Here is a 113,095-nt window from a genome sequence, read left to right on the forward strand (position 1 = left end):
GCATGCTGACCCAGCCCGGCGCGCCAGGCCCGTAGTGCCGCTGTCTCGCCCTCCGGCTTGACCAGCTTGAGCAAGGCGCAGGTGTCCAGGTAGTGGAGGCTCAACGGTTGCGCTCCTTGTCCCGCTCCGCGATCAGCAGGTCTGACAGGGACGGAAGATCGGCGAGGTCGTCAATCAGCTCCGGCATGGCGCCAGGGTGGGCACTGCGGTACACCTTGCCGGACGTGGCGAGGCGATCCAGGGCGGTTGCGGCCTCTTCCTCCGGGACGAGTCGCATGATGGGCTTGCCGTGCTCGGTGATGTGCACGGTGGTCCCTCGCTTGACCTTCGCGGTGACCCTCGATGTGTGGTGATTCAGTTCTGAGATCGGGATGGTCTCCATACAGAGAATGTACCCAGAAAATGTGTACACACGCTACGCCCCCCAGTATCACTCTGCATAACGAACTGACGACTGGCGCAGGCGGGGCATCCTGCACACCCAGGAGCGTTGCGGGCCCCACGCGGCGGCAATTACGCAAGATGATCTTACTGTAGGGACGTTCGTGCAGGTCAGAGCACTCGTTCGGCTGCACTTCGACAGCTAAAGATCGTGGGCAGTCAGTAATTACTGGCCAGTACCCTGGGGCAACGGCTCTCAGCTGTACGAGGTCCCGCACCCATTCCGTCAGACGGCGTAGAACCACTCGCCACCGCTCGCTGGCCTCACCACATCGATCTAGCGTCATGGAGACAGGCTGTCTTCGAATGTGGATCGAGGAACTGACATGGCAATTCTGGTAATCAACCGTGGCCCGGACTGGACCAAGGAGCTCTACCAGAAGACCTTCGACCGGGCGATCCCGGACCGTGCGAAGCCGCCCAGCGGGCTCATCGCACACTTCGGGACGCCCGGCGAGGCGGGCGGTTGGCAGGTCATTGACGTATGGGAGTCGGAAGACGCGTTCCGGCGGTTTCTGGAGGGGACGGTCAAGCCTGCCGCACAGGCGCTCGGGGCGCCGCCGTTCGACTCCAAGGTGATCGAGGTTTACAACTCTCTGATCCCGTGAAGGCGGCTAGGAGACGGCTAGGAGTGGTTCAGCAGCTCCCTCAGTTCGCTCACCGCCTCCCGGAGCCGGTCGGCGAAGGTGTGCATCTGGGGGGCGACCGGCTGGGGGGTGCTCAGGTAGAGGTTGAAGCGTTCGGGGAGCAGGACGTAGGCGACGCCGATACAGCGGCTGCTTGTCGAGCCGAAGCCGAAGTACTGGATGTTGGCGGACGGGGCCGAGCTGGTGCTCAGGTAGTCGTCGCGCATCTTCAGCCAGCCCGGGGTCCGGTAGAGGGGTGGTTGTTCGGTCACGCCTAGGGCCTGGCCCCGGCGTCGTTGGATCAGTTCCAGTTCCCAGAGGTGCTGTTCCGGGGCCTCGCCCAGCTGGCATTCCTTGGCGCGCTTCACGTGTGCCTCGGCGGCGGCCCGGAAGGCGGTTCGGCGGGTGTCGGCGTTCGTCGTCGGGTCGTTCATCGCTGATACGAACGCCTGCGCCTCGGGGGTGACCACGCGCATCGCCTCTGTACGTCCGCGCCGCCATTGCCGGGTGGCGATCGATTCGTACGTGGCGCCCAGGTGGCCCCTGGCGCGCTGGTGGGCGAGTTGGTAGGCGAGTTGTACGAATGCGTCCGGTGAGACGCGCAGGGATTTTGCGGTGTTGGCGCCGAAGTCGTCGAAGGAGACGGTCCTGGTCGCCGTGTTGTTTCCGTAGTCCGCGAACGCTTCGGCGGCGGAGCGGATCTTGGCTCGCAGGGCCTCGTCCAGTTCGAACGTGATCGGTTCCGGCTTCGGGCCGCCCTGGTGGCGGGCGCCCGACTGCTCCGAGTGGTCCCCGGCGGAGGTGGCCAGCAGGGCGTCGACGAAGCTGAGGATGGTGGTTCCGTCGAGCTCGCAGTGTTCGACGTTGATGCCCGCGCGGCCGTCGGCGAAGACGATCAGGGACACGGCCTTGTCGAACCAGCGGTTGCCCCGGTCTCCGTACAGCAGTTCGTCGCACGTCTCCTGGGTGTCCGCGGGTGCGAAGTCCTCCAGGCAGACGCAGAACAGCGCGGTTTCGACGGCGTCCAGCGCCTCCGCGTTGCCGGGGTGGCAGGCGAGCAGGGAGTGCCGGGCCGCCGCCCACTCGGCTCGCGCCATGGTGGTGAGGTGGCCGACCTGGTCCCCGGCTGTGTCGGCGCCGGTCTTCATTACGGCGCGGAGCCCTGCCTCCAGGTCTTCCAGGCTGTGCGGGACCCCGTCCGGACCGTATACGTCCAGCCGGAACATGGCGCCCCGGAAGAACACCACGATGTGCCGCGCGGTGGACGGGCCCGGCCAGTCGTCCGAGTAAGGGCTGCGGACCGTGTCCTGTTCCTGGCCCGGAATGCGGGTGGTGGAGAAGAGGAACTTGTTCTGTTCCATCGACTGGGGGCGCCCGCGCTGCATCACCGGCGGGAGGAGTTCACCGTCGAGCCGGTTTTTGTAGTTGACGGCTCCGGCGATCAGGCCGGCCGCCCTCTCCGTCTGCGCCTGCCCGGTGTCCTTGAACAGGAAGAAGAAGTTGGCGTTGAGCGCGATCCGGTCCCTGCGGCCCAGGTAGCGGTACGGCCAGAAGGTGTCGAGCCAACTGTGTACGCCGTCGGTGGCGTCGTACTCCTCCAGCGCCGCGTGCAGCGCGCGGCCGGGGCCGTCGGGGCTGAGGAAGGCGGCGACCTCCGCCTCGGTCGCCGCCCGCTCGTCGGCCGTCAGCAGCGGCGCGCACCAGGCGAGGAACCTCTCGCAGCTCGCCTCCAGGGTGGGGAGCGGGACGCGCGGCAGGCTGTCCTCCAGGGCGAAGGTGGTGGGGGCCGCTGCCGTTCCCTGACTGGCGTTCACGTTCAATTCCGCTCTCGATTCGGGGCTTGGGGACCTGTTGTTTTCTCGTCGGCGGGCCGGGAGAGGTAGAGCTGTGCGTAGAGCCAGCCTTCCGCTTCCAGGCCCTGCGCATCCACCCCGGCGGCCGACATTCTGTCCAGTACGAGCGCCTGCTCGTCCGGGGAGGCGAACCGCCGCTGTTTGAACACCTCGTCGACACGGACCGTGCGGTATCCCAGACCGGTCAGGGCGCGCTCGACGGGGTCGAAGGGGAACATCCGCAGCACGAAGTGCGCCATCCAGGGGCGGCGGCCGCCCTGCGCCCGGACGACGCGGGTGAGTGTCCGCTCGGTGACGTAGCCGAGGCAGCCCGTCGAGATCACCAGGTCCGTCCCGGCGAACTGGGCGCGCTGGGCGGGGGTGGGCTCGTGCTCCTCCAGGTCGGCGTGCACCGCGTCGTCGAGGAATCCGGCGTCGAGGGCGTAGGACAGCGCGCTGGAGGAGGTGTCCAGGCCGACGAAGCGGATGCCGTGCGCGGGGCGGCGCGACGTGGCCAGTTCGCGGTCGCGGGCCAGCAGTGCCTCGCGGCTCGCGGTGCTGGAGTAGCGCGCGTACAGCTCGTCCATGGTGGCGTCGTACTTCAGCAGGGCGGCGTTGATCCCGTACGAGCAGCCGATGTCGAGGACTTTCGGCTCCGCGACCTGCCGGGACTCGCGGTACTGCTTGATGAGCTTCTCGAAATAGGGCTTGGCCTGCTGCGGTACGCAGTATTCGAGCGGGCGGAGCACATTGAAATAGGTGCGTGGATCGGGCTGAGTGTAGATGTGGTCGAGCGAGACTTTTCCGGTCGCGTCGAAACGCACAGGGCTTACTCCTCCGTGGATCGCGTGGCTCACGTGGCTCGCGGTGATCGCGGTGGTCGCAGTGATCGTGGTGGTCCCGTGATCGTTGCGGTGGTCGCGGTTAATCCAGCAGTCGGTCGCCCCGGACGGCGCGGCCCTCGGCCGTCAGGTGCTCGGGCAGTACGCGGCCGAAGAGCTGCCGGGTCCGTGCCACGCTTCCGATGACGCCGGGGCGCTCGCTGTAGGCGAATATCGCGGAGTGGCGCGCGATCTCGCCGCGCACGGGGCTCACCCGGTGCAGCGAGTACCGGCCTTTGAACAACTGCAGGTCACCGGCCTGCAGCGGGAGGCGCCGGGTCAGCCGCTCGCCCCGGCCGTCCAGTACGTCGCGGACGTCGTCGAAGCGCTCGTCGTGCGCGGACCTGATATTGGGGCAGTACTCGAAGTCGCCGCCGGACCGGGCCTGCTGGGTGAGCATGCTGACGGTGAACTCGTTGGTGTCGAAGTGCCAGGGGTGCTCCATGCCGGGCACGACGACGTTGAGGACGAGACCGGACAGCGGGTCCGCCAGCTCGTGCAGCTGGGGGAGTCCGAAGCAGCGGGCGACGAAACGCTGGAACACCTCGTGTGCGTACAGCCGACTGATGAGGGAATCGGCGGGGATACGGTCGCGGGCGACAAATGCGTTGCCCCGCTGGAAGGTTCTGCGGCCGGGGTGGTCCTCCGGCAGAGCCGAGTCGACCGCGATGTTGTAGACGTTGACCGTTTCTACGTCGAAGTGCGCACGGGGGGCGATGGCCGAGCACTCCTGCCGCAGGGCGTCGCGGATCGACGGGCGGACGAAGTCCGGCAGTACGGTGCAGCCGAGGGTCGACAGTTCGCGCCGGGCGCGGGACACGACGGCCTGTCCCTCGGCGCTTTCGAGTTCCGACAGGGGGTATCGAGCCGTGTCGACCAGCTGGTCGAGGGGAACGGCTTGCAGAGTGCTCATTCGATCCTTTCCACGTACGGGCAGACCGTGCCGAGCCGGGCCCTCACCGTCGGCTCTTCATCAACTCCACTGAGTAGTAACACAGTTGAAGCTCCCACAGCGGGCTACGGGTTGTCTGTGACCCGTCCCACTGAGCGGCGTCCGTGACGTGGTGGATATGAGGGGCCGGGAGGCGTGAAAGCCCACGCCTCCCGGACCCCCCGACCGCAGCGTCAGCGGCCGTAGCGGATCAGAGCGCGCACCATCCGGCAGGTCGTGTCCGACGGCTGGTGTGCACCGATGAGCTCCGCGGTGCTGCGTATCTTGCGGTTGTTCGCCTGCTCGGGCAGGTACACCCCCGTGTCCAGCAGGGCGATGGCCAGACGCATGGCCTTGAGGCGGCGGTTGTGGGTCTCGTACCAGACGCGCGGCCGTCCGGCCGGGAGCGGACGCTTTGCCAGGGTTTGTGGAGCGATCGAGAACAGTGCGGCTGCGGCCATGGGCATCCTCCTGAGGCGGTCGGGAACCCTCTCTGACTGCCTCAATTTTACTGTCCACCACTGACAATCGGCCCTGGCCAGGCGGTGTTTGCGGGGTGCCTGGCGGTACGGTTGGGGCCATGGAGATCTGGATCAATCCCGCATGTTCCAAGTGCCGTGGCGCGATGCACCTGCTCGACGAGGAGGGCGCCGAGTACACGGTGCGCCGCTACCTCGACGACGTACCGACGGAGGACGAGATCCGTGCCGTGCTGGAGCGGCTCGGACTTGAGCCGTGGGACATCACGCGTACGCAGGAAGCGGTGGCGAAGGAGCTCGGGGTGAAGGAGTGGGCGCGGGACGCCGGTTCCCGTGACCGGTGGATCGCGGCGCTCTCCGCGCACCCGAAGCTGATCCAGCGGCCGATCATCACGGCGGAGGACGGTACGGCGGTGGTGGCGCGTACGGATGAGGCGGTACGGGACGCAATGTCACGGTCTTGAACCGGCCGAGACATATGGGCTGTTGATCACCCGGCGTGCCGGGGGCGGGCAACGCTGTTACTCTCCGCGCCCATGACTCTTGGTGATCATGGTGCATACGGCGGCATGTACCCGCCCCCGCCCCCTCCCCCTCCGGCCCCGAAAACCGGGCACAGCATATGGCTCATAGCCGGCGGTACCGCCGCTCTGACCGTCGCCGTGGTGGCGGGCGCGGCGCTGTACGCCGGGCAGGGATCGCCGCCCGGCTCCGGTCCGGACAAGGCGGCCGGTTCGGCGGCGTCGGCATCGGCGTCCGGGCCCGCGTCCTTGCCCCCGTCCGCGCCCGCCGCCGTACCTTCGGTCAGCGGCGCGCTGCCCAGCGACGCGCCTTCATCGCTGCCGTCGCTGCTCGCCCGGCCCGTCGTCCGCCCCGCCCAGGCCTTCCCGGAGAAGACCGTCCGGCTCGCTGACGGCTCCGTCCACGACCGGGTCGAGGTACGCACCACGACCGAATGCGACCGGGCCATGTCTCAGCAGCTCGCCGGAGTCCTCGCGCAGGGCTCGGGCTGTCTCCAGCTGACGTCGGCCCTGTTCACCGATGCCGAGCGACGCTCACAGGTGACGGTCGGCGTGCTCAGCCTCAAGCGGGCCGAGGACGCGGCATTGGTCTTCGGGATGGCCTCGATGGACCCGGTCACCTACCAGGTCGTCTCGCTCGATCCGCCGCCCGAGGCCGGTCTGCCGACCGTTCCGCCCGGCTCCGCCGGGGTGTTCAGACGGCTGATGACGGTCCGGTCGGTGGTCTTCGCCAACGGCCAGTGGTCGGACGGCTCGGAGTCCCGGGAGGCGGCAATCACCAAGCAGACGGAGCAGCTCCTCTCGTACGTCAACGAGAAGGTCGCGACGTACGAGCAGGGGAAGGGGCAGGGGTAGGGGAACGGGTAGGGGAACGGGACCGGGAAGGCCGATCCGGTCAGGAGACGCGCTCGTCCTCGCCCGCGACCTTGGCGGTGGCGAGCGCGATCCGGTTCCAGGTGTTGATGGTGAAGATGAGGGCGAGGAGGTGGCCGAGCTCCTTCTCGTCGAAGTGGGCGGCCGCCCGCGCGTACACGTCGTCCGGCACCCCGCCGTCCGCGATCAGCGTGACCGCGTCGGTGAGGGCGAGGGCCGCCTGCTCCCTGGCCGAGAAGAAGTGGGTGGCTTCCTTCCACACGCCGACCATGTGCAGCCGCTCTTCGCTCTCGCCCGCCTTGCGGGCGTCGGAGGTGTGCATGTGCAGGCAGTATGCGCAGTGGTTGAGGTGCGAAGAACGGATCTGCACCAGCTCGACCAGCGTCGGGTCGAGGCCTTCGCGGGCGGCGGCGTCGAGGCCGATCACGGCCTTGAACGCCTTGGGGGCGGCCTTGGCGAAGTTGATACGGGCAACCGGCGTCTGCTTGATCTCTGTCGTCTTGATCTCTGTCGTCGTCATGGGTACGAATCTACGAGCACAGGCGACCGGGGACGGGGTGCATTCTGTTGGCAGAATCATGGGTCAATTCGGCGGAGGGGCTGGGCAGCGACCTCCATCTGGAGCTGGAGCGTTCGGGCCCCGGCAGCCGGCGCGCGGCGTTGATGCGCGCCCTGCGTGAGGCGGTACGGAGCGGGCGGCTCGCCCCGGGCACGCGGCTGCCGCCGTACCGCTCACTCGCGGCCGACCTCGGTCTGGCCCGCAATACGGTCGCCGACGCGTACGCCGAACTGGTCGCGGAGGGCTGGCTGACCGCCCGGCAGGGCTCTGGGACCCGGGTCGCGCAGCGGGCTGCGCCGGCCACGCCCGCACAGCGGTCACGCACTCCGGCGCGGGCCGCCCGTCCGGCGTACGACCTGGTGCAGGGCAAGCCGGACCCCTCCGCGTTCCCGCGTACCGCCTGGCTGGCTTCGGCCCGGCGGGCACTGACCGCGGCGCCCCACGACGTCTTCGGGCCCGGCGATCCGCAGGGCAGGGTCGAGCTGCGGCGGGCGCTCGCGGAGTACCTGGCGCGGGTGCGCGGGGTGCGGACCGGGGCCGAGCGGATCGTGCTGTGCTCGGGGGCGGCGCATGCGCTGCGGCTGCTGGCGGGGGTGGTGGGCGGGACGTGGGCGGTGGAGTCGTACGGGTTGCCGTTCCATCGGGCGCTGCTGGCGGACGAGGGGGTGCGTACGGTGCCGCTGGAGGTCGACGAAGACGGTGCCAGGGTGGGGGAATTGCACGGCCCCGGGACCGTACTCCTCACTCCCGCGCACCAGTTCCCGACGGGCGGGCCGCTGCATCCGGAGCGCCGGGCGGCCGTGGTGGACTGGGCGCGGGCCACGGGCGGGATCGTCCTTGAGGACGACTACGACGGCGAATTCCGGTACGACAGGCAGCCGGTGGGGGCGGTGCAGGGCCTCGACCCCGACCATGTGGTGCTGATCGGGTCGGTGAGCAAGAGCCTATCCCCCACGCTGCGGATCGGCTGGATGGTGCTGCCCGAGCGGCTCGTGGACGGCGTCGTCGCGGCGAAGGGCGGGCGGGAGCAGTGGTCGAGCGCGACGGAGCAGCTGACGCTTGCCGACTTCGTCGAGTCGGGGGCGTACGACCGGCATGTGCGCCGGATGCGGCAGCGCCACCGGCGCAGACGCGACCAGTTGGTGGCGGCGCTGGCCGAGCGGGCGCCGCACGTCCGGGTGACGGGTATCGCGGCGGGGCTGCATGCCGTACTCGAACTCCCGCCGGGGACAGAGCGGGCGGTGGTGAAGGCGGCGGCCTGGCAGGGACTTGCGGTGGAGGGGCTTTCCGCGTACCGGCATCCGGGGGGTGGGCCGGGTGGGGATCGTGACGGCCTGGACGGCCTGGTTGTCGGGTACGCGACGCCTGCCGAGCATGCGTATGCGGGGGCGCTGGACGCGCTGTGCCGGGCCTTGCCGCCTGCCTGATACGGAAGTTGTTGGTGGGGCGGTTGAGTCGAAGCGGCTTGCTACTCGTACGTAACGGCACACGGAAACCCAGCCGGCCGTGGCACACACGGCCGAGGACAGGAGTCACACGTGTCGCGCAAGAAGACCCTCAGCCGCAAGAAGAAGCTCGCCCTGCTGGTCACCGCCGTCGCACTGGCCGGAGGCACCGCCGTGGTGATGACGGGCACCAGCCAGGCCTCGGTGGCCTGCGACGGGCTGGACACCGCGCTGAGCAACAACGAGCAGTTCATCGCCGGGCAGCGGGCCAATCCGGATGCGCAGTCGGAGGCGCGGATCGCCAATCGTGAGGCTGTGATCGAGGAGATCAAGCGCAAGCAGGCGGCGTCGGGGTGCGAAGTCGGGGGCGGCGGGGGCGAGGCGGGTGCGGACGCGGGTGCCGGTGCGGACGCCGGTGCCGGTGCGGACGCCGGTGCCGGTGCGGGTGGTGACGCCGGTGCGGACGCCGGTGCCGGTGCGGGTGGTGACGCCGGTGCGGACGCCGGTGCCGGTGCGGGTGGTGACGCCGGTGCGGGTGGTGACGCCGGTGCGGGTGGTGACGCCGGTGGGGAGGCTGCTCAGCCGCCGGCGCAGGAGCCTGGAGACGCCGCGCCTGCCTCGCCACCCGCCGAAGGTGGGAACGGCGGCGAAGGCGAAGTCGTCTGCGCCGGGTCCACCGTGACGCTCTCGGGCGAAGGCGGGGCCCCCGCCGCGTCCAGCAACGAGTTCCCTGTAGGCACCAAGCTCAAGGTCACCAACCTCGACAACGACAAGTCGACGACCGTCGAGGTCACCTCGGCTTCGGGCAGCTGCGCGCTGCTCAACAACGCGGCGTTCGAGCAGGTACGGGAGCCCGGCAAGTTCCTGATCCGCAAGGCACGGATCGAGCGCGTGGGGTAGAGCGGGGACCCGGCGGAGTTTTCCCCTCCCCGCCCCTTCCCGGCTGTGACATTTGGGGCTCCGCCGCGTGACGGGGCAAACCCCGAGGCCCCCGGATGCCCTTCAGGACACTCCCCCTACGCCCGCAGGGCGTAGGGGGCTGAAACGCCGGACGGGCTGAGGGCGCCTGGGGCGGAGCTCCCACCCCGGGCCCCTCACCGTCCCAGCCGGGCCTCCGCCTCCGCCTCCGCCTCCGCGAGGATCTCCGTGACGCGCAGGCCGAGCGCCGCGTCGCACGGATGCGGTTCTCCGGTTCGTACGGTGTCCAGCAACGCGTCGACAGCCGCTCCGAACGACCCGGTTCCACCGCCCCACGAGGGGAGCCGGGTCGAGCCCGCCTATCCCCAGGGCCTCAACAACGGCTGGGGCGACGGCAACGCGCCCACAGTGCGCCGCCCCGACCCCGACACGGATGTGCGCCTCACGGAGTCCCTGGTCGAGAAGCTGATCCGGAGCGAGCACGCCGACCCGAAGCGCGTGTACGTCGTCGGATTCTCCAACGGCGGCTCCATGGCCCTGCGCATGGCCGCCCAGCGGCCCCGGCTCGTCGCCGCCGGCGGCGTGGCCGGTGCCCCGGCCACCAAGAAAAGAGGAGGGTTACACCCGCACCGTCTGGGCCGCCCCGCCGGCCGACGCCGAGGTGGCAGCTGCTCGTCGTACACGGCGGCGGCCACCGCTGGCTGGGCTCGGCATGGAGCCCCAGCGCCTCCTTCGGCCCACGAGCAAGGCTCTGGACGCCACCGGCACCATGGTCGGCTTTCTGACCGGCACGCGCTCGTGATGCGCAGGAAACCTGAGTAACACGGGGTTCACACATGAGCAACGGACGGGAAATCACGCCTTGCAAGGCTGCCCCCACAAGCCCGCCGCGCCCGCAGAACCCCGCAAAGGATGGCGTCCGTGACCTTCAAGGCCGAGTACATCTGGATCGACGGCACCGAGCCGACCGCCAAGCTTCGCTCCAAGACGAAGATTCTGCCGGGCTCTGCCGCAGGTGTCGACGAGCTGCCCATCTGGGGCTTCGACGGATCCAGCACGAACCAGGCCGAGGGTCACGCGTCCGACCGCGTGCTCCAGCCGGTCTTCTCCTGCCCGGACCCGATCCGCGGCGGTGGGGACGTACTCGTCATGTGCGAGGTCCTCAACATCGACATGACGCCGCACGAGTCCAACACGCGTGCGCTGCTGCGCCCGGTCGCCGAGCAGTTCGCCGCCCAGGAGCCGATCTTCGGCATCGAGCAGGAGTACACCTTCTTCGACGGCACCCGTCCGCTCGGCTTCCCGGTCAACGGCTTCCCGGCCGCGCAGGGCGGCTACTACTGCGGCGTCGGCTCCGACGAGATCTTCGGCCGCGACATCGTCGAGAAGCACCTCGACCACTGCCTCACCGCCGGCCTGGGCATCTCCGGCATCAACGCCGAGGTCATGCCCGGTCAGTGGGAGTTCCAGGTCGGCCCGCTGGCGCCGCTGGAGGTCGCCGACCAGCTGTGGATCGCCCGCTGGCTGCTCTACCGCACCGCCGAGGACTTCAACGTCTCGGCGACCCTCGACCCCAAGCCGGTCAAGGGTGACTGGAACGGCGCGGGCGCGCACACCAACTTCTCGACGAAGGCGATGCGCGAGGGTTACGACGCGATCATCACCGCGTGCGAGTCGCTGGGCGAGGGCTCGAAGCCGATGGACCACGTCAAGAACTACGGCGCGGGCATCGACGACCGCCTGACCGGTCTGCACGAGACCGCCCCGTGGAACGAGTACAGCTACGGCGTCTCGGACCGCGGCGCTTCGGTCCGTATCCCGTGGCAGGTCGGCCAGGACCAGAAGGGCTACATCGAGGACCGCCGTCCGAACGCGAACGTCGACCCGTACGTCGTGACGCGGCTCATCGTCGACACGTGCTGCACCGCGATGGAGAAGGCCGGCCAGGTCTGATCCGCCGAGCTCGACGAAGGGGCGCCCGCCGGTCCGGTGGGCGCCCCCTTCGACGTACCAGGGTGCGGAACGGGTCTGCTGCCGACGGCGTGCATCTGCTTCAATGGGGCTCATGGCCGACTTCCAGGACACCGCGACAGGTCGTAGCGACCTCCAGCCGTTCTGGCCTTCCCGTCAGCACCACGACTTCGACCGGCTGTGTTGTCGCGCGACGAACGCGCGGGCCCTCTAAAGCCGTTCACACCGGTCTTCGGCCGGCGCGCACGACGTAGTACGTCCCTCGACGACTCCTCCGCGCGAAAGAGCTGACCTCTCATGGCGAACACCCGTACCTTCTCCGCTGCCGTCCCCCAGCCTCCGTCCGTCGTCGGCCGTCATCGGCTGCGCGCCGTCGACCGGGACGAGGTGGTCCGTAACGGCAGGCCGTTCGATGTGGCGGACTTGCTTCCGCCGGGCGCCACTTGGCTGCCCGCGCCCCAGCACACGCTGCCCACACTGCCGGGCCGGCCGCCGATGATCGGCTACCTCGTGCTCGTACCGGCCGATCAGCAGACTGCTGCCGTTACTGGCGTAATGCCCGCGGAGTCCGGGGACTTCGGACCTGTGCGGATCGACACTGTCCAGCGCACCGCCGCCGTCGACGGGCGGGCGCTGGATCTGACGTATCTCGAATTCGAGCTGCTCGCGCACCTGGTGGCGCATCCCAACCGGGTGCACACCCGCGATCAGTTGGTGACCACCGTGTGGGGTTACGGGCATGTGGGCGACGGCCGGACCGTCGACGTCCACATCGCCAGGCTGCGGCGCAAGCTGGGGGCCGAGCACCGCGCCACGATCCAGACGGTGCGGCGGGTCGGTTACAAGTACACCGTTCCCGCGCACTGAGTACGAGCCAGCACGCGCGCGCTACCGCACCGGCTCCGTCGCCTCGCGCTGGTGCGGTATCGCCATCGGCGTCTCCGCCGGCGTCCCTGTCGGCGTCCCTGTCGGCGTCTCGCCCTGCTGCACTGTCACGGTCCGCTTCGGGGCGGGAACCCTGATGCCCTCGGCCCGGTACCGCTGGTGCAGGCGCTTGATGAACTCGTGCTTGATCCGGTACTGGTCGCTGAACTCGCCGACGCCGAGGATCACCGTGAAGCTGATCCTGGAATCGCCGAACGTGTGGAAGCGGACGGCCGGTTCATGGTCGGGGACCGCGCCCGTGATGTCCGTCATCACGCTCTCCACGACCTCGGTGGTGACCCGCTCGACGTGTTCCAGGTCGCTGTCGTAGCCGACTCCCACCTGGACCATGATCGACAGCTGCTGTTCCGGCCGGCTGAAGTTGGTCATGTTGGTGCCGGCGAGCTGCGCGTTCGGGATGATCACCAGGTTGTTCGACAGGTTGCACACCACGGTGTTGCGCCAGTTGATGTCGACGACGTAGCCCTCCTCGCCGCTGCTGAGGCGGATGTAGTCACCCGGCTGCACCGTCTTCGCGGCGAGGATGTGCACGCCCGCGAACAGATTGGCCAGCGTGTCCTGCAGCGCGAGAGCCACCGCCAGACCGCCTACACCCAGCGCCGTCAGCAGCGGCGCGATGGAAACGCCGACGGTCTGGAGTACGACGAGGAAGCCCATGGCAAGCACCACGACGCGCGTGATGTTGACGAATATGGTGGCGGAACCGGCCACTCCCGACCTGGATGTCGCCAGGGACTGCACCAGACCGGCGATCACCCGGGCCGCCGTGAGGGTCCCGGCGATGATGAGCAGGGCGGTCAGCGCCGTGTTGACGTTGCGTCCGGTCGTGGGGGTCAGCGGAAGCGCTGCCGCGGCCGCCGCGGCGCCGGCTGCCACCGCCGCCCAGGGGACCAGGGTCCGCAGGGCGTCGACGATGACGTCGTCTCCGCTCCACCGCGTCCTGCTGGCCCGTTCTCCCAGCCACTTCAGGGTCGCTCGCAGGAGCAGGCCTGCCGCGATGCCGACGGCCACCGCGATTCCGGCGACGATCACGTCGTGCAGTGTGAGGGCCCGGTACATGTAGGTGTCTCCCGTGGTCCGATAGGTGCGCGGTCGTGGCGCGGGCGTACGGACGAGGTCCTGCACGGACGAAGTCCGACGCCGTCCGACGCCTCCGACGCCGACGTCATCCTGCCGCATGCGGTCGGCCGGGTCGCAGGTGCCCCCACCTGGGCTCTTCCCTCAAGTTCGGCTCGTACAGGCATTGTTCGGCGGGGGCGGCGGTCCGGCCTGCCGCTTGCGCGGGGCGGGGAGGCCGCCCGTACCCGGGCAGCCTCCCCGCCCCCTGCCTCAGGCCGCCGTCCGCGTGCGGGCGCGCGACACCATGCCCAGCACCGCGTCCACCACCAGGAACACCAGCAGGCTGATGCCGAGCAGCGGTACGAACCAGCCGACCAGGGCCGTGACCGCCGCCAGCGGCAGCAGTGCCGTGACCGGCACCTTGCGCCAGGCGCCGCGCGGCATCGGCCGGCCCGCGCTCAGCCTGCGCTCCTTCGTCGGCCTGCGCAGCCACCACATGCGGTAGCCCCAGACGATCAGCATGATCAGGGCGAACGCGAGGGCAGCCAGGGCCAGCTGGTTGGCGAGGCCCAGGAACAGTCCGGTGTGGGCGTCGATCCCGAACCGGGTCAGCTTGGCGAGCAACGGATAGTCGGCGAAGCGCAGTTCGTCCATGACCTTGCCGTCGGCCGGGTCGACGGCGACCGAGTCGAGGTGGACCGGAACCTGCTTGTCGGTCTCCTTGACGACGTAACCGCTGCCGTCGGCCGGCAGGATCACCGAGAGCTCGCCCTCGATGCCGGCGGCGCGGGCGGACGCCAGCGCCTTGTCGATGCCGACATCCATCCCGGTCATGGCCTCACCGGGACCGGCGCCGCCGTGCCCTGCGTGTTCGCCGCCACCGTCTCCGGCGCCCTCGGACAGCGCCGCCGAGACCACCGGGGTGGCGCCGCCGAGCTGGTCCTGCACGGCGCCGATGTTCTCGCCCGCGTACCGGGACCAGGTCAGGCCGGTCGCCGAGAGCAGTACGAGCCCGAGCACCGCCCACATGCCGATCGTGCCGTGCCAGGACAGCGTCCGGCGCCGGCCGGCGGTCCCGCGCCGCGAGGGCAGGAGCAGGCCGCGGACCCCGCCGCGCTGCGAACGCCTGCGCCCGACCCACAGCGCCACGCCGCCGAGCGCGACCACCCAGAGCCAGCTGGCGGCCAGTTCGCTGTAGTAGCGGCCGAGGTCGCCGAGGTGGAGGTCGCGGTGGAGTTCGTCGAGCCAGGTACGCAGCGGCAGGGCGCCGGAACCGCCGAAGCTGGTCAGCTCGCCCCGTACCTCCGCGGTGTACGGATTGACGAAGACGGCGAGCGACTTGCCCTCCTCGACCTCGGGCGTCGTCATCAGCACGCGGGTCGTGGCACCGTCCTGCGCCGAAGGCCAGACGGCGGTCACGGTGCCCTCGGGGTGGGCCTCGCGGGCGGCGGCGAGCTGCTCGCCGAGCGGTACGGAGCGGTCGCCGACCGGGACTTCCAGCTCATGGCTGTAGATGAATTTCTCCGCCTGGAAGGAGAGTGAGTAGAGCAGCCCGCTGACGGCGGCGATCAGCAGGAGCGGCGCTATGAGCAGGCCGGCATAGAAGTGGATGCGCAGGACGAGGGGGCGCAGGGCGCTCCAGGTGCTTCGGCGCTCGGTGGCCGCCGGAGCGTCGGCGGCGTCCGTCCCTTGTGCGGGTTGTACGGGGTCGTCAATGGCCATGACTGTCCTCGGGGTTGTCGACTGGTGACATGGGGGCGTGGAGCCCGGGGCATGGGAATCGGCCCCCTGGTCACTCGGTCAGACAGAGGAGAGCGCGGGGGCCGTGGCGCGGGGTACGGATCCCCACGGCGGCCCGCGCCGCGACAGCGTGTGCGCGAGTACGACGCCCGGCCGCAGGCGGTGGGCCGTGCGGGGCCCGCGCGGCCGTGCGCGGTGCGGCAGTTCGGGGACGCGTACGACGGCCACCAGCAGCCGCAGCGGAGTGAAGGCGAGCGCACCGATGGCGTGCGCGAGCTTGAAGAAGGCCGCTTCGCCGCGCGCGAGCCACAGTCCGCAGAGGAGCGCGGCGGCGAGGTGGGCGCCGGTCATCGCCAGCGACGAGCCCTGGACCTGGGCGACTTGTGCCTGGACGTGTGCCTGGACCTGGCCGGCGTCGGCCGCCATCGCCATCGTCTCCGGGTCCATCGGCGGCATGTGGGCGACGGGCATCCGGTGGTGACCGCCGTCCGCGCCCTGTGCCGTACCGAAGATCAGGTGCAGTGCGCCCTGTACGGCGAGGAGTCCGCCGCCGACGGCGAAGATCCCGCGCCGCCGACGGCCCGCGGTCCAGGCGAGGCCGCCCGTCACCGCGAAGGCCGCCAGCAGTCCCGATACCGGAACTTCATGACCAGACATGAACGAATGCCCCACGGCGGTCGTAATGACGCAGACCGCCGCGAAGAGTGCGGCTCGCAGTGCGCGCATCGGCGACCGGGCGTCCGTCATGGTCCGCTCATGTTGCCATCCCGGCGGCCCCGGTGGGGTCATAGGTGCAGCCCACAGCTGGGTGGCAGCGGTCGCGGGCTGCCGTTCAGGGGTGGTGCTGGGTACACCCCGGGACCGGGGGCCGGACCCAATGCCTCCGGCGGGTCGCACCGGCAAGACTGTGGGACATGCCCGGCGCACGGGCCGCCGATGAGAGGGTTGACCACCATGATCGCGACGAAGATACGCAGCGCATTCCTGGCAGCGGTACGAGGACTGGCCCTGTCGGTCGTTACGCTCGCAGGCTCGATCACGCTGTTCGTGTTCACGGTGATCTCGCTCTCGCTCATCGTGATCGGCATCGGCCTCTTCACCACCCCCGTCGTGCTGACCGCTCTCCGTGCGTATGCCAATCAGCGGCGACTGTTCGCGGCCAAGTGGTCGGACGTGCGCATCCCCGTCCCGTACCGCCCGATGCCCGCCGACCTGCGCTCCGGCATCACCGGCCAGGTCGAGCGGTGCATGCTGATGCTGAAGGACCCGGCGACCTGGCGGGACGTGCTGTGGCTGCTGAGCGACATGACGGCGGGCTTCGTCACGGCGGTGGTACCTGCCGCGCTGTTCCTGTATCCGGTCGAGAGCCTCGTACTGGCCGCGGGCCTGTGGCGGGCGTTCACCGAGGACGGCGCGTACTGGTACGGCTTCGTCCCCGTGGACAGCCAGGCGACGGCCCTCCTCGCGCTCGCCCTGGGCTGCGCGACCTTCGCCGTGTCCCTGCGCCTTACGCCCGCCCTGATGCGCGTCCACTTCCTCCTCACCAAGTCGCTGCTCGCCCCGACCAGCGAGATGACGCTCGCGCAGCGCATCGACCACCTCACTGAGACGCGGCACGACGCCGTCGACACCTCCGCCGCCGAACTGCGCCGCATCGAGCGGGACCTGCACGACGGCGCGCAGGCCAGGCTGGTCGCCATGGGCATGAACCTCGGCACGATCGAGGCGCTCGTCGAGAAGGACCCGGCCCAGGCCAAGAAGCTCCTCGCGATGGCCCGCGAGTCCTCCGCCGAAGCCCTGACCGAGCTGCGCGACCTGGTGCGCGGCATCCACCCGCCGGTCCTCGCAGAGCGCGGACTGGGCGACGCCGTACGGGCGTTGGCGCTGCGTCTGCCCATCGAGACCGAGGTGACGGTGGACCTCCCGGGCCGCGCCGAGGCCCCGGTCGAGTCGGCGGCGTACTTCGCGGTCAGCGAGGTCCTGACGAATGCGGTCAAGCACTCCGGCGCCGACCGCGTCTTCGCCGACATGCACCATGCGGACGGCATGCTTCGGATCGCCGTGACCGACAACGGGCAGGGCGGGGCGGCCGTCGGGGCGGGGTCCGGGCTCAGCGGCATCGAACGCCGGCTCGGTACATTCGACGGCATCCTGGCCGTCAGCAGTCCCGCGGGCGGCCCCACCATGGTGACCATGGAGATCCCTTGCGAGTTGTTCTAGCCGAAGATCTCTTCCTGCTCCGCGACGGCCTGGTGCGCATGCTCGAAGCCTTCGACTTCGAGATCCTGGCCGCCGTGGAGACCGGGCCCGAACTCACCAGGGCCCTGGCCGAGTTGGAGCCGGACGTCGCGGTCGTCGATGTCCGGCTTCCGCCGTCCCACACCGACGAGGGCCTCCAGTGCGCCCTTGAGGCCCGCCGCGCCCGACCCGGCCTGCCGGTGCTCGTGCTCTCCCAGCACGTGGAGCAGCTGTACGCCCGCGAGCTGCTGGCCGACGGCAACGGCGGCATCGGCTACCTGCTCAAGGACCGGGTCTTCGACGCGGAACAGTTCATCGACGCCGTACGCCGGGTGGCGGCCGGCGGCACCGCGATGGACCCGCAGGTGATCTCCCAGCTCCTCTCCCGCCGCTCCCAGGACAAGCCGATGGGCGGGCTGACGCCGCGCGAGCGGGAGGTCATGGAGCTGATGGCACAGGGCAGGTCGAACGCGGCCATCGCGGGCCAGCTCTTCGTCACGGAGCGGGCGGTGGCCAAGCACACGTCGAACATCTTCGGCAAGCTCGGCCTGCCGGTGTCGGACGACGACAACCGCCGGGTGCTTGCCGTACTGGCGTACCTGGACCAGGGCCAGAACGGCATTTAACAGCATTTAGCAGCCGGGATTCAGGAGCCGAACCAGCCTGCCGCGTCCAGCCGGAAGCCGCCGCCCGGCACCATCGCGCGCAGGTCGGCCTCCAGCGCACCGACCCGCTGCTCTCCGAGCGTCTCGACCCAGCGGGCGCGCAGCCGGTCGAAGATGGCGGCCGATCGCGACAGTACGTCGACTCCGCGCGGCGTGAGCCTGACCATCTTGCGCCGCCCGTCCTCGGGGTCGTCGGCCCGCTCGACGTATCCGAGCCGCTCCAGGCGCTCCACGGTCTTGCCCGCGGCCTGTTTGGAGACGCCGAGGCGCCGCCCCAGTTCACCGGCGGTCGCGCCGCCGGGCCCGACGGCCTGGAGGGCGAAGCCGTGCGCGGGGCGGACGTCCGGGTGGCCCTGTTCGGCCAGTTCGGCGTGCAACTCGTCGATGAACGAACGGAATCCGGCGAACAGCAGCAGCGGAAGTTCGTAGCCCTCAGCCATTGCGCAACTCGACAACCTCGTTTACGTTTTCGTCAATCATGTTGTCGAGTTTACCTCAGGAGAGCCCGCCGCATGTCAGAGATCCAGCCGTCCCCGTTCCCCGACCACACCGTCGACACAGCCCCCGCCGCCGCACGCCGCTCCATGGAGGCGACGGCGAAGCGGCTGGGCTACCTGCCCGCCCCGGTCGCCCGCCTGGCCACCTCGCCGCACCTGCTCGACGGCTTCCTCAGGCTCAGCGCGATGTTCGAGTCGACCACCCTGGACCCGCTCTCCCGCGAGACCGTCATCCTCACGATCGCCACGCGCAACGGCTGCGAGGTCTGCGTCGCCATGCACACGGCGAAGCTGACCTCACTGGGCGCCGACGCCGCCCTGATCGAGGAACTGCGAGGACAGCAGCCGCTCAGCGACGAACGGCTCGAAGCGGTACGGCAGTTCACGCTGGAGGTGCTCGCCACCACGGGGGACGTCGGTGACGGGCCCATGAAGTCCTTCCTGGACCGGGGCTACACCGCACAGAACGCGCTTGAGGTGGTCATGGGCATCGGCGTGTACACGATGTCGACCCTTGCCAACCGGATGACCGGCGCTCCTCTGGACGACCGGCTGGCGCCGTTCGCCTGGGGCGGACCCGCGGCCTGACGGTCCTTGTACGTCGGGTTCCGTCCCCCTTTGCGAATGTAGATTTCTACGAATCCAGAAGGCGTTTGAACGCGCCGCGAACCACGTCCGTATGGGACGGAGCGCTTCTCCCCTGCCGGGACCCCCCTTACCTTCACCCGGCAACGAAGCAGAGGAGTTCCATGCGACGCGCATCACGAAAACGATCCACGCTGGCGAGCCGGGCGATTGCCGCATCGGCCGCTCTGATCCTGGGCGGGGGTGGACTGGTCGCCGTCAATGTCTATGCATCTGCGGGGGAAGGCCAGTCCGGACCCGACGGCGGTCAGACCGGTCAGATCGAGAACACCGGCCGGCAGATGTCGACCATTGACTGTCCGGAGGTGGCGAACGACCTGACCGAGGTACCCGATTCGGTGCGCCAGGAAGTCGACCAGGAGCTGGCGGCTCTCGACTCGCAAATCACGGACGCGTACAAGCAGTTCGCCGATTCCTGGAAGCAGATCGCCCAGGATCCGAACTATGCGGAAAACGCCATTCTCCAACCTCTGAAGGACAAGCGGCTGGCGTCCACCGACCGTATAGCCACTGCCATTGAACGCGAGGGCGAGCGCCCTCAGGGCCTCGAAAGCCTCTCGGCCTGTACGCTCCGCGCCGACGACAACGGAGGGGCCGGCGAGGACGGGCAGGTCGACGGAGGCCAGGACGGCGACGGTCAGGGCGACGGCGGTCAGGACGACGGGAACCAGGGTGACGGCGATCAGAACGACGGCCAGGATGGCGGCCAGGATGGTGACCAGGGCGACGGTCAGGGCAATGGCCAGGACGACGGCCAAGGTGACGGCCAGAACAACGGCAACGGTGGGCAGGCCGGCAACGGCCCCGCCGCCGACGACTTCGTCGACATCCAGTCCGTCCAGCCGAACGTCCAGCAGCCTCGCAACCAGCGTGGCGCTTCTCGCGGTACCTTCACCACCGATTGTGGGCGGAACGAGAACGGAAAGTTCAATCCGGACAATGTCATCGTCGCCCCGGGTGTGAGCAATGGCGCGCACCATATGCACGACTACGTCGGCAACCAGGCCAATGACGCATTCGCGAGCGACGACGACCTCGCCCGCGGCGACACGACCTGCCGGAATCAGGGCGACAGGTCGACGTACTACTGGCCCGTCCTGCGCCTGCAGAACGGCCAGAACGAGAATGACGCCAACGCGGACGGCGGCGGCAAGGACAGCAACGTAGGAGAGATCCAGACTCCGTCGGAGGTCTCACTGAAATTCGTCGGAAGCCCCGTCAGCAAGGTCACGGCCATGCCGCGCTTCCTGCGGATCATCACCGGCGACGCCAAGGCATTCACCAATGGTGACGCCAACGCCAACGCTTCCTGGAGCTGCACCGGATTCGAGGACCGCCAGCTCAAGGACAAATATCCGATCTGCCCCGAGGGCAGCCAGGTGGTCCGTACATTCAATTTCCAGAGCTGCTGGGACGGGCAGAACACCGACAGCGCCAATCACCGCACCCATGTGGCGTTCGCTGACGAAAACGGCAGCTGCCCGAACGGATTCCGCGCCATTCCCCAGCTGGTCCAGCGGATCGTGTACGACGTTCCCCCGGGGCCGGGATTCGCCGTCGACTCGTTCCCCGAGCAGCTCCACAAGGCGGGCACCGACCACGGCGACTTCATCAACGTCTTCAACAGCCGGCTGATGCAGAAGGTGGTGTCCTGCGTGAACGACGGGCGCCAGTGCACCTAGCCGCCGACCGTCCGGCCGCCGCCCCCTAGCAGGCGGCGGCCGGACCCCCAGAACCTGCGCGGTCAGCTCCCGTGGTGACCGGAGTGCCCTTCCTCGTCCCCCCCACTGCCACCCTCCCCAGAGTGGTGCGAGGAAGTCTCCACCGTCCCGCCGAGCTGGCCGCGCAGCGCTGTGACCACCTTCTTGTCGCCCACCGCGACCCACTTCCTGCCGACCAGGTACGCACCGCCGTAGTCCTTGGCCTCGTTGATCCATTCGCGCTGACCGCGGTCGGTCGCGAAGGTGGCCAGCACATACCGGCCGTCACCGGTTTTGCAGTTCGCCTGACGCAGCTCCTCCGCGTCCGTCTGGATGTTCGGCTCGCACTCCACCTTCTTCGCGAGCTGCTCCAGGCTGCCCTTCGCCGTCTCCGGCACGGGCTTCTCGTCCTCGCTGTTTCCACCGGCGCCGCAGCCCGCGACGAGCAGGGCCAGAACGGCCATGGCGGATGCGGCAGTTGCTGTACGTCGGCCTTGGTAGCGCATGGGGCCATCGTGCCGTGTACGGCCATGTGGTGGGGCGTGAACCAATACATCGCGCGCCCCATTGCTGCACCCCCGCGCCGTCATTAACGTGCGATCCGTACGCCCCTGTCTCCCCGTCAAGAGCCCACTGAGCCCCGTTACCGAGCCGTATTGAGCCGCTGCTGAGCCCCCCACCGAGCCTCACCGAGGAGCGCCGATGACCGAGCACCCGTCGCGCCGTACGCTGCTGAGCACCGCCGGAGCGATCGGCGTCGGAGCCGCGATCGGGGGACAGACACCGGCCATGGCAGCACAGAATCCCGGCATCAGCCGCGACAGCCGCAATGCCGCCGAAGCCCCTGACGCCACAGCCCCCGCCCGCGCCGCCCTGGAGCGCCTGCTCCCCCGCCACGCCGACCAGTTCCGCCTCGGCGCCCTCACGAGCGGCAGCGGACCCGAGCGCTTCCGGGTCGACGGCGCCACAGGCCGTATCGAGGTCGCGGGCACCAGCCCCGCCGCCACGCTCACCGGCGTCCACTGGTACCTCAAGTACGTCTGCGGGGCGCACATCTCCTGGTCCGGCACCCAGCTCGACCTCCCGCAGCGGCTGCCCGCGCCCCGCGAGCCCCTGGAGCGCTCGGCCACCGTCCCGCACCGCTTCGCGTTCAACGACACGCACGACGGCTACACCGCGCCGTACGCCAACTGGGCCCGCTGGGAGCGGCTGATCGACGTACTCGCCCTGCACGGCTGCAACGAGGTGCTGGTCACCACCGGCCAGGAGGCCGTCTACCACCGCCTCCTCAAGGACTTCGGCTACAGCGACGCCGAGGCCCGCGCCTGGCTGCCCGCCCCCTCCCACCAGCCCTGGTGGCTCCTGCAGAACATGAGCGCGTACGGCGGCCCGCTCTCCCCCGAGCTCATCGCCACACGCGCCGCCCTGGGCCGCCGCATCACCGACCGCATGCGCGAGCTCGGCATGGCGCCCGTCCTCCCCGGCTACTTCGGCACCGTCCCCGACGGCTTCGCGGCCCGCAACCCCGGCGCCCGCACCGTCCCGCAGGGCACCTGGTCGGGCCTGAAGCGCCCCGACTGGCTCGACCCGCGCACCCCCTCCTTCCGCAAGGTCGCCGCCGCCTTCTACCGTCACCAGTACGAACTTTTCGGCCCCGTACAGCACTTCAAGATGGACCTCCTCCACGAGGGCGGCAGCGCGGGAAACGTGCCTGTCACGGAGGCCGCCCGCGCCGTGGAGACCGCTCTCCGGACGGCTCGGCCCGGCGCCACCTGGATGATCCTCGGCTGGCAGACCAATCCGCGCCGCGAGCTGCTCGCCGCGCTCGACAAGAAGCACCTGCTCGTCGTGGACGGGCTGTCCGACCTCGACCGGGTCACCGACCGGGAGAAGGACTGGGGCGGCGCCCCGTACGCCTTCGGCACCATCCCCAATTTCGGCGGCCGTACGACGCTCGGCGCCAAGACCCAGACGTGGACCGAGCGCTTCACCGTCTGGCGCGACCGCCCCGGCTCCGCCCTGGTCGGCACCGCCTACATGCCGGAGGCCGCCGAGCGCGACCCGGCCGCGTTCGAGCTGTTCTCCGAGCTGGCGTGGCGACGCGAGGCGGTGGACCGGGAGGAGTGGTTCCAGGGGTACGCCGACCTGCGCTACGGCGGCCGCGACGCCGAGGCCCGCGCCGCGTTCGCCGCGCTGCGCGACACGGCGTACCGCATCACCAACCGCGACGGCCGCCCGCACGACTCGGTCTTCGCCTCCCGCCCCAGCGTGTTCGCCACCTCGGGCACGTACTATGCGACGCGCGCGCCGTCCTACGACCTGGCGGCCTTCGACAAGGCCTTCGGCGCGCTCATCGGCGTACGCGAGCCACTGCGCGGGAGCGACGCCTACCGCTACGACCTGACCGACCTGGGCCGCCAGGCACTGGCCAACCGCTCCTGGCACCTGCTGCCGCAGCTGAAGGCCGCGTACAGGCGGAAGGACGTGAAGACCTTCCGCGCCCTCTCCTCCCTCTGGCTGAAGCTGATGCGGCTGAGCGAGGACATGACGGGCTGTCACCGGGCCTTCCTGCTCGGTCCGTGGATCGAGGACGCGAAGCGCCTGGCGCCGACCGAGGACGAGGCGGAGCAGCTGGAGCGGACGGCCCGTGTCCTGGTCACGACGTGGGCCGACCGGCCCAGCGCGGACGGCGGACGCCTCGCCAACTACGCCAACCGCGACTGGCAGGGCCTCATCGGCGACTTCCACCTGCCGCAGTGGCAGGCGTACCTGGAGGAGCTGGAGGACGCGCTCGTCGCGAAGCGTGCCCCGAAAGCCTTCGACTGGTACGCCGTCGAGGAGCCGTGGACGCGCGAGCGCAAGGCGTATCCGCTGCGCCCGCCGAACGACGCGTACCGGACCGCCCGCCGCGTCCACGACGTCCTCGCCCGCGCGCCCTACCAGGGCGCGGTCACCGTCACCGCCGAGCCGGCCGTCCTCGCGCCCGGCGGCTCCGCCCTGGTCAGCGCCGCCTTCCGCAACGTCAACGGGTTGTGTGCCACCGGCCGCGTCGACTTCGCCCTGACCGGCGCGGCGGCCGAGCCCGACGGCCCGACGGCCCTGCCGTCCGTCGAAGCGGCGGGCACGGGCACGGTCACCTGGCACGCCAAGGCCCCTGCGGGGCCGCTGCCCCGCCCTCTCGTCCCGATGCCGTACGAACTGAGCACGACGTACGGCCCCCAGGGCGAGGCCCCAGTCACCACCGTCCACGAAGGCGTCCTGTACGTCGCCGGGCCGCTGGGCGCGGGCTGGCGGACGTACACCAACAACGCGGCGGTCTTCGGGGAGCTGGACGGCCGGTACGCGATCAATGGGGCGGGCCAGGACCTGTGGAAGACAACCGCCGAATTCGGGGCGCTGTACCGGGAGGGGGCGCTGCGGGAGGGCGGCGGTGGCGTCGTGACGGTGCGGGTGGATGCGCAGGAGGGGACGGGGGCGTGGGCGCGCGCGGGAATCGCGGTCCGCAACAGCTTGTCGACGCCGGGCTCCCCCGGATCCCTGGGCTTCCTCAACTTGGCTGTCACTCCGGAGAACGGTGTGGTGCTGTCGTACGACACGGACGGCGACGGCACGGTGGACGACTACCAGCGCATCACCGGCATCAAGGCGCCGGTGCTGCTGCGGCTGTCGCGCGCGGGCGATACGTACACCGGCGCGTGCTCCACGGACGGCGGAACATCGTGGCGCACGGTCGCGACGGTGGGCGTGGCGGGCGCGGCGGAGGTGCAGGACGCGGGGATGTTCATGAGCGCGTCGCACGGGGGGAGTGGGGTGCGGGGGACGGTGGAGTTCAGTGGGTGGCAGGTCGGGTGAGTGGGGTGGTGGTGGGCGGACCCGGGCCCGCCCGGGGTTCGCGGCGGGCTTGTGGGGGAAGCCCCGCAGGGCGCGCCTGCCGAGCCGGCCGCCGCGCACCCCACCGCGAGGTGACCATCCGACCATTCGCTCGTTTTGCTGAACGTGCGCCCACAGGATGTCATCAACCGCCCTGGCCCAGACCCCATCGATGTCGAGCAGGCCGAAGCCGCGCTCGTCGAGCACTACCCGCGGCTCGTCCGCCTGGCGTATCTGGTACTGCCGCCGCACCTCGGCCGCAACCGCCGTGTACTGACCGCCCATTCACTCGTGCAGCGCTCGCTGCCGCGCAGCCGCACGCCGGGGGTCTCCGTGGGCGTTCCGCTGCCGCGCCGCACGGAGGGCGCATCGGACGGCCCGGGGTACGCGTACGTACGCCAGCGGGTGCTCCGCCAGGCGCTGGACGCCGGGATTCCGTTGCGCCGCAGGGCCTGGCCCAAGCGGGCCCAGCTGCCGCCGCTGCTGCCGCAGGTCTGGGGGCTGCGGCTGTTCCCGCGCTCCGGCGGAGCCGATGAACTAGCCCTGGACCAGCGACTTTCCGCCCTGTCCGGGCCCGCCCGCGCGGCATACGTACTGCGCGGTCTGGAACGGATGCAGAACGCGGAGGTGGCGCAGGTCCTCTCCGCCGCCGGGACCGTCGACCCGCAAGCGGCGCTCGCCGAGGCGGACACGGTGGAAGCGCCCGGCACCGCCGCGAACGGGCCGAAAGCGGCTGCCGCAAACATCGCCGCGCTCCTCAGGTCCGCCGAGTTCGACCCCTGCTCCCTCCAGGCCAGGCCGACCGACCTCATGCGGCGCAGGCAGCACGCGAAGGCCGCGCTCGCCGCAACGGCGGCCGTGCTGGTGTGCGGGGCGCTGGTCGGGCTGCCGGGCGACGGCTGGGGCGCCGATGGGGCGGCCGCCCCTTCGTACGCCCGTAACCCGGCCGCCGAGCGGGCCCTCGACCCGGCGAAGACCGTCCGGGTGGCTCCCGACGTCTGGAAACAGTCGTCCCGCACCGACTTCTCCGTCTGGCCCACCCGGGGCAACCTTGCCGACGACGAAGCCCTGTTGCGCCGCGCCCTCGCCGTCTGGGCCAGGCCCGGCCCCACCGTGCAGTCCTCGGCCACCCCTGCCACGCCTGCGGGCCCGCCGATGGGCCCGCCCCAGCTGCTCTTCGCGGGGGACGTCGACCAGGCAAGGGTGGTGCTGCTGTACGACGGTCTGCGCGTCGTGCGCTACGCCGAGCCGCAGGACGGCACGGCCGGCGCGGCGCTCGACTTCGCGCGCGTCGACGGCGCGGACGCCGCTGCGGCGAGCGCCCTGGTGGTCGGCCGTACCGTCGGCAATGTCCGCTATCTGACGGCTCCCTGGGTGCGCAAGACGTCCGTACGGGACCTGCTCGACCCGGCCGGGGAGCCGTTGCCGCTGGCCCGTACGCGGGACGGCGTGACGGACCCGCTGAACAGTCCCGCGCAGGCGCGCGACTGCGACTCGTGGGACGCCGTCGAGCTGCGGGACGACGTGGGCGCACACCTGATGACCGACCTCGGCGAGCTGGCCCCGGCCCGGCTGACGTCGGGCCCGCCGTCCGCGCCGCGCGATGTCACGGGCGCGAGCGAGCGGGCACGCTGGGCGCGCACGGCGTGCCTGCTGCCGACCGTGCGCTCGAACGGCGTACGCAGCGTGAACTCCTGGTCCTTCGCCGAACAGACCCTCCCCGAGGGCAACGGCACCGCCGACTGGCTGTGCACGCGCGCGGAGACGTGGCGGGGCACCGGCAGCCGGGTGTTCGCACAGTTCCAGGCGCCGTCCGCGCAGAAGGGGGCACCGGGGGCGGTGGCCGCGCGCGCGGAGCACTCGCCTGCGTGCGGGGTCCGGGATCCGCGGGTGCTCGCGGGCGTGCTGTGGAAGTCGCGGGGCGGCAATTGGTACGTCCTGGCCGCGGGCAGCAAACAGTTCACGTCGGTCACGGCATCGGGCGGCGTCGAAGGCACCGCAGAGGGCAACCTGCTCGCCGTACGGGCGAAGGCGGGGGCGCAGGCGGAGCTGGACGGGCGCGTGGAGGGCGGTGCGCAGGTGGGGGCGCTGCGGTAGGGGGTGCGGGTGAGACCCCGGACGGGCTGGATTTTCCAGCCCGTCCGGCGATTGAGGACTTCGGGAAGGGGCGGGGTGGAGAAAGAAAAGAACCCCCGCACAGACCTATGCCACGGTCGTACCCGTCAGTACATTGACGCCATGTCTAATACGCAGCAGGGGCCGGCCCCCGTCGCGTCCGAGCGGACGCCCCTCAAGGCCCGCAAGGTCTCCTTCGAGTGGGACGACACCCCTCTCCACTGGATCCCCGGCGACCCGTTCGCCACGCACACCATCAACGTGCTGCACCTGCTGCTCCCCGCGGGCGAACGCTGGTTCGTGCACGTCTACAAGCAGGTCCTGCCGTACATCCACGACGACGATCTCCGCGCCGACGTCATTGGTTTCATCGGCCAGGAGGCCATGCACTCCCAGGCCCACGACGACGTACTGCCGCACCTCAAGAAGCTCGGCCTCGACCCCACGCCGTACACCGCCCAGGTCGACTGGCTCTTCGAGAAGCTCCTCGGCGACCGCACCCTGCCGCCCGGCAAGGCACGCAAGTGGTGGCTGATGGAGCGGGTCGCGATCATCGCGGCGATCGAGCACTACACCGCGTTCCTCGGCGACTGGGTCCTCAACGCCGAGGCACTCGACCGGCGCGGCGCCGACCCGACGATGCTCGACCTGCTGCGCTGGCACGGCGCGGAGGAGGTCGAGCACCGGTCGGTCGCCTTCGAGCTGTTCATGCACGTCGACGGCAGCTACCGGCGGCGGGTCAGGACCTGGGCGACCGCGTTCACCGCCCTGGTGTTCCTCTGGCAGCGCGGCTCGCGGTTCTTCATGGAGAACGACCCGACGCTCCTCGAAGGCAAGGCCACCTTGAAGGATCTCGTACAGCGCGGACGGCAGGGCGTACTGCCTGCCACCGGTGACATCGTCCGCTCCGTCCCGCGCTATCTCAGCCGCACGTACCACCCGTCCCAGGAGGGCAGCACGGCCCAGGCCGTGGCCTACCTGGCCGGTTCCCCCGCCGCGGCCGCCGCCGAGAACCGCACGACCGGAGGTTCCTGACATGCCCCGCGTACGCACGCTCGTCCTCGCCACGGGAGCCGCCCTCCTGGCCCAGCGGGCCATGCGCCGCCGGATCAGGCGCTCCCCGCTGTGGCCGCTGCCGGCGCTGGAGAACCCCGTCTCCGGAACCCGGACTCGCGCGCGATCCCTCCGCCTTCTCGTCACCGGGCGCACCGAACCGGCCGTCGGCGTCGTGGAATTGCACCTCGAAGCCCTGGACACCGCCGACCTCCCCGCCTGGGAACCCGGCGCGCACGTCGACCTGGTCCTCCCGTCCGGCCAGATACGCCAGTACTCGCTGTGCGGCGACCCGGCCGACCGGAGTACGTACACCCTCGCCACCCGCCTCATCGAGGACGGCAGGGGCGGTTCACGCGAGGTCCACGAGCAGCTCCACGAGGGCTCGGAGGTCGAGATCCGCGGCCCCCGCAACCGCTTCGCCCTGAACCTGACCGACGCCCGGGCCCCCGCCTACGTCTTTGTCGCCGGTGGCATCGGCATCACCCCGATCCTCCCGATGCTCCGCGCCGCCGACGCCGCGGGCGTCGACTGGAAGCTCCTCTACGGCGGCCGTACCCGCGCCTCGATGCCCTACATCGAAGCCGTCGAGAAGTTGGCCGCCCCCGAGCGCGTGACGATCGTCGCCGAGGACGAGGACGGGCTGCCCGACCTGTCCGCGCTCCTCACCGGCGCTCCCGAGGGCACCGCGGTCTACTGCTGCGGCCCCGAGCCCCTGATGGCCGCCGTCACCGAAATCCTCCCCGCCGGCTGCACCCTCCACCTGGAACGCTTCGCCCCCGCCACCCTTTCGGGCGGCACCGGCGCCTTCGAGGTGGAACTCCGCCGCACGGGCCGCACAGTGACCGTCCCGCCCGACGGCACGGTTCTGGCGGCCGTCCGCCCGGAGGTCCCCAACGTCTCGTACTCCTGCGAGCAGGGTTTCTGCGGTACGTGTCAACAGCGCGTGCTGGAGGGCGAGATCGACCACCGCGACGAACTCCTGACCGACTCCGAGCGCGACGACTCCATGCTGATCTGCGTCTCTCGCGCTCGCGGCAACCGTCTCGTCCTCGATCTGTAACTGGCGTCCTGCGCGAGGCCCGTTACGCTGCTCGTATGACGACCGGGGTACGCCGAAGGATGGGCGTCGAGGAACGCAGGCAGCAGCTGATCGGTGTCGCGCTGGAGCTGTTCAGCCACCGCTCGCCCGACGAGGTGTCGATCGACGAGATCGCGGCCGCCGCGGGCATCTCGCGGCCGCTCGTCTACCACTACTTCCCGGGCAAGCAGAGCCTGTACGAGGCGGCTCTGCGGCGGGCGGCCGACGAGCTGGCGGGGCGGTTCGTCGAGCCGCGCGAAGGGCCGCTCGGGGCGAGACTGCTGCGGGTCATGGGCCGGTTCTTCGACTTCGTCGACGAGCACGGCCCCGGCTTCTCGGCGCTGATGCGGGGCGGGCCCGCCGCGGGTTCGTCGAATGCGAACGCGATGATCGACGAGGTGCGGCAGGCGGCGTACGAGCAGATCCTCGCGCACCTCGACGTCGACGCCGCCGCACCCCCGGCCCGGCTGGCGATGGTCGTACGGTCGTGGGTCTCGCTTGCCGAGTCGACGGCACTGATCTGGCTCGACGGGCGGGTGATCCCGCGCGCCGAGCTGGAGTTGCAGCTGGTGCACGACTTTGCGGCGCTGGCGGCGGTGAGTGCGGCGTACGACGACGAGATGGCGGGGATTCTGCTGCGTATCGTCGCGGCGGAGCCGGAGGACGGGCCGTTCGGGGAGCTTGTCGCGCGGCTGGTGGCGTTGGGGCCGGGGCTGGAGAGGGTGCCGAGTCAGCGGCCGCCGACGCCTTAGCCGATGGCTTTACGTGACGCTTCTTGAGCGGCGGTTGTAGCGGGGTGCGCGTTGCCTGCGGCGCGGGGAACTGCGCCGCAGGCAACCGCAGCGCCTACTCCTGGGTGAAGACCGCCACCGTCCGCCCCGGCACCGTGAACGTGCCCGTGTCCCCGTCGTACGAGGACTTCTTGACCGTCGGGTCAGAGCCGTTCGCCTGAATCGCGTGCAGGGCGTAGTCCTTGCCCGCCAAGGCGGTGACCTTCTGGGTCTGCCGGTCGGGGGTCGCGTTGAAGACCACGACCAGCTTGTCAAGCCGCATGGTGATGACGCCCGGCGTCTCGTCCTTGCCCGAGAGCGGGAAGTCCAGGCGGCTCTGGACGGCGTCCGCCGTCGACTGGCTGAACGCCCCCTCCGTGGTCCGGATCCTCAGGAGGTCCTGGTACGCCCCCGACGCGCCGTCGATCTCCGAGCAGCCCGGCGTGAGCGTCGGAGCCGTCAACAAGGGCTTCGCGTATGACCACTTGGACTTGTTGTCCGCCGCCGGCGGCAGGCCCCGGCCGAAGCCGTTGCCGTCCCGGCAGTCCCAGTGGATCGCGTTGAACCAGTCGCCGCTGTCGTACGAATTACGGTCCAGCGACTTCGAACGCAGCAGGTCGCTCCCCGACTGGGAGAGCGCCGGGCCCTGGGAGAGCGCCGCCGTCGCCATCGCCAGTACCTGCATGCGCGCACGGTCCGCCGCCGCCGTACCGCGCGGCAGTTTGAAGGCGAGTGCGTCGTAGAGGGTTTCGTTGTCGTGGGCGTCGGCGTACGCGAGGGCGTCGCCGGGGGCCGCCGCGTAACCGGCGGGGGCGCCGTTGTAGTCGACCTCGGAGCCCTTGACCGTACGGCCGCTGGTGTCTGTGAAGGTGTACGCGGCGAGGTTGCCGGACAGGCCCACCTTGATCAGGTCCTGGTAGTGGAGCAGCCGGGACTTCTGTTCGGCCACCGTTCCGTTGGCGGGAGAGGAGTTAGGGTCCGTGTAGAGGCCGGACGCGAAGCCCTGCACGCCCGGGTCCTCGTCGAACGGCCCGCCGCCGCGCACCGCGTCGCGCGCCCGGTCGGAGAAGGTCGCGATGCCGGTGCCTGCCATGTTCTTCTGAGTGGCCTGCTCGAAGCGCGCGTCGTCGGCGATCTCGCCGAAGTTCCAGCCCTCCCCGTACAGGATGATCTTCTTGCCGTCCACGCCGTCGCGCGCGACCGTCAGCTCGTCGAGTGCCTTGCGGACGGCGAGGATGTTGGCCTTGGGGTGGTGGCCCATGAGGTCGAAGCGGAAGCCGTCGACCTTGTATTCGCGGGCCCAGGTCACGATCGAGTCGACCACCATCTTGCCCATCATGGCGTTCTCCGGCGCCGTGTTCGCACAGCAGGTGGAGGTGGCCACGCTGCCGTCGGCGAGCAGCCGCTGGTAGTAGCCGGGGACGATCTTGTCGAGTACGGACTTGTCGGCCTGGCCCGACGCGACGGTGTGGTTGTAGACGACGTCCATGACCGTGCGCAGGCCGGAGTTGTTCAGGCCCTGGACCATCTGCCGGAACTCGACCGTGCGCCGCGTCCCGTCCGGGTCACTGGCGTACGAGCCCTCGGGCACGGTGTAGTGCAGCGGGTCGTAGCCCCAGTTGTACGCGTCCTTCGCCGCCGCCTTCGCCACGCACGCCTGCTGCTCGTCCGAGTCGGGTGCGTAGACGGACAGGTCGCAGGCGGGGCGCTGCTGGTCGGACTTCTTCTCGGGGATGGTGCCGATGTCGAAGACGGGGAGGAGGTGGACGTACGACGTGCCGGAATCGGCCAGCTTGTCGAGGTGCTTCATGCCCTTCGAGCCGCGGTCGGTGAAGGCCCGGTACTCCCCCGGGTGCTTGGCGGTGCGGTCCGCGACCGAGAAGTCGCGGACGTGCAGCTCCTGGATCTGCGCGTCGCGCAGCGGTGTCGCCGCCGGCTTCTTGAGCGTCGACCAGCCCTTGGGGGCCAGCTTCGGGTCGGTGAGGTCGACGACGAGACTGCGCGCCGAGTCGGCGGTGAGTGCGGTCGAGTAGGGGTCGGTGACCTTGTTGGTGACGACCTTCTGGACGCTGGGCGCCCAGACCTTCACGACGTAGCGGTACGGCTTGCCCGCCCAGCTCTTGCTGCCGGTGACGGACCAGACGCCGGTCGCTGCGTTCCGCTTCATGCCGACGCTCTTGCCGTCGAGTTCCAGGGCCACGGACTGGGCGGTCGGTGCCCAGACGGAGAGAGTGGGCCTGCCCTTGCGGTCGAAGACCGGGCCCAGGGCCGCCTTGGTCGCCTTCGAGCCGTACAGGTCGTCCAGCACGCCCGGCAGCTGGACGCCGGTGGCCGCGAGCAGTGCGCCGTTCGCCGCGCGCTGGGTGGCGATGATCTGGCCGCGCAGGGATGCGCGGACCCGGTCGCGGTCGCGCGGGTCGACGGTGAAGGCCGGATAGTCCTTGAGGTGCGGGAACTCGGCCTTCTGCGCGTCGGTGAGAGTGGACGTGCCTAGGCGCAGCCACCGGCCCTCGTCCGAGAGCGCGCCGTCGACGACCGCGATGCCGCCTTCGGGTGCGTACACGAGCTGCTGGCTGGTGGCCTCGGTGGCCTTGACCTTCCAGACGACCGTGTCGGCGTCGATCCACTGGGCCTCGGCCTTGGTCAGGTCGAGCGTGGCCGCGCCGCCGGTCTGCGGCAGCAGGTACTTGGGCTGCCCGGCGAGCATCCACACCTCGTTGCCGTAGGTGGCGAGGTCGAGGGACTGGTCGCTCGGGAGGTCCTTCTCGTCGCCCTTGTGCAGGATGTAGCTGAGCGAGGTGGCGCCGGGGGCGAGCGGGACCTCGAAGGTCGCGCCGTACGCGTCCTTCTTCACCGGCAGCAGCGGCTTCGACCAGTCGGTCGGATCCTTGGCGCCTGTCCAGGTGTGCAGGCCCCAGCCGTCGTAGTCGCCGTCGGCACGCTTGTAGTGCAGGACGGCCTTGGTCTTGTCCTGGGGCGGGTAGGCGCCTTCGGGAGCCTTGGTCGCCTGTCCTTCCTTGCCCTGCTCGATCCAGACCTCGCCGGTCTTGCCGAGGTCGACGGTGCGCTGCGGGCCGTCGGCCGTGCCGTTCTTCTCGACGGTGTACGGGAACGAGCCCGCGCCCTCGGCAAGCTTGATCCACGCGAAGGCGCCGTAGGCGTCGCGGCCGGTGAAGGCGGCTGCCTTGTCGCCGTCGCCGGACTTGAGCTGCCAGCCGTCGTAGTCGCCGTCGGCACGCTTGTAGTGGACGACGGCGTAGTCGCGCTCGACGGCGGTCGGCCTGTCGGGCGCGGGGGCCCGGCCCGCCGTCGTCGAGGCGAGGGCGCTCGCGGTGCGCCCGGCACTGTCCACCACAACTGCCTTGTACCGCAAGGCGGTTCCGGCCGCTACGTCGCGGTTCAGATGCTGGGTGACCTTGTACGGGGCGTGGTCGGCGGAGCCGAGGGTGCGCCACTTGCCGTTGCCGGTCTGGGCGGCGAAGACGACACGGTTGAGCTGCCCGCCGTCGGTGTCCGCGCTGATCTCGACGGTGCCGGTGGCGCCGGCTGCGGGGGCCTTGAGGGTGATGGCCGGCTTGGCGGCGGGGGCGGGGAGGGGCTTGGTGGCCTGGAGTACGACGCTGGAAAGCGCGGGGACGGTGACCTTGATCTTGCGGTCCGCGTCACTGCGTACCGTGTCGTCGGAATCGCCGTACAGGGTACGGAAGCCGGTGTTCGCCGAGCCGGTCGTCAGCTCTACGGTCTTCGGCTCGGAACCGTTGTTCGTGGCAACGACGTACTCGGTCTTGCGCTTGGCGTCCGTACGGGAGAAGGCGTACACGGAGCCTTCGGCGTGCAGCTGCTGCTGTACGCCGTCCCTGAGGGCGGGGTGGTCCTTCGTGAGCTTCGAGAGCTCGGCGATGGAGCGGTAGAGGGGGTGCTCGGTGTCGTACGCGTCGGAGGCGTGCGTACGGTCCGTGCCGAGCTGGTCGTCGTCCAGATAATCCGCGGTCTTCGACGCGAAGAGCGTCTGGCGGGCGTCCTTGTCGCCGCCCGCGCCCGTGAAGCCCTGCTCGTCGCCGTAGTAGACGACCGGGTTGCCGCGCGAGAAGAACATCAGCTCATTGGCGAGGCGCGCGCGCTTCAGCAGCTCGGCGTCCTCGGCCTTCGGGTTGTCCTGCTTGAGGAAGGTCCCGATGCGGCCCATGTCGTGGTTTCCGGTGAAGGAGACCTGCTCGTAGGCGTTGGCCTTGTCCGTGGTGTAGCGGTAGTCGTCGCCGAAGACCTTGGCGAGCCTGCTCGCCGCCGCGCCCTGGGAGGCGTACGCGCGGGTCGCGTCCTGGAGCGGGAAGTCGAGGGTCGAGTCGAGGCGGCCGCGCGTGACGTAGGGCGAAGTGACCTGCGGGTCGGCGGAGTAGACCTCGCCGAACATGAAGAAGTCGTCGCGGCCGTGCTTGGCGGCGTACGCGTCGAGGGCGGTCGCCCATTCGGTCCAGAAGTCCAGGTCCACGTGCTTCACGGTGTCGATGCGGAAACCGTCGATTTCGAAGTCGCGGACCCACTTCTGGTAGATCTCCGCCATGCCGTCGACGACTTCGGGACGCTCGGTCCACAGGTCGTCCAGGCCGGCGAAGTCGCCGTACTCGGAGCTTTCGCCCGCGAAGGTGGAGTCGCCGCGGTTGTGGTACATCGTGGGGTCGTTGAGCCAGGCCGGGACCTTCTTCTCGGCCTCGGGCCGTTGTTTCGGGGTGTACGGGAAGGTGTCGGCGTCGACCTTGGGGATGCCCTCGCGGTCGTCGAAGGGCCTGCCGGACCTGTCGAGGTAGGGGTGCGCGCCCTTGGGGCGGTAGCCGTACTTCTTCTCGGCGTAGTCGACGGTGTCGGCGGTGTGGTTCGTGATGACGTCGAAGAAGACCTTCATGCCCTTGGCGTGGGCTTTGTCGATCAGCTTTTCCAGATCGGCGTTGGTGCCGAAGTGGGGGTCGACCTGGGTGAAGTCGCTGATCCAGTAGCCGTGATAGGCGGCTGATGCGTCTTTTCCGGTGCCCTGTACTGGCTTGTTCTTGAAGATCGGTGCCATCCAGATGGAGGTGGTACCGAGGTTCTTGATGTAGTCGAGCTTTTCGGTGAGGCCCTTGAGGTCGCCGCCCTGGTAGAAGCCCTTGTCGGCGGGGTCGTAGCCCGTCTCCAGGCGTGAGCCGGTGAGGCCGCCGCGGTCGTTGGCGGTGTCGCCGTTCGCGAACCGGTCGGGCAGTACGAAGTAGAACTGCTCCCGGGTCAGGTCGTGCCGCGCGGGCGTGGCGGCGAGAGCTCTGTCCGACGGCGGGGCCGGCGGCTTCGCGGCGGCGGATGCCGTTGCGGCTGCGGGCGGCGCGGGTATGAGCGCTGCGAACAGGGCGGCCGCGATGGCTGCGCCGGCTCTGCTGGGCATTTGAGGTGGTCTCCTTGGTTGAGGGGTGGTGCGTGGTTGTCGGGTGCGGTGCGGGTGCGGTGCGTGCGGGTGCAGTGCGGGTGCAGGTTGCCTGCGGCGCGGTTCCCCTACCCGCCCCTTTCCCGAAACTGGGGGCAAGCCCCCAGACCCCCGGACGCCCTACGGGCGTGTCCTCAAACGCCGGACGGGCTGGATTTTCAGCCGTCCGGCGTTTGAGGACCGGGGTCTGGGGCGGAGCCCCAGTTCGGGAAGGGGCGGGTAGGGGAAAGCGCCGCAGGCAACCCGCGCCTGCGACGCCCCGGGGGTCAACCGGCGTTACATGTACGCGCATTCACATGCAGCGCAACCGCCGTGTTCGCGCCCAGCGTGGCCGTGAACTGGCCGGAGCCGTTGACTGTCACCGACCTGTTGTTCTGCACGTCGCAGTACGTGCCGGCCGCCAGCGACGTCTGGAACGTACGGGTCAGCGACCAGCCCTCGTGGTTGATCGCGACGTACGCCTTGTCGCCCCGCCCGAACGCGATCTGGTCGCCGCCGTTGTCCCACCAGTTCGTGACGCCCTGACCGCGCGCCACGTTCCGGAAGCCGACCATGCTCTTGATCTCGGGCCAGTTGTGCTGGCACTTCCACCCGTCGCTCCAGCACGCGTTCACCGTCCCGCCGTTGGGCGGCCCGGCGTCCTTGTCCGACCATTCGTAGCCGGAGTGGACGTCGGGCGAGCCGTAGGGCCAGGCCAGCATGAAGACGTTCGCCAGCGTGTAGTTCGCGCCGTCCTTGTAGTTGAGGGTGTCGCCGCCGCGCTCGGTGTCGTGGTTGTCCACGAAGACGGCGGACTTGCCGCTCTCCATGTAGCCCCAGCCCTCGCCGTAGTTCTTCAGGTAGGCCAGGTTCTCCTGGTTGAAGACCCGCTTGAGGTCACGGGCGTACCGGAACTCCTGCACATCGCCCGAGCCGAGGTACTCGCTCGGCGAGACCGCCTCCCCCGCGCCGTAGATCGCCTCCTGCTTCCAGTACACGCCCGGATTGCTCAGCCGGGACTTGATGTTGGCGAGGTCGGCGGCCGGCATGTGCTTGGCCGCGTCGATGCGGAAGCCGTCGACGCCCAGCGAGAGAAGGTCGTTCAGGTACGTTGCGATCCGGCCGCGTACGTAGTCCTCGCCCGTGTCGAGGTCGGCGAGGCCGACCAGCTCGCAGTTCTGGACGTTGGCGCGGTCGCCGTAGTTGCTGCCTATCTGGGTGCGGCAGTCGTCCATGTCCGCGCCCGAGTAGGTGCCGGGGTAGTTGTACTTCTCGTACGACGAGCCGCCGGTACCGGTCCCGCCGGCCGACGCCATGTGGTTGATGACGCTGTCGGCGATGACCTTGACGCCCGCCCCGTGGCAGGCGTTGACCATGTTCGCGAACGACGTGCGGTCACCGAGCCGTCCCGCGATCTTGTAGCTCACGGGCTGGTACGAGGTCCACCACTGGCTGCCCTGGATGTGCTCCTGGGGCGGGGAGACCTGGACGTAGCCGTAACCGGCCGGTCCGAGTGTCCGGGTGCACTCCGTGGCGACCGAGTCGAACTTCCACTCGAAGAGGACCGCGGTGACGTCCTTGTCGCCGGGCGGGGCGGCCTGTGCGGTGCCGGTGGGCGCCACGAGGACGGCTCCTCCGGCCGTGAGGGCGAGGGCGAGCGCGGCAGAGAAAGGTCTGCGGGCCATGTTTCCTCCTGCATGGGGGGAGGTGCGGGTGCGACGGTGCAGCCTCGCGCGGCAACGCGCCTTGCCCTCAAGGCTTGAATGTTCTTGCAGCAATAGTTGAAAACTTGCCGCGGGGCAGACCGTACGAGCCCTCACCAGCGGGGTCAACCCTTGAGACACACTCCGCTAACCTGCGGGAAATCTTGCCGATTGCTGGCGGATTTCTTCTTGCAAGCTCTTTCGCAAGCACTTGCGGAGCTGTTACGTTCTTCCCGGCTCCAGCTCGGCCGGCGGGGGTCCCGGCAGGTCCGGGCCCCACGCGCCCGTCCGGTCGGGCCGGGTACGACAGGGGCTCCCCGGACCATCGATTCCCCGCGGCCCGACCTGGGCAGGTCCGGGGCTCCCCCTGCCGCCCCCGACCCACCCCCGGCCTCTCGCCGAAGCTCTCCGCTACATCCGTTACGTCCGCTACGCGCGCGACGGCGCGGTGGAGCCCCGTACCACCAGCTCCGGCTGGAAGACGTACTCCGTGCTCCCCCAGCTACCGCTGGGAGGTGCCCCCAGCACCGGGTTGCCGCCGATCTCCTCCAGCAGCGCACCCACCGCGGCCGTCGCCATCGCCTGTACCGGCTGGCGCACCGTGGTCAGCGGCGGGTCGGTGAAGGCGATCAGCTGCGAGTCGTCGAAGCCCACCACCGAGACGTCGTCGGGCACTTCGAGCCCGCGCCCGCGCGCCGCGCGCACCACGCCGAGCGCCATCATGTCGCTGCCGCAGACAATGCCCGTGCACCCGCTGTCCAGCAGCGCTCCCGCCGCCACCTGGCCGCCTTCGACGCTGAACAGCGTGTGCTGGACGGCCAGTTCGGCCTCCTCGCGGGGCACCCGCAGCACGCTGCCGAGCGCGTCGACGAAGCCCTCCCGCTTGCGGCGGGAGGGGACGTACCGCTGCGGGCCTACGGCCAGGCCGATGCGTTCGTGGCCCAGGTCGGCGAGATGTCCGACCGCCATGCGCATCGCGGCGTGGTCGTCGGGCGACACGAAGGGGGCGCTGATCGCCTCGTTGTAGCCGTTGATCAGGACGTACGGGACCCCGCGCGCGGCCAGCGCGGCGTACCGCGCGGGGTCGGTCGACAGGTCGGCGTGCAGCCCGGACAGGAAGACGATGCCGCCCACGCCGCACGCCACGAGCTGGTCGACCAGCTCGTCCTCCGTGGCGCCGCCCGGCAGCTGGGTGCACAGCACGGGCGTATAGCCGTGCCCGGCCAGCACCTGCTCGATGACCTGGGCGAACGCCGGAAAAATGGGGTTGGTCAGCTCGGGCGTCACCAGGCCGACCAGGCCCGCACTGCGCTGCCTCAGCCGTACGGGCCGCTCGTAGCCCAGCACGTCGAGCGCCACGAGCACCCGCTGACGCGTGGTGTCCGCGACGCCCGGCTTGCCGTTCAGCACCCGGCTCACGGTCGCCTCGCTGACGCAGGCGTGCTCCGCGATGTGCGCCAGCCGGGGCGCGGGGACGGTCACACCGTCCACCACACCGTGGTGTCCGCAGGCAGGTCGAAGTCGCCCTCGCCGACGGTCACTTCGGCGCTGGCGAGGAGGAGATGCCCGGGGGCCGGGATACGTACCGGGGCGCCCGTCGTGTTGACCGTGCAGACGAAACCCTCGCGCGCGAAGGCCACGACACCGTCGGGGGCGTCCAGCCATGACACGTCCGTGCCGGCGCCCAGGCCCGGGTGCTCGCGGCGCACGGCCAGCGCGGAGCGGTACAGCTCCAGGGTCGAGTCCGGGTCTCCGGTCTGCGTCTCGACGCTCAGCCCGGCCCAGGACTCCGGCTGCGGAAGCCAGCTGCCGCCCGCCCCGAATCCGTACGACGGACCCTCGGCCGTCCACGGGATCGGGACGCGGCAGCCGTCGCGGAAGCCGTCCTGGCCCTCCGCGCGGAAGAAGGACGGGTCCTGGCGGGCCTCGTCGGGCAGGTCGGTGACGTCGGGCAGGCCGAGCTCCTCGCCCTGGTAGACGTACGCCGATCCGGGCAGTGCCAGCATCAGCAGCGACGCGGCGCGGGCGCGGCGCAGGCCGAGCTCGCGGTCGCCCGCCGTGCGCAACTGGGTGCCGAGCCCCGCCGGGTTGGCGAACCGGGTCGCGTGCCGCGTCACGTCGTGGTTGGACAGCACCCAGGTGGCGGGTGCGCCGACCGGTCGCATCGCGGCGAGGGAGACGTCGACGACCTCGCGCAGCGCGGCGGCGTCCCAGTCCGTGCCGAGGTACTGGAAGTTGAAGGCCTGGTGCAGCTCGTCGGGACGTACGTAATTGGCCGTACGGTCCACGGTCGGGGTCCATGCCTCGGCGACGCCTATGCGCTCGCCCGGGTACTCGTCGAGGATCTGCCGCCAGGAGCGGTAGATCTCGTGGACGCCGTCCTGGTCGAAGAACGGCATGACGTCATTGCCGAGGAGCTTCAGCTGGTCGTGGCTGCCGAGGTCGGGCAGGCCTTCCGCCTTGACCAGGCCGTGTGCGACGTCGATGCGGAAGCCGTCGACGCCCATGTCGAGCCAGAAGCGGAGGATGGAGCGGAACTCGTCGGCGACGGCCGGGTTCTCCCAGTTGAAGTCGGGCTGCTCGGGGGCGAAGAGGTGCAGGTACCAGTCGCCGGGCGTGCCGTCCGGGTCGGTCGTACGGGTCCAGGCGGGGCCGCCGAAGATGGACTCCCAGTCGTTCGGGGGGAGTTCGCCGTCTGCGCCCTTACCGGGCCTGAAGTGGTAGCGGCCGCGCAGGGCGGAGCCGGGGCCCTCCTTCAGCGCGCGCTTGAACCACTCGTGCTGGTCGGAGGAGTGGTTGGGCACCAGGTCGACGATGATGCGCAGGCCCAGCTCGTGGGCGTCGCGGATCAGTGCGTCGGCGTCGAGGAGGGTGCCGAACATGGGGTCGATGGCCCGGTAGTCGGCGACGTCGTAACCGGCGTCGGCCTGCGGGGATGCGTAGAAGGGGCTGAGCCAGACGGCGTCGACGCCGAGGTCCCTGAGATACGGGAGACGGCGGCGTACCCCTTCGAGATCGCCCATGCCGTCGCCGTTGCTGTCGGCGAAACTGCGCGGATAGACCTGGTAGATCACCGCGTCCCGCCACCAGCCGGTGCGCCGCCGGTTTCCAATGGTGGGGCCAATGGTGGGGCCACTGGTGGGGGCACTGGTGGGGGCGGTGGGAGCAGCGAGGTGCTGGGTCATGTCGTCCCTGGAAGTCATGGGGGTGGGAGCGGCGCCGGTGTGGGGTGCGGCCCGGCGCCGCCGACTGGCTGTACGCGGGTGGGAGGGTGTCAGCCCTTGGTGGCGCCCGCTGTCATTCCGGCCACCAGATGGCGCTGCACGAAGACGAAGACGACGGCGGCCGGGACGGCGATGAGCACGGAGGCCGCGGTCATCGGGCCCCACTGGGCGCCGTACTGGTTGACGAACTTCTGCAGACCGCCGGCGAGGGTGAGGTTCTCGTCACCGACCATGAAGGCGGAGGCGTACGCCACTTCGCCCCAGGCGGTGATGAAGGAGTAGAACGCGGTCACGGCCAGGCCCGGCTTGGCGAGCGGCAGGATCAGCCGCCAGAAGGTGCCGAACGGGTTGAGGCCGTCGACGCGGCCCGACTCGTCGATCTCCTGCGGGATGGTGTCGAAGAAGCCCTTCATCATCCAGGCGCAGAACGGCACCGCGATGGTGAGGTACGTGATGACCAGTCCCGCGGGCTGATTGAGCAGGCCCATCTTCGACATGATGTTGTAGATCGGCACGATGAGGACGGCGACCGGGAACATCTGGGTGATCAGCAGCGTCCACATCAGCGGTTTCATGCCGGGGAAGCGGAAGCGGCTGACGGCGTAGCCGGTGGTGGCCGAGACGAAGACGCCGAGGACCGTGGTGAGGCCTGCGACGAGCAGCGAGTTGCCGAACCAGGTGAGGAACGGGGTGTCGTTCAGCAGGTTCGTGTAGTTCGCGAGCGTCGTCTCTTTGAAGAACGCCGTCGTCGATGCGTGCTTGGCGGGCTTGAGCGAGGTCAGCAGGACCCACAGCACCGGGAAGACCGCGATCACGGACGTCACGATGAGCGTGGCGTGCAGGCCGAAGGAGGCGAGCGGCGAGCGCTCGCCGCGCGGACGGACCCGGCCGGCGCGGTGCGGGGCCCTGCCTGCGGTGTTCTTCGCTGCGGTGTTCTGCACTGCGGTGGTGGTCACCAGACTTCTCCCTGCTTGCGGAGGGCTCGCCGGTAGACCGCGGCGAAGACCATCAGGAGGATCAGGATCAGTACGCCCCAGGTGGAGGACATCGCGAAGTCGCGGGGACTGATCTCGAAGGAGAATTTGTACGCCTGGGTGACCAGGATCTGGGTGGCCTCGCCGGGTCCGCCGCGGGTGAGCAGGAAGATCACCGGGAACATGTTGAACGTCCAGATGGTGCTCAGCAGGACCACGGTGGAGCTGACCGAGCGCAGCCCGGGCATGGTGATGTGGCGGAACCGCTGCCAGGCGCTCGCCCCGTCCATCTCGGCGGCTTCGTACAGCTCACCGGGGATGGACTGGAGGCCGCCGAGGAGGGCGACCATCATGAACGGCACGCCGAGCCAGACGTTGACGACGATGACCGCGAACTTGGCCCAGGTCGGGTCGTTGAGCCAGGGCACCGCGTCGATGCCGCCGCCCGCGAGGAGCTTGTTGAGCAGGCCGCGGTCCTCGTTGTAGAGGAAGCGCCAGGCGAAGACCGACACGAAGCCGGGCACGGCCCAGGGCAGGATCAGCATCATGCGGTACGCGGAGCGTCCCGCGATCCTGCGGTTGAGCATGTTGGCCAGGGTCAGGCCGAGTACGAAGGTGACGGAAACGCAGGAGACCGTCCAGACCAGGGTCCAGCCGAGGGTCGACAGGAACTGGTTGCCGGTGAGGGCGTCGGTGTAATTGTCCAGCCCCACGAACTTGTAGGTCGCGGGCAGGTGATTGACCCCGATGGACCGCTCGACGTTGCGCTCGTTGGCGTCGGTCATCGACAGATAGATTCCGCGGCCGAGCGGATAGCCGATGATCACGCCGATCACGATCACCACCGGGGCGATCATGGTCCAGGCGTACCAGTGGACCGAGACGGCCCGGCGGAACCTGCCGGGCGGTTTTCCAGCGCCGCGGCTCCGGCCGCGGGCGACATTGTCACCCGCGGCCTTCGCCACCGACTGGCTGGTGTGGACAGCCATCAGCCGGCCTCCTGCCTTCCTGTCACTTCTTGCTTACTTCCAGCCCTTGAGGAGCTTCCGGTAGGAGTCGCCGGTGGCCTTGGCGCCCTTCTCCGGGGTGGTCTGGCCGGTGAGGACCTTGGTGTACTCGGTCTTCAGCGGCTCGAAGAGGCTGCCGGTCTCCGGGATCCAGGGGCGCTCGACGGCCTTGTCGACGACGGGCTTGAAGAAGCCGACGATGTGGTTGCCGGACACGTCGGGCTGGGAGTACACGGAGGTGCGCGTCGGGAGCAGGTTGAGCTCCTTGGCGATCAGGGCCTGGCTCGTGGCGGAGGTCATGTACTCGCTGAAGGCGTACGAGGCGTCCAGGTTCTTGGAGCCCGCGTAGACCGCGAGGTTGTGGCCGCCCTGCGGGGCGCCCTGTCCGGCGGAGCCGGCCGGCACCGTGGTGATGCCCAGGTTGGCCTTGTCCTTGAACTCCTTGCCGGCGAAGGTGTCGGCGACGGCCCACGGGCCGTTGATCATCATGGCGGCCTTGCCGTCCTTGAAGGACGCCTGCATGTTCTCCCACCCGTCGGTGGCGTCGGTCTTGGCCGCACCGGAGTCGACGAGGTCCTTGACGACCTTGAGCGCCTTGACGCCGGGCTCCTGGTCGACGGTGACCGTCTTCTTCTTGGCGTCGACCAGGTCGCCGCCCTCGCCGTAGAGGAAGGACAGGAACCAGTACGCGTCGTCGCCGCGCAGGTAGAGGCCGGTCTTGCCGGTCTTGTCCTTGATCTTCTTCGAGACGCTCTTCAGCTCGTCGATCGTCCGGGGCACCTTGACGCCGGCGTCCTTGAAGATCTTCTCGTTGTAGAAGAGGCCCATGGAGTCGATGACCTGGGGCACCGCGTACGTCTTGCCGTTGTACTTGGTGCTGGCCGCGGCCTGCCCGAGGAAGTCCTTCTCGTTCTTCAGGGCGGTGGTGCCGTCCAGCGGAGCGAGGTAGCCGAGGTCGGCGAACTGCGGGGTCCAGGCGACCTCGGCGCGGATCACGTCGGGGGCGCCGGAGCCGGACTGGGCGGCGTTCTTGAACTTGTTCTGGGCCTCACCGAACGGAACGTTGACGTACTTGACGTCGACGTCCGGGTGCTTCTTCTCGAAGCCCTCGGCCAGCTTCTTGAAGACCTTGTCCTCACTGCCGACGGTCGAGGTGTCCCACCAGGTGACTGTGCCGGACAGCTTGCCCGAGCTCTTCTTCTCACCGCTGTCACCACTGTCGCCACCGCAAGCCGTCGCCGCGAGCGCCAGGGTCGCGACCAGGGCGGTGGCCGCTATGCCACGTCGCATCTGAACTCCTTCAACTGCCGAACCGCTCCGTCGCGGCGCCGGGTCGTCGAGGAACGTAACAAGGATGAAAGAAGACCGAAAGAGCTTGCGAAGATTTTCCGCAAGACCAGCCGATCGTTACATCGGCGTGTCCTCACGGTTGCCGTTCCACCCCTTGCCAGACAGGCCACAGGCGCTCTCATGACCTTGTCGGGGACCCTGCAAGCACTACCGCAAGGACTTGCAGGACTGTTACTTTCGTAGAGCATCCGCGTTGATCTCGTAGTTACCGATCCAGCCCGCCCCGTACGAGAGGGACCTTCATGACGCAGGAGCTCACGCCCACACGGACCGCGCAGCGGGGATGGTGGCGCGACGCCGTCATCTATCAGGTGTACGTGCGCTCCTTCGCGGACAGCAACGGCGACGGCATCGGCGATCTGCGCGGAATCCGCGACCGGCTGCCGCACGTGGCCGCCCTGGGCGCCGACGCCGTCTGGCTCACCCCCTTCTACGCATCGCCCCAGGCCGACGGCGGCTACGACGTGGCGGACTACCGCGTCGTGGACCCGCTCTTCGGCAGCCTCGACGACGCCGCCGAACTGATCAGCACAGCCCACGAGCTGGGCCTGCGCGTGATCGTCGACGTCGTGCCGAACCACACGTCCGACCAGCACGCGTGGTTCAGGGCGGCACTCGCCGAAGACGCGGCACCCGCCGAAGGCACAGAGCGGGACGGAGGGGCGGCCCGCGAGCGCTACCACTTCCGCCCGGGCCGGGGCGCCGACGGCGAACTCCCCCCGAACGACTGGGAGTCGGTCTTCGGCGGCCCCGCCTGGACCCGCACCCGCGACGGCGCCTGGTATCTGCATCTCTTCGCGCCTCAGCAGCCCGACCTCAACTGGCGCAACCCCGAGGTCCACGAGGAGTTCGACTCGATCCTGCGCTTCTGGCTCGGCCTGGGCGTCGACGGCTTCCGTATCGACGTCGCCCACGGCATGGTCAAGGCCGAGGGCCTGCCCGACATCGGCTCCCGCGAGCAGGCGAAGATGATCGGCTCCCAGGTCCTGCCGTTCTTCGACCAGGACGGCGTCCACGACATCCACCGCGGCTGGCGCAGGCTTCTCGACTCGTACGCCGGTGAGCGGATCGGCGTCGCCGAAGCCTGGGCCCCCTCCCCCGAGCGCCTCGCCCTGTACGTACGCCCCGACGAGCTGCACCAGGCCTTCAACTTCCAGTTCCTGAACTGCCCTTGGGACGCGACGGCGATGCATGCCGTGATCGACGCGTCACTCGCCGCGACCGCCTCCGTCGGCGCCCCCACCACCTGGGTCCTGTCCAACCACGACGTGGTCCGCCACCTCACCCGGTACGGCGCCGGGGACGACGCCCTCGGCCTGCGCCGCGCCCGCGCCGCCGCACTGCTGATGCTGGCGCTGCCCGGGTCGGCGTATCTCTACCAGGGCGAGGAGCTGGGCCTGCCCGAGGTCACGGTCCTGCCCGACGACGTCCGCCAGGACCCCTCCTTCTTCCGCAGCAACGGCCAGGACGGCCTGCGCGACGGGTGCCGGGTGCCGATGCCCTGGTCGGGCGGCGAGCCGCCGTACGGCTTCGGCCCTGCCGGCAGCTGGCTGCCGCAGCCCGACACGTGGAAGTCGCTGACCGTCGAGGCCCAGACCGGCGACCCGCTGTCCACCCTGGAGCTCTACCGCTCGGCGCTCGCCCTGCGCCGCGAACTCCCGGGCCTCGGGGACGGCGAGATGGAGTGGCAGGAGTCCGCCGAAGGTCTGCTCACCTTCACCCGCCCCGGTTTCGCCTGCACCCTCAACACAACGGACCACGAGGCCGAACTCGCCACACCGGGCAGGCTTCTGATCGCATCCGCCGCCCCCGTCTTCTCCGACGGCACGGTCGCCCTATCGGCCGATTCCTGTGCATGGTGGGCAATCTGACATGCGCCCGGTACAGTCCACTCACATGACCGCACGGCTTGCCGACATCGCAGCCCAGGCGGGGGTCAGCGAAGCGACGGTCAGCCGCGTACTCAACGGCAAGCCCGGGGTTGCCGCGGCCACCCGCGAATCCGTTCTTGCCGCACTCGACGTCCTCGGATACGAGCGCCCCGTCCGTCTGCGCAGGCGCAGCGCGGGACTGGTCGGCCTCATAACCCCCGAGCTCGAAAACCCGATCTTCCCGGCGCTGGCCCAGGTCATCGGCCAGGCCCTGACCCGCCAGGGCTACACCCCGGTCCTCGCCACCCAGACCCCGGGCGGGTCCACCGAGGACGAGCTCACCGAGATGCTCGTCGACCGCGGCGTGTCCGGCATCATCTTCGTCTCGGGGCTCCACGCGGACACCACCGCCGACATGCAGCGCTACGAGCAGCTGCGCGCCCAGGGTGTCCCCTTCGTTCTCGTCAACGGTTTCTCGCCGAAAGTCCAGGCGCCCTTCATCTCGCCCGACGACCGGGCGGCGATGCGGCTGGCCGTGACGCACCTGGCGTCCCTGGGCCACACCCGGATCGGCCTGGCGGTCGGCCCGAAGCGGTTCGTGCCCGTGCTCCGCAAGATCGAGGGCTTCCGGGCCGGCATGCAGGAGCGGCTCGGACTGACCCCCGAGGAGACGGAAGAGCTGATCCAGCACTCCCTCTACACCCTGGAGGGAGGCCAGGCCGCCGCTGCCGCCCTCGTCGAGCGCGGCTGCACGGCGATCGTCTGCGCCAGCGACATGATGGCGCTCGGCGCGATCAGGGCCGCCCGGCGGCTCGGTCTCGACGTACCGCGCGATGTGTCGGTCGTCGGCTTCGACGATTCGCCGCTCATAGCGTTCACGGATCCGCCGCTGACCACGATCCGGCAGCCGGTGACGGCGATGGGACAGGCCGCGGTCCGCGCCCTCCTCGAAGAGGTCGGCGGGACACCTGCTCCGCACAGCGAATTCGTCTTCATGCCGGAGCTGGTCGTACGCGGTTCAACCGCCTCGGGGCCTCGTCCTTAAGACGTAGGGCGTGCGATCAGGAACCGACCGGAGGATGATCGAGGAGTGGTCCTCATCTGGCAGACTCTCTCCCCATGGGTGACGCGACCGTGAAGACTCTGGAAGGCCGGACGGCCAACGTTCCCTCACCCATCGTGGAGGAAGAGGAACGGCAGCCGTCGACACGGCTCGCCGCTCTCAACAGGCTGCGAGCGCCGCGCCGGCCCCGTATCTGGTTCGAAATCCTGCTCATCGCGGTGAGTTACTGGACGTATTCACTGGTGCGCAATGCGGTACCGGAGCAGCGGGCAGCGGCCCTGCGCAACGCGGACTGGATCTGGGAAGCCGAGAGGTCCCTTGGTCTTGCCTTCGAGGAATCGGTCAACCGCGCCGTGAATTCGGTGACATGGCTGATCGTGACCATGAACTACTACTACGCGACGCTGCACTTCATCGTGACCATCGGCGTCCTGGTCTGGCTCTTCCGCTGTCATTCCGGCCGCTATGCGGCTACCCGTCTGGTGCTGTTCTCGACTACAGGTGTGGCCCTGCTCGGTTACTATCTGTATCCGCTTGCGCCGCCCCGCCTGATGAACGGGCACCGCTTCATCGACACGGTCCTGGTCCACGAGACATGGGGCTCGATGGCATCAGGCAACTTCAAGAACATGTCGAACCAGTACGCGGCGATGCCTTCCATGCACATCGGCTGGTCGCTGTGGTGCGGCCTGACGATCTTCGCGCTGGCCTCCGTGCCCTGGGCGAAGATCCTCGGCCTGCTCTACCCGACGGCCACCCTCGTCGTGATCGTCGCGACCGCCAACCACTTCTGGCTCGACGCGGTGGGCGGCATGCTCTGCCTGACGTTCGGCTACGCCCTCAGCTTCTCCTGGTACGGCGCGATGCCGCACCGGCTGCCGAAGCTCATAGACGGGCCGCGGCGCCGGATCTGGCCGGTCCGGGCATACCTTCGGGGATAACTCCGGGCACACCGTGTGCCCTCACGGTCTGTGTTGCCTCACTCCCGGTGCGCGATCTTTCGCCCTGCCGTTGCATGGCGGACGGCGGCGTCGCCGATGGCGTGGGTGGCGGTCCGTACGCCTGCGGTGTGGAGGTGGCGTACGGCCTCGGTGTACGCGGCCGGGCCCGGCCAGCAGGCGTCCGTGGGACGCGGCGCTCATCGCCTGGGCCCGGTCCTACGGCGCGGCGGTTGCGCTGGCGCTGGATGCGCATGTGGCCGACTGCGGGTCGCTGCTGCGGGGCGGGGTGAGCGCGGTGCCTGCGGCGCAGTTCCCCTACCCGCCCCTTCCCGAAACTGGGGGCAAGCCCCCAGACCCCCGGACGCCCTTGGGGGTCCCCCCGGACGAAGTCTGGGGGAGTGTCCTCAAACGCCGGACGGGCTGAAATGCCGGGGTCTGGGGGCTTGCCCCCCCCACGCGGCGGCAGCCGCAAATGTCACAGCCGGGAAGGGGCGGGGTGGGGAAAAGAAACGCCACCCGCGCCCCTACGCCCCGTAGAACAACTCCTCCACCACCGCCCGAGCCCTCCGCGTCGTACGTCGGTAGTCGTCCAGCATGTCGCCCACATGGCCGGGGTCGTACCCCAAGTACCGTGCCACCGCAGCCAGTTCACGTCCGTCCGACGGGAACGTGTCGCCGGCCCGCCCCCGCACCAGCATGACCCCGTTCCGCACCCGCGTAGCCAGCACCCATGCCTCGTCGAGCGTCTGGGCGTCCTCCGTGGCGATCAGGCCCGCCGCGTGCGCGGCGGCCAGAGCCTCGCGGGTGCGGGTCGTGCGCAGGCCCGGCTCCGCCCAGCCGTGCTGCATCTGGAAGAGCTGCACCGTCCACTCGACGTCGCTCAGCCCGCCCCGCCCCAGCTTCGCGTGCAGCGTCGGATCGGCGCCGCGCGGCATCCGTTCCGACTCCATGCGTGCTTTGAGGCGGCGGATCTCGCGTACCGCGTCCTCGCCCAGCCCCTCCGCCGGATAGCGCAGCGGGTCGGCGAGTTCGATGAAGCGGCGGCCCAGGCCGGGATCGCCCGCGATCGGTTCGGCGCGCAGCAGCGCCTGGCTTTCCCAGACCAGGGACCACCGCCGGTAGTACGCCGCGTAGGACGCGAGCGTACGGACGAGCGGGCCGCTCTTGCCCTCCGGACGCAGATCCGCGTCAATCAGCAACGGCGGGTCCGTCGTGGGCAGTTCGAGCAGCCTCCGCATCTCGGCGACCACCGCATTCGCCGCCCGCGACGCCTCCTGCTCGTCGACCCCCTCGCGCGGTTCGTGGACGAACAGCACGTCCGCGTCGGAGCCGTAGCTCAGCTCGTGCCCGCCGAAGCGCCCCGCCCCGATCACCGCGAACCGCGTCGGCAGCTCGTCGCCCCACTGTGCGCGCACGGTGGCGCGCAGTGCGCCCGCCAGCGTGGCCGCGTTCAGGTCCGTCACCGCGTTGCCGACCCGGTCGACGAGGGCCCCCGGGTCCTGCTCCGCCGGGTTCTCCTCGGTGCCGTACGAGCCGATCAGGTCGGCGGCGGCCGTACGGAACAGCTCCCGGCGGCGCACCCCGCGTACCGACGCGACCGCCCCCTCGGCGGTGTCCGCACGCCCGACCGCCGCCAGGACCTCCTGTTCCAGATGATCCCGGCCGCGCGGCTTCAGTCCCTCGGGGTCACCGAGGATCGCCACCGCCTCGGGGGCGCGCAGCAGCAGGTCGGGGGCCAGCCGCCCGGCCGAGAGCACCCGGGCCAGGTTCTCGGCGGCGGCGCCTTCGTCCCGCAGCAGCCGCAGGTACCACGGTGTCTTGCCCAGCGCGTCCGACACCTTCCGGAAGCCGAGCAGCCCGGCGTCCGGGTCGGCGGAGTCCGCGAACCACCCCAGCAGCACCGGCAGCAGCGTCCGTTGAATGGCCGCCTTCCGGGTGACCCCGGACGACAGTGCCTCCAGATGCCGCAGCGCGGCGGCCGGATCGGCGTATCCGAGCGCCTCCAGCCGCTGCCCGGCCGCCTTCGGGCTGAGCCGGATCTCGCCGGGGGCCAGCTGGGCGACCGCGTCCAGCAGCGGCCGGTAGAAGATCTTCTCGTGCAGCCGCCGTACCACTCCCGCGTGCCGCTTCCACGCCCTGTTCAGCTCCGCGACGGGATCCGTGCGCAGCCCGAGCGACCGCCCGAGCCGCCGCAGGTCGGCCTCGCCCTGGGGCACCAGGTGGGTGCGGCGCAGCCGGTACAGCTGGATGCGGTGCTCCATGGCGCGCAGGAAGCGGTACGCCTCGTCCAGCTGAGCGGCGTCGGCCCGCCCCACATAGCCGCCCGCCGCGAGCGCCTCCAGCGCTCCCAGCGTCGACCCGCTGTGCAGCGTGGCGTCGCTGCGCCCGTGCACCAACTGCAGCAGCTGTACGGCGAATTCGACGTCCCGCAGCCCGCCGGGCCCGAGCTTGAGTTCGCGCTCGACCTGCGCCGCCGGGATGTTGTCGACGACGCGGCGGCGCATCTTCTGTACGTCGGCCACGAAGTTGTCGCGTTCGGCGGCCTGCCAGACCAGCGGCGAGACCGCCTCGGCATACTCCTCGCCGAGCGCCAGGTCGCCCGCCACCGGGCGGGCCTTTAGCAGCGCCTGGAACTCCCAGGTCTTGGCCCAGCGCTGGTAGTACGCGAGGTGGCTGGACAGGGTCCGTACCAGCGGCCCGTTGCGCCCCTCGGGCCGCAGATTGGCGTCGACCGGCCAGATCGTGCCCTCGATGTTCGTCTCGGAGCAGATCCGCATGAGGTGGGAGGCGAGCCGGGTGGCGGCGTTCATCGCCTTCCGCTCGTCGGCTCCCTCCGCCGCCTCCGCCACGAAGATCACGTCCACGTCGGAGACGTAGTTCAGCTCGTGCCCGCCGCACTTTCCCATCGCGACGACCGCGAGCCGGCACATGGCGGCATCGGCGGGTGCGGCCGTACGGGCCATGGCGAGGGCGGCGCGCAGTGTCGCGGTGGCCAGGTCGGCCAGTTCGGCGGCGGCCTGGGCGACGTCGGTCGTACCGCACACGTCGCGTGCGGCTATGGACAGCAGGCAGCGCCGGTACGCGACTCGCAGCGTGACCGGATCGACGGCTTCCGCGAGCCCCTGTTCGAATTCCGTGATTCCCGGGTGCAGGTCCACGACCTCGTACGTGACGAGCGCATGCCAGTCCCTGGGGTGCCGCGCCAGATGGTCGCCGAGCGCCTCGGACGCGCCGAGCACTCCGAGCAGTCGGTCGCGCAGCGGCTTGGCCCTGACGAGCGTGTCGAGGAAGACGTGCCGCTCGTCCGGGTCCTGCGCCTCCACCAGGCGTACGAGCCCGAGCAGTGCCAGGTCGGGATCCGCGGTCGCGCCGAGTGCGTCGAGGAGCACCGGGTCGGTCTTTACGGCCGAGAGCTCGGGGGCGCCGAGGAGCCGCTCGGCGGCGGAGGGATCGGTGAAGCCGTGCCGCAGCAGCCGAGAGAAGTTGCTGCTTCTGCGCCCCGGAACCGACATGGTGCCTCCTGCTCCGGCGTACAACCGTCCGATCAAGGTCCAAGTCATGAGCCTATCCGCAGGAGCGGACGGGGCGCCTGCCTCGCCTGGCTCGCCTGGCCAACGGGGGTGGCTCCCGCAAACCACGTGAGATGTACAACAACGTGAGCTTTCACCTTCGGTGAACCGGATGCCCTGTTGCACCATCTTCACTGCCAGCTCAATCGTCAGCGCAGATCAGCGCCGTCCTGGGCGCCATATCCCGTACCGACGCACACCGAAAGCACCTTCTCTATGTCGCCCAGGGCCCGTAGTTCCGTTCTGCTGTCACGCCGCAATCTGCTGGGCGTTCTGCTCGCGAGCGTGGTCGTGACGGTGGGGGGTGTCCAGCTCGCTGTTCCGACGGCTTCCTCCGGGTCCGAAGGCTCTGCCCGCTCGGAAGGCTCTGCACGCTCCGCGGGTCCTGACCGTTCGACCGGTTCCACGGATTCCACCGGTGTCACCGGCAAGCCCGCCGCCGCCCCCGTGAAGCCGCTCCGTACCGACGGCGAGTCCGTGGTGCAGATCGTCTCGCACCCGGACGACGACCTGTTCTTCCTGAACCCCGACCTCAGCCAGTCGATCCGCTCGGGCCACAGCCTGGCCTCGGTGTTCCTGACGGCGGGCGAGGCGGACGGTGTCAACGCGCCCGGCGGCAGCAAGTACGCGGGCATCCCGCGCCCCGCCGCCGACAAGGCCCGGTACGCCGAGGCCCGGCAGAACGGCATTCGCGCCGCCTACGCCGAGATGGCCACCGGCGACCGCACCAGCCCCTGGCAGCGCTCCGCGATCCGCACGGACGGCGGCGGCTGGGCGGAACTCGACACGCTGAAGGCACGGCCCGAGGTCAATCTGGTCTGGGTGCAGCTGCACGAGGCGGGCGCGAGCGCCGCGAACCGGCCGAACAGCCTGCACGGACTGTGGGACGGCAAGGTCGAGACGCTGGAGTCGGAGCTGTCGTCCGGGACCCCGGTCGCCGAGAACTACGCGTACACCAAGGACCAGGTCGTACAGACGATCACCGGGATCCTGAAGCGCTTCGAGCCGACGTTCATACGGATGCTCGACCCGACGAACGGCCGCGCGGAGACGCCGCACCTGCTCCCCGATCACCAGGACCACATGTACGGCGCCAGGTTCGCCCAGAAGGCGCTCACGGAGTACGGCAAGACCAAGGGCCACCCGCACTTCAGCGTCCAGAACTACCTGGGCTACCTCAACGGCGAGATGCCGCACGTCCTGGATCCGGCCACCGTGCGGGACAAGCTGCAGACGCTGAAGACGTACGCCTGGACCGAGTACCCCAGCAATTACTGCGCCACCGACGCCGGCTGCGGCGACCGCAAGGTGTCGGGCCGCCCCGCGGGCCCCGGCTGGGCGTACAGCATTCGCTACTCGCGCAACACCAGCACCTCCTGGCTCCAGAGCGGTGCCCAGGAGGGCGAGCTGTGGGCGTTCTCCGTGCTGGACACGCGGCTGGCGGTCTGGCACCGGGCGCCGGGCGCGAACGGCACGTGGACGGGTCCCCGGCTCGCCGAGGGCGCGGGTCTGGACAGCGGAATCGCGTCCGAGAAGCTCCCCGACGGCCGAATAGCCATCTTCGGTACCCGTACGTCCTTCGACGCCCCGGCCGGCTACCGCAGGGACGTCGTCACCAGCGTGCAGAGCACGCCGGGCGGACCGTTCGGTCCCTGGCAGTCCCTCGGGATGCCGCGCCCCGCCCACGCACCCGATTCCCTGGACATCAGCGCACCTGCGGTGACCGTCGACCGCGACGGCCGTACGACCGTCTACCTCCGCGACGGCGGCCACGCCCTCAGCTCCCGCACGCAGCTGCCCGACGGCAGCTGGGCACCGTGGCAGACGCTCGGCGGGCAGCAGGTGTACGGCGATCCGGCCGTCGCCACCGACGCCTCGGGCCGCCAGTACGTCTTCGCGCACACCCTCACCTCGGCGGTCGCCTGGACCCAGGACGCCCCCGGCGCCCCGATGCGCGGCCCGGTGCCCACGGGGCTCCCCGCGACCACCCTGCCGCTGACCGCCCGGGCGGACGGTGACGGCGTACGCCTGTACTTCCGCAAGCCCGGCTCCGGCGCCGTCCAGGCGGCCCGCTTCACCGGCGGCGCAACGGCGGCGGCCATTACGGCCACCGTCACGGATCTGGGCGGCCGGGCGGGCTTCGGCCCGGTCAGCGCCACCGGTTCCCTGCTGGCGGCCCGGGACGGCTCGGGCCGCCTGGGCACGGTCGACCTCGCCACCGGCGGGACCGGCGCCACGGGCGCGACGGGCGCGACGGGCACCCCCCGGTGGAACCAGGGCGACTTCCTCTTCGCGGGCGCCCCGGCGGCAACCACGGACCTGGCGGGCAACACCTCCATCGCGGCGGTGGCCCTCGACGGCCGCCTCTACTGGACCGGCCGGGGCGCTTCCGCCTGGCATCCGGTGGGCGCGGCGCCGGTCGCGACACAGCTGACGACGCACATCCGCTGAGTTTCGCTTCGGCTCGGGGTCTGTCTTCATGGAGAGACCTCGAGCGGAAGGACGTACCACCATGGACCCCCTGACCAGCCTGGACGGCCGCTACAGCGACAAGAGCGCGATGGCGACCGCCTGGCCCGATGCGGCGGGCCGCCTGGAGCAGGCCGAGCTGTTCTGGCTGACGACCGTACGTCCGGACGGCCGTCCACACGTCACCCCGCTGCTGGCGGTCTGGCAGGACGACGCGCTGCACTTCTGCACGGGCCCGCAGGAGCGCAAGGCGAAGAACCTCGCCGCCAACGCGCACGTCGTCCTCACGACAGGGACGAATACCCTCCGCGAGGGATTCGACCTGGTCGTCGAGGGCGAGGCGGTGGCGGAGACGGACGAGTCACGTCTGCGGCGCCTCGCGGAGGCGTACGAGACGAAGTACGGCGAGGACTGGCACTTCGACGTACGCGACGGAGCGTTCTACGGCCAGGGCAACCGCGCCGTGGTCTTCCGCGTCGCGCCCACCAGGGCCTTCGGCTTCGGCAAGGACGTCTACAGCCAGACCCGCTGGACCTTCGGCTGACCGAGGCCGGGCCTACGCGAGCCGGGCCTACGCGCTCGCTTCGAGCACATCCTTCAGATGCTGCTCGTTCCTCGGCATCTCCTTGCGCACATTTGGACGCACGACGAGCGGTACGAGCAGCTTGCCTATCCCGTGCGACTCGAAGTCGAGGGCCAGGGTCACCCGCGACCGCTCCCCGTCGCCGATCGGCTCGATCGTGCCCTTCACATGCCCTCTGACGGGGCCGTCGATACCGTCGATACGCCAGCTCCTCGGCGGATCCAGCTCGGACACCTGCATGGTCATCGGCATTTCCCGACGCCCTATCCGGCGGGTGACCTTCACTTTCGAACCCACGGCGAGGGGGGCGTCACCCAGCTTGGTCGCCGAGACCGCGCTCTCCTGCCATTCGGGCATGTGCGAGGGGTCGGTCACGTAGGAGAAGACGTCCTCGGGGCGGCGGTCGATGTCGATCGATTCCTTGATGACAGACATTTCGCTCCCTTCTTGGTGCTTTCCCCCAAATGGTCCCACTGGCGCGGATACCCCGCCAGGCCCGCCACCGTGCGTACAGAAGGAAGATCATGTCGTTTATAGTTACCAACGAGTAACCCAGTTACTCACCAACTACCTGACGTTGAACAAGGGGAAGCTCATGCGTCGACGCATTTCCACCGTCGCTGTGACCGTAGCGATGGCCGGAGGCGTTCTGTTCACGGCACTGCCCGCGCAGGCCGTCACGACCACCGGCCAGCAGGCCATGGCCGCTCGCGGCGGTGCCATCACCGTGAACATCAACCAGCTGCGCCAGCAGTCCGCCGACCTGAAGGCCAAGGCCAACCGCCTTGAGCGCGAAGGCGAGTACGCGGCGGCCAAGCGTTGCCGCGCCGAGGCGGCCGTAATCGACCGCAGGATCAAGGCGTACCTGGACGCCGAGAACAACATGTCGTAATCCGCTCCACCGACCACCGTCGCCCGCCCCTGAAGAAATCAGGGGCGGGCGATGTGTTTGTCCGCCGCCCAGCTCAGCCACAGATGAGATGAGATCGTCCGCAAGATTTCTGTTATCGGTGTCCGGCGGCCGGGTCTCCAGAGTGTTGGACCAGCACTCACCAGCCCCACACCGGAAGTTGACCCGCATGAACCAGGAACGCGAGACCTCGCCGTACGACCCGACTCCCGCCCGGCACAGCCGCCGAAGCGGGGCACACCGAAGCCGCCGACCGCGGCGGGCGGGCGTCGCAGTCGGAGCGGTGGCGCTGATAACGGTCGTCGCCGGCGGATACGGCGCCGTCCAGTCGCTGGCGAACTCCGGCGCCAGGACGAGCACGGCAGCCGAGGCGTCTCCCACACCGGAGGAACTCCGGTCCAGCGGAACCCCTTCCGCGACCCCGTCGGTCAAGCCCTCCGGCACTCCGTCCCGCAAGGCCACCACCTCCGCCTCCCCCTCCAAGGCCAAGCGCAGCGCCACCCCCAAGGCGACCCCGACGGCTGAAAAGAGCCGCACCCAGGCGCCCGCCGCGCCCAAGCGAGCCCCGGCAGCCGGCTCCGGCAGCGCCGGCAAGCCCTCCGTTACGAACGCCGCCCCGGCCGGCGGGAAGACCGCGCAGCTCGCGGCGCAGGTCATCGAGATGGTCAACACGGAGCGCGACAAGCACGGTTGCTCCCCCGTCACCTCCAACGCGAAACTCCAGGCCGCGGCCCAGCGGCACTCCGACGACATGGCGGCCCGTAACTTCTACGACCACACCAATCCCGACGGTGCCGGTCCCGGCGAGCGCATCACGGCTGCCGGGTACCGCTGGACGACGTACGGCGAAAACATCTACAAAAGCCCCCAGGACGCCCGCACGGCGATGGACGGCTGGATGAAGAGCCCGGGACACCGTGGCAACATCCTGAACTGCGCCTTCAAGGAGATCGGCGTCGGCATCAACCTCAGTTCGAACGGCCCCTGGTGGACCCAGAACTTCGCCGCCTCCTCCTGAGGCAGCCCCGACGGTGCGGGCACAGGGCACGGCGCGAGCCGGTGGACGAGAGCGGGCGGGCGTGGAGCGGGCGGGCGTGGACAGGGATTGCGGAACCGCGGTAGTGGCAGCCGCCGTAGCGGGGGACGTGCAGGCCAGGGAGCAAGTCCTCGCGGCTCACCTGCCGTTGGTCTACAACGTCGTCGGCCGGGCGCTCGACGGTCACGCCGACGTGGACGACGTGGTCCAGGACACCATGCTGCGCGCCCTGAACGCGCTCGACGACCTGCGCGATCCCGGGGCGTTCCGGTCCTGGCTCATCGCGATAGCGATGAATCAGATACGCCGCCACTGCTCGCCCGGCGCCCGCCCTCCCGTCGGCGCGCTCGACCAGGCGCGGGAAGTCCCTGATCCGGGGGCCGACTTCGTGGAGCTCACCATCTGGCGGCTCGGCCTGTCCGGGCAGCGCCGGGAGGTGGCCGAGGCCACCCGCTGGCTCGACGCCGACAACCGGGAGCTGCTGTCGCTGTGGTGGCTGGAGGCGGCGGGCGAGATCACCCGGGGCGAGCTGGCCGATGCCCTCGGGATCGCGCCCGCCCATGCCGCGGTCCGCGTCCAGCGGGTGAAGGAGCAGCTGGAGGCCGGGCGGCTGGTGGTGCGTTCGCTGGCGGCCGTGCCGGGCTGCCCCGGCCTTCAGGCGCTCACCGCGTCGTGGGACGAGGCGCCGTCAGCGCTGTGGCGCAAGCGCATAGCGCGGCATGTGCGGGACTGCGCCGGCTGTTCGGGGCGCTCGGGGGATCTGGTGCCCGCGGAGGGGCTGCTGGCCCGCCTCAGTCTGGTGCCTCTGCCGTTGTCCCTGTCGGCCCCCGAATCACCCGGCATGCAGGTCACCGCGAGCGCCACACCGCGACAGCGCCCCCGTACCGCTGCTGTCGTCGCGGTGGCGGCGGTGCTGGCGGCGGCCACCGCCGTCGCGCTGTGGCCGTGGGGTCCCGGCGAGGGTCCTACGGCTCCGGCCCCGGCGGCAGTGCCCCCGCAGAAGGCGGCTCCCGTACGGCCCGCGCCGAAGGCACCGCCCACGGCGAGAGCATCGGCATCGGCCAAGCCCACGCGGTCCCCCACCGCCGTGCCGTCGCCCACGCCGCCGAAGGCCATCCGCACGCAGCCGCCCGCCCGTAAAAAGCCCGGCGTCGAACAGCAGGTCGCCGACCTGGTCAACGCCCACCGGGCGCGGCGCGGCTGCCCGCCGGTACGCGTCGACCCGCAGCTGCGCACGGCGGCGCAGCGGCACGCGGACGACATGGCCGCCCGCAACTACTTCGAGCACACCGGCCCGGACGGACTCGACCCCGGCGCACGGATCTCCGCCGCGGGCTACGCGTGGAGCGCCTGGGCCGAGAACATCCATCGCGGGCCCACGACGGCCGATGCCACGGTGGCCGACTGGATGAGCGATGCCGCCCACCGGGACAACATCCTCAACTGCCGTTTCACCCACATGGGCATCGGCCTGACGTCAGGCCCGGGCGGCCCCTGGTGGACCCAGGACTTCGCCGCCCACTGAGAAGGAGCCGCTACAGCACCGGAAGGTTCTTGCGGAGCTCGAAGGCGGTGACCTCGCTCCGGTACTCCTCCCACTCCTGCTTCTTGTTCCTGAGGAAGAAGTCGAAGACGTGCTCGCCCAGCGTCTCGGCGACGAGTTCGCTGCGCTCCATCAGCGCGATCGCCTCGCCGAGGTTCTGCGGCAGCGGCTCGATGCCCATGGCGCGGCGTTCGGCGTCGGAGAGTGCCCAGACGTCGTCGTCGGCGCCCGGGGGCAGCTCGTAGCCCTCTTCGATGCCCTTGAGACCGGCGGCGAGCAGGACGGCGTAGGTCAGGTACGGGTTCGCGCCGGAGTCGATCGAGCGGACCTCGACACGCGCCGAGCCGGTCTTGCCGGGCTTGTACATGGGGACGCGGATCAGCGCGGAGCGGTTGTTGTGGCCCCAGCAGATGTACGACGGGGCCTCGCCGCCCGAGCCGGCCGTCCGGGTGGAGCCGCCCCAGATGCGCTTGTACGAGTTGACCCACTGGTTGGTGACGGCCGAGATCTCCGCGGCGTGCTTGAGCAGGCCCGCGATGAAGGAACGGCCGACCTTGGAGAGCTGGTACTCGGAGCCCGACTCGTAGAACGCGTTGCGGTCGCCCTCGAAGAGGGAGAGGTGGGTGTGCATACCGGAGCCGGGGAACTCCGAGAACGGCTTCGGCATGAAGGTGGCCTGGACGCCCTGTTCGAGCGCGACCTGCTTCATGACCAGGCGGAACGTCATGATGTTGTCGGCCGTCGAGAGCGCGTCGGCGTAGCGGAGGTCGATCTCCTGCTGGCCGGGGGCGCCCTCGTGGTGGCTGAACTCGACCGAGATGCCCATGGATTCGAGCATGGTGATCGCCTGGCGGCGGAAGTCCATGCCGACGTTCTGCGGGGTGTGGTCGAAGTAGCCGGAGTTGTCGGCGGGGGTGGGCCTGGTGCCGTCGAGCGGCTTGTTCTTCAGCAGGAAGAACTCGATCTCGGGGTGGGTGTAGAAGGTGAAGCCCAGGTCCGAGGTCTTGGCGAGGATGCGCTTCAGCACGTACCGGGGATCGGCGAAGGACGGCGAGCCGTCCGGCATCAGGATGTCGCAGAACATCCGGGCCGTGCCCGGGGCCTCGGCCCGCCACGGAAGGATCTGGAAGGTGCTCGGGTCCGGCTTGGCGATCATGTCGGACTCGTACACCCGGGCGAAGCCCTCGATCGCGGAGCCGTCGAAGCCGATGCCCTCGTCGAACGCCTGCTCAAGCTCGGCCGGGGCCACCGCGACCGACTTCAGGAAGCCGAGTACGTCGGTGAACCACAGGCGCACGAACCGGATGTCGCGCTCCTCAAGTGTACGGAGCACGAATTCCTGCTGCTTATCCATTTCCACCCATCCTTGCTGGTCAAGCCGCCTGCTCCCACGCCTCGGGCGCACGTCGGGGCACCTGAGCATCCCACCACACAGTTACCAGCAGATTGCGGCCCCTCGTACGGATGTCCTCCGGACACTCTCCATAGTGCCCATGGGACATCCCGTGGGTCATCCGGCCGGACACGGACTGGTCCGACGACACCGGGAAATCTGTCCTGGCGGGTGCAGACATGCCACACTCGTAGTGTCCGCTCCACGCGTTACAGAAGATGGTGCAAGTGACCGCTGAGACCCACCGGAATGGCAGGACCGACCGCTTGGACCGCTTGGACGACGACGACTTCCCCGCGTACACCATGGGCCGGGCCGCCGAGATGATCGGCACCACCCCCGCGTTCCTGCGGGCCGTCGGCGACGCACGGCTGATCACCCCCCTTCGCTCCGAGGGCGGCCACCGCCGCTACTCCCGGTACCAGCTGCGGGTGGCGGCCCGCGCCCGCGAGCTGGTCGACCAGGGCACCCCGATCGACGCCGCCTGCCGGATCGTGATCCTCGAAGACCAGCTGGAAGACGCTCTGCGCATCAACGAGCAGCTGCGCCGGCCCGCCCGCCACCCCTCCGCCGAGCCGCAGCAAAATATCTAGTGCGGCAACAACAGAATTCAATGCGGCGCGCGTGGAGAGATCGCGTGGAGGGATTACGACACCACGACAGGTGTGACTAAAGACCCCTGGCGGTCCGCACGCATCGTGCTACTGTGGATCTCAGTTGCAGTTGTGGTTCCCAAAACTTCAAGTGCTCCCGTGGCTTCCACAGTTGCGGGCGCACTTTCGTATTTCCGGTGCTTTATTTCCGGACGGGGCATCATCGCGGCAACGCGACTCGGAGTCCGCACAGGGCGGGCTCCGGCACTGCTCCAAAGGAGAATGACATGGCTTCTGGCACCGTGAAGTGGTTCAACGCAGAAAAGGGCTTCGGCTTCATCGAGCAGGAGGGCGGCGGCGCCGACGTCTTCGCTCACTACTCGAACATCGCCACCCAGGGCTTCCGTGAGCTCCAGGAAGGCCAGAAGGTCACCTTCGACGTCACGCAGGGCCAGAAGGGCCCGCAGGCCGAGAACATCGTTCCCGCCTGACGCTGACGCGTAAGACACGGTCGGGGCCCGCACCTGAGGGTGCGGGCCCCGACTCGTTGTCTTGAATCGTCGCCCCGACTCGGTCGCCGTACTCCGCGACCGGCTCATAAGCGGTCGGCCACGATTCACGCCGATCCAATTCCTTCCGCGCTTTCTCTGCGCGGATTCCAGCCACTTCGAAGCGCCCGATCCGAAGGCTTCCACACCTTCTGGGCCCGCTTCATTTCGGCTTCTTATTTACCGGCTCGTTCTTGCGATTCCTTGCGGCAGTCACTGCTGCCCGGAATTCCTCGATACGTGCCCATCGAGGAAGGTTCTGAATGAACCGCGCAGCACGTTCGAACGACCGTGAACGATTCGCCCGTACCCGCGCCGGCGGCAACTACGCCGGCCGCAGCGAAAACCGCACCGACCGCGGCGAGCGCTTCCGCCCGGCCGCACCCGGCCGTTCCCAGGCACCCGGCCGCTCTTCCGGCCGGCCCCCGCAGCGCCGGTCCTCCGCCCCGCAGGGCGAGTTCGCCCTGCCGGTGAGCACCACCCCCGCACTTCCCTCCGTCGAGGCCTTCAACGAGCTGGACATGCCGGCGCCCCTGCTCGCGGCACTCACCGCCCAGGGCGTGACCGTGCCGTTCCCGATCCAGGGCGCCACCCTGCCGAACTCGCTGACCGGGCGCGACGTCCTGGGCCGCGGGCGCACCGGCTCCGGCAAGACTCTCGCTTTCGGCCTCGCGCTGCTGGCCAGGACCGCCGGCAAGCGCGCCGAGCCGCGTCAGCCGCTGGCGCTGGTGCTCGTACCCACCCGTGAACTGGCCCAGCAGGTCACCGACGCGCTCACCCCCTACGCCCGCGCCGTGCGGCTGCGGATGGCCACGGTCGTCGGCGGCATGTCGATCGGCCGCCAGGCCGGTGCGCTGCGCACCGGGGCCGAGGTCGTCGTGGCGACCCCGGGCCGGCTCAAGGACCTGATCGAGCGCCGTGACTGCCGCCTGGACCAGGTGAAGATCACGGTCCTCGACGAGGCCGACCAGATGACCGACATGGGCTTCATGCCGCAGGTCACCGAGCTGCTCCAGCAGGTCGCCCCCGAGGGCCAGACGATGCTGTTCTCGGCCACCCTGGACCGCAATGTCGACAAGCTGGTACGCAACTACCTGACCGACCCGGTGGTGCACTCGGTCGACCCGTCCCAGGGCGCGGTCACGACGATGGAGCATCACCTGCTGCACGTCCACCCCGCCGACAAGCAGGCCACGGCCACCGAGATCGCGGCCCGCGACGGCAAGGTGATCATGTTCCTGGACACCAAGCACGCCGTCGACCGGCTGACCCGGGACCTGCTGGCCAGTGGTGTACGGGCAGCCGCGCTGCACGGCGGCAAGTCGCAGCCGCAGCGCACGCGCACGCTCGACCAGTTCAAGAGCGGGCACGTGACGGTGCTGGTGGCGACCAACGTCGCGGCACGCGGCATCCACGTCGACAACCTCGACCTGGTCGTCAACTTCGACCCGCCGACCGACCACAAGGACTACCTGCACCGTGGCGGCCGTACCGCCCGTGCCGGTGAGTCCGGCAGTGTCGTCACGCTGGTGCAGCCCAACCAGCGCCGCGAGATGACCCGCCTGATGCAGGCCGCGGGGATCACCCCGCACACCGCCCAGGTCCGCTCCGGTGACGCCGAGCTGACCCGGATCACCGGTGCGCAGGCCCCCTCGGGTGTCCCGGTCATCATCTCGTCGCCGGTAAGCGAGCGGCCGAAGCGCAGTGCCTCGTCGCAGCGCGGGCGCCGCAGCGCACCGGCGCAGTCGCGCCGCCGTGCGTCCGCCCCGCGTGGCGGCGCCGCGTAGGCACCGCGCCGTAACGGCGACAGCTCATACGCTCCAGTGCGGCCAAGGACTGACCCCGGTCATTCCTTGGCCGCACTGGCATGCCGGGCCCAGGCCGGCAGGGCGAACCAGCACAGCACGAACCAGACCACCAGGCCCACGACCAGCCACAGCGCGAAGGTGTCGTGCAGCGCCATCCTCAGGATGAGGAGGAGCGCCGCGGCCATGGTGCAGAGCATGAGCACCAGTCCTACGACCGTCAGGCGCGAGGCCCAGATCACGGTCTGCGGCTTCAGCCGCAGACCGGTGACGAGCCGGTGGAAGGACACGGGGCCGACGAGAGCGCCCACCGTCGCCGCTCCCAGCACGACGGTGACGACGTAGATGTCCCGGTCGGTCGGCGAGAGTTCGTTGAAACGCGGCTGGAAGACAACGGTCAGCAGGAAACCGAACATGATCTGCACACCGGTCTGCGCGACCCGCAGCTCTTGGAGCAGCTCGCCCCACCGCCGGTCCGCGCGCTCGTCCGGCGTCTCGTCGCGGCCCCGGCGGTATTCCTTTTGCGACATGCAAGAGGGGTAGCCGAACCCTGCCGCGTGAAACCTACGGCCCAGTGGTCGCAACCCGTATGACCGGTGTCCGGCCGTCGCCCACTACGATCTCCGCCTATGGGGGGACCGCGGCAATCCCGCACCGGGCGCAGCAGGCGCACCGTACGTCCCATGGCGCTGCTGAGCGCCGTGGCGACGCTGCTCGTCGCGCTCTTCGTCTGCCTCGGTGCCGTCGCGGCAGAGCCCCGTGAGCACCACGACGCGGCCGCCGCCTTCAGCGCCGCCCCTCCCGCGCCGGACGTCGCGGCGTACATCTGCCCGTACGACTCCCAGCACTGCGGCGCCTTCGCACACCTCTCCCCCGCCGTGCTCACCGCGCCGCCGCCGGCCACCCCGGTGGCCGCCGAGCCGCTGCACTACGCGCCTCCGGCTCCTGTGAATCCGGTCCGTGGCTCCGGGGCACTTCCCCGCGCGCCGGGACGCCATGCCCTTCAAGTGATGCGGACGTAGCCGGGCCGCCCGGTTCTTTCCGGGCTTTCGTCATCCCCCAATCCCTTTTCGCAGGCAGAAGGACACACCATGGCTTCCACCAAGACCTCCAACGCGTCGCGCAAGGCCCGAATAGAGGAGATGCGCCGCGCCGAGCAGTCGCGCGAGCGCCGCAACCGGTTCCTGACCATCGGCATCAGCACCGTCGTCGTGGTCGGCCTCGTCGGCTTCGGGTCCTACGTCTTCCTCCAGGAGTCGGAGAAGAAGGAACAGAAGGTGGCCATGGCCAAGGCGCCTGTGAAGAAGGAGAAGTCCTGGGACGCGAAGAAGCTGGGCCGCAATCACGTCACCAAGGAAGTCTCCTACCCGATGACGCCGCCGGTGGGCGGCGACCACAGCCAGGTCTGGATGAACTGCGACCGGGATGTCTACAAGAAGGAAATCCCGAAGGTGAACGCGGTGCACTCGCTGGAGCACGGCGCGGTGTGGGTGACGTACAACGACAAGGCGTCGGACGCGGACATCAAGAAGCTCGAGGAGAAGGTCCGCAAGACGTCGTACTCGTTGATGAGCCCGGTCAAGGACCAGTCCGGTGCGCTCATGCTCAGCGCGTGGGGCAAGCAGGTCACGGTGGACAGCGCCTCCGACCCGCGGGTCGAGCAGTTCTTCACCAAGTACGTGCAGGGGCCGCAGACGCCTGAGCCCGGTGCGGCGTGCACGGGCGGAATGACCCTGTGATGACCCGTACGCACTGGGCCGCCGTCACGGCGGTCGTCCTGGCGCTGCTCTTCGCGGCGGCGGCCGTCACGGCGGCCGCCGGGAGCGGGGGCGAGGACGGTACCACCGGTGTCAGTACGCCCACGGTGGACTCCGCGGACGCGGGCTTCGCGCGGGACATGTCTGTGCACCACCAGCAGGCGGTGGAGATGTCCTTCATCGTCCGCGACCGTACGAAGGACGAAGAGGTGCGCCGGCTGGCGTACGACATCGCCAACACCCAGGCCAACCAGCGGGGCATGATGCTCGGCTGGCTCGACCTGTGGGAGCTGCCGAAGGTGTCGTCGGACGAGCCGATGGCCTGGATGGCGGGCGCTGGGGGCTCTTCCGGGCACGGTGGTCATGGTGCTGCCGGCGGCGGTGCGGCGCACGGGGCGCACGAGGTGCGTGACGGGGCGCTCATGCCCGGCATGGCCACCAAGAGCGAGCTGGCGAAGCTGCGTGAGGCGGACGGCAAGCGGGCGGAGATCCTCTATCTCCAGCTGATGACCGACCACCACAAGGGCGGCGTCGCGATGGCTCAGGGCTGTGTCGAGCGGTGCGAGGTCGGCACGGAGCGGGCCCTGGCCCAGGGCATGGTCGACGCGCAGGAGTCGGAGATCGCTCTGATGACGGATCTGCTCAAGGCGCGGGGTGCGGCTCCGCGTTCCTGAGTCTGCCCTTGCGCTGAATCTCCTGGACCGCCCGGACCACCAGGTCCGGGCGGTCCAGCATCATCAAGTGGCCGGAAGGCTCGGCGACTTCGAAGCGGGCGCCGAGCTGTCCGGCGAGGGCCCGCTGCCGGTCGAGCCAGCGCAGCGAGGAGCGGCCGCCCTTGCCGTCGTACGCCGCCAGGACCGCCGCCGGGACGCCGTCGGGCAGCGGGGAACGGTCGCGCAGCGCGAGGAGTTCGGCTGCGACCGCGCGGTAGTGGGTGTTCTCCAGGAGTGCGCCGCGCAGGACGCGCGAGGTGCGGTAGCAGCGGCGTACAAGAGCGTCGGGCGCCGGATCACCGCCGTCGCCGGTGCGGCTCAGGCTGACCGTCGCCCGGCGGGCCAGGGGGCCCAGCGCCGCCGGGGCGCCGGTCGCGGTGAGGGCCGCGGCGAGGGCCCGGGCGGCGGCAGTGCGCAGGGCCGGCGCGGCAGGGGTGCGGGCGTGCTCCTCGACGCTGGAGTCGACCAGCACGACGGCTGCCGTACGGGCCGGGTGGAGGCGGGCGAAAGCCTCCGCGTGGAATCCGGCGACGGAATGGCCCACGACGGTGGCGGGTCGGCCGGCGCTGAACCTGTTCGCGATGGCGGGCAGCGCGTCGAGGATCGCGGCGATACGGTGCGCCTCACCGGCAGCGGTCGGCGGCGTGCTCGCGGGGCCGCTGAGGCCGTGCCCGGGGCGGTCGAACCGTACGACCGTGAAGGACGGCGCGAGCAGCCGTGCCACGGGATCCCAGTCGAACCAGCTCATCCCGAGCCCGGCGCTCAGCACACACACCGGGCCACTGCCGTCGACGACCACATGGTGCGGTACGCCGCCGATCCGGATGAAACGGCGATGCGAAGCGGAAGCCGAAGTCGAGGTCGAAGTCGAAGTCACTCGTACAGCTTCTCGCGTGCCACTGACAATGCGAGCACAGTCAGCCAGACCGCCACCAGCAGCACCTGGATCCGCTGTCCGACCCCCAGCAGCCAGGTGCCCTGTCCGGCCTCGAAGGCTGCGACGGCGGCCAGGGTCCATACGGTGGCGATGAGTTCGGCCGTGACGATGACGGGTCCGGTACGGGCGAGGGGCGCCCAGCGGCCGTACCGGCGGGCCGCGAGCGTGAGCGCCACCATCGCGACGACGGCTCCGGTCGTCGCGAGGGTGCTGCTCCACGAGTGCGCCGCGTGCGTGACCGGGACGAGGCCCGCCGCCTCTCGGGCCCCGCACTGAGCGTCGGCGGTCGGCGCGCAGCTCAGCGGCAGCCGGGAGTCGGCGGCGGTGAGGGCGCCGAAGAAGGCGATGCCGGCCCAGCCGGTGACCGTCCAGAGCCTGCGCGGGCGGTACCTGACGAAGGCCCAGAGCGCGCCAGCGAGCACCAGCAGGCCCGCGATCAGGTCGGTGGCCCGGAAGAGGCCACCGCGCGGCTGGTCGGCCGCGGCGAGCTCACTCACGTACGTACGCGCGGGGTCGAGGCCGGTCACGAGGACGGCCTCAAGTGCCCAGGCGGTGTACGTGACGGCGCCGAGCGCGAGGAGGGCGGCGACGGGCCGACTACCGCGGAGAAGCTCAAAGGACATGGTTGGCGCAACGCTACTTCGGAATCGGGGCGCGTCGGCCATCTCTCGTGCCCTCGTGTGCCGCCGCATGCCGGGTGGCTCGGCTACCGGCACATAGAGAACTACGGGACACATGTGTGCCCTGTTAATGTCATCGAACTCTTATTCGCCCATGGCCTCAAGGACGTCGGATGACCATGCCCGCCCCGCCCAGCGGCCAGAGTCCGTGGGGCCCGCCGCCGGCCGGTTTTCAGGGGCCGCCGCCCATGATGGCGCAGCCGCGCAACGGCCTGGGCGTCGCGGCCCTGGTGCTCGGCATAGCCGGTGTCGTCCTCGGCCTGGCCGTGTTGCTGTTCTGGATGTCCTGGCTGCCCGCCCTGCTGGCGCTGGTCTTCGGCATCGTCGGACTCGGTCACGCCCGCAAGGGTCTGGCGACCAACAAGGGCATGGCCCTCACCGGCCTGATCCTCGGCGCGGTGGGTCTCCTGCTCGCCGTCGGCGGCGGGGTGTTCACCGTCACGAAGGTCACAGAGATCACCGACGACGTCCGCGCGGAGGTCGAGTCGGCGGAGGCGTCCGCGAAGGCCTCGGCATCGGCGGAAGCCTCGGCGTCCGCCGCGGCGGAGGCGGCCAGGAACCTGGAGTTCGGTGAGACGTACACGTACGAGAATGGCCTGAAGATCACCGTCTCCAAGCCGCAGCCGTACGTTCCGGACGATTACGTACTCGGTCACGCAAAAGACAACAAGGCGGTCCAGGTGACGGTCATCGCCGTCAACGGCGGCACCGCGAAGGTCGACTTCAAGACGGGCCTGCCGAGTGTCAGCGACGCCGACGGGGCCGATGCGGAGCTCCTGATCGACGGCAGCGGCCGGCAGAAGGTCCTCACCGGCAACCTCCTCCCCGGGAAGCGGTCCGTCGGGAAGTACGCCTACTCCCTGCCTCCCGGCGCGGCAGACCGGATGCAGGTCGAATTCAGCCCCGACGTGATGGAGTACGAGGACGCGGTCTGGACCGGCCCGACGAAGTGAAGCGGGCGCGCGGAGGCGTCCTCGGGAGCGTTCTCGGGAGCGGGCGCGGGTGTCGGGCGCGGAAGCGGAAGCGGGCGCGGAAGCGGGTGTCGGGCTCCGGAGTGGGGCGCCGGAGTGGGGCGCCCCACACATGTCCGTACGGCTCCCGCCAGGACATCGCGTCAATCTGACGGTTAGGCTGACTACGTGCCTCAACTACGCCTCGCTCTGAATCAGATCGACTCGACCGTCGGCGACCTCTCCGGCAACGCCGAAGCGATCGTCCACTGGACCCGCCACGCCGCCGAGCAGGGCGCCCACCTTGTGGCGTTCCCCGAGATGGCGCTGACCGGTTACCCCGTCGAGGACCTCGCCCTGCGGTCGTCCTTCGTCGAGGCGTCGCGCGACGCCGTACGGTCGCTCGCGGTGCGCCTCGCCGAGGAGGGCTTCGGGGAGATCCCGGTCATCGTCGGCTACCTCGACCGCTGCGAGAAGGCCCAGCCCCGCTACGGCCAGCCCGCCGGGTCGCCGCAGGACGCCGCCGCCGTGCTGTACCGCGGCGAGGTCGCACTGTCCTTCGCCAAGCACCACCTCCCCAACTACGGCGTCTTCGACGAGTTCAGGTACTTCGTGCCGGGCGACTCGATGCCCGTCATCCGCATCCACGGCGTCGATGTCGCCCTCGCCATCTGCGAGGACCTCTGGCAGGACGGCGGCCGCGTACCGGCGACCCGGTCCGCGGGGGCGGGGCTGCTCGTGTCCATCAACGCCTCTCCGTACGAGGTCCACAAGGACGACAGCCGGCTCGATCTGGTGCGCAAGCGCGCCCAGGAGGCGGGCTGCACGACGGCGTACATCGCGATGATCGGCGGCCAGGACGAACTGGTCTACGACGGCGACTCGATCGTCTGCGACAAGGACGGCGAAGTCATCGCACGGGCGCCGCAGTTCTCGGAGGGCAGCATGCTGCTCGACCTGGACCTGCCGGCCGCGAGCGGGGACGCGCCGACCGGGATCGTCGACGACGGGCTGCTGATCGACCGCGTCGTTCTCTCCGAGGAGCCGGTCGCGGCGTACGAGCCGGAGCTGACCGGGGGTTACGCGGAGCGCCTCGACGACGACGAGGAGGTGTACTCGGCGCTGGTCGTGGGCCTACGGGCGTACGCCGCAAAGAATGGTTTCAGCAGCGTCCTGATCGGACTGTCCGGCGGCATCGACTCGGCGCTCGTGGCCGCGATCGCGTGCGACGCGCTGGGCGCGCAGAACGTGTACGGCGTTTCGATGCCGTCGAAGTACTCGTCGGACCACTCCAAGGGCGACGCGGCGGAGCTGGCGCGGCGTACCGGGCTGAACTACCGGACCGTCGCGATCGAGCCGATGTTCGACGCGTACATGGACTCGCTGGGCCTGACCGGGCTCGCCGAGGAGAACCTCCAGTCGCGGCTGCGCGGCACGACGCTGATGGCGATCTCCAACGAGGAGGGCCACATCGTGCTGGCGCCGGGCAACAAGTCCGAGCTGGCGGTGGGCTATTCGACGCTCTACGGCGACTCGGTCGGCGCGTACGGTCCGATCAAGGACGTCTACAAGACGTGGGTCTTCGCGCTTGCGCGGTGGCGCAACAAGGCGGCGGAGGAGCGGGGCCAGACGCCGCCGATCCCGGAGAACTCCATCTCCAAGCCGCCGAGCGCGGAGCTCCGGCCGGGGCAGGTGGACACGGACTCCCTCCCGGACTACGACGTCCTGGACCGGATCCTGGAGATGTACGTCGACAAGGACCAGGGCCTGGAGGCGATCGTCGCGGCGGGCTTCGACCGGGAGCTGGTCGCGAAGACGCTGCGGATGGTGGACACGGCGGAGTACAAGCGCCGGCAGTACCCGCCGGGCACGAAGATCTCCGCGAAGGGCTTCGGCAAGGACCGGCGTCTGCCGATCACGAACCGGTGGCGCGAGTCGGTCTGAGTGGGGGGTGGCCACCCCGCCTGCCCCGTTCGGGGGGGCGCGAGACGGTGGACGCCCCCGTGGGGCGCGGGGGCACCGTCGGCGGTGCGGGCCGGTGGGCGGTGCGCCCGCCTGCGCCGGGCACCTGCCCCACCGCGCCCGCCCGTTCAGGGGGCCACAGGCCGCGGACGCCCCCGTGGAGCGCTGGGCGCCGTCGACGGGTGCGGCGCAGTGGGTAGTGCGCCCGCCTGCGCCGGGCACCTGCCCCACCGCGCCCGCCCGTTCAGGGGGCCACAGGCCGCGGACGCCCCCGTGGAGCGCTGGGCGCCGTCGACGGGTGCGGCGCAGTGGGTAGTGCGCCCGCCTGCGGCGGGTGCCTGTCCCCCCGCCCGGTTGATTTTCAGCCCGTCCGGCGCTTCGGCCTGGGCATGGGTGACCTTTTCCACGAGAGAGGGGGAGAGTACGTTCCTGTGCGGAACAAACTCTCTCAGGTGAAGTGCTCCGCGACGTAAACGCCGGGTTGCGACCGAGCGTGCGTGCCCGTCAGATCTCCACCCGCGCCGCGATCGGCAGATGGTCGCTGCCCGTGTCCGGCAGCGCCCAGGACGACACCGGGTCGATCCCCTTCACCATGATCTGGTCGATCCGCGCCATCGGGAACGCCGCAGGCCAGCTGAAGCCGAAGCCGTCGCCCGCCGCGCCCTGCGTGGACCGCATCTGGGAGGTGACCGCGTTCAGGGCCCTGTCGTTCATGGTGCCGTTGAGGTCGCCGAGGAGGACGACCTTGCCGAGGGGCTCGCGGGCGATGGCCTCGCCGAGCGCGTCGGCGCTGTCGTCGCGCTGGCCGGCCGTGAAGCCGGCGTTGACCTTGACCCGTACGGAGGGGAGATGCGCGACGTACACGGCGACCTCCCCCTCCGGCGTCGTCACCGTCGAACGCATGGCGCGGGTCCAGCCCATCTTGATGTCGACCGGCCGCGTGTCGGACATCGGGTACTTGCTCCACAGCCCGACGGTGCCCTGCACCGAGTGGTACTTGTACGTGCCGGACAGAGCGCTCTCGTACGACGGCACCGCGCTGGCCTTGAGCTCCTCAAGGGCCACCACATCGGCACCGGATTCGGCCAGTTTGCGGGCCGTGCCCTCGGGGTCCGGGTTTTCGGCGTTCACGTTGTGGGTGGCGACCGTCAGGTTGCCCCCCGTGCCCGCCTTGTCGGTGAGCAGACCCCCGAAAAGGTTCAGCCAGACAATCGCCGGCAGGAGCAGGGCGACCAGCGCGGTCGCCGAGCGGCGGACCAGCGCCATGACGAGCAGCACAGGGATACCGACCACGCCCAGCCAGGGCAGGAACGTCTCGGTGAGGCTGCCGAGGTTGCCGACGGTGTTGGGGATCTCCGCATGGAAGACCATCAGCAGCGTGAGCAGGACCGCACAGACCGCGAGGAGGACGCCGCGCCGCCAGATGCCCCTGTCGCGGCGCCAGCGGTCGAGGCGGCGCCGGAGACGGGACCCCGAACGCTCGGATTCCGAGCTGCCGTTCCCCGGGTCCGTCATGTACGCCTGTGCCATTCCGCTGTCCTCACTGCCTTGCCATGCCCTGCACACCGGCCCCGCCTGTGACCCTAGGGGATTGCCGGTGCCTTTCTCTGCCGCCCAACACGGCGGCCGTCCTGACACGAGGACGACGGGGCGAGGGTGCGGGTTCCGGTTCCTGTACGCGGAGGGCCCGCTGTGACGAAACGCGCACAAACCAGCCAGCGGCGCGGACAGCCCTCAGTAGCCGCACCGTCCCCACTTCCCGTAGGCCCCGGTGGGGTGTCACCATGGTTGTGGTCCGGGGACGCCGTCAGGGCGCCTCGAGATTTCGAAGGAGCCGTTAGCCATGACGCTTCAGGCTGCCCACAAGACACCCGCCGACAGCAGCAAGGCGCTGTACGGAGGCAAGGGCACTCGCCGCATCACGGTCCATGACATCGCCGCCGCCAAGGAGCGCGGCGAGAAGTGGCCCATGCTCACCGCGTACGACGCCATGACCGCCTCGGTCTTCGACGAGGCCGGTATCCCGGTCATGCTCGTGGGCGACTCCATGGGCAACTGCCACCTCGGTTACGACACCACTGTGCCGGTCACTCTCGACGAAATGACCATGCTGTCCGCCGCTGTCGTACGGGGCACGAGCCGCGCCCTCGTCGTCGGCGACCTCCCCTTCGGCTCCTACCAGGAGGGCCCCGTCCAGGCGCTGCGCAGTGCCATCCGGCTGGTCAAGGAGGCCGGGGTCGGCGCGGTCAAGCTGGAGGGCGGCGATCGCTCACTGGCCCAGACCGAGCTGATCGTGCAGTCCGGCATCCCGGTCATGTCGCACCTGGGCCTGACACCGCAGTCCGTGAACACCATGGGCTACCGGGTGCAGGGCCGCGACGACGAAACGGCCCACAAGCTGCTCCGTGACGCGAAGGCCGCCCAGGACGCCGGCGCGTTCGCGGTCGTGCTGGAGCTCGTACCGGCCGAGCTGGCCGCCGAGGTCACGCGCTCGCTGCACATCCCGACGATCGGCATCGGCGCAGGTCCCGACACGGACGCCCAAGTGCTCGTGTACACCGACATGGTCGGTCTCACGGGCGGCAAGGTGCCGCGCTTCACCAAGCAGTACGCGAACCTCCGGCAGACCCTCGGGGACGCTGCGAAGGCGTTCGCCGACGAGGTGGTCGGCGGGGCGTTCCCGCAGGAGGAGCACACCTTCCACTAGCCACTGCCCGCACCAGAGACAGCCCGCCGACTTCCCCCATCGGCGGGCTGTCGGCGTTCTGTCGGTGCGTTGTCAGTGGCGGCTGTTCTCATAGTCGGCATGACGCGAATCGACAAGAACCCCACAGGCGGCGCGGCCAACGCCGTCGAGGTAAGGGGACTGGTCAAGCACTACGGCGAGACCAAGGCACTGGACGGCGTGGACCTGGTCGTACAGGAAGGCACCGTGCTCGGTGTCCTCGGGCCCAACGGCGCAGGAAAGACCACCCTCGTGCGCTGCCTGTCCACCCTGATCCAGCCGGACGCCGGCACGGCCGTCGTGGCCGGTTACGACGTGGTGAAGCAGCCCCGGCAGCTTCGCCGCACCATAGGCCTGACCGGGCAGTACGCCTCGGTCGACGAGAAGCTCGCCGGCTGGGAGAACCTCTACATGATCGGGCGGCTGCTCGATCTGTCCCGCAAGGACTCGCGCAGGCGCGCGGACGAGCTGCTGGAGCGGTTCTCGCTGACCGAGGCCGCGAAGAAGCCGGTCATGCAGTACTCCGGCGGTATGCGGCGGCGCCTCGACCTGGCGGCTTCCATGATCGGGCAGCCCTCCGTGCTCTACCTGGACGAGCCGACGACCGGACTCGACCCCCGTACCCGCAACGAGGTGTGGGACGAGGTGAAGCGGATGGTGGGCGAGGGGGTCACCGTCCTGCTCACCACGCAGTACATGGAGGAGGCCGAGCAGCTCGCGTCCGAGCTGACGGTCATCGACCGTGGCCGGGTCATAGCAGGCGGCAAGGTGGACGAGCTGAAGGCGAAGGTCGGCGGCCGCACCCTTGAGGTCCGCCCGTCCGACCCGGCGCAACTGACTGCGATGGCACGGGCGTTGAGCGAGGCGGGGCTCGACGGGATCGCAGGGTCGAAGGCCGACGAGGGGATGCTGTACGTACCGATCCTCAGCGACGAGCAACTGACCGCGGTGGTCGGCCTGCTGGGTGCGCGGGGCTTCGGCATCGCGGAGATCGGGACCCATCTGCCCAGCCTGGACGAGGTGTTCCTGGCCATTACGGGCGAGAAGACGAGCGACGCGGTCACCGAGGGCGTCGAAGACATCAAGCAGCACGAGGAGGTCGCGGCATGAGCGCGGCGACAGTGACACCGACCCCGGCATCGGCGCCCGAGTCGCCCGCGAAGGCGCGCGGCGGCGGTGAGGGCCGGATCGGTCTGCGGGCCAACGCACGGCACATCGTGGCTCTCGCCCGCCGCAACGCCATGCAGATCAAGCAGGATCCGGAGTCGATGTTCGACGTCCTGCTGATGCCGATCGTCTTCACCCTGCTCTTCACCTTCGTCTTCGGCGGCGCGGTCGCGGGCCCGGGCAAACAGTCCGAGTACGTCAGCTATCTGGTCCCCGGCCTGATGGCGATGATGGGCATGAACGTCTCGATGGCGGTCGGCACCGGCGTCAACGAGGACTTCCAGAAGGGGGTCATGGACCGGTTCCGGACGATGCCGATCGCCCGGTCCTCGGTCCTCATAGCGAAGATCGTCGTCGAGATCGGCCGCATGATGGTCGCCTTCACGATCCTGCTGATCGTGGGCTTCGTCCTGGGCATGTCGGTCGAGACTTCGCCGCTGCACATCCTGGGCGCGATCGGGCTTTCGCTGCTCTTCGGCGCCTCACTGATGTGGATCTTCATCCTGATCGGGCTGACCGTGAAGACGGCGCAGGCTGTGCAGGGCATGGCGTTCATGGTGCTGATGCCCCTGCAGTTCGGGTCGTCGATCTTCACGTCGCCGTCGACGATGCCGGGCTGGTTGCAGACCTTCACCGACTACAACCCGCTGTCGAGCCTGGCGGACGCGGCGCGCGGGCTGTTCATCGGCGGTCCCGTCGCCCGCGATGTGTGGATGGTGCTGGCGTGGACGGTGGCCATCACCGTGGTGACGGCTCCGATCGCGGTGTCCAAGTTCCGCAAGAAGACCTGACGTACGGTCCCGCCGGTCGCGTCAGCGTCCGGCGGCCAGGGCGGCGGCCTCGTCCAGAGTGAGGCCGCTGCCTTCGGCGTACGCCGACTCGTACGCGGTGTCGCCCAGTGCGGCGCGGGCCGCCGCCTCGGCGTCCGCCCTCGTCTCGCGCTCCTGCGTCGTCACGAAGTGGCCCGGCGGGAGCAGGGCGTCGTGCGCGTGGAGCAGGCGGGCGGCGTCGCGGGCCATGCCCGGGCCGCCGAGTCCGGCCAGGGCGCGGGCCGCGATCATCAGCTGGATCGCGGGCATGTGCGGGGCGACCATCCGCGACAGCGGCACGCATGACCGTTCCAGCGCCTGGCGTTCCTTATCGAGCGCGGCGGCGTAACGGCCGTCCAGATTGTCCAGCCAGGAGAGGAGCCCGAGCACGAAGCCTTCGAAGATCGCCAGGGTCGATTTCTTGAAGTCCCGCCGCACGCACTCCAGTTGTTCGCGGCCCTCGTCCCTGCGACCGCTGCGGGCGAGCCACACCGCCAGGTAGATGCGGGCTGCAGGCTCGCACTCGTGACCGCTGTGCTCGACCTCGGCGAGGACGGCGCGCAGCATCGCCTCGGCCTCCTCGCCGTCGCCCGTCTCCACCATGACGCCGGCGAGCCGCACCCGCAGCAGCGCCACCTGCTCCTTGGCGCCGAGCTGTCCCGCGTGAGCGATCGCGGCGCGGAAGTCCTCGGCGGCGAGGGCGAACTTGCCTGTGCGCTCGCGGGCCTCGCCGCGCGCCGACAGGGCCTCGGCCGCGCCCCAGGCGTCGCCGAGCCGGGTGAAGATCTCCAGGCTCTCGTCGGCGTCGCGGCCGGCGTCACCGGCCCAGGCACTGCGGTTGGCGAGGATGTTGGCCCGCATCTGGAGCGCGGCGGCGAGCTCCCATACGTAACCGAGCTCCCGGCAGGTGTCGACCGTCCGGTCGATGACCTCATTCAGCTGCCCCGGGCTGCCGGTGAGCATGATCGCGTAGAACCAGAGCGTTCCGGGTGTGCGGCAGGTCTGCGGCAGGCCCGGCCGGTACACGTCGACAACGCGGCGCAGCCACGCCATGGCGTCGCCGGAGGTCCACTCGTCGAGGTCGTGGTTCATGCTCGCCAGATGGATCATCCAGGCTCCGCGCCGCGCCTCCAGCAGCTGTTCCGGTGCCATGGGCGGCGGTGTGTCCGTGCACCGCTCGTGCAGGGCGGGGGCGGGGGCGGCCGGCGGTGCGAAGGGGTCGGGGCCGAGTTCGGCGGCGGCCAGGGACCAGTGGCGGGCCTCGCTGCGGAGATCGCGGATCTGCCAGTACCAGGCGAGTGAGTGCACGAGGCACAGCGCCTCGTGCTCGTCGCGGGCGGCGATGGCGCGGCGCAGTGCGGTGCGGAGGTTTTCGTACTCGACCTGGAGGCGGCTGATGCCGGTGAGCTGTTCGCGGCCGCGCAGCAGGGGGTCGGCGTGGCGGGCCAGTTCGCGGAAGTGGACGAGGTGGCGGTGCTCGGTGGCGTCTCGTTCGCCCGACTCGTCGAGGCGTTCGGCGGCGTACTCGGCGACGGTTTCGAGGAGGCGGTAGCGCATGCCGCCGCTGCTGCCGCCCGCGCCTTCGCTCGCGCCATGGCCCTCGCCCCCGCCCTCTCCCGAAGGGGAGGCCACCACAAGGGACTTGTCGACCAGCGAACCGAGTACGTCCAGCGCATCCGGCCCGCAGACCGCCTCGGCGGCGGGCAGGTCGCAGCCGCCCGCGAAGACGGACAGGGCGCGCAGAGCCGCCCTTTCCGGCTCGTCCAGCAGGTCCCAGGACCAGTCGACGACCGCGCGCAGGGTCTGCTGGCGCGGCAGTACGGTGCGGCTGCCGCCGGTGAGGAGCCGGAACCGGTCGTCCAGGCGGTCGGCGATCTGGCGCGGGGTGAGCATCCGGAGCCGGGCGGCGGCGAGTTCGATGGCGAGGGGCAGGCCGTCGAGGCGGCGGCAGATCTCGGCAGCGGCGGCCGGATCGTCGTCCGTACGGAACCCGGGCTTCGCGGCGGCGCCGCGTTCGGCGAGCAGGCGCAGCGCCATGGGGTCGGGCAGGGGTTCCACGGGCCGTACGACCTCGCCGGGCACGCCGAGCGGTTCCCGGCTGGTGGCCAGCACGGTCACGCCCGGGCAGCGGACGAGCAGCTCCTCGGCGAGGTGGGCAGCGGCGTCGATCACGTGCTCGCAGTTGTCCAGCAGGAGCAGCATCTGGCGGCGGGCGCAGTGCTCGACGAGGCGTACGAGCGGATCGTTCCCGTGCCGGTCGGCGGCCCGCAGCTCCTCGGCGCCGGCTCCGCGCAGCACGGTCTCGCGCGCCCCGAGCGCGACGAGTACGGCCTCGGGCACGGTGGCGGGGTCGTCGACGGGTGCGAGCTCTGCCAGCCATACCCCGTCCCGCCAGGCCCCGTCAGCCGCCTCGGCGGCTTCCTGCGACAGCCGTGTCTTACCGGCGCCACCGGGCCCCAGTAGCGTGACGAGCCGGGCACCGGCGAGGTCGCCCCGGATGACGTCGATGTCGGCCTCGCGCCCGACGAAGGAGGTCAGACGGGAGCGTAAGTTGCCACGGGAGGTTTGCGTTTGGGTTTGGGGCGCGGTGCGTGGGTCCGTGGGGGGCGGAGTGCGCTGCTGGGCGCCGTGAGCCTGCGCGGCGCCGGGGGCGGCGCTTTCTTCCCCTGCCCCGCCCCTTCCCGGCTGTGACATTTTGCGGCTGCCGCCGCGTGGCGGGCCAAGCCCCCAGGCCCCCGGGCGGGCTGCAGTTACCGAGGCCTCCAGCACGTGGGGCGGAGTCGGGGATAGCAATTCCGCGTGCAGAGCGCGGAGTTGGGGTGACGGGGCCGTACCCAGGCGCGTTGCCAGGTCCTGGCGCAGGTCCTCGTAGGCCGCCAGTGCCTGTGCCGTGCGGCCCGCGTCGCGCAGGGCGCGCAGGCGCAACGCCTGGAGCTGCTCGTCGATCGGGTGGTCGTCGCAGAGCGCGGCCAGTTCCGGCAGCGCCTCTTCCGCGCGGCCCAGCGCCAGCGCCGACGCCAGGCGGGTGCGGCGGACGGCCAGGCGGCGGGTCTCCCAGCGGGTGGCTTCGCCCGTACGGTCGGGGAGGTCGGCGAGGGCCTGGCCCGTCCACAGGCTCAGCGCCTCGTCGAGCAGGGCCGCCGCCTCGGCCGGGTCCCCGGCGTCCAGGGCGCGCTCGCCCTCCCCCGCGAGACGCTCGAAGCAGTACAGGTCTACGTCCTCGGGGCCGGCGCACAGCCGGTAACCGCCGTCCACGGAGGTGATCGCCCCATGGCCGAGTGCCCGGCGGAGCCGGCCGACCAGGGCCTGGAGTGCGCCGGTCGCGTCGGCGGGCGGGTCGGCGGCCCACACCTCGTCGGTGAGGGCGCCGGCCGGCACCGTACGCCCCGGCCGCAGCGCCAGCGCCGTCAGCAGGGCGCGCAGCCGCGCTCCGCCGACGGCGACGGGCGTGCCGTCGTCGCGGAGTGCCTGGGTGGGGCCGAGTATGCGGTAGCGCACGGCCCTATTGTCCGGGACTCACGGGGCGTCGGCCGACGGGCGTCTCCAGGGTGACGAGGACGCCGGTCTCGTCGCGCCGGTATCCGCGTCCCCGGCGGGCCTGTCCGGGCTCGTTCGCGAACCACTTGGGGCACGTGTCGACCTCCCTCAGCCACCGCTCGCCCGCCACCGGGGCGTACGTACGCGACCCGGCGTGCGTCTCGGCGTACCCCTCGGTGACGACCTGGATCGAGCGGACCGTGCCGACGGTCTCCGGTACGTCGTGCGGGCCCGGCCCGTGCGCCTCCACCGTGAGCAGGCCGACCGGGCGGGCGGGGATGCGCTCGCCGGATGTCCACAGTGCGGTTGCGCCGGGGCCCCGTACGAGGCCGCTCCCCGCCGGTTCCAACTCGCTGAAGCTGTCCCCCCACGTCGCGGCGTCGGCCCCCTCCTCCGGTGTCCTCAGCGCCAGTTGCCACCGCACCTCGTCGCCGACCGAGAACGGTTCGCCGCAGCATTCCATTTGCCAGTCGTCGTACTTGATCTTCCACACCGCCATGAACCCAGCTTCGCCGGAACTACCGTTGCCGCGCGAGACGTTTTCGCTGTGTCGCCAGTTTCGCTGTGTCACCAGTACGGTCGGGCAGGCCGCCCGGCGCCCATCCGGGCGTACGCCCGTCGCCCACACCCCAGGAGACCCGCCCATGACCACCGCCCTCACCCGTCGCGACCGGCGGATCAGTCCCGTCTTCCTCGGGATCGCTGCCGTCATGGCGGTCTCCGGGTGGGCGGTGTGGACGGAGTTCTCGGCGAGTACCGGCTTCGCCGTCTTCCTCTTCGTCACGTCCGCATGGATCGTCTCGCTCTGTCTGCACGAGTACGCGCACGCCCGTACCGCGCTGCACAGCGGCGACATCTCCATTGGTGCGAAGGGGTATTTGACCCTCAATCCACTTAAATACACTCATGCGCTGCTGAGTATCGTCCTGCCCGTGCTCTTCGTGATCATGGGCGGTATCGGTCTGCCGGGCGGCGCGGTCTTCATCGAGCGCCACCGGATCCGGGGGCGCCTGAAGCACAGCATCATCTCGGCCGCCGGACCGCTGACCAATGTGCTGTTCGCGATCGTGTGCACCGCGCCGTTCTGGCTGGGGGCGCTGGACGGCGTTCCCGATCCGTTCCGTTACGCGCTCGGGTTCCTCGCCCTGCTCCAGGTGACGGCGGCGATCCTGAACTTCCTGCCGGTGCCGGGGCTCGACGGCTACGGGGTGATCGAGCCCTGGCTCTCGTACAACATCCGCCGCCAGGTCGAGCCGCTCGCGCCGTTCGGGCTGCTGCTGGTCTTCGGCGTGCTGTGGATTCCCGCCGTCAACCATGTCTTCTTCGACGCGGTCGACGCGATCCTGCGGGGGCTGGGCGTCAGCGACTGGGACACGTACTGGGGGCAGCAGTTCTACCGCTTCTGGCAGGGCGAGCCGGAGGTGCCGGCGATCACCCCGTAGCGGGGGTCTCGCGGCCGGTCTCCGCCTTCGCTCCCGCCTTCGCCTTGCGCAGGTAGTACCAGGCCATGTTGGAGGCGACTCCGGCCAGCAGGATCCAGATGACCCCGAGCCAGCTGCCCTGGACGAAGGACACCACTGCCGCGGCGACGGCGAGGGCGCAGACGACGAGGGCGTACAGAGCGAGGCGGGGCATGGGGGCGACTCCTGTGCGGGTGTGCTGTGGCTGGTGCTCGGTGCTTCCCGTCCAGTGTCCCCCATGCCCCGATCCTGCTTATACGTCGGTCACGCGCAGGCCCGCGTGCGCCTTGTAGCGGCGGTTCACCGAGATCAGGTTGGCCACCAGGGACTCGACCTGGTGGGCGTTGCGCAGGCGGCCCGCGAAGACGCCGCGCATGCCGGGGATGCGGGCCGCGAGTGCCTGCACGATGTCGGTGTCGGCGCGGGCCTCGCCCAGCACCATCACGTCGGTGTCGATCTCCTCGATCGCCTCGTCCTGGAGCAGCACGGCCGACAGGTGGTGGAACGCGGCGGTCACCCGCGAGTCCGGCAGCAGGGCGGCGGCCTGTTCGGCGGCGCTGCCCTCCTCCGGCTTCAGGGCGTACGCGCCCTTCTTGTCGAAGCCGAGCGGGTTGACGCAGTCGACGACGAGCTTGCCGGTCAGCTCCTCGCGCAGCGCTTCGAGCGTCTTGGCATGACCGTCCCACGGCACGGCGACGATCACGATGTCGCTGCGGCGGGCGCACTCGGCGTTGTCCGCGCCTTCGACGCCGAGGCCGAGCTCTGCGGCGGCGCTCTGTGCGCGTTCGGCGGCGCGCGAGCCGATGATCACCTTCTGGCCGGCCCTGGCCAGCCGGTACGCGAGCCCGCGCCCCTGGTCGCCGGTGCCGCCGAGCACGCCGACGACCATTCCGGACACGTCCGGGAGGTCCCAGGGGTCCTTGGCGGCGGGCTTCTGCGCGGCGGCGGGTGCCTGAGTGCCGGCGGAGGTGCCGGAGCTGTCGGTGGAAGTCATGGCTCCGACCCTACTTGCAGGTAGGGCGCTCGTACGGGTGAGGCGGGGTCATTCGCTCCCGGCCGGCGCGGACGTACGGCAGGATGCCGCGGCATGGATGCCGTACGTGTCGCCCTGCTGCGTGAAGTCCTCGACGGGACCGAGTGGTTGCCGGCCACGAGGCGGTTCGCCGGAGCACTGCGGTCGTCCGTCGTGCCGCAGGGCGGCGGGCTGCTGCTAGTGGGGACCGAGGCGTACGAACCGTGGCATCTGGCGGCGCACCTCGTCGACGAGGCAGCCTGGTCCGGCCTCGCCGAGCTGAGCCCCACGCTCGTACGCCACCGGGTGCGGCCCGGCGAACCGGCTCATCTGTCGGTCGGGCTCGGCCGGATCGAGGCGGCGGCCCGGGGAGAGACGCTGCTCGTCGTGGCACCGGAGCGGCCGGGGGCGGGGCTGCTGGAGCGGGTGCATGACGCTCGGCGGGCAGGCGTGACGGTGCTGTCGCTGGACGGGGGGGACCGGGAGATCCGGGGTCTGGCGCACGAGGGGCTTTCGGTGCCGGGGGGCGGGGATGTGGACCTGGATACGGTCCAGCACCTGGTGAGTGCGGCGGCCGGGGAGAACAGCCTGCCGGTGCCGCGGGGGCGGCGGCGCTTCCGCGACCGGCTGGCACGCCTCGCCGACCAGCTGACGGCGCCACCGCCGGCGCGGTGGTAGGGGGCGGGGGTGCGGTGCACGTGCGGTGCGGGCCGCTGCGCGGCGCTGTTGCCCTCCCCCCTTTCCCCCCACACCGAGGCGTCGGCTCCGGCGTAATTGCTTGCTCGCGCGGGATCATGACGTACGACGCGACCACCGACGAGGATGCGCAGCGCCGCCGGGTCCAGAGGGACGCGGCGGCTGAAACGGCTGAAACAGTGGGGTGATCAGGCGTCCCCGTCGTCCGCCGCCTGCGCGCCGTTCTTGTCGTGCCACTTCGGGTCGTTCTCCCACTGGAGGTTGCGCTCCGCCGCCGTCTGCATCGCGTGCTCCGCCTCTTCACGCGTCGCGTAAGGGCCGAAACGGTCCTTTCCCGGGCACTGGGGGCCCTCCTCGACCGTCTTGTGCTCCAGGCAGTAGAACCATTCGCCCGGCTTTCCGACCGTGCGCTTCTTGAACAGGGCCATCGTCGGCTCCTTCCTCTGCCGCCATGCTGCCCGATGGCGGCTGGATACACTCGCTTGCATGTCTGGCCAGTCGCTGCTCGTACCAGGGGAGCTCTCTCCCGCCCGTTCCGTCCCCGGCAACATCCGGCGTCCCGAGTACGTCGGGAAGCCGGCGCCGACGCCGTACACAGGTCCCGAAATCCAGGACTCCGACACCATCGAGCGGATGCGCATCGCGGGTCGCATCGCCGCGCAGGCGATGGAGGAGGCCGCCAAGCACATCTCGCCCGGGGTGACCACGGACGAGCTCGACCGGGTCGCACACGACTTCATGATCGACCACGGCGCGTACCCGTCGACGCTCGGGTACCGCGGCTACCCGAAGTCGCTGTGCAGCTCCGTCAACGAGGTCATCTGCCACGGCATCCCGGACTCCACGGTGCTGCGCGACGGCGACATCGTGAACCTGGACGTCACGGCGTACATCAACGGCGTGCACGGCGACAACAACGCCACGTACCTGTGCGGTGACGTCGACGAGGAGTCGCGGCTTCTCGTGGAGCGCACCCGCGAGTCGCTGGCCCGTGCGATCAAGGCGGTCAAGCCGGGGCGCCAGATCAATGTCATCGGGCGGGTCATCGAGTCGTACGCCAAGCGCTTCGGCTATGGCGTCGTGCGCGACTTCACCGGGCACGGCATCAATTCGTCGTTCCACTCCGGGCTGATCATTCCGCACTACGACAGCCCGCATGCGACGACGGTGATGCAGCCCGGCATGACCTTCACGATCGAGCCGATGCTCACGCTCGGTACGCACGAGTACGACATGTGGGAAGACGGCTGGACCGTGGTGACGAAGGACCGCAGGCGGACGGCTCAGTTCGAGCACACGCTTGTGGTTACCGAGACCGGGGCCGAGATTCTCACGCTGCCGTAGCCGGGTTCCGGGCGTAGAGTTTTTACCGACAGGTCGTCGGGAACGCATTGACTTAGGCTTACCTAAGTAGGAAGATCGGCGGTGGCGGCCGGCTCTGGCTGCCAGCGCACGGTCTTTCGTTCCCGTCCCCTCGGTCCCCCGGAGGCCCGCCTTGGACGTATCCGCTACCGCCGCCGACGCAACAACCACCCCCTTCTCGACGTTGATCCGCGTCGCGTCGCACGAGCAGCACACCGAGGCGGAGACCTCCACCTTCATGAGCGACATGCTCGGCGGGAGGCTCTCCGTCGACGCGTACGCGCGCTACACGGAGCAGTTGTGGTTCGTGTACCGGGCGCTGGAGGACGCGGCCGAGTCGCTGCGCGGCGACCCGGTCGCCGGGCCGTTCATCCGGCCGGAGCTGATGCGCACCGCCGAGCTGGAGCGCGACCTGGCGCACCTGCGCGGCGAGAACTGGCGCGAGGACCTTGAGCCGCTGCCTGCGACCGCGGCGTACGCAGGGCGGGTCAGCGAGTGCGCGCGCAGCTGGCCGGCCGGGTATGTGGCGCACCACTACACGCGCTACCTCGGGGATCTGTCGGGCGGACAGATCATCCGCGACAAGGCGGAGAAGACGTGGGGTTTTGAGCGCAAGGGCGATGGTGTGCGCTTCTACGTCTTCGAGTCGATCCCCAACCCGGCTGCTTTCAAGCGGACTTACCGGGAGCTGCTCGACCAGGTGAACGCGGACGACCTGGAGAAGCAGCGCATCATCGACGAGTGCAAGCGCGCCTTCGACTTCAACGGTGCGGTTTTTCGTGAGCTGGGCGGGGAGTTCCCGCTCAGCGCATGAGTTTTGCGGCTGTGCGCGCGAAGCGGACCCGGCCGCCCACTTCAATCGTGCCGTCGGGTCCCGGCGCCGTCAGGATCTGGGAGCCGCGGCCCTGCGTGATGTTCAGGGCGCGGTCCAGTTCGGCGGTCAGCAGGAGCGCTGCGGCGCCGGTCGCCTCGTCCTCCGTGATCCCCCCGGTGCAAGCACCGGCTCCACCGGGGCGGCTGACGCCGCGCTCATCGATTCGGCGCGGGAACGCGCGAGCGCGCACCCGGCCCGCCGCCTCGTCCTGCCAGGACCAGGCGTAGAGCCAGCCCTCGCCGGGCGGAGGGGCGGGCAGCGCGTCGACCTCGGCGGCCGACGCGTACTGCTGGAGGCGGCGCGGCGGGGCCCACTCGGCACGGGCGGTGATCCAGGTGAACTCCCCGTCGTGGCGTGCCCACACCTCGCCCGCCGGCGGGTTGACCACTTCCAGGTCGAGCAGCCAGGCGGCGCCGACGAGGGGGTGCCCGGCGAAGGGCAGGCGCGTGCCGGGGGTGTAGATGTCGACGATGCCGCGCTCGGGGTCGTCGACGAACACGGTCTCGCTGAAGCCGAGTTCGGCGGCGAAAGCCTGGCGGGATGCCTGATCGGGGTGCGTACGCCCGTCTCTTACGACGCCGAGGGCATTGCCGTGTCGTCCGTCCGGGCCGCAGAAGACGCGGAGTACGTCGAGTTCGTTCACCAGGGCATTCAAGCATCAGTGGAGCCGAACGACAGGGCCGCACCGGCGAATCGCGCGGTGCGGCCGTGTCGCATGGGGGCGTGGTGGAGTCGGTCGGATCAGGCGTGCGTACGCCGGTTGCGGGCCGCGAAGACGACCGCCGCGCCGGCCGCGACGACCGTGCCGGAGGCGGCGAGGAGGGCGCCGGCCGGGACTTCGGAGCCGGTGGCGGCGAGGTTGCCGCCTACGGTGCCGGCGGTGGTGGTGCCGGTGGTGCCCGTACCGCCTACGGTGCCGCCGGTCGTGCTCGCGCCGCCGGTGGTGCTGGTGCCGCCCGTGGCGCCGGTGCCTGTGCCTGTGCCTGTGCCGCCGTCCGTGCCGCCGTCGGGCAGGTCGGCGCCCTCGGTGACCGAGACCGCTACGGCCACCTTGTCGAGCTGGTCGCCCGCCGCGTACGGAGCGCCGAAGATCTTGGCGCCTTCGGCGGTCAGGGTGGCCGGGACGCCGGAGAGGGAGACGACGCCGTCCTTGGCCTTGAGCGAACCGGCCGTGAGCTTCAGGTCGGCGAGCGGGCGGTTCTTGAACGTGACAGGGCGCTGGGTCTCGCGGTCGTTGGAGACGCCGTCCACCACGATTTTGCCCTTGATGCCGTTCGCCCGGACGCGGAAGTTCGTGAACTTGGTGTCGAGGGCCCACTTCCCGGCCGTCTTGTGGCCGAGGAAGCGGATGGAGCCGTTGAAGGTGGCGTCGAGGGTCTTCTTCTCGCCGTCGAAGGAGCCGGTGCCCTTGGGGAAGCGCCAGCCCGCGCCCTGCTTGACCGCGCCGCCGCCGAGCTCGATCTTGCCGTGGGCGATGGGTCCGGTTATGTAGCTGACGAAGCGCTTGTAGAGGCCCCAGTCGAGGTTGCCGTCGACGATCTTGCTGGTGGCGGCGACGGGTTCGCCGGAGGGCTTGGACGTGGGCTTGGTGCCGGGCTTCGCGGTGGGCTTGGTGCCGGGCTTCTCGGACGGCTGAGTGGTCGGCTTGGGCTTCTCGGTCGGCTTGCCCGTCGGCGGGGTCGTCGGCGGGGTCGTCGGCTTCTCGAACTCCAGCTTCACCGTCAGCGGGTCCCCCGCCTTCCCCTCGTACGGACCGCCGAGCGCCGCCGCCGCCTCCTTCGTCAGCGTGGTCGCCAGCTTCTCCATCGACGGGCCCGTGACCTTCGCCTCCGCAAGCGGCACGTCCTCCTGGACCGCACCGCCGTCGCGGGTCACGTCCGCGGTGAGCCGTTCCGCGCCCGTGTCGAACCTGAGGTCCGAGAGCTTGACCTCGAAGCCGTGGCCCTGCGGCAGCGGGGGCGACGTGAAGGTCACGCTGCCGCCGAACGCCGCCTTCACGGTGTGCTTGACGGGGTCGTACTCGCCCGTCGCGGAGCCGAAGTTGAACGTTCCGTCCGCGTTCAGCTTCGCCCCGTCCGCGACCGTGATCGTGCCGTTCGCCATGCCCTTGACGTAGTTGCGGTAGCCCTCCTTGACGCCCCAGTCCAGCGACCCGCCGACGATTTTCATCGGCTTCGTCGGCGGGCCGTCCGCCGCGAGGGCGGGCAGCGCGAGGACGGTCGCACCCAGCGCGGCCGCGGTGGCGACGGCTGCGGCGATGACTGTGGGACGGGGGGTGGCTGCCATGGTCAGTGGTCTCCTAGGTGATTGAGCAGGTCGGTTCAGTTCTGGGTGGTACGGCGGCGATGCGCGAGGTACAGCGCGATCGCCGCGGAGAGGAGCACACCCGCGCCGATGGCGATGTACGTACCGGTGCGGGAGGAGGAAGCGGTGGCGGCAGTCCGGGTCTTGGCGGCCGCCTTCTTCTCCGCCTTCTTCTCCGGCTCCGCCGAGGGCCTGGCGTCGCTGCCCAGGTCTGGCAGTGCGGGGAGTTGCGCCTTCTTGTCGAGGGCGACGGCGAGTGACACCGGGTCCATCGCGGTGCCCGCCCTGTACATGGATCCGAAGGCCTTCGCTCCGCGCTCGGTCAGCTTCGCGGGCGCCTCGGTGAGGGTCACCAGGCCGTCCTTGGGGGCGAGTTCCTTCGCCTCGAAGGTGACCAGGGGGACGTTCTTCTTCGTCTTCTCGGTCTTCGTGTCGGTTTCGGACGTCACGTCGGCGGCGAGCGTGCCCTTGCCGTCCTTCACCGTGACGGCGACGCCCGACAGGGTGAGGTCCAGGTGCTTTCCGGTGAAGCGGAGGCGGCCCGCGAAGTCGGCGTCGAGGGTGCGCTTCTTCTCGTCGTACGCGCCCTTGCCCTTCGGGAAGCGGAAGAGTGCTCCGCCGTCCTGGGCGCCGTCGGTCAGCTCCCACTTGCCCCTGGCGATGGATCCCGTGACGTACTCGCGGAAGGTGCGGCGTACGCCCCAGTCGACGGCCGCGTCGTGGAACGCGCCCGCGGTCTTCGGCTGCTGTTCCTTCTTGTCTCCCTTGTCTGCCTTGTCCGCCGGAGCCTTGGTCGCGGCAGCAGCCACCACATCGGCCGACAGGCTCACCGGGTCGAGCTGCGCCCCCGCCGCGTAGTACCCCGCGAAGGCCTTGGCGCCCTGGGAAGTCAGCGTCGCGGGGATGCTGTTGAGGGCTACGGGGCTGCCGCCGCCCTTCATGTTGATGCCGGAGACCGTGAGCGAGGCCAGCGGCACCTGTGCTGATGTGGTGACCTTTCCGGTCGCCTTGTCCTTGCTGACCATGTCGGCGTAGAGCGTGCCGCTGCCGCCGGATATCCGGACCGTGGGTCTGCTGATGGTGAGGTCCAGGTCGTGTCCGCCGGCGGCGTTCTTGTGGCCGGTGAAGTGGACCCCGCCCGAGAAGCCAGCGTTCAGGGCCCCGCTGTCCGGGTCGTACGAACCGGTCGCCGAGTGGAAGCGGAACTGGCTGCCGCCGACCGTGGCGGCTCCGCCCGTAAGGCTCCAACTTCCCTTCGCCACCGACCCGGTGACATAGCTCTGGAAGGAGGACTTGATGCCCCAGTCCAGCCTGCCGCCCTGCACCGTACGGCTGGCCGCCTCGACAGCAGTGGCTGGGAGAAGGGCTCCCAGCAGGGCCGCGAGAAGTGCGACGGCGAACGCGCGCGCCTGTCTGGACGGCAGCATCAGGATCCCTCCGAGGGCTGGCAAGCGAGGTAAGGCTAACCTAAGCTATCCCCCACCTGGTCCGGAACCCTCCGGTCCCTGGAACCTCACTAGGACGGTGTCTTCAGTGCGTGTGCGTGTACTGATGTCCGTGCTCGCCCTGGCCGTTGCCGTCACCGGATGCGGCGGTACGTCCGACTCGCCGGACGCATCTCCCGCCGACCGAGCGGCCTCGGCCGACCGCGTCGAACCGCTCGCGAGCGTGCCGAAATCCCGACTGCCCGTCAGCGTGCGGTCGGCGGACGGCAAACAGGTGCGGGTCACTTCCACCGACCGGATCGTGCCGCTGACCGGCAGCCTGAGCGAGATCGTCTTCACGCTCGGCCTCGGCAAGCGGGTCGTCGCGCGCGACATCACCGCGACCTTCGAACAGGCCGAAGACCTGCCCGTGGTGACACGTGCGCACGACGTCTCGGCGGAGAGCGTGCTGTCGCTCAGGCCGACCGTCGTCCTCGCCGACACCTCCACCGGCCCCGCCGAAGCCATCGGCCAGATCCGGGACGCAGGCATCCCCGTCGTGGTCGTCGAGCCCGCCAAGAGCCTCGACGACATCGGGCCGCGTATCGACGCGGTGGCGGGCGCGCTGGGCGTCGGGGCCGCCGGTGACGAGCTGAAGGAGCGGACCCGGGAGCGTATCGCCGCCGTACGGAAGGACATTCCGGAGGCGGGCGCGAAGGGCGGCGAGAAGCCGCGCGTCGCGTTCCTCTATCTGCGGGGCACGGCTTCGGTCTACCTGCTCGGCGGGCGTGAGTCCGGTGCGAGTTCGCTGCTGGAGGCGGCGGGTGCGGTCGACGCGGGCAAGGAATCGGGGCTGGAGAAGGACTTCACCGCGATCACCAGCGAGGCGCTGGCGAAGGCCGCGCCCGACGCGATCCTGGTGATGAAGAAGGGACTGGCCTCGGTCGACGGCATCGAAGGACTGGTGAAGATTCCGGGCGTTGCCGAGACACCGGCCGGTCTGGACCGACGCGTCGTCTCGATCGACGACGGCGTACTCCTCAACTACGGTCCGCGCACCGACCAGGTTCTGCGCTCGCTCGTCGAGCAGCTCTACGGGAGCGGGAACGGGAACGGGAACGGGAAGTGACTGTGAGAGCTTCTCCTGCGGTGGCGCATACGGTGGACGGTCAACCGGCGTCCACAGAGCCGCCGTCGGGCACCGCGCGCCGCCGCCGGGGCACCGCCTTCGTCCTCACCGCCGGGCTCGTCGCCGCGCTGCTCGTACTCTCGCTGCTCTCCGCGGGACTCGGCTCGTACTACATCGCGCTCGGCGACATCCTCTCCTCCGTCCAGCACCGCGTCGGCCTCGGCGGCGCGGCGCTCGACCGCGTCGGGGAGAGCGTCCTGTGGAACGTGCGCCTGCCGCGCGTTGTGCTCGCGCTCCTCGTCGGCGCCTCGCTCGGCTGCGCGGGTGCGCTGATGCAGGGCGTGTTCGGCAACCCGCTCGCCGAGCCCGGCGTCATCGGCATCTCGGCGGGTGCGGCGGTCGGCGCGGTGGCCTCGATCGCGCTGGGGCTGAGCTTCTTCGGCAACTGGACAGTGACCGTCTGCGCGTTCGTGGCGGGGCTGGTCACGGTGGCGCTGGTGTACGTCCTGTCGCGCTCCGGGGGGCGGACGGAGGTCGTCACGCTGATCCTCACCGGTATCGCGGTGAACGCGTTCGCGGGGGCGCTGATCGGCCTGTTCATTTTCTTCGCGGACAACGCGCAGATCACCCAGATCACCTTCTGGCAGTTGGGCTCGCTCTCCCAGGCGACCTGGCCGAAGGTCCTCGCGGTGCTGCCGTGTGCGCTGCTGGGGCTGGTTCTTGCCCCCTTGTACGCGCGCAAGCTGGACCTTCTGGCGCTGGGCGAACGCCCGGCGCGGCACGTTGGTGTGGATGTGGAGAGGCTCCGTGTCGTGCTCGTCCTGGTGGTGGCGCTGCTCACTGCGGCGGCGGTTGCGGTGGCCGGGATCATTACGTTCGTAGGGCTGCTGGTCCCGCATCTGCTGCGGATGGCGAACGGGCCCGGCCACCGCTTCCTGGTTCCCGGCAGCGCGGTCGGCGGGGCGCTGGTCCTGGTCGCGGGCGACCTCGCGGCCCGCACGGTCGCGGATCCGGCGGAGCTTCCGCTGGGGGTGCTTACGGCGTTGTTCGGGAGCCCGTTCTTCTTCTGGCTGCTACGGAGGACTCGGCGTCGGCAGGGGGGATGGGCGTGAGTGGTGGGGGTGCGGTGCGCAGTGCCGTGCGGGTTGCCTGCGGCGCAGTTCCCCTACCCGCCCCTTCCCGAAACTGGGGGCAAGCCCCCAGACCCCCCGGACGCCCTTGAGGACCGGGGTCTGGGGCGGAGCCCCCACGCGGCGGCAGCCGCAAAATGTCACAGCGGGAAGGGGCGGGGTGGGGAACAAGCCCGCCGCAGGCGACCCGCACCCCCGCCCCTCCCCCGTACGCCCACACCCAAGGCGGTATCGCACGATGCTGAAGAACCTCTTCCCCTCCCGGGGACGGGAGTTGCCCGAGCCCACCGCTCCCGGCTCCCCCGCCGCCGAAGTCCGCGCCCTCCACGTGCGCCTCGGCCCGCGCGACGTCGTCCAGGGGATCGATCTCACCGCCCGCGCCGGTGACGTGCTCGCGCTTGTCGGGCCCAATGGGGCCGGGAAGTCGACGCTGCTCGCGGCCCTCGCCGGGGATCTGGCGGCCACCCAGGGCGAGGTATGGATCCACGGGCGGCCCGTGGGCGACTGGTCCGCCGCCGAACTGGCCCTGCGGCGCTCGGTGCTGCCCCAGGCCGCCACACTGGCCTTCCCCTTTCCCGTCGAGGACGTCGTACGGATGGGTCGCGCCCCCTGGGCCGGCACGCCGCGCGCGGACGAGGACGATGCGGCCGTCGCCGCTGCCATGACGGCCACCGAAGTCACCGAGTTCGCGACGCGTCCCTTCTCCGCGCTGTCCGGCGGCGAGCGCGCCCGCGTCGCGCTCGCGCGCGTACTGGCGCAGCGGGCTCCGCTGTTGCTGCTGGACGAGCCGACCGCCGCACTGGACCTGCGCCACCAGGAACTCGTGCTGAGGATCTGCCGGGAGCGGGCCGCAGCCGGGGACGCCGTGGTCGTCGTACTGCACGACCTGGGGCTGGCGGCGGCGTACGCGGACCGGGCCGCCGTACTGCACGGTGGGCGGATCGCGGCCGAGGGGCCGCCCACCGAGGTGTTCTGCGACGCGTTGCTGAGCGAGGTGTACCGGCAGCCCGTCGAGGTGCTGCCGCACCCACGCACCGGTGCGCCGCTGGTGATTCCCAAGCGCCCTGGCCCAGCCAGGTAAGTAACAAGGGCTCGAAGGTCGCCGAGGTCTACATCCTCTTCCCCGACGACCCGCGTTCGACATCCCGCCACGATTCCGCCGGACAGCTGGTATGGAACGCTGCTCAAGGGCACCTTCAACTTCCAGCCCGACCCGACCCTCCTCCAGGTCACGGTGTGGCTGCTGTACCTGGTCCCCACGCTCGTGCTGTTCCTGTCCCCGGTAGGGTTCCGGACGTCGGTGGGGACGAAGACAGAGAAGGCACAGAAGGCAACGCATGAGCAGGCTGAGGCTGAGGCGGCTGGCGACCGGGATCGCGACGGCGGCGGCGCTGTCGATGACGGCGAGCGGGTGCATGACGGTGCACGGCGAGCTGGAGGTCGTGCCGTCGGCGACGAAGTCTGAGGCCGCGCAGGCACTCAAGGACTTCACGGCGGCGTACAACGAGGCCGACAAGGCGTACGATCCGGCCCTCGACGCGGGCCGGGTCACCGGCGCGCTCGGCGCGATAAACCAGGCCGGCCTCAAGGCCCGGCAGGCGCAGAGCCCGCAGGGGAATCCTCGGCACAAGCCGCTGGAGCTGACGGACGCGAAGTTCTCCATCCCCAAGAAGCAGGGCTGGCCCCGGTGGTTCGTCGCGGACACCGACAGCAACCGCGACCAGGACAGCGGGCGCCGCGACACCCGTTGGCTGATGGTGTTCGTACGCGGCGGAGCCGACCAGTTGTGGGAGGTCTCGCATCTGTGGGTCCTGCGGCCGGACGAGATGCCCGACTTCAAGAAGGACAAGGACGGCTTCGCCGAGCCGGTCGAACCGGACGCCCCCGCTCTCGCGGTGGCCCCGAAGGATCTGAGCAAGCAGTACGCGTCGTACTTGCAGGACGGTGAGCCCGTGAACTTCGCCCCGGGGTCGCACACTTCGGCCCTGCGGCAGGCACGCAAGAGCGTCGCGCGGCAGCCCGGGCGGACCGTCCAGTACCTCGACCGGCGGCTGGACACCGGGGCGTTCGCGCCGCTCGGGCTCGTCGACAAGGACGGTGGGGCGACGGTCTTCTTCGCCACGCGGCAGTTCGAACAGCAGACCGTGGCCCAGGGCGTGCGGCTGGACCTCAACGCCGATGTGCGGGCGCTGATCACCGGCACCGCGAAGACCAAGCTCACCAAGGAGCGGGTCTCCAGTCAGGTGGTGCGGGTCCCGGTCAAGGGCGAGGGCGAGCAGCAGGTCACGGTGCTCGCCAGGATTCAGGGGCTCACGGCCGCGCAGGGTTCGTAACGAGGGGTTCGTACGAGTACAGGGAGCTCTCCGGAGAACTCTCCGCCGAGCGTGCTTTTCAGCGGCCCAGTGGCCAGGCCACCGCGTGGTGGTCGTCCGGGTCGTCCTCGCCGACGTACCGCGCGCAGGCGTCGGTCAGGGTCTCCAGGAGCGTCAGCGGGTCGGGCAGCGGGTGTTCGAGGCCGCGGACCCAGCTCACCTCACGCTCGCCGGGCAGTTGCGCGGGCGGTACGAGTACGTAACTGCCGCGGCAGTGCCAGCGCAGGCCGGGATGCTCGTCCATGGTCTCGGGGTGGCAGTCCAGCTCGCACGGCCACCACTCGTCCTCGTCGTCCGGGGTGCCACGGGTGGCGGTGAAGAAGAGCAGACGGGCGTCGCTGGTGCTGCCGCCGAACTCGGCCACGGGACCGACCTCAACACCGGCTTCGATCAGCCGCTCCAGCGCGCTGAGTCCGGCTTCCAGCGGTACGTCGAGCACATCGTGGACCATGCCGGTCGCGGTGATGAAGTTGGCCTGCGGCTGACCCTCGACCCAGCGCGTGATCTGCGCGCGGTCGGTGGTCGACTGGGTCTGCCAGGCGAAGGAGATGGGGTGCCTGGCCGGGGTGGGACAGCCCACACGGTCGCACGAACACCGGTATCCGACGGGGTGCGCGGCGGGGGCGAGCGGCAGCCCGGCGGCAGCAGCGGCCAGGAGCAGGGCCTCGCGCCCGGCCTCGGGGGCGTCGGCGGCTTTCGGGCGGCGGCGCAGCCACTGGGGCAGCCTGCTCTCCAATGTCTGCCTGCTCTCTGTGCCGCGATTGCGGCCGAAATCGGCGCCCATTCAACCCCTCACCTCAGCGTTGCGTTCTCCATGCTGCCATCATCCTGCGCCTGAGGTGGCCGCAGTCCTCATCCGGGGTACGCGGGCCGATATCACAACGGTGGTTTCGTTGCCGCCTTTGTCCGTATAAGTGGCTCTACGGCGCTCACTCGCCGTGTTTCATGGGGTGCCGTGCGGTGCCCGTGGGGTTCCGTGAGGGAACTCACCTCAGCGTGGCGCGAGGCCGCCCAGCGCGTAGTCGACCACGGCGTCGGCGTATTCGTGGGTGAGCGGGCGGGTGCGCAGGAGCCAGCGGTGCGCGAGCGGGCCGACGAGGAGTTCCAGGGCGATGTGCGGGTCGATTCCTGCCCGTACGTCGCCGGCTTCCTGCGCCGTGCGGAGGCGCTGGACGTAGAGCTGGAGCTGCGGTTCGAGCAGCTTCTCGACGAACTCGGCGCACAGCTCCGGGTCGACGATGCCGGCGGCGGTGAGGGCGCGGGTGGGGGCTTCGTACTTCGGGTCGACGAGTTCGTCGACGGTGGCGCGCAAGACCAGCTTGAGGTCGGCCGCGAGGTCGCCGGTGTCGGGGATCTCGTATCCCTCGGCGCCGGCACCTGCCGCTTCGGCCGCCTGGTTGCCGAGGTCGATGAAGGCTTCGAGCAGGACGGCGGCCTTGGAGGGCCACCAGCGGTAGATCGTCTGCTTGCCCACGCCCGCGCGGGCGGCGATGCCCTCGATCGTGGTCTTCGCGTAGCCGGTCTCGCCGACGAGGGAGAGGGCCGCGTCGTAGATCGCGCGGCGGGAGCGCTCGCTGCGGCGGGTGGAGTCGGGGGCCTTGGTGTCTGCCATGGGGGCAATCTAGCAGGCGGGCGAGACGTTGCGTCTCGCTGCGCTGGCCGGGCCGGTCGCTGACCAGTCGGGAACCACCCGATCGGTCCATGTGCCGCAGCTCCGGACGGCGCACCATGGCCTCACGCACACTGTGTGCCCCATGCCGCTCGTGAGGAGCCCTCATTGCCTCGTGACGCTTCGCCCCGCCGTTATCTGATGTGCCCCCCGGAGCACTTCAGGGTGACGTACTCCATCAATCCCTGGATGGATCCCGCGAAACCGGTCGACCTGCCGCTGGCCCTCGCCCAGTGGGAGGACCTGCGCGACCGCTACCGGAGCCTCGGCCATACCGTCGAGCTCCTCGACCCCAGGCCCGGACTGCCCGACATGGTGTACGCCGCCAATGGCGCCACCGTCGTCGACGGCCGGGTGCTGGGCGCCCGGTTCGCCTACGCGGAGCGGACACTTGAGGCCGAGGTACATCTGGAGTGGTTCCGGGCGCACGGTTTCACCGAGATCCATGAGCCCGCGCACGTCAACGAGGGCGAGGGCGACTTCGCGGTCACCTCGTCCTGGATCCTCGCCGGGCGCGGCTTCCGCTCCAGCCCGCTCTCGCACGACGAGGCGCAGGAGTTCTTCGGCCGCCCGGTCATCGGCCTGGACCTCGTCGACCCGCGCTACTACCACCTGGACACCGCGCTGGCCGTCCTCGACGACCGTACGGACGAGGTCATGTACTACCCGGGCGCCTTCTCCCCGGGCAGCCGCGCCGTCCTCGCCCGCCTTTTCCCCGACGCGATCGTCGCGGAAGAGGCGGACGCCGCCGCGCTCGGGCTCAACGCCGTGAGCGACGGGCGGCATGTGCTGCTGCCGCAGGGTGCGGTCGGGCTCTTCGGGCCGTTGCGGGCGCGGGGGTTCGAGCCGGTCGGGATGGATCTCGGGGAGCTGCTCAAGGGAGGCGGCAGCGTGAAGTGCTGCACGCAGGAGCTGCGGGCCTAGCTCTCGTCCTGGTGCTGGTCGTCGTGCTGGTTCTGGTGCTGGTCCTGGTTTGCCGGCGGGGGCGGCCATGCGTCGCCCCAGTCGGTGTCGCGCGCGGCCCTGTAGAGGTCGCCGTGGCGTTTCTTGCTGATCGTTTCGCGGGTGAGGCCGTCCGTTCTGGTGCACAGCTCCAGGAGGACCATGCCCTTGCGGATCTGCGGTCGGCGGACCACCCGGGCGGCGACGGGGTCCACATCCGCGTCGAAGCGGACTGCCGCTACGTAACTGAATTTCTCGTCCTCGTACGGCAGCGAGCCGCCCTTGACCTGGCGGTGCAGGGACGAGCGGCTCACCCTGGCCGAGAAGTGGCACCAGTCGGTGCCCTCCTCTATGGGGCAGGTGCCGCTGTGGGGGCAGGGGGCGGCCACGCGCATGCCCGCCTCGATGAGGAGGTCCCTGGCCTCGATGATGCGGAGGTAGCCGTCGGGGGTGCCGGGTTCGACGACCACTACGGCCTGGGCCGCGCGGGCGGCTTCGGTGACGACTGTGGTGCGGTCGGCGTCCGTCAATTCCTTGAGGACGTACGAGATGGTGACGAGATCGGTGCTCTCGATGCGGAGCGACGATCCGATGCGAGAGCGCTGCCAGGTGGCTGCGCGGAGGGCGGGTGAGCCGGAGGCTTCGGCCAGTTCGCGACCGAGGGCGAGGGCGGGTTCCGCCCAGTCCAGGACGGTGCTGGCGGCCGCCTCCTCCCAGGCCTCCGCCACGGCCCAGCTCGCCGCTCCCGTGCCGCCGCCGACGTCCGTGTGCGTCGCCGGGGTCCAGTCCGGGGCCGCGGCGCGGAGTGCGGCGAGCGCGGAACGTACCGCCTCGAACGTCGCGGGCATCCGGTACGCGGCGTACGCGGCCACGTCGGAGCGGTCGCGCAGTACGGGGGCGGCGGTGGGGGTGGTTCCCCGGTAGCTGGTGATCAGCCGCTCGACGGCCTGTGCGGCCTGCTTGGGCGGCAGCCCGTCGAGAAGCCCGGCGAGGGCGGCGCGCAGGGCTTCTGCGGTGGGGAGGGTGGAGTTCACTGAAGGATTTTAGGCACCTTTGGGGTGAGGTGCGAGCGTGCTCCTGAACTGCTGTGCGGTAAGGGCGAGTTGCTGACAGGTTGCTACGCTGACGGCCGTTGACGTGACCGTCGGGGGTCGGGGGGACCAGGGACCATGACACAGCGGGTCGTACGCGTGGCCCTGGTGGCAGGTGTGCTCGTCCTGGCCATGCTGCTCCTGCTGGCCACGTGCGGCGGCACCTCGGGCGAGAAGAAGAAGCCCGGGGCGACGAAGCCCCCGAAGAAGAGCGCGGCGACCTTGACGCGGGTGCCGGTGCCTTCGGCGTACGCCGGCGACCGGGGCTGGGAGGTCGTCGGCGCCTCGCCCGAGTACGCCGTCGCGCGGGTCGCGGACGCGGTCGGCTACCTGGAGCGGGCCTCCGCCACCCGCTTCCGGCTGCGGGCCGTCGACGCCGCGACCGGGCGGACGCGGTGGGTGGGCGACGCGTGGCGGCCGCTGTCCGACCCGACGTACTTTCCCCACGTGCTGGCCGTCACCAAGGACGGCCGGGAGTTCTTCGCCACCTGGTCGTACGGGAAGGTCGGCGAGGACGCGCTGACCGCCGCCGACATGATCGTCGCCCTCGATGTGTACGACGTTGAGAACGGCACCCAGCAGCGGATCGAACTCCCCTGGGCCGACGACCCCACCGTCAACGGCACGGGCCCCGGCATCCTCATCAGCGACGGCGGCGCGGACAGCGCGGTCGTGGACCCCGTCACCGGCCGGGTCACGAAGGTCGCCCCGAAGGATCTGCGCCACCCCGCGGGCTGCGGTGCGTGCCGGGTGCAGACCGAGGTGCGGTCGGTGACCCGGAAGGGGCTGCTGGTGAGCGGGCGCCGGGAGTTCTGGGTGCGGGGCGGCTGGCACAGCCGGAAGACGGCGCCGGTGGGGGCGGACGCGGCGTCGGGCGTGCCGACGGCTGTGACGGGTGGGCACGTACTCGCCAAGTGGCAGAAGAAAAAGGACCGCGACCACGACATCTGGGCGGTGCACGACGCGGAGACGGGCAAGGTGCTGGCCACGGCGGAGTGCCGTAAGCCGGCGATAGAGCCGGGGAAATACCCGGCGGCGGCGATGTCCCCCGAGGGCCGGTACATGGTGGCGGGCAGCCTGGGCTTCGACCTGGAGTCGAAGGCGGGCCACTGCTTCGAGGACTCGGACGGTGCGAAGCCGATGTCGCTCTCGCTGGAGACGGTGACGGACGCGGGCGTGGCGTACGGAACGACGGCTACGCGCACCCCGGTGGAGGCGGACCTGGCGACACGGGAGCCGAAGGAACTGCCCGCGAACATCCAGCTGCCGGCGACGGAACTTTCGTCCACGGCACTGTTCCGCTGGACGGACCGCAAGGACCGGGACCACTTGATCGCTTACGCGCGGCGGAGGTAGGGGTCCGGGCGATGCGGCACGGGGTCGGGTTGGCTGCCGGGGCGGGATTGCCAGGGGTGGGACTGCCGGGGGCCGGGGCCTCCGGGAGCGGCATTCGGGACTGCATGATTTAGCTGCGATCCCGGGTCACCGAAAGCCCTCCCGGCGTCCCGCGCACAAATCACGCTCTACGTCCCGAACACCACTCCCTACGACCCCGACCCCCTCCGCACCCCGGCCCCTGCGACGCGAAGCAGCCGCAGCCGGGACTCCGGGCCCGCCCCGCGGCCGCGACGCCGCCGCACTCGGGAGCCGGGCCACGCCTGCGGCGCGAAGCTGCCGCAGGCGTGGGGTGTGGGGCGTCAGCCCGCGCCCCCCGGCCGGGGGCCTGGGGGCTTGCCCCCAGTTCGGGGAGGGGCGGGTAGGGGAAAAGAAGCCCGCGTTAGTCCGACGCGCGCTGCCATGGGCGGCACAGGGTTGCGAAGCACGTCATCGATGCCAGTGCGCACGTCAGTTGCACCACCGCCATCGGTACCGCCGTCGCCTCGCCCGCGATGCCCACCAGGGGGGAGGCGATCGCGCCGATCAGGAAGGACGACGTACCCAGCAGCGCGGACGCCGAGCCCGCCGCGTGCGGGGTGCGGGTGAGGGCCAGTGCGTTGGTGTTCGGGAGGGCCAGGCCCATTGCTGACATCAGGGTGAAGAGGCCTGCCGCTACGGGGATCAGGCCTACCTCTCCGAAGACGCCGGTGGTCATCAGGAGAAGGGCGAGCGAGGCCAGTGCGATGAGGGTGATGCCGAAGCCCAGGACCTTGTCCATGCTGACCCGGCCCACGAGCAGCTTGCCGTTGATCTGGCCGACACCGATCAGGCCGATCGAGTTGATCGCGAAGAGCAGGGAGAAGGTCTGCGGCGAGGCGCCGTAGATGGACTGGATCACGAAAGGCGACGCCGAGATGTACGCGAAGAGGGCGGCGAAGGCCAGGCCTCCCGCAAGCACGTAACCCGTGAAGACGCGGTCCGCCAGCAGGCCCCGCATCGTGCGGAGCGCTTGGCCGACGCCCCCTTCGTGCCGCCGGTCCGCCGGCAGCGTCTCGTGCAGCCACTTCCATACGACGAGTGTGAGGAGGACGCCGACGGCGGTGAGAACGACGAAAACGCCCCGCCAGTCCGTCAGCCGCAGCACCTGCCCGCCGATGACGGGCGCGATGACCGGCGCGACGCCCGAGATCAGCATCAGGGTCGAGAAGAAACGGGCCATCTCGACGCCGTCGTAGAGGTCACGGACGACCGCCCGCGCGATGACGATGCCCGCCGCCCCGGCCAGCCCCTGGAGCAGGCGGAAGGCGATCAGGAGCTCCGCGGACGGCGCGAAGGCGCAGATCGCGGTGGCTACGACGTACACGATCATGCCGAGCAGCAGCGGCCTGCGGCGGCCGAACCTGTCGCTCATCGGGCCGACGACGAGCTGCCCGAGCGCCATGCCCGCCAGGCACGCGGTGAGCGTGAGCTGCACGGTCGCGGCGGGTGAGCGGAGCGATTCCGTGACCTCGGGGAGGGCCGGTAGGTACATGTCCATGGAGAGCGGCGGCAGAGCGGTGAGGCCGCCGAGTACCAGGGTGACCAGGAGACCTGCGGTGCGACTGGTGGCAGAAGCGGGAGTGGCAGAAGCGGCGGTGGCAGAACCTGTGGCGGCTGCGGTTTCGGCCTCCGCCCCGGGTATGTGGCCCTGTGCGGACTGGCCTGTCTCCGTCATTCGCATCTCCATGTCGTTGAAACTGCACCTATGCTCTCAGCTCGTCCGGAGTGGTCGAGACCTTTTTCCTGGGGGCTGGGATGGGCAAGGAAACCGTTCGATGGGGCGTCCTGGCCACCGGCGGCATCGCGTCGGTGTTCACCGCGGATCTGATGAGGATGCCGGACGCGGAGGTGGTTGCGGTGGCGTCCCGCAGTACCGCGACCGCCCGCGCCTTCGCCGACCGCTTCGGGATCCCGCGTGCGTACGGCAGCTGGGCGGAACTCGCCGCGGACCAGGACGTCGACGTCGTGTACGTCGCGGGCCCGCACTCCTCGCACCGGGCCGCCGCCGGCCTGTGCCTGGAGGCGGGCCGGGCCGTGCTGTGCGAGAAGGCGTTCACGCTCAACTCCCGCGAGGCGGAGGAACTCGTCGCCGTCGCCCGTCGCCAGGAGCGGTTCCTGATGGAGGCGATGTGGATGTACTGCAATCCCGCCATCCTGCGGCTCGTGGAGACCGTACGAAGCGGTGCGATAGGTGACGTACGTACCGTGCACGCCGACTTCGGGCTCGCCGGGCCCTTCGCCCCCGAACACCGCCTGCGCGACCCCGCGCTCGGCGGAGGCGCGCTGCTCGACCTCGGGGTGTACCCGGTGTCGTTCGCGCATCTGATCCTCGGCGAGCCCGACCGCGTACAGGCGGACGCCCTGCTGTCCCCCGAGGGCGTCGACCTGAACACCGGGATCCTGCTCGGCTGGGAGTCCGGTGCGACCGCCCTCTTGAGCTGTTCCATAACCGCCGACACCCCCATCACGGCGTCCGTCACCGGCACGGCGGGGCGGATCGAGCTGGGGCGCGGGTTCTTCTACCCGGACCGGTTTGTGCTGCACAGGGACGGGCGGGAGCCGGAGGAGGTCGTGGGCGGGAACGGGAATCGCCACAGCCTTCAGTACGAGGCCGCCGAGGTGATGCGCTGCCTGCGCGCAGGCGAGAACGAGTCGCCGCTCGTCCCGCTGGACGGCACTCTGGCCGTGATGCGGACGCTCGACGCGGTACGGAGGCGCATCGGCGTCCGCTACCCGGTGGACGGCGAGAACTAGGGCGGCTTCAGGCCCGGATTCCCCGCCTCCGTGACGAGCGAGGCGCGCGATGCGATTGTCATCTGCCCCTCCCCTGACGGCTGTTGTCAGAGGAATTGGAGTGGCACGGAACGTCGCACCGCTCTCATGTACGTGTCACGTACGCTGCTGGGCCATGAACCCTCAGACGAAGATCGCCGTCGTGACCGGAGCGGGCTCGGGCATCGGCCGGGCCGTCGCACTCGCGCTGGCGGGTGCGGGCTGGTCGGTCGCGCTGGCCGGACGACGGATCGAACCGCTGGAAGAGACGGCCGCGACAGCCAGGTCGGCCGGAGCCGGCGACACCCTGCACGTACGGGCGGACGTGTCCAGGCCCGATGACGTGGACGCGCTGTTCTCCGCCGTGCGTGAGCGGTACGGGCGCCTCGATCTGCTCTTCAACAACGCGGGCACGTTCGGGCCGCGCGGTGTGCCGGTGGAGGACATCGCCTACGACGAATGGCGCTCGGTCGTCGATGTGAACGTCAACGGGGCGTTCCTGTGCGCGCAGGCGGCCTACCGGCAGATGAAGGGTCAGGACCCGCAGGGCGGCCGGATCATCAACAACGGCTCGATCTCGGCGCACGCCCCCCGGCCGCACTCGATCGCGTACACGACGACCAAGCACGCCATGACGGGCCTGACCAAGTCCCTGTCGCTGGACGGGCGGCCGTACCGTATCGCGTGCGGCCAGATCGACATCGGCAACGCGGCGACGGACATGACGGAGCGGATGCAGGCCGGCATCCTCCAGGCGAACGGCGAGCTGATGGCCGAGCCGGTGATGGACGTGCAGGACGTCGCGCGCACGGTGCTGCACATGGCGGAGCTGCCTCTTGAGGCAAATGTGCAATTCGCGACGGTCATCGCGACGACAATGCCGTACGTGGGGCGGGGCTGAGGGAACACCGGGGCGCCGCCCGCCGTTGGCTGCGGTATGAAGTCATTCACCGGTACTGAAGTCCTGCGCTACACCGCCTTCTCCAGCGACCCGGAGGGCGGCAATCCGGCCGGCGTCGTCCTGGACGCGTCCGGTCTCGACGACGCGGCCATGCTCGGCGTCGCCGCCGAGCTCGGCTACAGCGAGACCGCGTTCCTCACGGAGGAGCGCGAGCCCGGGCGGGCCTTCACCGTCAGGTACTTCAGCCCGAAGGCCGAGGTCCCCTTCTGCGGCCACGCCACCGTCGCGGCGGCCTTGGCGCTCGCCGAGCACCAAGGCCGCCCGGGTGACCTGGTCTTCGAAACCCAGGCGGGCACGGTGCCTGTGACGGTGACCGCGTCCCCCGACGGCACCTACCGCGCGACGCTCACCAGCGTCGAGCCGAAGGTCGAGGAGGCGGCGGAGGGGGATGTGGCCGAGGCACTGGCCGCGTTGGGGTGGCCGGCCGACGACCTGGACCCGGCGTTCCCGCCCCGCATCGCATACGCGGGCGCCCGCCACTTGGTGCTCGCGGCGGCGACCCGCGAGCGGCTGGCGGATCTTTCGTACGACTTCGAGCGGCTGGCCGTGCTGATGCGCCGCCTGGATCTGACGACGGTTCAGCTGGTGTGGCGCCAGGACGCGACGACGTTCCACGTCCGCGACCCGTTCCCGGTGGGCGGCGTGATCGAGGACCCGGCAACGGGCGCGGCGGCGGCCGCCTTCGGGGCGTACGCACGCGAACTCGGCCTTGTCCCGGCCGATGCGACCCTCACCCTCCACCAGGGCGACGACATGGGCCGCCCGGGCGTACTGACGGTCGAACTTCGAACGGGTGACGCACGGATCCGGGTGACCGGAGCGGGCGCCCGCATCCCGGACGCAACCGCTTGAGCGGAACCAATCCCTCCGCAGGGTGCACGAACCTATACTCCAGCGACCTTCACAGTTCTCACACATGGAGTGCACCTTGCGCATACATGCCGCTGCCCTCGCCGTCCTGGCAGGCTCCCTGCTCGCCGCCACCACCCCCGCCCAGGCGGCAGCGCACCAGGGCGGTCTGCACCTCGGCAAGATCCAGTACAACAGCCCGGGCAGTGACACCCGCACCAACACCTCGCTGAACGCCGAGTGGGTCGAGATCCACAACAACACCCGCTCGGCGATCCAGCTCAGGGACTACAAGCTCAAGGACAACACGGGCTACACGTATACCTTCGGCACATACAGGATCGGCGCCGGCGCGACGGTGCGCGTCCACACGGGCAAGGGCACCAACACCGCGGCCCACCGGTACTGGGGCCGCACCTCGTACGTCTGGAACAACACCAGCGACAAGGCCCGCCTGATCAGGCCGAGCGGCACTCAGCTCGACTCGTGCGCCTGGACCACCAGCAACAACGGCACCAAGTACTGCCACTGACGGGCCGGCGGGGCAGGCCTCAGGCCTGCCCCGTCTCGAAGCGGGCGATCTTCCCGCCGTCGACGATGAAATCCCAGGCGGTACGCATCTCTCCCCAGGTCTCGTTGCGGTACCTGACGACCAGGGACAGGCCGCCCGCCTTCTGCGCCTCGACGTCCATGTGGCCGCCCGAGGAGAAGATCTCCCGCTCCGTCCACTCGGCGAGGTCCCTCTCGGTCCCGTCGTCGGACATGGTCGCGGCGGGCGCGAGGGCGTCCTGGAAGGCGTCACGGTCGTTGGCGTTGACCGCGGCGACGAACGCACGCACGGCCGGCTCCGAGAGCTGCTCGACAGGAATCGTCACGGGATCTCCTCGCTACGCGGCATGAAAGCCATGACGCCGCACAGCCGGCGCCGTATCAAGGATGCGCACGATCACCCGTCGCTCGCACTCCTGGAAACGGCCCGGGGGCTGCACCCGGGGAAATCCCCAGGCCCAGCCCCCGGCGAGAGACGAGTCGACCTGTACGCCGGGTTCTGTCACCCGGTCGCCTCGCGGCGGCCGGGGAGGCGGCCATCCATCTAGGACCGGCGTTGCCGCCGGCCTCGTGCGGTCTACCCGCGAACTCGGGCGGGCAGCCCTCGATCGTTCGCGCAAGGCCGTCTTGCGACGGCCTCTCTTGACCTTGCTCCAGGTGGGGTTTACCTAGCCGCCTGAGTCACCTCAGGCGCTGGTGGTCTCTTACACCACCGTTTCACCCTTACCGAGGACCGAAGTCCCCGGCGGTCTGTTTTCTGTGGCACTGTCCCGCGGGTCACCCCGGGTGGCCGTTAGCCACCACCTTGCCCTGTGGAGCCCGGACGTTCCTCGGGGGGATCCGAAGATCCCCACGCGGCCGTCCAGTCAGCTCGTCTGCCGTGTCGACCATGCTACCCGGCAGGCGGGGACGGCTCGGACGAAGTCCGCGATCCCCACCTCGAAGGCGAGGCGCGGGCCGTGCGCTTTCACGCCGACGATCCGCGTGCGCTCGTCGCCGCCCTCACGCAGGCGCGAACTGGACCTTCGCCGAGCCCGGGTCGGCCTGTGTGAGGCGGACCCTGATGCGCTCGCCCAGCGGGAGCTTCTCGTCGCCGCCCTCGACGCGGGCCACGACGGCGAGGTCCTGCAGATGGACGGTGCCGACGGCCGGTTCGTTCTCCTTCACGTCCACCACGTGGGCGTCGAACACCTCGCCCACCCGGTCCTTGAGCAGCGCCGCCTCGACGATGTCGACGCACTCGCGCTCGACAGTGTTGGCACGCCGCGTGCCCTCGGCCATCGTCTGCGAGAGGCCGGGCAGCGCTTCCCGTACCCACTCCGGCGGCTCCTCGCCCGCGACGGCCGCGACGCACAGCTCGCCCGCGTAACGGTCGACGAGGCGGCGCAGTGGGGCCGTGCAGTGGGTGTACGGGGCGGCCACCGCCGAGTGGACCGACGGCTCGGGGACTTCACCGTTCTGGAAGACGGTGTACCCGGCGCCGCGCAGCAGCGTCGTGCACTCCTCCAGGAACGCGGCGTGGGAAGGCCTCCTGGGGTCGAGGGAGCGGACGATCTCGGCGTACGAGACATGGTGCGGCCAGTCGATGCGCAGCGCCTTGGCGGAGCGGCGCAGGCGTCCGACCGCGCCGTCGGGGGCGGCGGGGAGGGTGCGCAGGATGCCGGTGCCCGCGGACATCATCAGGTCGGCCGCCGCCATGCCGGTGAGCAGGGAGATCTGGGCGTTCCAGCCGTCGACGGGGCGCGGGGCGCGGTATTCGAGGGAGTACGCGTGGTCGTGCTCGACGATTTCCTGCTCGGGCACGTTGAGCGAGATGCCGCCGCGCTCGCGTTCCAGCGCCTCGCGCAGCAGCCCGATGTCACGGAGCAGTGCCAGTGGCTCCTCGGCCGTACCGGCGTCGATCTGCTGCTGTACACCCGCGTAGTCGAGCTTGGCCCGGCTTTGTACGAGCGCACGGCGCACGTCGGTCGCCTCGGTGCGGCCGTCCGCGTCGAGGTCGATGCGCCACAGGAGGGCGGGGGCCGTCTGACCGGGCAGCAGGCTCGCGGCGCCCTCGGAGAGCAGACGCGGGTGCAGCGGAACCCGCTCGTCCGGGAAGTAGAGGGTCGCAACCCTGCGGTGCACCTCGGCGTCGAGTACGCCGCCGGGCGTGACGAAGGCGGCGACGTCGGCGATCGCGTAATGCACCCGGAAACCGCCGCCTTCGCGCCTGGCCAGGTGCATCGCCTGGTCGAGGTCGGCGGAGGCGGGCGGGTCGACGGTGAAGAGGGGGATGCCGGTCTCGTCCAGGCCGGGCAGCCGCGGGGACTTGGCGGCGCGTTCGGCCTCCGCGATGACCTCGGCCGGGAAGGCCTCCGGCACATCGAGCGTGCTGCGCAGCGCGCGAAGGGCGGCCCTGAGGGGGGCCTCTGGGGCACCGATCACACGGATATGGCGGCGGGGCATGGTCCGAGCGTAGGTCTGGACAGGCCGGAGGGCGCGGCGGGATTCGGCTTACCCTGGCGTTTTGCGCGTACGCGACGGGTGCGTACGCGTGCGGTGTACGCCAGTTGTATGCCAGTTGTGCGCCGTACCCGCCGTACTCGCCGTATCCGCCGTATCCGAAGGAGTCCCGCTGTGCTCGTGCTCTTGCCGCCGTCCGAAGGAAAGGCCGCCAGCGGGTCCGGTGCGCCCCTGAAGCCGGAGTCCCTCTCGCTGCCGGGGCTGGCCGGGGCGCGGGCCGCGGTGCTGGACGAGCTGGTCGAGCTGTGCGCCGCCGACGAGGAGAAGGCTCGCGTCGTGCTGGGCCTGAGCGAGGGGCTGCGCGGCGAGGTCGCCAAGAACGTGGACCTGCGGACGGCTGGGGCTCGGCCGGCCGGGGAGATCTACACCGGTGTGCTGTACGACGCCCTTGGCCTGGCATCCCTCGACGCGGCCGCCCGCAAGCGCGCCCGGGAATCGCTGCTGGTCTTCTCCGGGCTGTGGGGCGCGGTGGGAATCGCCGACCGGATCCCGTCGTACCGCTGCTCGATGGGCGTGAAGCTGCCGGGGCTCGGGGCGTTGGGGGCGTACTGGCGGGGGCCGATGGCCGACGCGATGCCCGCTGCGGCGGGCGAGGGGCTGGTGCTGGATCTGCGGTCCTCCGCGTACGCCGCTGCGTGGAAGCCCAAGGGTGAGGTGGCGGGGCGGACGGCGACGGTGCGGGTGCTGCATTCGCAGATCGACGAGGACGGGGTGGAGAAGCGGTCCGTCGTCAGCCACTTCAACAAGGCGACGAAGGGGCGGATCGTACGGGACCTGCTGGCGGCGGGAGCTGCGCCGACCGGGCCCGCGGAGCTTGTCGGCGTACTGCGGGATCTCGGGTATGTGGTGGAGGCAGCGGCTCCGGCGAAGGCGGGGAAGGTGTGGGCGCTGGATGTGGTGGTGAGCCAGATTCACTGAGCACTGCCCGTCCGTTGCGCTGTGCGCAACGGTCGTTGCGTGTGACGTGTGCCGTCGGCAGGATGGCGGCATGACTTCCGTGCTGGACCATGCTGCCGTCGTCCCCGTCGTAGTCCTGGAGGACGCCGCCGACGCGGTTCCGCTCGCCCGCGCACTGGTCGCGGGCGGGCTGCCGGCGATCGAGGTGACACTGCGGACGCCCGTCGCGCTGGACTGCATCCGCGCGATCGCGGCGGAGGTGCCGGATGCGGTGGTGGGGGCCGGCACGGTGATTTCGGCGGCGGGGGTGGCCGATTCGGTCGCGGCCGGGGCGCGGTTCCTGGTGAGCCCGGGGTGGACGGACGGGCTGCTGGACGCGATGAGGGGGGCCGGCGTTCCGTTCCTGCCGGGGGTGTCCACGGCCTCGGAGGTGGTGGCGCTGCTGGAGCGCGGCGTGACGGAGATGAAGTTTTTCCCGGCGGAGGCGGCGGGCGGCATCGCGTACCTGAAGTCCCTCGCCGCGCCGCTTCCCGGGGCGAGGTTCTGCCCGACGGGCGGCATTACGCGGGCTTCGGCGCCGGGGTATCTGGCGCTGGGGAATGTGGAGTGCGTCGGGGGGACGTGGATGCTGCCGGGGGACGCGGTTGCGTCGAAGGACTGGGGGCGGGTGGAGAGGCTGGCGCGGGAGGCGGCGGCGCTGCGGGGGTAGGCGCGGGGGTAGGGGCGCCTGCGGCGGGCTTCTTTCCCCACCCCGCCCCTTCCCGAACTGGGGGCGGGCCCCCAGACCCCGGACGCCCTTGGGGGTCCCCTCGGACGAAGTCTGGGGGAGTGTCCTCAAACGCCGGACGGGCTGGATTTTCCGGCCCGGCCGGAAAATCTCAGCCCCTGGGGGTCTCCCCTGGACGAAGTCCTTGGGGGAGTTTGAGGAGCGGAGTCTGGGGCGAAGCCCCCGCGGCGGCAGCCGCAAAATGTCACAGCCGGGAAGGGGCGGGGTGGGGAACAGGCCCCCCGCAGCGGCCTCGCCCTCGGCCCCACGACCGGGGCGCCCCAGGCCGAGGCCCAGCCCACGCGCCCCGGACCACCGCTCAGCGCAAGTGCGACGTGTCGTTCAGCAACCGCAGCGACGCGTTGCCGTCCGCGTAGTACGCCACCGCCGACAGCGACGCCGCCGAGAGTTCCATGCGGAACAGGGACTCGGGCGGTGCGCCCAGTGCGAGCCTGACCAGGGTCTTGACCGGCGTCACGTGGGTGACCAGCAGGACCGTCCGGCCCGCGTACCGCGCGATCAGTTTGTCCCGGGTCGCCGAGACCCGGCGGGCCACCGTCGCGAAGCTCTCGCCGCCACCCGTAGGAGCCGCCTTCGCCGAGGCGAGCCACGCGTTCAGGTCGTCCGGGTACTGCTCCTGGACCTCGCCGAAGGTCAGGCCCTCCCACGCACCGAAGTCGGTCTCGCGCAGGCCCTCCTCGATACGGACGGTCAGCCCCAGGCGTGCGGCCACCACCTCCGCCGTCTCGCGGCAGCGCCGCAGCGGGGAGCTGACGATCTCCTGGACCGTGCCGCGCGCGGCCAGCGCCATGGCGACCGCTTCGGCCTGGCGCCGGCCGACCGCCGACAGTTCGGGGTCGGCGCCGCCGCTGCCGGAGAACCGCTTCTCGGGGGTGAGGGCCGTCTCGCCGTGTCGCAGCAGTACGAACGTGGCGGGCGTACCGAGATCGGCGGCGGCCCCCCAACCGACGGTCGGCGCAGCAGAGGCGGAAGTGACAGCAGGGGCGGCAGGGGATTCACGTACGCCGGACGCAGACGCGGACGCGGGCGCCGGGACCACCGACGCCGTGCGCGTCGTCGCCCCCGTCGCCGCCCCCGTCAGCGCCGCCCGTGCCTTGGCCGCACCCGCCGTCGCATCGCCGACGACTCGCGCCGCCTCCGCGTCGCGAGCCGCGTCGCGTGCGGCATCACGGGCGGCGAGTTCGGCGGTGGAAGCCGACGGCTCCCACTGCTTGCCCTTCTTTCCCGCGTCCATCGCCTCGTTGGCGAGCCGGTCCGCGTGCTTGTTCTTCTCCCGGGGGATCCACGCGTACGTGACCTGGGAGCGCGGGAAGACCGTCGCGGCCTCCGCCGCGAGCGGCTTCATGTCCGGGTGCTTGATCTTCCAGCGGCCGGACATCTGCTCGACGACGAGCTTCGAGTCCATACGGACATGGACCGTCGCGTCGGGATCGAGGGCATGCGCGGCGCGCAATCCCGCGATCAGGCCCTTGTATTCGGCGACGTTGTTCGTGGCGAAGCCGATGTACTCGGCGGCCTCGGCGAGCGTCTCCCCCGTGATGGGGTCCAGCACGACCGCGCCGTAGCCGGCCGGCCCCGGGTTGCCCCGGGAGCCGCCGTCGGCCTCGATGACGAGGCTGCGTCCCATCGCTTACAGGCCGGACTCGGACGTACGGACCAGAATGCGGCGGCAGTTCTCGCAGCGCAGCACCGTGTCGGGAGCGGCGGCCCGCACCTCGTTGACCTCGGTGATGTTGAGCTCCAGCTGGCAGCCCTCGCAACGGCGCTGGTAGAGACGGGCCGCGCCGACACCACCCGACTGGACGCGCAGCTTCTCGTACAGCTTCAGGAGGTCGGCGGGGATGGTGGCCGAGGCGACCTCGCGCTGCTTGGTGACCGTGGCGACCTCGCTGTCGATCTCCTCGAACGCGGCGTCGCGGCGCGCGGTCGTGTCGTCGACCTTGGCCTGGACGGACGAGACGCGCTCGGTCAGCTCGGCGACGCGCTCCTGGATGGTCTCGCGGCGCTCCATGACTTCGAGGACGACGTCCTCCAGGTCACCCTGGCGCTTGGCGAGCGAGACGAGCTCGCGCTGGAGGTTCTCCAGGTCCTTGGGGGACGTGACGGCACCGGAGTCGAGGCGCTGCTGGTCGCGGACGGCGCGCTGGCGCACTTGGTCGACGTCCTGCTCGGCCTTGGTCTGCTCGCGGGTGGTGTCGCTCTCCTCGGTCTGCGAGGCGACCAGCAGGTCTCGCAGCTGCGCGAGGTCCTTGGTGAGCGATTCGAGCTCGGCGTGCTCGGGGAGGGACTTACGCCTGTGGGCGAGCTGTGACAGGCGGAGGTCGAGGGCCTGGACGTCGAGGAGACGGATCTGGTCGGCGGGCGCGGCGTTCAGTTGGGGGCTCCAGAAGAGTGGTGGGTTGTCCAGGGGTCGGTGACGGTCTTCGAGACGTGGACGCGCAGGTCCCATCCGTGACGGTCGGAAATCTCGTCGAGCTGTGCGGCGGCCTGCTCGCACCAGGGCCATTCGGTGGCCCAGTGCGCGGCGTCGATCAGCGCGAGGGGTGTCTGTTCGCGGGCCTCGGAGGCCGGGTGGTGGCGCAGGTCGGCGGTGAGGAACGCGTCGACGCCGGCCGCCCGTACCTCGGCGAAGAGGCTGTCGCCGGATCCGCCGCTGACGGCGACGGTACGGATGAGGGCGTCCGGGTCGCCGGCGACGCGGACGCCCTGCGCGGTGGCAGGCAGCCGGGCGGCGACGCGGGCGGCGAAGTGGCGCAGGGTGGCCGGGGGGTCGACCTCGCAGATACAGCCGAGGCCGCGGTGGCCCTTGGGATCGGTGGGGTCGGGCACGAGGGGCCCGGTGACCCGCAGGTCGAGCGCACCGGCGAGGGCGTCGGAGACGCCGGGGTCGGCGCTGTCCGCGTTGGTGTGGGCAACGTGCAGCGCGATGTCGTTCTTGATCAGGGTGTGCACGGCGCGGCCCTTGAAGGTGGAGGCCGCGACCGTCGTCGTACCGCGCAGGTAGAGCGGGTGGTGGGTGACGAGGAGGTTCGCGCCGAGCTTCACGGCCTCGTCGACGGTCTCCTGGACGGGGTCGACGGCGAAGAGGACCCGGGTCACTTCGGCGTCGGGATCGCCGCAGACCGTACCGACCGCGTCCCAGCTTTCGGCTCGCTCCGGTGGCCAGAGGGCGTCGAGCGCGGCGATGACTTCAGACAGACGGGGCACGGGAACAGGTTACCTGCGCTCCGTGCCCCGCCGCCCATGGCGTAGGCCGCCTTTGGCCAGGGCCCTGCTTGCTCGACTTGCTCGACCGGGGCCCCACTTGGCCAAAGCCCCTACTTGACCAAATGCGTGCGCAGGTCGTCGAGGACCTTGTCGGCCAAGGTAACGCCGAGCCCGAGGTACCAGGTCTCGTCCGGTACGTCCTTGGCCTGGCCCTTCTTGACGGCGCCGAGCTTCTTCCAGAGGGCGTTGTCCTCGGCCTTGTCCTGGCTGGTGGCCTTGGGGTCGCCGTAGACGCCGGTGAAGATCCAGTCGGCGTCGGCCTCGTCGATGCGCTCGGGGCTGATCTCGGCGGCGAGGTCGTTGATCTGCTGGTTCTTGGGCCGCGGCAGGCCGGCGTCCTCAAGGATGGTGCCGATGAAGGAGGCCTTGGCGTACAGGCGGATCTTGCCGGGGAGGTAGCGGACCATGGAAATGGTCGGCTTCTTCCCGTCCTTCCCGCTCTTCTCGCTCTTCTCGCCGATGTCGGCGCCGAGCTGCTTCGCCTTCTTCTCGTACGCGTCGAGCTTCGTCTTCGCTTCGGCGGTCTTGTCGAGGGCTGCGGCGTTGAGGAGGTAGTTCTCCTTCCACGTGAAGCCGGGGCGGATCGAGAAGACGGTCGACGCGATCGCCGACAGTTCCTTGTACTTGTCGGCGGCGCGGAGCTGGCTGCCGAGGATCAGGTCGGGCTTGAGCGCCGCGATCGCCTCAAGGTTGAGGTTGTTGATGGTGCCGACGTTCTTGGGGTTGCCGGCGTCCTTCTTCAGGTAGCCGGGGACGCCCTCGTCGCCTTCGGCGGGCGCGGCGCCGACGGGCTTGACATTCAAGGGCTCCTGAAACTCAATGCTCGTTCGCGCTTAGGCGGCCCTAACTTATCGCCCCCGATGCCACGAACAGCACACCCGCCCCGGCCGGCTCAGCCGAATCAGGTGATGGCCACCCTTATGTGTGAAGTGGGCGGTCTCGTGTTGTTCGGCAGGAAGTGCGAAAACTAGCTTCGGTCGCCGGAGGTGACTGACCGATGACAGCCTGTGCCATCGAAAGCGCCGCTGACGGCGGCGCACTGCGGCGGGCGGTGTTCACGATCGCCGCTGACGGTTCGTACGCCGCGCGGCTGGCGGGCGTCGGGGACGCGCTGTTTCCCGAGCGGTGGACGCTCGACGGACCGGAGCCCTACGCCGTGCCTCTGCCGGCGGACCAGCCCGAGGAGGCGGACACCGGGCTGTTGCCGATGGAGGACGGGCGCGTCCTCATCCACCGGCGGGTGGGGGGGCGGCATGTGTTCTCCCTCCTCTACCCGACGGGGCCGCGGACCGGCGAGCTGCCCGTCGGAGCGGTGGAGTGCGAGCGGCTGGCGCTGCTGCCGCCGGCCCCGGGCGGCACACGTGCGTACGCCCTCGCTGCGGGCGAACTGTCCACCCACGTATGGCTGGTGGCGGGCGGCACCTTCGGACCCGAGCACGTCGCCGAGGTGAAAGGGCGCTGCTCGGGCGGCGTATGGCTGGACCGTACGGGGCGGATGCTCGCCCTGGACCGGGAGTCGGACGGGGTGAAGAAGGCGGTGGCGGTCGACCTGGAGCGGGGCGGGGAGGTGACGCCGCTGCTGCAGATCACGGAGGGCAGCAACGACCGGCTGCTGCTGGCGGACGTGGACAGCGGGCTGCTGCTGATCCGGTCGGACGCGGCCGGTCACGACCGGCTGGGGTGGGGCGTGCTGGGGAGCATGCTGCCGGTGCGGTTCCCGGAGTGCCTGGCGCCGGCCGACTGCGCGGTGACGCCGTTCGCGGTGCAGCCGGGGCAGTTGCTGACGCCGGAGAACTGCGCGGTGGGCATGCAGATCGACGGGGCCGCGGGGAGTTGGGTGGGGGTATGGCGTCCCTCGGGGCGTCGGCTCCATCAAATCGCGGCGCCGGACGGGTGGTTGGCCGGGGCGGGGCTGTGGACGCGGGAGGGGGTGCTGCAACTGCCTTACGCGACGGCTTCCGTGCCGTGTGGGGTGGCGCGGGTGGAGGCGCCGGACGACCCCCTTCCGAAGGTCTTGATCACAGAACCGGCACAAGTGGAATGCGCAGGTGGGGAACCATCCGGGGCTCTGGACACTCCTGTGGTGTGCAGGCCCGTACCGCTCCAGCAGGCGCCGCTCACCGGGCGTGGGGTCCGTGGCTGAACGCGTGGTTGAATTTGAGCCGGGGGCGGGGCGATTGGCCGTATCGGCGGGGCGGGCCTTGCTCCACATGAAAGTGCACGCAGCGATTCCAGGGGATCTCCCACATGTCTGAAGCCCGAACCGACACGACCCAGACGCGCCCGCAGACTGCGGGCGGCGGGCGGGACGAAGCCGGCCACTCCGGGAGGCACCGAGGGGGTGCGGCGGCCTCGGAAGACTCGACCGCTCCGGCCCGGGGACGCCACCGGCGGGGGTCGACGGAGCGCTAGTTGGGTGGGGCGGGTGCGCGTGCGGTGCGCGTGAGTGCCGATGCGCGTGCGGTGCGGGCGCGGGTGCGGGTGCGCGTGCGGTGCAGTTCCCCTCCCCGCCCCTTCCCGAAACTGGGGCTCCGCCCCAGACCCCGCTCCTCAAACGCCGGAGAGGCTGGATATTCCGCCGGAGGGGCTGGATATTTCAGCCCGTCCGGCGTTTGAGGCCCGCGGCGGAGCCGCTAATGTCACAGCGGGAAGGGGCGGGGTGGGGAACAAGCCCGCCGCAGGCGCCCCCGCCTCAGCCGTGCTTGAGGGCAAGCACCTCCGCCGCCCCGAACGTCTCGTCCCCCGGACGCTCCTCGAAGTACGACGACAGCCGGTCGTCCAGTTCCGCGTACGAGAAGACGTCCTTCGACGTATCGAACTTCGCCGCCACCTTGGGGCGTTCCATGGCGGCGACCATGCCGCCGTGGACCACCAGCAGCTGGCCGTTGACCTTGGCGGCTGCCGGAGAGGCGAGGTAGCCGACGAGCGGGGAAACGTGCTCGGGGGCCAGCGCGTCGAGTTCTCCCGCGGAGGGTTCCGCGAAGCCGGCGAAGACGTCCTCCGTCATACGCGTACGCGCACGCGGGCAGATCGCGTTGGCTGTCACCCCGTACTTGGCGAGGGCGAGCGCCGTCGACGTCGTCAGGCCGACGATGCCACCCTTGGCCGCCGCGTAATTGGGCTGGCCCGCCGAACCCGCCAGGTACGCCTCGGACGAGGTGTTGACGATCCGGCCGTACACCGGGCGGCCCCCGGCCGCCTTCGACCGCTCACGCCAGTGGCCGGCCGCGAAGTGCGTGGTGTTGAAGTGGCCCTTGAGGTGGACCCGTATCACCGAGTCCCACTCCTCCTCGGTCATCGAGAAGACCATCCGGTCACGCAGAATGCCCGCATTGTTGACCAGGATGTCGAGCTTTCCGTACGTATCGACGGCCAGCTGGATCAGCTCGCCCGCCTGCTCGTAGTCGGATACGTCGCCGAGGTGCGCGACGGCCCGCCCGCCCGCCGCGCGGATCTCCGCGGCGACCTCCTCCGCCGGGGCGGCCGACGCCTCACCGGAGCCGTCGCGGCCCGGCTGCCCGTAGTCGTTGACGACGACGCTCGCCCCGAGCCCGGCCAGTTCCAGCGCCTCGGCGCGGCCGAGGCCGCGGCCCGCGCCCGTCACGATCGCGGACAGCCCGTCGAGTGGCTGCGGCAGTAGCTGTGGCATCCGGTTCCCCCCTCAGATTTTTATGCACGTCAGATTTCTATGCACGTGCGCAACGCCTCGCCCGTGCGCATCTGGTCCAGAGCGTCGTTGATCCCGTCCAGCCGCACCCGGTGCGTGATCATGCCCTCCAGGTCGATCCGGCCCGCGCGCCACAGCGCGATGGCCCGCTCGTACGAACGGAGCACGTCCCCGCCGCCGTACATCGAAGGCAGGATGCTCTTCTCGTCGAAGAACAGCTCGAACATGTTGACCTGGAACAAGTCGTCCATCGCGCCCGCGCCGACTACGCACAGCGTCCCGCCGCGCCGTGTCGTCTCGTACGCGGTCCGGGCGGTGGCGGACTTGCCCACGACCTCGAAGACGTAGTCGAAGCCCTCGCCCGCGGTGATGCGCTGCTTGGCGTCGGCGAGTTCGTCGGGCGACACGGCCTCCGTCGCGCCGAACTTCAGCGCCGCCTCGCGCCGCGAAGCGACCGGGTCGACGGCGACGATCTGCGCCGCGCCCTGCACCCTCGCGCCCTGGATCGCCGAGATGCCGACGCCGCCGCAGCCGATGACGGCGACCGACGAACCCGCTTCCACCTGCGCGGTGTTGATGGCCGCACCGAGTCCTGTCGTCACGCCGCAGCCGATGAGCGCCGCGATCTCGTACGGTACGTCGTCGGGTATCGGTACGGCGCAGCCCGCCGCGACCACGGCCTCTTCGGTGAAGGTGCCCGTTCCGGCGAAGCCGAAGACGTCGCCACCGGGGCGCTTGAAGTTGGGTACGCCCGCGTTCATGAGGCCGGCGAGGCACATGTGCGTCTGGCCGCGCTTGCAGGACGCGCAGGTCCGGCACGCGGGCAGCCAGCAGACGATGACCCGGTCTCCCTGGCCGAGG

Annotated in this window: 97 protein-coding genes, 1 other RNA gene and 4 pseudogenes (2 of these 102 cut by a window edge); 54 read left to right on the forward strand and 48 right to left on the reverse strand. The window is 70.4% G+C overall.

Going from position 1 to position 113,095, the window contains the following annotated elements; all coding sequences use genetic code 11:
• Both PXH83_RS06305 and PXH83_RS06310 read right to left on the reverse strand, forming a co-directional pair.
• Positions 1-104: the start of a type II toxin-antitoxin system VapC family toxin gene (locus PXH83_RS06305; RefSeq protein WP_274557656.1), read on the reverse strand. Its footprint begins 319 nt before the window's first position; 104 of the gene's 423 nt are visible here — the first part of the coding sequence; it begins with the start codon at positions 102-104; its stop codon lies beyond the left edge, outside the window.
• Complete coding sequence (locus PXH83_RS06310) at positions 101-382, reverse strand: type II toxin-antitoxin system Phd/YefM family antitoxin (protein ID WP_274557658.1); 282 nt, start codon at positions 380-382, stop codon at positions 101-103. Before PXH83_RS06310 ends, PXH83_RS06305 begins: the two co-directional genes overlap by 4 nt.
• Before the next feature lie 385 nt (positions 383-767).
• On the opposite strand from PXH83_RS06310, the gene PXH83_RS06315 reads away from it, so the two are divergent.
• Complete coding sequence (locus PXH83_RS06315) at positions 768-1,049, forward strand: hypothetical protein (protein ID WP_274557660.1); 282 nt, start codon at positions 768-770, stop codon at positions 1,047-1,049.
• 17 nt (positions 1,050-1,066) lie between these two features.
• On the opposite strand, the gene PXH83_RS06320 is transcribed toward PXH83_RS06315, so the two are convergent.
• The 4 genes from PXH83_RS06320 to PXH83_RS06335 all read right to left on the reverse strand — a co-directional run bounded on the left by PXH83_RS06320 (position 1,067) and on the right by PXH83_RS06335 (position 5,172).
• Positions 1,067-2,881, reverse strand: a complete 1,815-nt coding sequence (locus PXH83_RS06320) for a choline/carnitine O-acyltransferase (protein ID WP_274557662.1) — start codon at positions 2,879-2,881, stop codon at positions 1,067-1,069.
• A 2-nt stretch (positions 2,882-2,883) separates the two neighbouring features.
• Positions 2,884-3,723, reverse strand: coding sequence for a class I SAM-dependent methyltransferase (locus PXH83_RS06325; protein ID WP_274557664.1), 840 nt, complete (start codon positions 3,721-3,723; stop codon positions 2,884-2,886).
• Positions 3,724-3,823: 100 nt separating this feature from the next.
• Positions 3,824-4,693 (reverse strand): HalD/BesD family halogenase, encoded by an 870-nt coding sequence (locus tag PXH83_RS06330; protein ID WP_274557666.1) that lies wholly within the window; start codon positions 4,691-4,693, stop codon positions 3,824-3,826.
• A 212-nt stretch (positions 4,694-4,905) separates the two neighbouring features.
• Complete coding sequence (locus PXH83_RS06335; RefSeq protein WP_251019939.1) at positions 4,906-5,172, reverse strand: hypothetical protein; 267 nt, start codon at positions 5,170-5,172, stop codon at positions 4,906-4,908.
• Positions 5,173-5,291: 119 nt separating this feature from the next.
• On the opposite strand from PXH83_RS06335, the gene PXH83_RS06340 reads away from it, so the two are divergent.
• Positions 5,292-5,654 (forward strand): arsenate reductase family protein, encoded by a 363-nt coding sequence (locus tag PXH83_RS06340; protein WP_274557669.1) that lies wholly within the window; start codon positions 5,292-5,294, stop codon positions 5,652-5,654.
• A gap of 72 nt (positions 5,655-5,726) precedes the next feature.
• The gene (locus PXH83_RS06345; RefSeq protein WP_274557671.1) at positions 5,727-6,566 is read left to right on the forward strand and encodes a hypothetical protein; all 840 of its coding nucleotides are present in this window, start codon (positions 5,727-5,729) and stop codon (positions 6,564-6,566) included.
• A gap of 40 nt (positions 6,567-6,606) precedes the next feature.
• On the opposite strand, the gene PXH83_RS06350 is transcribed toward PXH83_RS06345, so the two are convergent.
• Entirely contained in the window at positions 6,607-7,104 is a 498-nt protein-coding gene (locus tag PXH83_RS06350) for a carboxymuconolactone decarboxylase family protein (RefSeq protein WP_274557674.1), read from the reverse strand.
• Between the two features lie 47 nt (positions 7,105-7,151).
• Here PXH83_RS06350 and pdxR point away from each other — a divergent pair, with 47 nt between their 5' ends.
• The 5 genes from pdxR to PXH83_RS06380 all read left to right on the forward strand — a co-directional run bounded on the left by pdxR (position 7,152) and on the right by PXH83_RS06380 (position 12,344).
• Positions 7,152-8,570, forward strand: coding sequence for a MocR-like pyridoxine biosynthesis transcription factor PdxR (gene pdxR / locus PXH83_RS06355; RefSeq protein ID WP_274557676.1), 1,419 nt, complete (start codon positions 7,152-7,154; stop codon positions 8,568-8,570).
• A 111-nt stretch (positions 8,571-8,681) separates the two neighbouring features.
• Complete coding sequence (locus PXH83_RS06360; RefSeq protein WP_274557678.1) at positions 8,682-9,488, forward strand: RlpA-like double-psi beta-barrel domain-containing protein; 807 nt, start codon at positions 8,682-8,684, stop codon at positions 9,486-9,488.
• Positions 9,489-9,788: 300 nt separating this feature from the next.
• On the forward strand, positions 9,789-10,328 hold the full coding sequence (locus PXH83_RS06370) for a prolyl oligopeptidase family serine peptidase (protein ID WP_274557680.1): 540 nt from the start codon (positions 9,789-9,791) through the stop codon (positions 10,326-10,328).
• Between the two features lie 99 nt (positions 10,329-10,427).
• A complete protein-coding gene (gene glnII / locus PXH83_RS06375; RefSeq protein WP_274557682.1) occupies positions 10,428-11,459 on the forward strand; it encodes a glutamine synthetase in 1,032 nt (343 codons plus the stop codon).
• Between the two features lie 315 nt (positions 11,460-11,774).
• On the forward strand, positions 11,775-12,344 hold the full coding sequence (locus PXH83_RS06380) for a winged helix-turn-helix domain-containing protein (protein WP_274557685.1): 570 nt from the start codon (positions 11,775-11,777) through the stop codon (positions 12,342-12,344).
• A 21-nt stretch (positions 12,345-12,365) separates the two neighbouring features.
• Here PXH83_RS06380 and PXH83_RS06385 read toward each other — a convergent pair whose 3' ends face one another.
• From PXH83_RS06385 to PXH83_RS06395, 3 genes are all read right to left on the reverse strand, one after another.
• A complete protein-coding gene (locus PXH83_RS06385) occupies positions 12,366-13,481 on the reverse strand; it encodes a mechanosensitive ion channel family protein (protein WP_274562697.1) in 1,116 nt (371 codons plus the stop codon).
• Between the two features lie 270 nt (positions 13,482-13,751).
• Complete coding sequence (locus PXH83_RS06390) at positions 13,752-15,203, reverse strand: PepSY-associated TM helix domain-containing protein (protein WP_274557687.1); 1,452 nt, start codon at positions 15,201-15,203, stop codon at positions 13,752-13,754.
• Positions 15,204-15,281: 78 nt separating this feature from the next.
• Positions 15,282-15,968, reverse strand: a complete 687-nt coding sequence (locus PXH83_RS06395) for a hypothetical protein (RefSeq protein WP_274557689.1) — start codon at positions 15,966-15,968, stop codon at positions 15,282-15,284.
• A gap of 207 nt (positions 15,969-16,175) precedes the next feature.
• Here PXH83_RS06395 and PXH83_RS06400 point away from each other — a divergent pair, with 207 nt between their 5' ends.
• Both PXH83_RS06400 and PXH83_RS06405 read left to right on the forward strand, forming a co-directional pair.
• Positions 16,176-17,441, forward strand: coding sequence for a sensor histidine kinase (locus PXH83_RS06400; protein WP_274557691.1), 1,266 nt, complete (start codon positions 16,176-16,178; stop codon positions 17,439-17,441).
• On the forward strand, positions 17,426-18,085 hold the full coding sequence (locus PXH83_RS06405) for a LuxR C-terminal-related transcriptional regulator (RefSeq protein ID WP_274557693.1): 660 nt from the start codon (positions 17,426-17,428) through the stop codon (positions 18,083-18,085). The genes PXH83_RS06400 and PXH83_RS06405 overlap by 16 nt, the downstream gene beginning before the upstream one ends.
• 20 nt (positions 18,086-18,105) lie before the next feature.
• Here PXH83_RS06405 and PXH83_RS06410 read toward each other — a convergent pair whose 3' ends face one another.
• Positions 18,106-18,564 (reverse strand): MarR family winged helix-turn-helix transcriptional regulator, encoded by a 459-nt coding sequence (locus tag PXH83_RS06410; RefSeq protein ID WP_420803121.1) that lies wholly within the window; start codon positions 18,562-18,564, stop codon positions 18,106-18,108.
• A gap of 72 nt (positions 18,565-18,636) precedes the next feature.
• Between PXH83_RS06410 and PXH83_RS06415 the strand changes: the two genes are divergently transcribed.
• Together PXH83_RS06415 and PXH83_RS06420 are read left to right on the forward strand one after the other, a co-directional pair.
• Positions 18,637-19,209 carry a carboxymuconolactone decarboxylase family protein gene (locus PXH83_RS06415; protein ID WP_274557695.1) on the forward strand — a complete coding sequence of 191 codons (573 nt, stop codon included), beginning with the start codon at positions 18,637-18,639 and terminating at the stop codon, positions 19,207-19,209.
• A 161-nt stretch (positions 19,210-19,370) separates the two neighbouring features.
• Entirely contained in the window at positions 19,371-20,948 is a 1,578-nt protein-coding gene (locus tag PXH83_RS06420; RefSeq protein ID WP_274557698.1) for a DUF1996 domain-containing protein, read from the forward strand.
• A 62-nt stretch (positions 20,949-21,010) separates the two neighbouring features.
• Here the strand turns inward: PXH83_RS06420 and PXH83_RS06425 are convergent, their stop codons facing one another.
• Complete coding sequence (locus tag PXH83_RS06425; RefSeq protein WP_420803122.1) at positions 21,011-21,472, reverse strand: hypothetical protein; 462 nt, start codon at positions 21,470-21,472, stop codon at positions 21,011-21,013.
• A 196-nt stretch (positions 21,473-21,668) separates the two neighbouring features.
• Between PXH83_RS06425 and PXH83_RS06430 the strand changes: the two genes are divergently transcribed.
• The 5 genes from PXH83_RS06430 (at position 21,669) to PXH83_RS06450 (ending at position 29,837) form a co-directional block, all read left to right on the forward strand.
• The gene (locus tag PXH83_RS06430) at positions 21,669-24,818 is read left to right on the forward strand and encodes an alpha-N-acetylglucosaminidase (protein ID WP_274557700.1); all 3,150 of its coding nucleotides are present in this window, start codon (positions 21,669-21,671) and stop codon (positions 24,816-24,818) included.
• A 144-nt stretch (positions 24,819-24,962) separates the two neighbouring features.
• Positions 24,963-26,933, forward strand: coding sequence for a hypothetical protein (locus tag PXH83_RS06435; protein ID WP_420803123.1), 1,971 nt, complete (start codon positions 24,963-24,965; stop codon positions 26,931-26,933).
• A 141-nt stretch (positions 26,934-27,074) separates the two neighbouring features.
• Entirely contained in the window at positions 27,075-27,986 is a 912-nt protein-coding gene (locus PXH83_RS06440) for a metal-dependent hydrolase (protein WP_274557705.1), read from the forward strand.
• A 1-nt stretch (position 27,987) separates the two neighbouring features.
• A complete protein-coding gene (locus PXH83_RS06445) occupies positions 27,988-29,067 on the forward strand; it encodes a PDR/VanB family oxidoreductase (RefSeq protein ID WP_274557707.1) in 1,080 nt (359 codons plus the stop codon).
• A gap of 35 nt (positions 29,068-29,102) precedes the next feature.
• A complete protein-coding gene (locus tag PXH83_RS06450) occupies positions 29,103-29,837 on the forward strand; it encodes a TetR/AcrR family transcriptional regulator (protein ID WP_274557709.1) in 735 nt (244 codons plus the stop codon).
• Positions 29,838-29,931: 94 nt separating this feature from the next.
• Here the strand turns inward: PXH83_RS06450 and pulA are convergent, their stop codons facing one another.
• The 7 genes and pseudogenes from pulA to PXH83_RS06485 form a co-directional block, all read right to left on the reverse strand.
• The gene (gene pulA / locus PXH83_RS06455; protein WP_274557711.1) at positions 29,932-35,265 is read right to left on the reverse strand and encodes a pullulanase-type alpha-1,6-glucosidase; all 5,334 of its coding nucleotides are present in this window, start codon (positions 35,263-35,265) and stop codon (positions 29,932-29,934) included.
• A gap of 308 nt (positions 35,266-35,573) precedes the next feature.
• Positions 35,574-36,968: pseudogene (locus tag PXH83_RS06460) on the reverse strand (alpha-amylase); the annotation flags it as partial.
• Positions 36,969-37,415: 447 nt separating this feature from the next.
• Positions 37,416-38,480, reverse strand: coding sequence for a LacI family DNA-binding transcriptional regulator (locus PXH83_RS06465; RefSeq protein ID WP_274557714.1), 1,065 nt, complete (start codon positions 38,478-38,480; stop codon positions 37,416-37,418).
• Positions 38,465-40,171, reverse strand: coding sequence for a glycoside hydrolase family 13 protein (locus PXH83_RS06470; protein WP_274562699.1), 1,707 nt, complete (start codon positions 40,169-40,171; stop codon positions 38,465-38,467). The genes PXH83_RS06465 and PXH83_RS06470 overlap by 16 nt, the downstream gene beginning before the upstream one ends.
• Positions 40,172-40,260: 89 nt before the next feature.
• Positions 40,261-41,151, reverse strand: a complete 891-nt coding sequence (locus PXH83_RS06475; RefSeq protein WP_274562700.1) for a sugar ABC transporter permease — start codon at positions 41,149-41,151, stop codon at positions 40,261-40,263.
• An 11-nt stretch (positions 41,152-41,162) separates the two neighbouring features.
• The gene (locus PXH83_RS06480) at positions 41,163-42,173 is read right to left on the reverse strand and encodes a carbohydrate ABC transporter permease (protein WP_214915472.1); all 1,011 of its coding nucleotides are present in this window, start codon (positions 42,171-42,173) and stop codon (positions 41,163-41,165) included.
• Positions 42,174-42,206: 33 nt separating this feature from the next.
• Positions 42,207-43,481: an extracellular solute-binding protein gene (locus PXH83_RS06485; RefSeq protein ID WP_274557718.1), complete on the reverse strand. Its 1,275-nt coding sequence runs from the start codon at positions 43,479-43,481 to the stop codon at positions 42,207-42,209.
• 302 nt (positions 43,482-43,783) lie between these two features.
• On the opposite strand from PXH83_RS06485, the gene PXH83_RS06490 reads away from it, so the two are divergent.
• The 3 genes from PXH83_RS06490 (at position 43,784) to PXH83_RS06500 (ending at position 47,416) form a co-directional block, all read left to right on the forward strand.
• Complete coding sequence (locus PXH83_RS06490; protein WP_274557720.1) at positions 43,784-45,412, forward strand: glycoside hydrolase family 13 protein; 1,629 nt, start codon at positions 43,784-43,786, stop codon at positions 45,410-45,412.
• A gap of 25 nt (positions 45,413-45,437) precedes the next feature.
• The gene (locus PXH83_RS06495) at positions 45,438-46,457 is read left to right on the forward strand and encodes a LacI family DNA-binding transcriptional regulator (RefSeq protein WP_274557722.1); all 1,020 of its coding nucleotides are present in this window, start codon (positions 45,438-45,440) and stop codon (positions 46,455-46,457) included.
• Positions 46,458-46,531: 74 nt separating this feature from the next.
• Positions 46,532-47,416, forward strand: a complete 885-nt coding sequence (locus PXH83_RS06500) for a phosphatase PAP2 family protein (RefSeq protein ID WP_274557724.1) — start codon at positions 46,532-46,534, stop codon at positions 47,414-47,416.
• A 74-nt stretch (positions 47,417-47,490) separates the two neighbouring features.
• Here PXH83_RS06500 and PXH83_RS06505 read toward each other — a convergent pair.
• Together PXH83_RS06505 and PXH83_RS06510 are read right to left on the reverse strand one after the other, a co-directional pair.
• Positions 47,491-47,601, reverse strand: a pseudogene (locus tag PXH83_RS06505) (amidohydrolase); the annotation flags it as partial.
• Positions 47,602-47,940: 339 nt separating this feature from the next.
• Positions 47,941-50,928 carry a bifunctional [glutamine synthetase] adenylyltransferase/[glutamine synthetase]-adenylyl-L-tyrosine phosphorylase gene (locus PXH83_RS06510; RefSeq protein ID WP_274557727.1) on the reverse strand — a complete coding sequence of 996 codons (2,988 nt, stop codon included), beginning with the start codon at positions 50,926-50,928 and terminating at the stop codon, positions 47,941-47,943.
• Between the two features lie 273 nt (positions 50,929-51,201).
• Between PXH83_RS06510 and PXH83_RS06515 the strand changes: the two genes are divergently transcribed.
• Positions 51,202-53,436: a DUF8189 domain-containing protein gene (locus PXH83_RS06515; RefSeq protein WP_274557729.1), complete on the forward strand. Its 2,235-nt coding sequence runs from the start codon at positions 51,202-51,204 to the stop codon at positions 53,434-53,436.
• A gap of 61 nt (positions 53,437-53,497) precedes the next feature.
• Complete coding sequence (locus PXH83_RS06520) at positions 53,498-53,998, forward strand: pyridoxamine 5'-phosphate oxidase family protein (RefSeq protein ID WP_274557731.1); 501 nt, start codon at positions 53,498-53,500, stop codon at positions 53,996-53,998.
• Between the two features lie 27 nt (positions 53,999-54,025).
• On the opposite strand, the gene PXH83_RS06525 is transcribed toward PXH83_RS06520, so the two are convergent.
• Positions 54,026-54,472 (reverse strand): SRPBCC family protein, encoded by a 447-nt coding sequence (locus PXH83_RS06525; protein WP_274557733.1) that lies wholly within the window; start codon positions 54,470-54,472, stop codon positions 54,026-54,028.
• Positions 54,473-54,632: 160 nt separating this feature from the next.
• Between PXH83_RS06525 and PXH83_RS06530 the strand changes: the two genes are divergently transcribed.
• The 3 genes from PXH83_RS06530 (at position 54,633) to PXH83_RS06540 (ending at position 57,508) form a co-directional block, all read left to right on the forward strand.
• A complete protein-coding gene (locus PXH83_RS06530; protein ID WP_274557735.1) occupies positions 54,633-54,929 on the forward strand; it encodes a hypothetical protein in 297 nt (98 codons plus the stop codon).
• A 187-nt stretch (positions 54,930-55,116) separates the two neighbouring features.
• A complete protein-coding gene (locus PXH83_RS06535; RefSeq protein WP_274557737.1) occupies positions 55,117-55,965 on the forward strand; it encodes a CAP domain-containing protein in 849 nt (282 codons plus the stop codon).
• A 103-nt stretch (positions 55,966-56,068) separates the two neighbouring features.
• A complete protein-coding gene (locus PXH83_RS06540; RefSeq protein ID WP_274557739.1) occupies positions 56,069-57,508 on the forward strand; it encodes a sigma-70 family RNA polymerase sigma factor in 1,440 nt (479 codons plus the stop codon).
• Positions 57,509-57,518: 10 nt separating this feature from the next.
• Here PXH83_RS06540 and PXH83_RS06545 read toward each other — a convergent pair whose 3' ends face one another.
• Positions 57,519-58,880 (reverse strand): glutamine synthetase family protein, encoded by a 1,362-nt coding sequence (locus PXH83_RS06545; RefSeq protein WP_069929022.1) that lies wholly within the window; start codon positions 58,878-58,880, stop codon positions 57,519-57,521.
• Positions 58,881-59,224: 344 nt separating this feature from the next.
• On the opposite strand from PXH83_RS06545, the gene PXH83_RS06550 reads away from it, so the two are divergent.
• The 3 genes from PXH83_RS06550 to PXH83_RS06560 all read left to right on the forward strand — a co-directional run bounded on the left by PXH83_RS06550 (position 59,225) and on the right by PXH83_RS06560 (position 61,847).
• Entirely contained in the window at positions 59,225-59,512 is a 288-nt protein-coding gene (locus PXH83_RS06550; RefSeq protein WP_420803212.1) for a MerR family transcriptional regulator, read from the forward strand.
• A gap of 287 nt (positions 59,513-59,799) precedes the next feature.
• Complete coding sequence (locus tag PXH83_RS06555; RefSeq protein WP_028811307.1) at positions 59,800-60,003, forward strand: cold-shock protein; 204 nt, start codon at positions 59,800-59,802, stop codon at positions 60,001-60,003.
• 320 nt (positions 60,004-60,323) lie between these two features.
• Positions 60,324-61,847, forward strand: a complete 1,524-nt coding sequence (locus PXH83_RS06560) for a DEAD/DEAH box helicase (protein WP_274557755.1) — start codon at positions 60,324-60,326, stop codon at positions 61,845-61,847.
• Between the two features lie 59 nt (positions 61,848-61,906).
• On the opposite strand, the gene PXH83_RS06565 is transcribed toward PXH83_RS06560, so the two are convergent.
• A complete protein-coding gene (locus PXH83_RS06565; protein ID WP_274557756.1) occupies positions 61,907-62,395 on the reverse strand; it encodes a DUF6328 family protein in 489 nt (162 codons plus the stop codon).
• Between the two features lie 153 nt (positions 62,396-62,548).
• Here PXH83_RS06565 and PXH83_RS06570 point away from each other — a divergent pair, with 153 nt between their 5' ends.
• From PXH83_RS06570 to PXH83_RS06580, 3 genes are all read left to right on the forward strand, one after another.
• Entirely contained in the window at positions 62,549-62,887 is a 339-nt protein-coding gene (locus PXH83_RS06570; protein WP_274557757.1) for a hypothetical protein, read from the forward strand.
• Between the two features lie 69 nt (positions 62,888-62,956).
• Positions 62,957-63,604, forward strand: coding sequence for a DUF3105 domain-containing protein (locus PXH83_RS06575; protein ID WP_274557758.1), 648 nt, complete (start codon positions 62,957-62,959; stop codon positions 63,602-63,604).
• Entirely contained in the window at positions 63,604-64,296 is a 693-nt protein-coding gene (locus tag PXH83_RS06580; RefSeq protein WP_274557759.1) for a DUF305 domain-containing protein, read from the forward strand. Before PXH83_RS06575 ends, PXH83_RS06580 begins: the two co-directional genes overlap by 1 nt.
• On the opposite strand, the gene PXH83_RS06585 is transcribed toward PXH83_RS06580, so the two are convergent.
• Together PXH83_RS06585 and PXH83_RS06590 are read right to left on the reverse strand one after the other, a co-directional pair.
• Positions 64,265-65,212, reverse strand: coding sequence for an alpha/beta fold hydrolase (locus tag PXH83_RS06585; protein ID WP_274557760.1), 948 nt, complete (start codon positions 65,210-65,212; stop codon positions 64,265-64,267). The two genes, PXH83_RS06580 and PXH83_RS06585, sit on opposite strands and share 32 nt — an antisense overlap.
• Positions 65,209-65,895 carry a DUF998 domain-containing protein gene (locus PXH83_RS06590; RefSeq protein ID WP_274557761.1) on the reverse strand — a complete coding sequence of 229 codons (687 nt, stop codon included), beginning with the start codon at positions 65,893-65,895 and terminating at the stop codon, positions 65,209-65,211. Before PXH83_RS06590 ends, PXH83_RS06585 begins: the two co-directional genes overlap by 4 nt.
• Positions 65,896-66,065: 170 nt before the next feature.
• Between PXH83_RS06590 and PXH83_RS06595 the strand changes: the two genes are divergently transcribed.
• Together PXH83_RS06595 and PXH83_RS06600 are read left to right on the forward strand one after the other, a co-directional pair.
• Positions 66,066-66,905 (forward strand): DUF4190 domain-containing protein, encoded by an 840-nt coding sequence (locus PXH83_RS06595; protein WP_274557762.1) that lies wholly within the window; start codon positions 66,066-66,068, stop codon positions 66,903-66,905.
• A gap of 186 nt (positions 66,906-67,091) precedes the next feature.
• Positions 67,092-68,846, forward strand: a complete 1,755-nt coding sequence (locus tag PXH83_RS06600) for an NAD+ synthase (protein ID WP_274557763.1) — start codon at positions 67,092-67,094, stop codon at positions 68,844-68,846.
• A 522-nt stretch (positions 68,847-69,368) separates the two neighbouring features.
• On the opposite strand, the gene PXH83_RS06605 is transcribed toward PXH83_RS06600, so the two are convergent.
• Positions 69,369-70,394 (reverse strand): endonuclease/exonuclease/phosphatase family protein, encoded by a 1,026-nt coding sequence (locus PXH83_RS06605; protein ID WP_274557764.1) that lies wholly within the window; start codon positions 70,392-70,394, stop codon positions 69,369-69,371.
• Positions 70,395-70,707: 313 nt separating this feature from the next.
• On the opposite strand from PXH83_RS06605, the gene panB reads away from it, so the two are divergent.
• From panB to PXH83_RS06620, 3 genes are all read left to right on the forward strand, one after another.
• Positions 70,708-71,571, forward strand: a complete 864-nt coding sequence (gene panB, locus PXH83_RS06610; protein ID WP_274557765.1) for a 3-methyl-2-oxobutanoate hydroxymethyltransferase — start codon at positions 70,708-70,710, stop codon at positions 71,569-71,571.
• Between the two features lie 99 nt (positions 71,572-71,670).
• A complete protein-coding gene (locus PXH83_RS06615; RefSeq protein WP_274557766.1) occupies positions 71,671-72,699 on the forward strand; it encodes an ATP-binding cassette domain-containing protein in 1,029 nt (342 codons plus the stop codon).
• Positions 72,696-73,547 (forward strand): ABC transporter permease, encoded by an 852-nt coding sequence (locus PXH83_RS06620; RefSeq protein ID WP_274557767.1) that lies wholly within the window; start codon positions 72,696-72,698, stop codon positions 73,545-73,547. Before PXH83_RS06615 ends, PXH83_RS06620 begins: the two co-directional genes overlap by 4 nt.
• A 21-nt stretch (positions 73,548-73,568) precedes the next feature.
• Here the strand turns inward: PXH83_RS06620 and PXH83_RS06625 are convergent, their stop codons facing one another.
• A complete protein-coding gene (locus PXH83_RS06625) occupies positions 73,569-77,063 on the reverse strand; it encodes an AfsR/SARP family transcriptional regulator (protein WP_274557768.1) in 3,495 nt (1,164 codons plus the stop codon).
• 4 nt (positions 77,064-77,067) lie between these two features.
• A complete protein-coding gene (locus PXH83_RS06630) occupies positions 77,068-77,601 on the reverse strand; it encodes a DUF6578 domain-containing protein (protein WP_274557769.1) in 534 nt (177 codons plus the stop codon).
• A gap of 145 nt (positions 77,602-77,746) precedes the next feature.
• On the opposite strand from PXH83_RS06630, the gene PXH83_RS06635 reads away from it, so the two are divergent.
• Complete coding sequence (locus PXH83_RS06635) at positions 77,747-78,544, forward strand: site-2 protease family protein (RefSeq protein WP_274557770.1); 798 nt, start codon at positions 77,747-77,749, stop codon at positions 78,542-78,544.
• On the opposite strand, the gene PXH83_RS06640 is transcribed toward PXH83_RS06635, so the two are convergent.
• Both PXH83_RS06640 and npdG read right to left on the reverse strand, forming a co-directional pair.
• On the reverse strand, positions 78,534-78,737 hold the full coding sequence (locus PXH83_RS06640; RefSeq protein WP_274557771.1) for a hypothetical protein: 204 nt from the start codon (positions 78,735-78,737) through the stop codon (positions 78,534-78,536). The two genes, PXH83_RS06635 and PXH83_RS06640, sit on opposite strands and share 11 nt — an antisense overlap.
• A 78-nt stretch (positions 78,738-78,815) precedes the next feature.
• A complete protein-coding gene (gene npdG, locus PXH83_RS06645; protein WP_274557772.1) occupies positions 78,816-79,556 on the reverse strand; it encodes an NADPH-dependent F420 reductase in 741 nt (246 codons plus the stop codon).
• 93 nt (positions 79,557-79,649) lie between these two features.
• Here npdG and PXH83_RS06650 point away from each other — a divergent pair, with 93 nt between their 5' ends.
• Positions 79,650-80,252 (forward strand): hypothetical protein, encoded by a 603-nt coding sequence (locus PXH83_RS06650; protein WP_274557773.1) that lies wholly within the window; start codon positions 79,650-79,652, stop codon positions 80,250-80,252.
• 206 nt (positions 80,253-80,458) lie between these two features.
• On the opposite strand, the gene PXH83_RS06655 is transcribed toward PXH83_RS06650, so the two are convergent.
• Positions 80,459-80,698, reverse strand: a complete 240-nt coding sequence (locus PXH83_RS06655) for a hypothetical protein (RefSeq protein ID WP_274557774.1) — start codon at positions 80,696-80,698, stop codon at positions 80,459-80,461.
• Positions 80,699-80,756: 58 nt separating this feature from the next.
• Here PXH83_RS06655 and map point away from each other — a divergent pair, with 58 nt between their 5' ends.
• Positions 80,757-81,614, forward strand: a complete 858-nt coding sequence (gene map, locus PXH83_RS06660; protein ID WP_274557775.1) for a type I methionyl aminopeptidase — start codon at positions 80,757-80,759, stop codon at positions 81,612-81,614.
• Between the two features lie 151 nt (positions 81,615-81,765).
• The gene (locus PXH83_RS06665) at positions 81,766-82,446 is read left to right on the forward strand and encodes a biliverdin-producing heme oxygenase (protein ID WP_274557776.1); all 681 of its coding nucleotides are present in this window, start codon (positions 81,766-81,768) and stop codon (positions 82,444-82,446) included.
• On the opposite strand, the gene PXH83_RS06670 is transcribed toward PXH83_RS06665, so the two are convergent.
• From PXH83_RS06670 to PXH83_RS06680, 3 genes are all read right to left on the reverse strand, one after another.
• Complete coding sequence (locus PXH83_RS06670; protein WP_274557777.1) at positions 82,436-83,149, reverse strand: PhzF family phenazine biosynthesis protein; 714 nt, start codon at positions 83,147-83,149, stop codon at positions 82,436-82,438. The two genes, PXH83_RS06665 and PXH83_RS06670, sit on opposite strands and share 11 nt — an antisense overlap.
• A 98-nt stretch (positions 83,150-83,247) precedes the next feature.
• The gene (locus tag PXH83_RS06675) at positions 83,248-84,792 is read right to left on the reverse strand and encodes an HtaA domain-containing protein (RefSeq protein ID WP_274557778.1); all 1,545 of its coding nucleotides are present in this window, start codon (positions 84,790-84,792) and stop codon (positions 83,248-83,250) included.
• A gap of 35 nt (positions 84,793-84,827) precedes the next feature.
• Positions 84,828-86,237 (reverse strand): HtaA domain-containing protein, encoded by a 1,410-nt coding sequence (locus PXH83_RS06680; RefSeq protein WP_274557779.1) that lies wholly within the window; start codon positions 86,235-86,237, stop codon positions 84,828-84,830.
• A gap of 124 nt (positions 86,238-86,361) precedes the next feature.
• Here PXH83_RS06680 and PXH83_RS06685 point away from each other — a divergent pair, with 124 nt between their 5' ends.
• The 5 genes and pseudogenes from PXH83_RS06685 (at position 86,362) to PXH83_RS06700 (ending at position 90,826) form a co-directional block, all read left to right on the forward strand.
• On the forward strand, positions 86,362-87,363 hold the full coding sequence (locus tag PXH83_RS06685; RefSeq protein ID WP_274562702.1) for a heme/hemin ABC transporter substrate-binding protein: 1,002 nt from the start codon (positions 86,362-86,364) through the stop codon (positions 87,361-87,363).
• A 32-nt stretch (positions 87,364-87,395) separates the two neighbouring features.
• A complete protein-coding gene (locus PXH83_RS06690) occupies positions 87,396-88,475 on the forward strand; it encodes a FecCD family ABC transporter permease (RefSeq protein WP_274562704.1) in 1,080 nt (359 codons plus the stop codon).
• A 256-nt stretch (positions 88,476-88,731) separates the two neighbouring features.
• Positions 88,732-89,574, forward strand: a complete 843-nt coding sequence (locus tag PXH83_RS06695; protein WP_274557780.1) for a heme ABC transporter ATP-binding protein — start codon at positions 88,732-88,734, stop codon at positions 89,572-89,574.
• Positions 89,575-89,640: 66 nt separating this feature from the next.
• A pseudogene (locus PXH83_RS32730) lies at positions 89,641-89,775 on the forward strand (iron transporter); the annotation flags it as partial.
• Between the two features lie 55 nt (positions 89,776-89,830).
• Entirely contained in the window at positions 89,831-90,826 is a 996-nt protein-coding gene (locus PXH83_RS06700; RefSeq protein ID WP_274557781.1) for an SCO2278 family lipoprotein, read from the forward strand.
• A 58-nt stretch (positions 90,827-90,884) separates the two neighbouring features.
• Here PXH83_RS06700 and PXH83_RS06705 read toward each other — a convergent pair whose 3' ends face one another.
• Both PXH83_RS06705 and PXH83_RS06710 read right to left on the reverse strand, forming a co-directional pair.
• Positions 90,885-91,649, reverse strand: a complete 765-nt coding sequence (locus tag PXH83_RS06705) for a bifunctional DNA primase/polymerase (RefSeq protein WP_274557782.1) — start codon at positions 91,647-91,649, stop codon at positions 90,885-90,887.
• Between the two features lie 207 nt (positions 91,650-91,856).
• Positions 91,857-92,477, reverse strand: a complete 621-nt coding sequence (locus PXH83_RS06710; protein WP_274557783.1) for a TetR/AcrR family transcriptional regulator — start codon at positions 92,475-92,477, stop codon at positions 91,857-91,859.
• Positions 92,478-92,612: 135 nt separating this feature from the next.
• On the opposite strand from PXH83_RS06710, the gene ddaH reads away from it, so the two are divergent.
• Positions 92,613-93,458, forward strand: coding sequence for a dimethylargininase (ddaH, locus tag PXH83_RS06715; RefSeq protein WP_338054699.1), 846 nt, complete (start codon positions 92,613-92,615; stop codon positions 93,456-93,458).
• Here the strand turns inward: ddaH and PXH83_RS06720 are convergent.
• The gene (locus PXH83_RS06720; RefSeq protein WP_274557785.1) at positions 93,455-94,510 is read right to left on the reverse strand and encodes a small ribosomal subunit Rsm22 family protein; all 1,056 of its coding nucleotides are present in this window, start codon (positions 94,508-94,510) and stop codon (positions 93,455-93,457) included. The genes ddaH and PXH83_RS06720 overlap by 4 nt on opposite strands.
• A 135-nt stretch (positions 94,511-94,645) precedes the next feature.
• Between PXH83_RS06720 and PXH83_RS06725 the strand changes: the two genes are divergently transcribed.
• Positions 94,646-95,923: a hypothetical protein gene (locus PXH83_RS06725; protein WP_274557786.1), complete on the forward strand. Its 1,278-nt coding sequence runs from the start codon at positions 94,646-94,648 to the stop codon at positions 95,921-95,923.
• Positions 95,924-96,344: 421 nt separating this feature from the next.
• On the opposite strand, the gene PXH83_RS06730 is transcribed toward PXH83_RS06725, so the two are convergent.
• Entirely contained in the window at positions 96,345-97,664 is a 1,320-nt protein-coding gene (locus PXH83_RS06730; protein WP_274562705.1) for a Bcr/CflA family multidrug efflux MFS transporter, read from the reverse strand.
• Between the two features lie 74 nt (positions 97,665-97,738).
• Here PXH83_RS06730 and PXH83_RS06735 point away from each other — a divergent pair, with 74 nt between their 5' ends.
• From PXH83_RS06735 to PXH83_RS06750, 4 genes are all read left to right on the forward strand, one after another.
• Positions 97,739-98,737, forward strand: a complete 999-nt coding sequence (locus PXH83_RS06735) for a Gfo/Idh/MocA family protein (RefSeq protein ID WP_274557787.1) — start codon at positions 97,739-97,741, stop codon at positions 98,735-98,737.
• Positions 98,738-98,891: 154 nt separating this feature from the next.
• A complete protein-coding gene (locus tag PXH83_RS06740; protein ID WP_274557788.1) occupies positions 98,892-99,656 on the forward strand; it encodes an SDR family oxidoreductase in 765 nt (254 codons plus the stop codon).
• 36 nt (positions 99,657-99,692) lie between these two features.
• The gene (locus tag PXH83_RS06745) at positions 99,693-100,568 is read left to right on the forward strand and encodes a PhzF family phenazine biosynthesis protein (RefSeq protein WP_274557791.1); all 876 of its coding nucleotides are present in this window, start codon (positions 99,693-99,695) and stop codon (positions 100,566-100,568) included.
• A 64-nt stretch (positions 100,569-100,632) separates the two neighbouring features.
• Positions 100,633-101,097, forward strand: coding sequence for a lamin tail domain-containing protein (locus tag PXH83_RS06750; RefSeq protein ID WP_274557793.1), 465 nt, complete (start codon positions 100,633-100,635; stop codon positions 101,095-101,097).
• 19 nt (positions 101,098-101,116) lie between these two features.
• Here PXH83_RS06750 and PXH83_RS06755 read toward each other — a convergent pair whose 3' ends face one another.
• The 3 genes from PXH83_RS06755 to PXH83_RS06765 all read right to left on the reverse strand — a co-directional run bounded on the left by PXH83_RS06755 (position 101,117) and on the right by PXH83_RS06765 (position 103,559).
• Positions 101,117-101,440: a nuclear transport factor 2 family protein gene (locus PXH83_RS06755; protein WP_274557795.1), complete on the reverse strand. Its 324-nt coding sequence runs from the start codon at positions 101,438-101,440 to the stop codon at positions 101,117-101,119.
• 146 nt (positions 101,441-101,586) lie between these two features.
• Positions 101,587-101,988: RNase P RNA component class A (rnpB, locus tag PXH83_RS06760), an RNA gene on the reverse strand.
• A 128-nt stretch (positions 101,989-102,116) separates the two neighbouring features.
• Complete coding sequence (locus PXH83_RS06765; RefSeq protein WP_274557797.1) at positions 102,117-103,559, reverse strand: RNB domain-containing ribonuclease; 1,443 nt, start codon at positions 103,557-103,559, stop codon at positions 102,117-102,119.
• Between the two features lie 171 nt (positions 103,560-103,730).
• On the opposite strand from PXH83_RS06765, the gene yaaA reads away from it, so the two are divergent.
• Together yaaA and eda are read left to right on the forward strand one after the other, a co-directional pair.
• A complete protein-coding gene (yaaA, locus tag PXH83_RS06770) occupies positions 103,731-104,534 on the forward strand; it encodes a peroxide stress protein YaaA (protein WP_274557799.1) in 804 nt (267 codons plus the stop codon).
• A 70-nt stretch (positions 104,535-104,604) separates the two neighbouring features.
• Positions 104,605-105,222 carry a bifunctional 4-hydroxy-2-oxoglutarate aldolase/2-dehydro-3-deoxy-phosphogluconate aldolase gene (gene eda / locus PXH83_RS06775; protein ID WP_274557801.1) on the forward strand — a complete coding sequence of 206 codons (618 nt, stop codon included), beginning with the start codon at positions 104,605-104,607 and terminating at the stop codon, positions 105,220-105,222.
• Between the two features lie 376 nt (positions 105,223-105,598).
• Here eda and PXH83_RS06780 read toward each other — a convergent pair whose 3' ends face one another.
• From PXH83_RS06780 to PXH83_RS06795, 4 genes and pseudogenes are all read right to left on the reverse strand, one after another.
• Positions 105,599-106,927 (reverse strand): bifunctional RNase H/acid phosphatase, encoded by a 1,329-nt coding sequence (locus tag PXH83_RS06780; RefSeq protein ID WP_274557803.1) that lies wholly within the window; start codon positions 106,925-106,927, stop codon positions 105,599-105,601.
• 3 nt (positions 106,928-106,930) lie between these two features.
• Positions 106,931-107,674: a zinc ribbon domain-containing protein gene (locus PXH83_RS06785; RefSeq protein WP_274562706.1), complete on the reverse strand. Its 744-nt coding sequence runs from the start codon at positions 107,672-107,674 to the stop codon at positions 106,931-106,933.
• On the reverse strand, positions 107,671-108,507 hold the full coding sequence (locus tag PXH83_RS06790) for a Nif3-like dinuclear metal center hexameric protein (protein WP_274557805.1): 837 nt from the start codon (positions 108,505-108,507) through the stop codon (positions 107,671-107,673). The genes PXH83_RS06785 and PXH83_RS06790 overlap by 4 nt, the downstream gene beginning before the upstream one ends.
• 110 nt (positions 108,508-108,617) lie before the next feature.
• Positions 108,618-109,370 (reverse strand): annotated as a pseudogene (locus PXH83_RS06795) (ABC transporter substrate-binding protein); the annotation flags it as partial.
• 194 nt (positions 109,371-109,564) lie between these two features.
• Here PXH83_RS06795 and PXH83_RS06800 point away from each other — a divergent pair.
• A complete protein-coding gene (locus PXH83_RS06800) occupies positions 109,565-110,710 on the forward strand; it encodes a hypothetical protein (RefSeq protein ID WP_274557806.1) in 1,146 nt (381 codons plus the stop codon).
• A 549-nt stretch (positions 110,711-111,259) separates the two neighbouring features.
• On the opposite strand, the gene PXH83_RS06805 is transcribed toward PXH83_RS06800, so the two are convergent.
• Together PXH83_RS06805 and PXH83_RS06810 are read right to left on the reverse strand one after the other, a co-directional pair.
• The gene (locus PXH83_RS06805; protein ID WP_274557809.1) at positions 111,260-112,216 is read right to left on the reverse strand and encodes a 3-oxoacyl-ACP reductase; all 957 of its coding nucleotides are present in this window, start codon (positions 112,214-112,216) and stop codon (positions 111,260-111,262) included.
• A gap of 29 nt (positions 112,217-112,245) precedes the next feature.
• Positions 112,246-113,095 carry the 3' portion of a Zn-dependent alcohol dehydrogenase gene (locus tag PXH83_RS06810; RefSeq protein WP_274557811.1) on the reverse strand. 227 nt of this gene lie beyond the right edge of the window, so only the last 850 of its 1,077 coding nucleotides appear in the window; its start codon lies beyond the right edge, outside the window; its stop codon occupies positions 112,246-112,248.

The sequence above is a fragment of the Streptomyces spiramyceticus genome, assembly GCF_028807635.1.
Taxonomy (GTDB): Bacteria; Actinomycetota; Actinomycetes; order Streptomycetales; family Streptomycetaceae; genus Streptomyces; species Streptomyces spiramyceticus.

Excerpts from the sequence above, each read along its gene's own strand:
- pulA (WP_274557711.1), bottom strand. The coding sequence starts at position 35,265 with ATGCCCAGCAGAGCCGGCGCAGCCATCGCGGCCGCCCTGTTCGCAGCG.
- PXH83_RS06430 (WP_274557700.1), top strand. The coding sequence starts at position 21,669 with ATGACCGAGCACCCGTCGCGCCGTACGCTGCTGAGCACCGCCGGAGCG.
- PXH83_RS06470 (WP_274562699.1), bottom strand. The coding sequence starts at position 40,171 with ATGACCCAGCACCTCGCTGCTCCCACCGCCCCCACCAGTGCCCCCACC.
- PXH83_RS06490 (WP_274557720.1), top strand. The coding sequence starts at position 43,784 with ATGACGCAGGAGCTCACGCCCACACGGACCGCGCAGCGGGGATGGTGG.
- PXH83_RS06445 (WP_274557707.1), top strand. The coding sequence starts at position 27,988 with ATGCCCCGCGTACGCACGCTCGTCCTCGCCACGGGAGCCGCCCTCCTG.
- PXH83_RS06520 (WP_274557731.1), top strand. The coding sequence starts at position 53,498 with ATGGACCCCCTGACCAGCCTGGACGGCCGCTACAGCGACAAGAGCGCG.
- PXH83_RS06395 (WP_274557689.1), bottom strand. The coding sequence starts at position 15,968 with ATGACGGACGCCCGGTCGCCGATGCGCGCACTGCGAGCCGCACTCTTC.
- PXH83_RS06680 (WP_274557779.1), bottom strand. The coding sequence starts at position 86,237 with ATGCTGCCGTCCAGACAGGCGCGCGCGTTCGCCGTCGCACTTCTCGCG.
- PXH83_RS06390 (WP_274557687.1), bottom strand. The coding sequence starts at position 15,203 with ATGGCCATTGACGACCCCGTACAACCCGCACAAGGGACGGACGCCGCC.
- PXH83_RS06700 (WP_274557781.1), top strand. The coding sequence starts at position 89,831 with ATGAGCAGGCTGAGGCTGAGGCGGCTGGCGACCGGGATCGCGACGGCG.
- PXH83_RS06315 (WP_274557660.1), top strand. The coding sequence starts at position 768 with ATGGCAATTCTGGTAATCAACCGTGGCCCGGACTGGACCAAGGAGCTC.
- PXH83_RS06330 (WP_274557666.1), bottom strand. The coding sequence starts at position 4,693 with ATGAGCACTCTGCAAGCCGTTCCCCTCGACCAGCTGGTCGACACGGCT.
- PXH83_RS06535 (WP_274557737.1), top strand. The coding sequence starts at position 55,117 with ATGAACCAGGAACGCGAGACCTCGCCGTACGACCCGACTCCCGCCCGG.
- panB (WP_274557765.1), top strand. The coding sequence starts at position 70,708 with ATGACGCTTCAGGCTGCCCACAAGACACCCGCCGACAGCAGCAAGGCG.
- PXH83_RS06340 (WP_274557669.1), top strand. The coding sequence starts at position 5,292 with ATGGAGATCTGGATCAATCCCGCATGTTCCAAGTGCCGTGGCGCGATG.
- PXH83_RS06615 (WP_274557766.1), top strand. The coding sequence starts at position 71,671 with ATGACGCGAATCGACAAGAACCCCACAGGCGGCGCGGCCAACGCCGTC.
- PXH83_RS06595 (WP_274557762.1), top strand. The coding sequence starts at position 66,066 with ATGACCATGCCCGCCCCGCCCAGCGGCCAGAGTCCGTGGGGCCCGCCG.
- PXH83_RS06415 (WP_274557695.1), top strand. The coding sequence starts at position 18,637 with ATGTCAGAGATCCAGCCGTCCCCGTTCCCCGACCACACCGTCGACACA.
- PXH83_RS06380 (WP_274557685.1), top strand. The coding sequence starts at position 11,775 with ATGGCGAACACCCGTACCTTCTCCGCTGCCGTCCCCCAGCCTCCGTCC.
- PXH83_RS06345 (WP_274557671.1), top strand. The coding sequence starts at position 5,727 with ATGACTCTTGGTGATCATGGTGCATACGGCGGCATGTACCCGCCCCCG.
- PXH83_RS06725 (WP_274557786.1), top strand. The coding sequence starts at position 94,646 with ATGACACAGCGGGTCGTACGCGTGGCCCTGGTGGCAGGTGTGCTCGTC.
- PXH83_RS06695 (WP_274557780.1), top strand. The coding sequence starts at position 88,732 with ATGCTGAAGAACCTCTTCCCCTCCCGGGGACGGGAGTTGCCCGAGCCC.
- PXH83_RS06560 (WP_274557755.1), top strand. The coding sequence starts at position 60,324 with ATGAACCGCGCAGCACGTTCGAACGACCGTGAACGATTCGCCCGTACC.
- PXH83_RS06605 (WP_274557764.1), bottom strand. The coding sequence starts at position 70,394 with ATGGCACAGGCGTACATGACGGACCCGGGGAACGGCAGCTCGGAATCC.
- PXH83_RS06705 (WP_274557782.1), bottom strand. The coding sequence starts at position 91,649 with ATGGGCGCCGATTTCGGCCGCAATCGCGGCACAGAGAGCAGGCAGACA.
- PXH83_RS06420 (WP_274557698.1), top strand. The coding sequence starts at position 19,371 with ATGCGACGCGCATCACGAAAACGATCCACGCTGGCGAGCCGGGCGATT.
- PXH83_RS06575 (WP_274557758.1), top strand. The coding sequence starts at position 62,957 with ATGGCTTCCACCAAGACCTCCAACGCGTCGCGCAAGGCCCGAATAGAG.
- PXH83_RS06335 (WP_251019939.1), bottom strand. The coding sequence starts at position 5,172 with ATGGCCGCAGCCGCACTGTTCTCGATCGCTCCACAAACCCTGGCAAAG.
- PXH83_RS06545 (WP_069929022.1), bottom strand. The coding sequence starts at position 58,880 with ATGGATAAGCAGCAGGAATTCGTGCTCCGTACACTTGAGGAGCGCGAC.
- PXH83_RS06805 (WP_274557809.1), bottom strand. The coding sequence starts at position 112,216 with ATGCCACAGCTACTGCCGCAGCCACTCGACGGGCTGTCCGCGATCGTG.
- PXH83_RS06425 (WP_420803122.1), bottom strand. The coding sequence starts at position 21,472 with ATGCGCTACCAAGGCCGACGTACAGCAACTGCCGCATCCGCCATGGCC.
- PXH83_RS06555 (WP_028811307.1), top strand. The coding sequence starts at position 59,800 with ATGGCTTCTGGCACCGTGAAGTGGTTCAACGCAGAAAAGGGCTTCGGC.
- PXH83_RS06580 (WP_274557759.1), top strand. The coding sequence starts at position 63,604 with ATGACCCGTACGCACTGGGCCGCCGTCACGGCGGTCGTCCTGGCGCTG.
- PXH83_RS06765 (WP_274557797.1), bottom strand. The coding sequence starts at position 103,559 with ATGCCCCGCCGCCATATCCGTGTGATCGGTGCCCCAGAGGCCCCCCTC.
- PXH83_RS06675 (WP_274557778.1), bottom strand. The coding sequence starts at position 84,792 with ATGGCAGCCACCCCCCGTCCCACAGTCATCGCCGCAGCCGTCGCCACC.
- PXH83_RS06800 (WP_274557806.1), top strand. The coding sequence starts at position 109,565 with ATGACAGCCTGTGCCATCGAAAGCGCCGCTGACGGCGGCGCACTGCGG.
- PXH83_RS06570 (WP_274557757.1), top strand. The coding sequence starts at position 62,549 with ATGGCGCTGCTGAGCGCCGTGGCGACGCTGCTCGTCGCGCTCTTCGTC.
- PXH83_RS06495 (WP_274557722.1), top strand. The coding sequence starts at position 45,438 with ATGACCGCACGGCTTGCCGACATCGCAGCCCAGGCGGGGGTCAGCGAA.
- PXH83_RS06630 (WP_274557769.1), bottom strand. The coding sequence starts at position 77,601 with ATGGCGGTGTGGAAGATCAAGTACGACGACTGGCAAATGGAATGCTGC.
- PXH83_RS06740 (WP_274557788.1), top strand. The coding sequence starts at position 98,892 with ATGAACCCTCAGACGAAGATCGCCGTCGTGACCGGAGCGGGCTCGGGC.
- PXH83_RS06745 (WP_274557791.1), top strand. The coding sequence starts at position 99,693 with ATGAAGTCATTCACCGGTACTGAAGTCCTGCGCTACACCGCCTTCTCC.
- PXH83_RS06500 (WP_274557724.1), top strand. The coding sequence starts at position 46,532 with ATGGGTGACGCGACCGTGAAGACTCTGGAAGGCCGGACGGCCAACGTT.
- PXH83_RS06780 (WP_274557803.1), bottom strand. The coding sequence starts at position 106,927 with ATGGGACGCAGCCTCGTCATCGAGGCCGACGGCGGCTCCCGGGGCAAC.
- PXH83_RS06550 (WP_420803212.1), top strand. The coding sequence starts at position 59,225 with ATGGGCCGGGCCGCCGAGATGATCGGCACCACCCCCGCGTTCCTGCGG.
- PXH83_RS06350 (WP_274557674.1), bottom strand. The coding sequence starts at position 7,104 with ATGACGACGACAGAGATCAAGACGACAGAGATCAAGCAGACGCCGGTT.
- PXH83_RS06385 (WP_274562697.1), bottom strand. The coding sequence starts at position 13,481 with ATGTACCGGGCCCTCACACTGCACGACGTGATCGTCGCCGGAATCGCG.
- PXH83_RS06530 (WP_274557735.1), top strand. The coding sequence starts at position 54,633 with ATGCGTCGACGCATTTCCACCGTCGCTGTGACCGTAGCGATGGCCGGA.
- eda (WP_274557801.1), top strand. The coding sequence starts at position 104,605 with ATGACTTCCGTGCTGGACCATGCTGCCGTCGTCCCCGTCGTAGTCCTG.
- PXH83_RS06750 (WP_274557793.1), top strand. The coding sequence starts at position 100,633 with ATGGAGTGCACCTTGCGCATACATGCCGCTGCCCTCGCCGTCCTGGCA.
- PXH83_RS06590 (WP_274557761.1), bottom strand. The coding sequence starts at position 65,895 with ATGTCCTTTGAGCTTCTCCGCGGTAGTCGGCCCGTCGCCGCCCTCCTC.
- PXH83_RS06635 (WP_274557770.1), top strand. The coding sequence starts at position 77,747 with ATGACCACCGCCCTCACCCGTCGCGACCGGCGGATCAGTCCCGTCTTC.
- PXH83_RS06480 (WP_214915472.1), bottom strand. The coding sequence starts at position 42,173 with ATGGCTGTCCACACCAGCCAGTCGGTGGCGAAGGCCGCGGGTGACAAT.
- PXH83_RS06485 (WP_274557718.1), bottom strand. The coding sequence starts at position 43,481 with ATGCGACGTGGCATAGCGGCCACCGCCCTGGTCGCGACCCTGGCGCTC.
- PXH83_RS06685 (WP_274562702.1), top strand. The coding sequence starts at position 86,362 with ATGTCCGTGCTCGCCCTGGCCGTTGCCGTCACCGGATGCGGCGGTACG.
- PXH83_RS06510 (WP_274557727.1), bottom strand. The coding sequence starts at position 50,928 with ATGTCGGTTCCGGGGCGCAGAAGCAGCAACTTCTCTCGGCTGCTGCGG.
- npdG (WP_274557772.1), bottom strand. The coding sequence starts at position 79,556 with ATGACTTCCACCGACAGCTCCGGCACCTCCGCCGGCACTCAGGCACCC.
- PXH83_RS06400 (WP_274557691.1), top strand. The coding sequence starts at position 16,176 with ATGATCGCGACGAAGATACGCAGCGCATTCCTGGCAGCGGTACGAGGA.
- PXH83_RS06710 (WP_274557783.1), bottom strand. The coding sequence starts at position 92,477 with ATGGCAGACACCAAGGCCCCCGACTCCACCCGCCGCAGCGAGCGCTCC.
- PXH83_RS06655 (WP_274557774.1), bottom strand. The coding sequence starts at position 80,698 with ATGGCCCTGTTCAAGAAGCGCACGGTCGGAAAGCCGGGCGAATGGTTC.
- map (WP_274557775.1), top strand. The coding sequence starts at position 80,757 with ATGTCTGGCCAGTCGCTGCTCGTACCAGGGGAGCTCTCTCCCGCCCGT.
- PXH83_RS06440 (WP_274557705.1), top strand. The coding sequence starts at position 27,075 with ATGTCTAATACGCAGCAGGGGCCGGCCCCCGTCGCGTCCGAGCGGACG.
- PXH83_RS06565 (WP_274557756.1), bottom strand. The coding sequence starts at position 62,395 with ATGTCGCAAAAGGAATACCGCCGGGGCCGCGACGAGACGCCGGACGAG.
- PXH83_RS06410 (WP_420803121.1), bottom strand. The coding sequence starts at position 18,564 with ATGGCTGAGGGCTACGAACTTCCGCTGCTGCTGTTCGCCGGATTCCGT.
- PXH83_RS06450 (WP_274557709.1), top strand. The coding sequence starts at position 29,103 with ATGACGACCGGGGTACGCCGAAGGATGGGCGTCGAGGAACGCAGGCAG.
- PXH83_RS06650 (WP_274557773.1), top strand. The coding sequence starts at position 79,650 with ATGGATGCCGTACGTGTCGCCCTGCTGCGTGAAGTCCTCGACGGGACC.
- PXH83_RS06730 (WP_274562705.1), bottom strand. The coding sequence starts at position 97,664 with ATGCGAATGACGGAGACAGGCCAGTCCGCACAGGGCCACATACCCGGG.
- PXH83_RS06620 (WP_274557767.1), top strand. The coding sequence starts at position 72,696 with ATGAGCGCGGCGACAGTGACACCGACCCCGGCATCGGCGCCCGAGTCG.
- PXH83_RS06310 (WP_274557658.1), bottom strand. The coding sequence starts at position 382 with ATGGAGACCATCCCGATCTCAGAACTGAATCACCACACATCGAGGGTC.
- PXH83_RS06735 (WP_274557787.1), top strand. The coding sequence starts at position 97,739 with ATGGGCAAGGAAACCGTTCGATGGGGCGTCCTGGCCACCGGCGGCATC.
- PXH83_RS06640 (WP_274557771.1), bottom strand. The coding sequence starts at position 78,737 with ATGCCCCGCCTCGCTCTGTACGCCCTCGTCGTCTGCGCCCTCGCCGTC.
- PXH83_RS06515 (WP_274557729.1), top strand. The coding sequence starts at position 51,202 with ATGTCGCCCAGGGCCCGTAGTTCCGTTCTGCTGTCACGCCGCAATCTG.
- PXH83_RS06525 (WP_274557733.1), bottom strand. The coding sequence starts at position 54,472 with ATGTCTGTCATCAAGGAATCGATCGACATCGACCGCCGCCCCGAGGAC.